Raw genomic sequence first — 113,503 nt, forward strand, 5'->3', positions numbered from 1 at the left:
GGTTGACCGGAAAGCGAGCTTCAGGCGAACGACGACGAGGAGGGCCCGTGGACGGGTCCTCCTCGTCGGAAGTCGATCAGGGTGCGGCTCAGCCGACCTTGGTCTCGCGCTTCTCCTTGATCTTGGCCTTCTTGCCACGGAGGTCGCGCAGGTAGTAGAGCTTGGCCCGGCGCACGTCACCGCGGGTGACGACCTCGATCCGGTCGACGGCGGGGCTGTTGACCGGGTAGGTGCGCTCGACGCCGACGCCGAAGCTCACCTTCCGGACCGAGAAGGTCTCGCGCAGGCCGTCGCCCTGGCGACGGATCACGACGCCCTGGAAGACCTGGACCCGGGACCGGTTGCCCTCGACGACCCGCGCGTGCACCTTGACGGTGTCACCGGCGCGGAAGCTCGGGAGATCGGTCCGCTGCGACATTGCGTCGAGCGCGTCCAGCGTGTTCATCGCGGCAGTTCCTCGTCACTCAAGGCACGCCCGAATCCATGGCGCGCGAACGTAAAGATGATCAGGAGGTGCGCAGCCGTCGGCCCGCAGCAACCCCACTACTTTGCCACATCGACACCCGGAATCTGAAATCCGGTCCCCTCAAGATGCGAGAGCAGGTCCGGACGCTGCGCGGCGGTGCGCCGCAGCCCCTCCTCGCGCCGCCAGCGGGCGATCTTGCCATGGTCGCCGGAGCGCAGCACCTCGGGCACGTCCAGCCCCCGCCAGGTCGGCGGCTTCGTGTACATGGGCGCTTCCAGTACACCGGCGGAGTGTGACTCCTCCACCAGGGAGTCGGCGTTGCCGAGCACGCCCGGCAGCAGCCGGGTCACCGCCTCCATGACGACCAGCACGGCGACCTCGCCGCCGAACAGGACGTAGTCGCCGAGCGAGACCTCGCTCACCCGCATCCGGGTGGCCGCGTGGTCGATCACCCGCTGGTCGATCCCCTCATATCGCCCACAGGCAAACAGAAGGTGCGCGTCCGAAGAAAACGCGCGTGCGAGGTCCTGTGTGAACGGCGCACCGGCGGGCGTGGGAACGACGAGATGCGTGGAAGGCGACGCGAGGTCGTCGAAGCACTGCCCCCACGGCTCGGGCCGCATCACCATGCCCGGACCTCCGCCATACGGCGTGTCGTCGACGGTGCGGTGCACGTCGTGCGTCCAGGTCCGCAGGTCGTGCACGGCGAGCTCGAGGATCCCGGTGCGGCGGGCCTTGCCGATGAGCGACAGGTCGAGCGGGGCGAGATACTCCGGGAAGATCGTGACGACGTCGACCCTCATAGGTCGAAGAGGCCTTCCGGCGGGGTGATGACGATCCGCCCACCCGGCACGTCGACCTCGGGCACGATCTCGCGGACGAACGGCACGAGGCCGGTCCGCCCGTCGACCAGCCGCACGACGAGCAGGTCGTGCGCCGGGGCGTGGTCGATGCGCAGCAGCTCGCCGACCTTCTCCCCCGCCGCGTCGACGATCGAGAGACCGACGAGGTCGTGGTCGTTGAACTCGTCGGGGTCCGTCGGGGCGGGGATGTCGGCGCTGTCGACGCAGAGCAGCACGCCGCGCATGTCCTCGGCGAGGTTACGGTCGTAGATGCCCTCGAACACGACGAGCAGCCGGCCCTGGTGCGGGCGGACCGACTCGACGGTGAGGGTCGCCGGCGGGCGCCAGGCACCGGCCGGGACCTTCTGCAGATGCCGGACCGCCGTCGAGTCGGTCACCAGGACCGACCCGACGGCGAAACGATCTGCCGGATCATCCGTGCGGATGTCCACGACGACCTCGCCGCGGACGCCGTGCGCACGGAATATCTGACCGACGACGAGGAACATGGATCAGTACGCGTCGACGATCTCGACGCGGACGCCGCGACCACCGATCGACGTGATCACCTGGCGCAGCGCCTTCGCGGTGCGACCACCGCGACCGATCACCGTGCCGAGGTCCTCCGGGTTGACCCGGACCTCGAGGCGCTGACCGCGACGGGAGTCGACCATGCGGACGCGGACATCGTCAGGGTTGTCGACGATGCCCTTGACCAGGTGCTCCAGCGCGGGGCGCAACACGTCAGGCCTCCGCGCCGGCGCCGGCACCGGTCTGCTCCTCAGCCTGCGCGGCCGGGGCCTCGGCCGGGGCCTCGGCCGCCGGAGCCTCGGACTTCTTCTTCGGCTCGGCCTTCTTCGCCTTCGGCGCCTCGGCGAGACCGGCGGCGACCTGCGCCTCGGCCTCGTAGGTGGCGCGGCGGTCCGGCGCGGCGGCCTTGACCTTCAGCGGCTCGGCCGGCGCGGGCAGACCCTTGAACTTCTGCCAGTCACCGGTCTTGGAGAGGATCGCCCGCACGGCCTCGCTCGGCTGCGCGCCGACCGACAGCCAGTGCTGGACGCGCTCGGAGTTGACCTCGATGCGCGAGGGCTCCTCCTTCGGGTGGTAGAGCCCGACGAACTCGATCGCCCGACCGTCACGCTTGGTGCGCGAGTCGGCGATGACGATGCGGTACTGCGGGTTGCGGATCTTGCCCATCCGCAGGAGCCGGATCTTGACGGCCACTTGGTTGCTCGCTCCTGGATCTGTGTGGAAGCCGAGCGAACGTCCGGACACCGTGGGGATTGGCGCCTTCGGCTGCTCTGATGGAAAGGACCCGACGCCGGGTTAGAGGGCTCGACGCGAAACCTGATACCAGCAATCCATTGTGCCAGACCCGCTACCCACCGCAAAAACCGCGGTCCCAACCCTGCGGAAGATCCGGGACCGTCCAGTTCGCCGGCGGGGTGAAGTCGGTCCACGTGCCGTCGAACGGGAACTCGCCCGCCTCGATCTCCTTCACGACCCGCTCACCCTCGGCCCGCACGAAGGCCTCGTCGGGCACCCAGTAGTGCTCCGGCAGGGCGAGGCGCTCCAGGAACTCCTCCTCGTCCTTCCAGTGCCAGGTCCGGTCCGGAGCCGCCACGATGTCGAGGTCCCAGTCGGTGACGTCGACGCCGGACGCGCCGCCCTCGTCGCTCCAGCGGACCGCCGGGCGCTCCAGGTTGACGTACCAGTTCTTGAAGCGGTCCCGCTCGTCGTGGAACCACCAGACCGAGTGCGCCGGGTCGCCGGGCCGGTGCAGCTTGAGCACGCCGGGCCCGTCCCAGGTGCCGTGCTTCAGCGCCGTGCCCCGGGTCACGAACTCGGCGAAGGGCATCGTGCGCATGCCGAAGCCGTCGCCGGAGACCTCGTTGACCACCGGGGTGCCCCGGGCGACCCACAGCAGCAGGCCGCGCTCGTCGTCGGAGACGACCCGGGCCGGCCGGACCCAGCCGATCCGGCCCAGGCGCACGTTGCGGTGCACGATGACCTGCCCGGGCGTGAACCTGACGCTCGACGGCGCTGCGTCGGTCGGCCCCCGCTGAACGCTCAACGACGCTCCCTCGGTCGGTCCCAGCCCTCAGCGACGGGCGGGGGGATGCTCCAGCCGGCCGGCGGCCGGAAGTCGGTCCAGGTGCCGTCGAAGGGCCACGCGCCGGCCTCGATCGCCGGCACGACCTGCCGTCCCTGCTCCCAGACCGCCTCGGCGTCGCCCACCCAGTAGTGCTCGGGGAAGGCGAGGCGCTCGTTGAGCTCGTCCTCGTCCTTCCAGTCCCAGCGCCGGTCGGGCCAGACCCAGATGTCCAGGTCCTGGTCGGTCAGGTCGATGCCGGCCACGGCGCCGTCGTCCCACGTGACGGACGGCTCCTCCAGGTTGACGTACCAGGCCCGGAAGCGACCGGCGGGGTCGAACAGCCACCACACCGAGTACGCGGCGCCACGCGGGTTGAACTTGAGTGTGCTCGGCCCCCGGTACACATCCTGGATGATCTTCTTCGGCGCGAGCACCCACTCGGCGAAGGGCATGTCCCGCGGCCCCCGGCCGTCGGTGGTGACCTCGCGGATGAGCGGGCTGCCGGTCGCCATCCACAGGCGCAGCCCGAGCTCGTCGTCGGCGACGACCCTGGCCAGCGGCGCCCAGACGAGCGTGTCACGGGCGAAATGCCGGTGCAGCACGGCCCGCCCGGGGCTCAGCGTCACCTGACGACCCGGCCCTTGAGGACGATCCGGCGGGGCCGGAGCAGCTCCGTGAGGTCGGCGCGCGGGTCGCCGTCGTAGACCACCAGGTCGGCGAGGCCGCCTTCGACGAGGCCCGGGAAGCCCAGCCACTCGCGGGCACCCCAGGAGCCGGCCCGCAGCACGTCGAGCGACGGCATGCCGGCCTCGCGGTGCAGCAGCAGCATCTCCTGGGCGGCGAGCCCGTGGGCGATGCCGCCACCGGCGTCACTGCCGACGTAGATCGGCACTCCCGCCTCGTGCGCCGCCCGCACCACCGATGGGAAACGGTCCCTCAGGTCGAGCATGTGCTGGGCGTACGCCGGGAACTTGGCGGAGGCGGTCGCGGCGATCCCGCCGAAGGTCGCGATGTTGATCATCGTCGGGACGAGCGCGGTCCGCTGCTGAGCCATGAGATCGATGTCGTCGAGCGACAGGCCGGTGCCGTGCTCGACGGAGTCGACGCCCGCGCGGACCAGCGCCGCGACGGACTCCTCGGCGAACGTGTGGACGGCCACGCGGGCACCGGCGGCGTGCGCGGCGGCGACCGCGCCGGCCATCGCGTCCAGGTCCCAGGCTGGGGCGAGGTCGCCGACGCCCCGGTCGATCCAGTCGCCGACGAGCTTCACCCAGCCATTGCCGAGCCCGGCCTGCCGGGTGACCTCCTCGGCGAGCGACGCTGCGCCGACCTCGACGCCGATGTCGCGCAGGTAGCGCTTCGGCGGCGCCACGTGCCGGCCCGCCCTGGCCAGCCGGGGCATCTCCGGGTCGTCGTCGAGCATCGGGTACGGGATGGGCGACCCCGCGTCACGGATCGCGAGCACGCCCGCGGCACGGTCGACCAGCGCCAGCTCCCGGGCGGCGGCGACGCCGGCGGACGGGTGCCCGCCCGGCGCGATGCCCAGGTGGCAGTGCGCGTCGACGAGCCCCGGCAACACGAAGCCGCCGTCGGCGACGGTCACGGCACCCGGCACGGGTGACAGCGTCACCCGGTCGCCGACGAGCCAGATGTCGGTCTGCGTGTCGTCCGGGAGGAGAACGCCCCGGACGTGCAGCGCCTCAGGACTGTCCGTCACGCTTCTGCAGCTTCGAGAAGTCGAGCTTCGGCAGCTTGAAGCCGGCCGGCAGCCCCGCCGCATTCGGGTCCATGGCCGCCGGGTCGAAGCCGGGCGGCAGCTGCGGCACGCCGCCGCCGAGCCGGGGCTGGCGGGCGCCGCCACCGCCGCTCTTGCCGCCCTTGCGCTTGTTCTTCGGCGACTTGGTGGCCTTGCGGCGCGTGCCGGGCATGCCCATCATGCCGCTCATCTGCTTCATCATCTTCTGCGCGTCGGCGAAGCGGTTGAGCAGCTGGTTGACGTCGGTGACGGTAACGCCGGAGCCGTTGGCGATGCGCACCCGGCGCGACGCGTTGAGGATCTTGGGGTTGGTGCGCTCGCCGGGGGTCATCGAGCGGATGATCGCCGTCACCTTGTCGAAGTGCTTGTCGTCGATCTCGGCGATCTGGTCCTTCATCTGCCCCATGCCCGGCATCATGGCCAGCACGTTGGCGATCGGGCCCATCCGCCGCACGGCCTGCAGCTGCTCGAGGAAGTCCTCCAGGGTGAACGTCTCGCCGCCCATGAGCTTGGCGGCCATCCGCTCCTTCTGGTCGTCCTCGAAGGCGGCCTCGGCCTGCTCGATGAGCGTGAGCACGTCACCCATGCCGAGGATGCGCGAGGCCATCCGGTCGGGGTGGAAGACGTCGAAGTCCTCGAGCTTCTCACCGGTCGACGCGAACATGATCGGCTGGCCGGTGACGTGGCGGACGGAGAGCGCCGCACCACCGCGGGCGTCGCCGTCGAGCTTGGACAGCACGACTCCGGTGATGCCGACGCCGTCGCGGAAGGCCTGGGCGGTGGTGACCGCGTCCTGACCGATCATCGCGTCGATGACGAAGATGACCTCGTCGGGGTCGACGGCGTCGCGGATGTCGGCGGCCTGCTGCATCATCTCGGCGTCGATGCCGAGCCGGCCGGCGGTGTCGACGATCACGATGTCGCGCATCTGGCGGCGGGCGTGCTCGATCGACTCGCGGGCGACGCTGACCGGGTCGCCGACGCCGTTGCCCGGCTGCGGCGCGTAGACCTCGACGCCGGCCCGGCCACCGAGGACCTGCAGCTGGTTGACGGCATTGGGGCGCTGGAGGTCACAGGCGACGAGCAGCGGCTGGTGGCCCTGCGCCTTGAGCCAGCGGGCGAGCTTGCCCGCCAGGGTGGTCTTGCCGGAGCCCTGGAGGCCGGCGAGCATGATCACGGTCGGCGCGGTCTTGGCGAACTGCAGCCGGCGCGCCTCGCCGCCGAGCGTCGCGACCAGCTCCTCGTGGACGATCTTGATGACCTGCTGGGCCGGGTTGAGGGCCTTGGACACCTCGGCGCCGCGGGCGCGCTCCTTGAGCCGGGCGATGAAGTCCTTCACCACCGGCAGCGCGACGTCGGCCTCGAGCAGCGCGAGGCGGATCTCCCGCGCGGTGGCGTCGACATCCGCCTCGGTGAGCCGACCCTTGCCCTTCAGCTTCGTGAAGATGCCGGAGAGCCGATCACTCAGGGTGTCAAACACGACGAATCCGTCCTCGAGGTAGGCGCTGCTGCAAAGGGTAACCGACGCTACCCGGGCGTCGCCGCCTGCAGCACCGCGTCCGCCACCCGGGCGCGGTCGTCCGCGGACAGCTCCCCGGCCAGGTAGAAGGCGTCGACGACCTCGCCGCCGAGGGTCGAGATGCGGGCCGAGCGCACGTCGGCGCCGACGTCCTCCAGGGCGTGCGCGACCCGGAAGAGCAGCCCCGGCGTGTCGGATGCGCGCAGCTCCAGGACGGTGGCGGCGGTGGCGGCGCTCGCCGGCTGCCACACCACGCGCGGCGGGACGGTGTTGCGCTGCCTGGCGGAGCGCTCCCGGGCCGCGAGCCGCTCGGCGACGGGCAGCTCGCCCAGCACGGCGCGGCGCAGGTCGCTGGCGACCGCCTCCCGGTCGACCTCCCCGCCGTACCGCGGCTGGACGGCGCAGACCATCCTGGCCAGGTCACCCGTGCTGACCGTGTCGGCGGCCACCACGTCGAGGCGGTGCAGCGACAGGCAGCCGGCCACCGCGGCGAGCAGCCCGCGCCGGTCCTGCGCGGTCACCGACACGACGTCGGTGTCGACGTGCACCGCGGGCAGCTTGCCGGCGACGGGCAGCGCGGCGGCCGGCGACGGCGGCGCCGCGACCACCCCGGTGTCCAGGGCCCGCTCGACGTGCCGGACCAGCTCGGTGATGAGCCGGCCCTTCCAGTCGGACCAGGCGGCGGGCCCGGTCGCGGCGGCGTCGGCGCGGGCGAGCGAGTGCAGCACGGCCAGGGTCGAGTGGTCGCCGACGGCCCCGGCGACCCCGGCGATCGTCCGCGGGTCGCTGAGGTCGCGGCGGGTCGCCGTGTCCGGCAGCAGCAGGTGCAGCCGGACGACCCTCTCGACCAGGTCGACGTCGATGGGCGGCAGGCCGAGGCGGGCGGCGATGTCGGCGGCGATCGGCGCGCCGACGGTGCTGTGGTCGCCGGGCAGGCCCTTGCCGATGTCGTGCAGCAGGCCGCAGAGCACCAGCAGGTCGGGGCGGTCGACGTCGCGGGACAGCTTCGCGGCGTGCCGGGCGGTCTCGACCAGGTGCCGGTCGACGGTGAACAGGTGCACCGGGTTGTGCTGGGGCAGGCTGCGGATCCGGGCCCACTCGGGCAGCCAGTTCACGACCAGCCCGTACCGGTCGCACGCCTCCCAGATCGAGATCATCGACGGGCCGCTGCCCAGGAGCGTGAGCAGGGCGTCGCGGGCCGGCGCCGGCCACGGCTGCGGCATCGGCGCGGCGAACTGGCCGAGCCACTCCAGCGTCGCGTGCGCGATCGGCAGGTCGGCGCGGGCCGCGGCGGCGGCGACGCGCAGCGGCAGCGACGGGTCGGGCCGCGGCGTCACGGCCGCCCGCGCGAGGACGACCTCGCCGTGCTGCTCGACGACGTCTCGGGCGAGGGGACGGCGCCCGGCGTGGCCGCGGGTTGCCGGCGAGGACCAGCGCTCGACCGCGCGCCAGGCGTCGTCGCTGGCGTAGGCGATGGTGCGGGCCGCCTCCGCGATGCGCCGCAGCACCTCGTCACGGTCGCCGAGGTCGAGCAGCTCGGCGACCTCGTCGCGGTCCTGGGCGAGCAGCCGGTCGACGCGGCGCCCCCGCACGGCGTGCAGCGCGTCGCGGACGTCGAGGAGGGTGCGGTACGCGCCGCGAACCGCCGGCCGGGGACCGTCGGCGACGCCGGCGAAGCCGATGCCGCGCAGCACGCCCACGTCGCGCAGGCCGCCCCGGGACTCCTTGACGTCGCCTTCGAGCAGGAAGGCCAGCTCGCCGTGGGCGTCCCAGCGGGCCTGGGTGAGCGCGCGCAGCGCGGGCAGCAGGTGCCGGGCCTCGCGCCGCCACTGCGCGACGGCGTCGGCGTGCAGGCGGTCCAGCAGGCGGCCGTCGCCGGCGACGAGCCGGGCGTCGAGCAGCCCGAGCGCCACCTTCAGGTCTTTCTGGGCCAGCTCCAGGGCCTGCTCGGGGGTCCGGGTGGAGTGGTCGAGCGCGAACTTGGCGTCCCAGATCTGGTACCACATCCGCGTGCCGACCTCGTCCGCGGCCCCGGCGGCCCCGGCGGCCCCGGCGGAGTGGAGCAGGACGAGATCGAGGTCGCTGCGCGGGGCGCATTCGCGGCGGCCGAGGCCGCCGACGGCGACCAGCGCGGCGCCTTCAGCGGCACCGCCCGCCGACGTGTAGACATCCGCGAGCCAGGAGTCGAGGGCCGCCGAGCGCGAGGCTCGCGCGGCGGCGCCCGCCCCGGTGGAAAGAACCGGGGCGGGCGCCGGAAGTTGCGTCACGTGTGCCGGCTACAGCGCGTCGAGGCCGCGCTCGCCGGTGCGGACCCGGATGACCTCGTCGACCGAGGTGACCCAGACCTTGCCGTCACCGATCTTGCCGGTGCGGGCGGCGGTGACGATGGCGTCCACGACCTTCTCGAAGTCCAGCTCGTCGGTGACGATCTCGACGCGGATCTTCGGGACGAACTCCACCGTGTACTCCGCACCGCGGTAGACCTCGGTGTGGCCCTTCTGACGCCCGTATCCCTGAACCTCGCTCACGGTCAGGCCGGCCACGCCAAGCGCGTGCAGGGCCTCTTTCACCGCGTCGAGCTGATACGGCTTGATGACCGCGGTCACCAGCTTCATGCCCATTCCCTCCGTCATCCCTCGACGCTAACCGACAACTTTTTCCACCGGGGCCGGCGCCGCCGGTGCCGCCGGTGCACTTGCGCCTCCACCGATCCCCGCCATGGCGAAGGCGCTGGTCGAGCCGCCGCCACCACCCGGGTTGTGGAGATCGTAACCACTCTCCGCGTGCTCCGAGATGTCGATGCCCTCGACCTCGGCCTCCGCGCTGACCCGGAACCCGATCGTCTTCTCGATGATGAAGGCGAGGACGAAGGCGATCGCGAAGGAGTAGACCGTCACGATGGCGCTCGCACCGGCCTGCGCGCCCAGCTGGGCCGCGCCGCCGCCGAAGAACAGGCCGTCCTTGGCGCCGACGACGTCGGTGATCGCCGAGTTGATGTCCGAGTTGGCGAAGAAGCCCAGCGCCAGGGAGCCGAGCCAGCCGCCGACGAAGTGGACGCCCACGACGTCGAGCGAGTCGTCGAAGCCGAAGCGGTACTTGAGGCTCACCGCGAGGGCGCAGACGATACCGGCGGCCAGGCCGAGCAGGACCGCGGCCCACGAGTCGATGAAGCCACAGGCGGGGGTGATCGCGACCAGACCGGCGATGGCGCCGGACGAGGCACCGACCAGGGTCGGCTTCCGGTCACGGATCCACTCGACGATGACCCAGCCGAGCACCGCTGCGGCGGTCGCGACCTGGGTGTTGACGAACGCGAGGCCGGTCACGCCGTCGACCGTGAGCTCGGAGCCCGCGTTGAAGCCGAACCAGCCGAACCACAGCAGACCGGCGCCGAGGGCGACGAACGGCACGTTGTGCGGCTTCATGCTCTCCCGCGGCCAGCCGATGCGCTTGCCGAGGACCAGCGCCACGCCGAGCGCTGCCGCACCGGCGTTGATGTGGACGGCGGTGCCACCGGCGAAGTCGAGCGGGTGCAGCTTCTGGAAGATCCAGCCGCCGCCCCACACGTTGTGGGCGACGGGGAAGTAGACGAGCGTGGCCCAGCCGAACGCGAACAGCAGCCAGCCGGCGAACTTGGCCCGGTCGGCGATCGCACCGCTGATCAGGGCGACCGTGATGACGGCGAACGTCATCTGGAAGACCATGAAGACGTAGGTCGGGATGCCGATGCCGGACGGGTTCTCGTCCGTGGCGCCCCAGAACAGGTCCGTGTAGGTCTTGGAGCCCATGTAGTCGCCGAGGTTACCGATGAAGCCACCCAGGCTGTCCGTGCCGAACGAGGCCGAGAAGCCGTAGAACAGCCAGAGGATGCTGACGAGCCCGATGGTCGAGAAGCTCATCATCATCATGTTGAGGACGCCCTTGGAACGGTTCAGGCCACCGTAGAACAGTGCCAGACCCGGCGTCATGAGCAGCACAAGCGCTGTCGAAACCAGCAACCAAGCGGTGTTGCCGGTATCGATGGTCGCTTCAGGCACGCTGGCCTCCTAGTAGTCGAGATCCTCCCTCCCGACCTGAAAAGCAGCGTCGCCCTTCCAGCCGGTTGCGCGAGAGCTTCCAGGGCTCACGTTTCGCGCACCGGCGCTGAGCGATTTCTAAGGCGTCACGTCATGTTTCCAGCGTGTGAAGAAACGCTCACACACACAAATAGCCCTATCGAAGGGCGTATTCGAGCGTGTGCCGTTCATAGTCGATGAGCCGCAGGTCACGGACCGGACGACGGAGATGTCCCTTGTGCACGATCCGCACGAAAGCGGGGTCTCCCGCGGCCGCCATGCGTCGAATTCCCTCGATGTGATCGACAATCCGTTTCCGGATGACGCGCACGAGGCGGTGCCGGTCACGCGGGGTCAGCCCATACGCGTCGGCGAACATGCGCAGCCGCCGCGGCCGGTTCGGCCGCTTCCAGCCGAGCGTGTAGGAGTCGCGGTCGGAGAAGAGCGGCACCCAGGTCCACGCGGCATAGGCGACGTCGTAGATCCTGGCGCCCGGCGAGGCGAGGTCGAAGTCGATCAGCGACAGCGTCCCGTCGGGCCGCCAGATCACGTTGTGCGGCGCCGCGTCGTGGTGGCAGATGACCTCGGTGTCCGGCGGCGGCGGGCCGAAGGAGCGCCACACCGCGTTGGGCGCCGGGCGGAACCCGGCCTGCGCGTCGTGGAACATCCGCAGCATGGTCGCCACGGTGACCATCGCCTCGTCGGTCACCCAGTGCGGGGCGAGCGGATAGCTACCCGGCTCGCCCTCCAGGTAGGACAGGACCTCGCGGCCCCGCTCGTCGATGCCGAACGCCCGAGGCGCGCCGGTGAACCCGACATACTCCAGGTGCCGCAGCAGCGCATGCACCGCCGGCGTCCAGGGTCCGGCGTTGCGGCGCACGGTGTCTCCCGAGCGCACCACGACGGAGGTGTTTCCGCCGTGGAGGGGGATCTCCTGCTGCGTCACGTGTCGTCCTTCGCGTCCCGATCGAGCTTCGCCTTGCCGTGCTTTCCGACTGTGCTTCCGTCGAGGTTACGCGTCCGTGCCAACGAGTGCGTCGACGAACTGCCGGGCATCGAAGGGCGCCAGATCGTCGGGGCCCTCGCCGAGGCCGACCAGCTTCACCGGGATGCCCAGTTTGCGCTGGACGGCGATGACGATCCCGCCCTTGGCGGTGCCGTCGAGCTTGGTGAGCACCACGCCCGTGACGTCGACCACCTCGGTGAACACCCGCGCCTGCTCCAGCCCGTTCTGCCCGGTGGTGGCGTCGAGGATCAGCAGGGTCTCGTCGACCGGCCCGTGCTTCTCCACGACGCGCTTGACCTTGCCCAGCTCGTCCATCAGGCCGACCTTGTTCTGCAGCCGGCCGGCGGTGTCGATCAGCACGGTGTCCACACTCGTATCGATACCCCGTTTGACCGCGTCGAACGCCACCGACGCCGGATCCGCACCCTCCGGGCCCCGGACCACCTCGGCGCCCACCCGGCTGCCCCAGGTCGCGAGCTGCTCGGTGGCGGCGGCGCGGAACGTGTCGGCCGCGCCCAGCAGCACCGTGTGACCGTCGGCGATCAGCACCCGCGCGATCTTGCCGCAGGTGGTGGTCTTGCCGGCGCCGTTGACGCCGACGACGAGCAGCACCGCCGGGCGCCCGTCGCGGGCGGTGGCGGCGAGGCTGCGGTCCAGGTCCGGCTGCAGTGCGGCGACCAGCTCGTCGGCGAGCATCCCGCGCAGCTCCGAGGCGGTCGCGGTGCCGTGCACCCGGGCCCGCTCGCGCAGCTTCCCGACGATCTCCGTGGTCGCGGCGACGCCGACGTCGGCGCCGATCAGGGTCTCCTCGACCTCGTCCCAGGTGTCGTCGTCGAGCTTGTCCCGCGACAGCAGCGCGAGCAGCCCCTTGCCGAACACGTTCTGCGAGCGCGACAGCCTGGCCCGCAGCCGCACCAGCCGCCCGGCGGTCGGCTCGGGCACCTCGACCGGCGGGACCTCGACGGGCGGCGGGGCCTCGACCACCGGCGGCGGCGCCTCCACGGTCGGCGGCGGCGCCTGCACGACGGGCGGCGGGGCCTTCACCGGCGGCGGCACGGTCTTCACCGGCGGCGCCTTCGGCGGGGCGGGCGGCACCTGCTTGGTGGGAGGGGTGACGGTCGGCTTCTGCGCCGGTGGGAGGGTCGGTGGCTTGCGGAAACGGGGCGCTACCAGCGCGAGGGTCGCCCCGATCACCACGACGAGCAGCACCAGGCCGAAGACGATGTACGACTCCATGGCAGGAATCCTCCCAGACGACGCGCTCCGGGGCCTGCAGTGGCGCCAGGTCGGCCCACGCAGGATCATCTTCAGTGCACCACCGAAGCACCACCCGAAGCATCACCCGTAGCACCCCCGTACTGTTCGCCCCTGCCCCGAAGCGCCCCAGCGGCGTCCTGGAGGTCAACAGACATGCCGGACGACGACCCCTCCCAGTCGCTCGACCAGGACCACGGCCCGCTGCTGCTGGGACCCGTGCTCCGCCGCGTCGAGGGCGACCGCGCCACGATCTGGGTGGAGACGTCACACCCGGCGACCGTCGAGGTCGACGCCGCACCCGCCGGCGGCTCCGCCCGCACCTTCACCGTCCACGGGCACCACTACGCCCTGGTCGTGGTGTCCGGGCTGCCGGAGGACGCGGTCACGCCGTACAGGGTGAGCATCGACGGCACGGTGGTCTGGCCGCCGCCGGACAGCGACGCACCGCCCTCGGCGATCCGCACGCGGCCCTCGGGCGCGCCGGTCCGGCTGATCTTCGGCTCCTGCCGCGAGTCGAGCCCACTGAGCGTGACCCGGTTCCCACCCGACGCGCTGGACGCCTACGCGGGGCGGCTCATCGAGTCGATCAACGCCGACGCGCCCACCGAGTGGCCCGACATGCTCGTGCTGCTCGGCGACCAGGTGTACGCGGACGAGACCCCCGAGAAGATCCAGAAGTGGCTCCGCCGCCGCAAGCGCCGCGCCGACGCGCCGAAGAAGCAGGTGGTGGACTACCACGAATACACGAAGCTCTACCTCGACTCGTGGGGCGACCCGGAGATCCGCTGGCTGCTGTCCACCGTCCCGAGCGTGATGATCTTCGACGACCACGAGATCATCGACGACTGGAACACCTCCGACCGATGGCGCGCCAAGATGGCCGACCTGTCCTGGTGGGAGCAGCGCATCCAGGCCGGCCTCTCCTCCTACTGGGTCTACCAGCACCTGGGCAACATCGCGCCCAGCGCCCTCGACGACGACTTCGTCTATGCCGCGGTCATGCGGGCCGGCGGCGACGCCACCGAGGTCCTGGACGCCTTCGGCACCCGCGCGGACCACGAGCCCACCGCGTACCGGTGGAGCTACACCATCGACATCGACCGCACCCGGCTGATCGTGGTCGACAACCGCGCCGCCCGCGTGCTGGAGCGCGGCCACCGGGCGATGCTCCGGGAGTCGGAATGGCAGTGGCTCACCGAGCGGATCCCCGGCGACTACGACCACCTGCTGATCGGCTCCTCGCTGCCGTGGCTGCTGCCGCCGGCGATCCACCACCTGGAGGCCGCCACCGAGCGGATCGCCGAGTCGCCGCGCGACTGGGTGTCGAAGTTCGGCGAGAAGCTCCGCCAGGCGGTCGACCTGGAGCACTGGGCGGCCTTCTCGCGGTCGTTCGACGGCCTCACCGAGCTGCTGAGCAAGGTCGGCGCGGGCCAGGGCGGCGTCTCGCCGCCCCCGGCATCGATCAGCGTACTGTCGGGTGACGTTCACCACTCCTACGCCGCCCGGGCGGACCTCGACAGCTCCGTGGTCAGCCCGGTGCACCAGCTGACCTGCTCGCCGGTCCACAACGACATGCCGAGGTACATCCGCCCGGCGATGAAGTTCGGCTGGAACCCGCCCGCCGCGAAGCTGATGCGGGCCCTCGCCCGCTCCGTGGGCCTGCCCCCGCCGCCGGTCCGCTGGGACAAGACCGCCGACCCGTACTTCGGCAACGCCGTCGGCGTGCTCCTGCTCGACGGCCGCTCCGCGCACGTCACGGTCGAGGGCACCCGCCCGGACAAGACCCTGGGCAAGGTCGCGTCGCTGCAGCTCAGCTGACCCTGCCCAGAGTCCTCGATCGGGTTCCCGGCTAGGCCGCGTACGCCTCCAGCTCGAAGATCCGGGCGGCGGTGTCGCTGTCGTTCGTCGGGGTGATCACGTTCAGGCGGAGATGTCGTGCCGTCCGCGGGGTGAACGTGTGCGTGGTGGTGTTCGCGGTGTTGCCCCGCACCTGGGCGACGGTCGTCCAGGTGTTGCCGTCCAGGCTGGTCTGCAGGTCGAAGTCCTTCGTGTTCCAGCTGGCCTTCTCGCCGCCCGCCCCCGAGTGCCGCAGGACGATCTTGCCGACCTGCTGGTTGGAGCCCAGGTCGACGCGCAGCCACTTGTTCGCGCCCAGCGCGCACCACTTGTCCGACAGGCCGCCGGTCCAGCTGCCGTTGACCGCCTTCGCCGGCGCCTCGGCCGCCGCGCACTGCGACGACGCCGTGGCCGCCTTGTTCAGGGCCAGGTTGGGCGCGGGCGCGGTGTCGGGCACGAAGAGCTTGATGTCGGTGAGGCTGGCGGATCCCTCGTACACGTTGGTGTAGAGGTCACCGATCACGAACGAGTCAGGGTAGGCGGAGCCGGAGGGCCACTGGTTGGGCCACGTGGTGCTGCCGAAGTCGTCGTTCTGCACCAGGTTGCCGTTGAACTGGCCGTTGTACCCGGCGGCCGTGGTGTTGTAGTGCCAGATCGGCACGTTGTTGACGACGAAGTCGCGGTGGAAGCGCAGCGTCCGCTGCCCGGAGCGGGCGAAGTTGCCGCTCGCCTCGAGCGTGTAGCCGGTCGCGTCGCGCTCGATCGCGAACGTGTAGTACTCGTTGGGCATGAGCTCCGGCTGCAGCTCCGCGGCGCTGGACAGCTGGTTCTCCGCGGCGCCGCCGGAGCAGCTGGTCATGAACCACTGGGAGTTGCCGGGCAGGCCGCCGGCACCCGGGTTCCAGTTGGGCATGCCGGAGATCCACATGTTGACGGTGTTGAAGTTGCCGTCGCGGTAGTTGTAGTACGTGTTGTTCGCGGCGTTGCAGACCCGGCCGCCGGTGCCGGACCCGACCCGGTCGGGGTGCTGGGAGAACGAGTCCATCAGCACCTTGCGGTGGTAGTGCCAGAAGTGGTTGTTGCGCGGCGCGGGGTTGGCGAAGTCGACGATCGACAGGAAGTGGAAGCCGTTGTACCCGTAGGGTCCGGCCCGCACGTCCTGCCACTCGCAGTAGGGCACCGACGCGTCGCCGCTCCAGCCGGGGCTGTTGGAGCCCTCGCCCCACGGGTGCTGGGTCTTGCAGCCCGCGGTCGAGTAGCCGTTGACCCGGCCGTTGTAGTTGATGGTGCCGTTGCGCTTGCCGCCGAAGTCGATCGTCTTGAGCTTGTACTCGATGCGGTACTGGTCGGGCAGCGCCTGCGTCGGGCGGAAGATCGCCCCACCGGTGCTCTCGGGCACGTTGAGGACCGCGGCGCTGGACCCGCCGACCGTGGCGGTGGTGATCGACGGCGGCGCCTCCAGCACGCCGTCCTTGTTGAAGTCGCGGGCCGACAGCGAGGCGGTGAGCCAGCCGTTCTGCCCGACGGTGAACTCCTTGCGGTAGGTGTCGAACGAGTTGAACTGCGTCGTCCAGGTGGGCCCGTAGTCGTTGCGGTACCACTGCCCGGCGTCGTCGGTGATGGTGTCGAACGGGTTGGCGTAGATCTCGCGGACCCACGGCGCGTTGCCTGTGTTGATGGGCTGGGCGAAGTTCTCGGAGTAGAGCAGCCGCCAGGTCGGTGCCGCCGCGGCGGGGGCGGCCGGGATCGCGACCAGCGAACCGGCGACCAGGGCACCTACGAGCAGTCGTCTCATGTGGACGCTCCTAGAGGTATTGGGACGCGTTGTCCTTGGTGATCTGCGGCGAGGGCACGACGGTGTCCTTCTCGACCTTGGCGCCGCCGAGGACCTCGACCGTGCGGTCCAGGGCGAGCGAGCCGATCACCTTCGGGCTGTTGAGGCCGGTGACGACGTAGTTGGTGCCGTCGAGGATCGCCTTGAGCGCCTCGGCCTGCCCGTCGACGCCGGCGAGCACGATCTGCCCGGCCTTGCCTGCGGCGGCGACCGCCCGCTGCGCGCCGAGGCACATCGCGTCGTTCTCGCAGAAGACGGCGACGAGGTCGGGGTGCTTGGCGAGCAGCCCCTCCATGACGGTGAGCCCGCCGTCGGAGCCCCAGTTGCCGAAGTCGGGGGCCTCGATGAGGGTGATGTCGGCCTTGGTACCGAGCACCGACTTCAACCCGTTGGTGCGGGCCAGACCGATCGAGTTGTCCGCCGGCCCGCCCTTGATGATCGCGACCTTGCCCTTGACGCGGCCCGCCAGGAACTCGCCGTCCTGCTTGCCGATGGCTTCGTTGTCTGGCCCGATCCAGCTGGTGTACTCGCCGGTGGCGAACTTCCGGTCGACCAGCACGACGGGCTTGCCCGCCGCCTTGATCGCGTTCAGGGCGGCCGGCGCCGACTCGAGCGGCCCGCCCGAGATGATGATCGCGTCGACGTTCTTGCTGAGCAGGTCCTCGACGTTGGCGGCGAGCTTGGCGGCGTCGCCCCCGGCGTCGGTGCTGACGATCTTCACGTTGCCCTTGGTCTTGGCCTGCGCGGCGATCGCGGCGTCCATGCCGCTGAAGTACGGCCCGCTGAGCAGGAAGTTCGCGACGCCGACGGTGTACCCGTCCTTCCCCGCAGGGTCGTCGGAGCAGGCGGTGAGGCCCAGTGCCGCCACCAGAAGCAGGGATAAGGCTCTTCTCATGCGCGTCCCTTCGCGACGGAGCGCGGCCGCCTCGAGCGCTGCACGAGGATGACCGCGATGATGATCAGTCCCTTGAGCACCTGCTGCCAGAACGACTGCACGCCGTACAGGTTCAGCAGGTTGTTGATCAGGACCAGGACGAGCACCCCGCCGAAGGCACCCTTCGCCGAACCCCGGCCTCCGGACAGGCTCGCGCCGCCGATGACGCAGGCCGCGATCGCGTCGAGCTCGAAGGCGACCCCGACGCTGGGTTGTGCGATGCCGACCCGGCTGGTCAGGATGACCCCGGCGAGTCCGGCACAGAAGCCGCTGACGCAGTAGGCGAGCACGATGTGCCGTCGCACGTCGATGCCCGCCAGGCGGACCGTCTCCGCGTTGCCGCCGATGGCGATGATCGAGCGCCCGGGTGGCGTCCGGGCCAGGAACACGCCACCGATCGCGAAGACGGCCAGCATGATCAGCGTGATCAGGGGGACGGGGCCGACCATGGCCGAGCCCAGCGTGAGGAACGCGGGGTCGGCCGGTGCGATCGGCACCTCCGAGTAGACGAACGCGAGCCCTCGGACCGTGGTGAGCGCCGCGAGGGTGACCACGAACGGCGCGAGCTCGAACCGGGCCACCAGGATGCCGTTGACCGCGCCGAACGCGAGCCCGCACAGGACGCCGGCCGCCATCGCCAACGGGATCGGCAGGTCGGCGGCCAGGCCCGCGGTCACGATCCCGGCGAACGCCACGACCGACCCGACGGACAGGTCGATCCCGCCGGTGAGGATCACGACGAGCATGCCGAAGGCGAGCAGCCCCGTGGTGACCATCTGCTTGAGGAGGTTGGTGATGTTGGTGCCGCTGAGAAAGCTGTCCGACGTGGTGGCCGCGACGACGATCAGCGCCGCGATCAGCAGCGTGAAGGCCACCTCGACGGTCACATCCCGGTTTCGGAACCGAAGCGCCAACGTTGTCACGCGATCGCCCTCTCCAGGACCTGTTCCTCGGTGGTGCCTTCGGACGGCAGCTCACCGGCGAGCCGGCCCTGCCGCATGACGAGGACCCGGTCGGTGGCGCCGAGCACCTCGGTCAGGTCGGAGGAGATGAGCAGCACGCCCATTCCCTCGCGGGCGAGCCCGTCCACGGTGCGGTAGATCTCGACCCGGGTGGCCATGTCGACCCCGCGGGTCGGCTCGTCGAGGATCAGCACGCGGGGGCCGGTGAGCAGCCACTTGGCGAGCACGACCTTCTGCTGGTTGCCGCCGCTCAGGTGTACGACCGGCATGCCCGCGCACCGGTCGGGGCGGATGCCGAGCCGCTCGATCATGCCGTGCACGGAAGCCTGCTGCCGGGTGCGGTCGATGAACGGGCCGCGGGCGGTCGACCGCCAGGTGGTGAGGCCGATGTTGTCCCGGACGGTCATGCCGAGCACCAGGCCGCTGCCGGCCCGGTCCTCCGTCACCATCGCGACGCCCGCCCGGATCGCCTCCTTCGGGCTGCGGAACGCCGCGCCCGCGGTCGGGCGGGCGGCTCCGAACAGGCACGCGGCCAGTTCGCTGCGGCCCGACCCGACGAGGCCGAAGAGCCCCACGATCTCGCCGGCCCGCAGCGTGAACGACACGCCGTCGAACTCCCCCGTCCTGCCGAGCCCGTCGACGGTCAGCAGCGGCTCCCCCGGCAGCGCTCCGAGGGCGGGCCGGCGCTCCGGGTAGATCCGGTCCACGGTCCGGCCCGCCATGAGCCGGATGAGGGTCCCCTCGTCGGTGGCGTCCGGGGTGGTGGTCGCCACGACGTGGCCGTCCTTGACCACGACGATGCGGGTGGCCAGCTCCAGGACCTCGGCGAGGCGGTGCGACACGTACACCACCAGCACCCCGCGCTCCTGCAGCCGCCGGATCACCGCGAACAACGCGTCGAGGTCCGCGCCGGCGAGGACCGCGGACGGCTCGTCGAGGACGAGGACGCGGGGTTCGCTGACGAGGGCCTTGGCGATCTCGACCATCTGCTGCCGGGCCACGGACAGCGTGGCCGCCTTCAGCCGCGGGTCGATGCCGCCGAAGCCGATCTCCTCCAGCAGCCGACCGGCCCGCCGGTGCGCGGCCGGCCAGTCGATCAGGCCGAACCGGCGCGGGAAGTCGCCCATCAGCAGGTTCTCCGTGACCGACAGCTCGGGCACCAGGGAGAGCTCCTGGTGCACGGTGCGGATGCCGGCGGCGTGCGCGTCGTGCGGGGTGCGCAGGGTCAGCTCGGCGTCGTCCCACGAGAGGGTGCCGGAGCTCATCGGTACGACTCCGGCGAGCACCTTGATCAGGGTGGACTTGCCGGCGCCGTTGGCGCCCACGATTGCGAGGACCTCGCCGGGCTCGCCGTGCAGCGTCACCCCGTGCAGGACCTCGACGCCGGCGTAGGACTTGTGGACGTCGCGCAGCCGCAGCGTCATCGGAAGGCGTCCATGACGACGACCGTCTTCTGCCGGGTCAGGTCGAGGACCGTGTCGTGGACGCCCTCGCGGTAGCCGCCGGTGTCCTTGGTGCCGCCGAACGGCAGGTTCTCCGCCCGCAGCGCGGTCGAGCCGTTGACGACGACGCCGCCGACGTCCAGCTGCCTGGCGATGCTCAGCGCGCGGGAGATGTCCCGGGTGAAGACGGCGGCGTGCAGGCCGTACGGGGAGTCGTTGGCGAGCCGGACCGCCTCCGCCGGGTCGTCGAAGCGGGCCACGGGCGCCACCGGCCCGAAGATCTCCTCGGCGAACGCCGGGCTGGCGGCGGGCACGTCGACCAGCACGGTCGGGTCCATGAAGGCCTGCGTGCGGACCCCGCCGGCGACGAGCCGGGCGCCGTCGCCGACGAGCGTCCGGACGGCGTCGAGCACCCGCCCGGCGGCCTCCTCGGCGATGAGCGGGCCGACGTCCGTGGACTCCAGCAGCTGGTCGCCGACCGTCAGCTTCGCGGTCTGCGCGACCAGGGCGTCGACGAACGCGTCGTGGACCGCCGTCTGGACGTACACCCGCTTGACCGCACAGCAGATCTGCCCGTTGCCCCGGGCGAGCCGGCCCAGCACGACGGCGCGGGCGGCCTCCTCGACGTCGGCGTCGGCGCAGACGATCAGCGCGTCGTTGCCGCCGAGCTCCAGGTGGACCTGCTTGAGCGTGCCCGCGGCCAGGCGGGCGATCTCGCGGCCGGCGGCGGTGCTGCCGGTCAGGGTGACGGCGGCGATCCCGCTCATCTCGGCGAGCTGCCGGCTGACCTCGGCGCCGCCGATGACGACCTGGTGCGCGTCGCGGGGCGCTCCCGCCTGCTCCACCAGCTCGGCGATCCGCAGCACCGCCAGGGGGCAGCGGGCGGGGGGCTGCACGACGACCGCGTTGCCGGCGGCGAGGGCCGCGGCGGCCTTGTGCGCGTACAGCTCGACCGGATAGTTGAACGGCACGAGCGCGGCGACGACGCCGAGCGGCTCGCGGATGGTGACCGCGAGGTGCCGCTCCAGGCCCGGCACGGCGTCCAGCGGGATCTGCCGGCCGAAGAGCCTGGTCGCCTCCCCCGCGGTCGCGCGGAAGATGCGGATCGCGGCCTCGACCTCGCCGCGGGTCTGCTGGATCGGCTTGCCGTTCTCGGCGGCGAGGAGCCGGGCGAGGCCTTCGAGCTCGGCCTCGATCAGGTCGGCGACGCGGCGCAGCAGCGCGGCGCGCTCGTGCGCGGGGGTGGCGGCCATCGCCCGCTGGGCTTTACCGGCCCGCTCGACGGTCGCGGCGACCTGCGCCGCGCCGGTCTCGGGCACCTCCCCCAGCACTTCGCCGGTGCCGGGATTGCGCACGGTGACAACGGCCATGATGGCTGGGCCCTCCTCGGGGGTACGGCGGTCGCGGGCGTGCCTCTCACGCAATGCGCGAAAGGGCAGGTCCACCGGCGCCGTCCGGCGAGGATCACGGGCGAGACCGCGGTGAGTGAGGGTGGGCTCACCGGGATCGGTCTTTGTTAATGTACCGAACGAACCCCCGAAGTCAAGGTCGGCATACGATCACCCCATGAGCATCTACGACGTCGAGATCGCCGGGCTGCAGGGCGATCCGCTGGACCTCGGCCAGTTCCGCGGGCACCCCGTGCTGGTCGTCAATGTCGCCTCGAAGTGCGGACTGACGCCGCAGTACACCGAGCTGGAGGCGCTGCAGAAGGAGTACGGCGACCGCGGGTTCACCGTGCTCGGCGTGCCGTGCAACCAGTTCGGCGGGCAGGAGCCGGGCACCACGGAGGAGATCGCCGAGTTCTGCAGCACGACCTACGGCGTGACCTTCCCGATGACGGAGAAGGTCGAGGTGAACGGCGACGGCCGGCACCCGCTCTACCAGCACCTGGTCGACGTCCCGGACGCCGAGGGCTACACCGGGGACATCCGGTGGAACTTCGAGAAGTTCCTGATCGCCCCCGACGGCACGGTCGCGGCCCGCTTCTCGCCGCGGGACACGCCCAAGTCCGATGAGGTCGTGAAGGCGATCGAGGCCTCGCTCTAGATCCCCAGAGCCTTCCTCGCGTAGCTCAGGTCGTCGCCGGGCGTGTAGCGGTAGGCCGAGAGGCCTGCCGCTCGCGCCGCGCGGATGTTGCGGTCGGTGTCGTCGATGAACAGGCACTGCTTCGGGTGCGCGCCGATCAGCGCGCACGCGGCGCGGAAGAAGCCCGGCGCCGGCTTGTGCACGCTGATCTCCGAGGAGTTGGCGACCGCGTCGAACTGCTTGGTGAGCCCGTGCAGCGCGAGGATGTCGCCGAGGTCGTCCATGGCGTTGGTCGCCAGGCCGACCTTCATGCCCGCGGCCCTGACGTCCTTCACGAAGCGCAGCACCTCGGGCACGATCTCGCCCTTGTACGCGTCCCACTCCTGCACGACGGACCCGTCGACGCCCAGGGCCTCGGCGATGCTCTCGAGCCACTCGTCGCGCTTGATCTGCCCGGTGATCGCCGGCAGCTGCCGGTCCCATTCGAGCCCGGCGGCGAGGATGGCCCCAGGCTCCAGGCCGTGCCGCAGCTCGACCAGCTCGGCGATCGCCGGGTCGTGGCGGCGCAGTACACCGTCGAAATCGATCAACAGAGCGGTGGGGCGAGTCGTCATGCGGCTTCTTCCGTGCGGAGGCGCTGAGAGATGACTTCGGTCACACCCTGGCGCATGGTGACGCCGTAGAGGGCGTCGGCGACCTCCATCGTGCGCTTCTGGTGCGTGATGATGATCAGCTGGCTCTTCTCGCGGAGCTGCTCGAAGAGCGTGATCAGGCGGCCGAGGTTGACGTCGTCGAGGGCCGCCTCGACCTCGTCCATGATGTAGAACGGCGAGGGGCGGGCCCGGAAGATCGCGCACAGCAGCGCGACCGCGGTCAGCGACCGCTCGCCACCCGACAGCAGCGACAGCCGCTTGATCTTCTTGCCCGGCGGGCGGGCCTCGACCTCGATGCCGGTGGTGAGCATGTCCTCGGGGTCGGTGAGCACCAGGCGGCCCTCGCCGCCGGGGAACAGCACCGAGAAGACCTGCTCGAACTCGCGCGCCGTGTCGTGGTATGCGCTGGTGAAGACCTCGAGGATGCGGTCGTCGACGTCCTTCACGACGGTGAGCAGGTCACGGCGGGTCGCCTTGAGGTCCTCGAGCTGGTCGGAGAGGAACTTGAAACGCTCCTCCATCGCCGCGAACTCCTCCAGGGCGAGGGGGTTGACCTTGCCCAGCAGGTTGAGCTCGCGCTCGGCCTTCGCGGCGCGCTTCTCCTGCGTGGCCCGGTCGAAGGGCACCGGCGAGGGCGCCGGCTTGCCCTCGGCCTCCGCGGCGGCAACCTCGGGCGCGGTGGGCGGCACCTCCAGGTGCGGGCCGTACTCGGCGACGAGCGTGTCGGCGTCGAGGCCGAACTCCTCGGCGGAGCGCGCCTCCAGCTGCTCGATGCGCATCCGCTGCTCGGCCCGGGCGACCTCGTCGCGGTGCACGGCGTTGGTGAGCCGGTCCAGCTCGGCGGTGAACTGCTTCGCGCGGCCCCGGACCTCGGTCAGCGTCGACTCGCGCTCGGCGCGGGTCTCGGCGAGCGCGTCGCGGGTCTCCTGCGCCTCGGCGATCGACTCGGCGAGATTGTCCAGCGCCAGCTGGGCGGCGCCGACCACGGTCTCGGCGACCCTGGCGCCGCGGGCGCGGGTGGCCTTGCGGGCGGCGGCCCGCTCGCGGGCGGCCCGCTCCTGGGCGGCCTGGCGCAGCAGCGCGTCGGCCCGGCCGGCGAGAGCGCCGACGCGCTCCTCGGCGGTGCGGACGGCGAGCCGGACCTCCATCTCCTGCTGGCGGGCGACGGGCACCTCGGCGGCGAGGTCGTCGCGCTCCATCGTCGAGGGGTCCTCGTCGATCGGCGTCTCCTCGGCGAGGGCGAGCCGCTCCTCCAGCTCGGCGAGGCTGGTCACGCCGGACTCGCGGGCCGTCTCCGCCTTCGCGCGGGCGGCGGCGTGCCGCTCGACCTCGGCCTTCGCGGACTTGGCGGCGGCGCCGAACTCGGCGAGGCGGCGGGCGGCGGCGTTCCGCGCGCTGTCGGCCTCCTTCTTCGCCGCGGCGGCCTCCGCGACCTGCTGCTTGGCGCCGGTCGCGGCGTGCCGGGCCAGGGCGAGCAGCTCGCGCGCCTCGGCGACGCGACGCTCCGCGTCGACCTTCTGCTGGCGGGCCTCCTCGACGGCGGCCTGGACCTCGATGTAGCTGTGCTGCTTGCCCGACCCGCCGGCGGCCGCGTACGCGCCGAGGACGTCACCCTCGGGTGTGACGGCGCGCAGGTTGGGCGCGTACGACACGATCCGCTTCGCGACCGTGAGGTCCGGCGCGAAGACCACGTCGCCGATCGCCCGTTCGAGGGCGGGGCGCAGCTCGTCGGGTGCGCGGACCAGGTCCAGGGCCCAGGCGGCGCCGGGCGGCAGCGGGACCCGCTCGACCGGCGGCGCGCTGTGCGTCGGCGCGGACGCGATCAGCAGCGCGGCCCGGCCCGCGTCATCCTGCTTGAGCATCTCCACGGACGCGGTGGCGCCGTCGATGTTGGCGACCGCGACGGCGTCGGCGAGCGCACCGAGCGCGGCGGCGAGGGCCGCCTCGTGCCCGGCCTGCACCGACAGCAGCGCGGCGACGCTGCCGAGCATGCCCGGGATCCGGTCGGCGCGGGCGAGCAGCGTGCCGGCACCGTCCTTGCGGCGCAGGCCGGTCGCCAGGGCCTCCTCGCGGGCCTTCCACTGCGCGGCGTCCTTCTCGGCCGCCCGCTCGGCGTCGCTGTGCTGCTTGACCTCGTTGTTGATCGCATCGAGCTCGCGGGTGGCCTCCTGGTGACGGATCTCCAGGTCGGCGTTGGCGTGGTCGGCGACGCTCGCGCCGGCGCTCGCCTCCTCGTACAGCGCGTGGGCGTGCTCGGAGCGCGTCTCGGCCTCGGCGAGCTGCACCGACAGCCGCTCGATCTCGTCGGCGGCGGCGGTCGCGCGGCTGCGCGCGGACTCGACCTGGCCGGCGAGCTTCGCCAGGCCCTCACGGCGGTCGGCGATGGCCTTGTGCGCGGCGACGATCGCCCTCTCCGCGAACGCGAGCCGCCGCTCCAGGTCCTGCCGCCGGTCGACAGCCTCGGCGAGCCGCTCCTGGCTGGCCTCCAGGGCCGCCCGCAGCTCGTCCTCCTGCTCCCGTACCTTCTCCGCCTCGGCCGTCAGCTGGTCGGGGTCGCGGCCGGGCCGCTCGTCGACGGGGGCGGCGGACAGGTTGCGGTGCCGCTCCGAGGCCAGCTGGTGCAGCGAGCGGTACCGCTCCTGCAGCGTCGACAGCTGGAACCAGGTCTCCTGCGCCTCGGCGAGCACCGGCGCGTCGGCGGCGTGCTCGGCCTCCAGGGTCGCCAGCCGCTCGTTGATCGACTCGACCTCGGCCTCGACCTCCTCGCGGCGGGCCCGCAGCGCGGTCTCGTCCGCGATCTCCTTGTCGAGGGACGTGCGCAGCGTGGCGAGGTCGTCGGCGAGCAGGCGCAGCCGGGCGTCGCGCAGGTCGGCCTGGATGCCGGCGGCCCGGCGGGCGACCTCGGCCTGCCGGCCGAGCGGCTTGAGCTGGCGGCGCAGCTCGGTGGTGAGGTCACCGAGGCGGTTGAGGTTGGCCGCCATCGCGTCGAGCTTGCGGATCGCCTTCTCTTTGCGCTTGCGGTGCTTCAGTACACCGGCCGCCTCCTCGATGAAGGACCTGCGGTCCTCCGGGCGGGCGTGCAGCACGCCGTCGAGCCGGCCCTGGCCGACGATCACGTGCATCTCGCGGCCGATGCCGGAGTCCGACAGCAGCTCCTGGATGTCGAGCAGCCGGCACTGGTTGCCGTTGATCTCGTACTCGCTCTCACCGGAGCGGAACATCCGGCGGGTGATCGAGACCTCGGTGTAGTCGATCGGCAACGCGCCGTCGGTGTTGTCGATCGTGAGCGTGACCTCGGCCCGGCCCAGCGGCGCCCGGCCGGCCGTCCCGGCGAAGATCACGTCTTCCATCTTGCCGCCGCGCAGTGCCTTGGCGCCCTGCTCGCCCAGAACCCAGGAGATCGCGTCCACCACGTTGGACTTGCCCGACCCGTTGGGGCCGACGACGCAGGTGATGCCCGGCTCGAGACGCAGCGTGGTCGCGGACGCGAAGGACTTGAAGCCCTTGACCGTCAGGCTCTTGAGATGCACGGATCTCCACGGGTTTGGGTTGGGCGTCGCTCGGGGTTCGTCGCTCGGGCTTGTCTCGGGCTTTGTACTGGGCAGACTATCGCCCGGCAGGATACCCAATCCGGCAGTGCCGCACACCATAATGCGCTGCTGCGCACCCGCGAAAATGTCACCCGGAAGTCATTCGCAACCATTGTCGACGCTGCGTCGTTACACGACTGCACGGCGCTTTCTTGATGTTGCTGCTTTCTTGGCGTTGCTTTGCGGTGCGTAATGACATGACTGCGCGCCGATACCCAGAGGATGATCGGCGCGCGGGTTTACTGTTCAGTTCTGCGTAGGTTCCAGTGCAGAGCGCCGGATTTCTCCGGCGTTCCTTACGTGGTTGCGAAGGCCTTGGGTCAGGCCATCGCCGGCTCGACGAGCCGGACCAGGTGGTCCGTCTCTGCGGCCGCCGCTGCGAGCCGGTCATTCTCGGCGCGCAGCCGGACAACCTCGAACTCGAGCGCCCGAACCTTGGCACGCAGCTGGGTGACCTCGTCTACGAGGCGCCGATCGGGCGCGCCGCCCACGTGGCCGAAGAGGGCCTTAGCCATATCGTCTCCTTGATAAGCGCAGCCGGTCGGATTCCGGCAAACGCGCGCCCAGCACCCGCGACCGAAGCACTAGGGCATGATTGGGCGCGACTGGCGACACCTCTATGTTCGCCCCCGGTCGGCGACTTCGTCAAGCCAACCGGCACGCCAAACGTCCTGGCCAGGGTGTTCTCACTCACCCGGGTGCGTGATCACACCCCTGAAGCCGATCGTGGCAGTGTGCCACCAGTTGCCCGCAAGCGCCACTGCAAAGTAGCGTCGTGTCGAAGAAATTCCGCCTCACCCGTTTCAGATCACTCGCTCCGCCTCACCCGCGTCCGGCGCTTCGCACTGCTCGGCCCCCACCTGAAGGAGATCCCCGATGACCGCGCCGCAGCCTGGCTTGCTGGCCCGGCTCGGACCCACCGGCATCGCCGCGGCCGTCACGGCCGTCCTGATCCTCTTCGGCATCGGCGCGATGATCGTGCCCGCGCTGACCGACGGCGGGAGCGAGCCCTCGGCCGCCGCCGCGGCCGCCCAGCCCGCGCCCCCCGCCCCCGCGGCGGACATCTCCTCACCCGAGGACGCCGCCACCAGCGCCGCCCCGACCTCCGCCGCCCCCACCTCGGCGAAGGCCACCCCGACCCTCAACGCCAGCTTCAACAGCGGCTACGAGGACCGGGTCGTGCAACTCGTCAACGGCGAGCGCCGCAAGGCCAGGTGTGAGGCGCTGCGGATGCACCCGCAGCTGCGTACCGCGGCCAGGGCACACAGCGCCGACATGTTCACCCACGACTTCAGCCGGTCACAGGGCAGCGACGGCAGCTCCCCGGCCGACCGCGCCCGCCAGGCCGGCTACAACGCCTTCGCCGGCGAGCTGGTCGCCAAGGGCGGCGACCCCGGTGACGTCGTCAAGGGCTGGCTGCGCGACAAGAGCGACCGCGAGATCCTGCTGGACTGTGCCACGAAGTCGATCGGCGTCGGCGCCGCCATGCGCGGCAAGACGCCCTACTGGACCGTGGACACCGGCCGTGCTTGAGGGGGCCCAGCATCGTTAGTCCGGTCGTGGACCGGGTTCCGACGCTCCTGCCACTGCGGGCGCATCCCCTCGCCCGGCCACACGCATGGGAGATCGTCGCGGGACACGGTTCCGCGTTCACCGTCGTCGTCGACGTGGCGGGCGGCCCCGGCAGCGGGCGCGACCCCGTGTACACGGCCGCCATGAGCAGGCTCGCCGCGGCCGGCGTCCGGCTGCTCGGCTACGTCGACGTCAACCTGTCCACCAGGCCGATCGAACAGATCCGCGCCGATGTGTACCGCTGGGCCGGCTACCCGGTCCGCGGCGTCTTCCTCGACAGGGTGCCGGTCAGCCCGCACTCGATCGGCCCTGTCGCCATCGCCGCCCGGTTCGCCCAGCGCGCCGACCTGCCCGACGTGGTCCTCAACCCGGGCGGCCCGCCCGACCAGACCTACCGCGACCTCGGCCTGCCCATCTGCGTCTTCGACGGCAGCTGGCGCGACTACCGCCGCTGGAACGGCGCCGGCGCCCTCCCCGGCGACGGCCACCTCGTCCACGCGGTGCCGCCGTGGGAGCTCGACGAGGCCGCCCGCCTGCAGGTCGCCCGCGGGGCCGGCTTCGGCATGGTGACCGACCTGGGCTCCCCGGACCCGTACTCCGACCTGCCCGCCTGGTGCGGCCAGGTCCCCGGCCTCGCCGACCTCAACCCGCCGACCCCTCTCCCCCGCCGCCCTCGCCCGCACCGCCTCACCAACACCGCCACTGCCACGACCGCCACCACCGCGGCCGCCAGAACAGGCCGCACGGGTTAGGCTACGCAGAGCGATAGTTCCATGATCAATTAGATCGCCCGATGTAAGGTGCAGTGAGAACTGCCAGGCACGGCACAGGCCTCCCCCGCTGCCTCTCCACCAGCGACCGGCCCCTCCCCGGCCTCGTCGACGGAATTGATCAAGCCCTTCGCGCGCCCGCGACCGCCGCCCACCCGCCGCGGCGCGCGGTAACCGCTGGTCGCCGTCCGACGCGGCACGGCAACCGACGAACGCGGTCAGGCCAGCGCCGCAACCCGGGCCGCCGGTTCCAGCCAGGGACCAAGATCTGACACGGGGTCAGCGGAGTGAACGCTGACGCGGGGTCAGCGGGGTGAGCGCTGCGTGGCGGCACGGAGGCGGGGCTGGCAGCGGGGCAGGAGAAGTCAGCGGGGTGAGCGCGGACGCGGGGTCAGCGCGGCGAGCGCTGCGTGGCGGCACGGGAGCGGGGGAAGTCAGCGGGGTGAGCGCTGACGCGGGGTCAGCGGGGTGAGCGCTGCGTGGCGGCACGGGGCCGGGGCTGGCAGCGGGGGCAGGAGAAGGACGAGCGGTTCATGAACGACTCGCGGCGGATCGGGGTGCCGCAGCGGGGGCAGGGCAGGCCCTCGCGGCCGTAGGCGTTGAGGGAGCGGTCGAAGTAGCCGCTCTCACCGTTGACGTTGACGTAGAGCGCGTCGAAGCTGGTGCCGCCCTGGACGATCGCCTCGTTGAGGACGTCGCGGACGTGGCCGAGCAGGCGGCGGACGGCGGGGCGGGAGATCTGGTCGGTCGGGCGGGCGCCGTGCAGCTTCGCGCGCCAGAGTGCCTCGTCGGCGTAGATGTTGCCGACGCCGGAGATCAGGGTCTGGTCGAGCAGTGCGCGCTTGACGTCGGTACGGCGGCGGCGCAGGTTCTCCACGAACGCCTCGTCGGAGAACGACGGGTCGACCGGGTCGAGCGCGATGTGAATGAGCTCCACGGGCAGCACCGCGCCGCCGGCGGAGACCGCGAGGCCGCCGAAGGTGCGCTGGTCGACGAAGCGCAGCTCGGGGCCGTCGTCGTCGAACGTGAACCGGACCCTCAGGTGCACCTCGGCGGGCGCCTCGACCGGCTGCATGAGCAGCTGGCCCGACATGCCGAGGTGGCCGACGAGCGCGTCCTCGTCGTCGAGCGGCAGCCAGAGGTACTTGCCGCGGCGCTGGACCGCGCCGACGCGGCGGCCGGCGAGGACGTCGGCGAAGTGGACGGCGCCGGGCAGGTGGCGGCGGATCGCGCGCGGGTGCAGCACCTCGACGGTGGCGATGCGCCGGCCGGAGACCCACTTGTCGAGGCCGCGGCGGACGGTCTCAACCTCGGGCAACTCGGGCATCAGACTCCAATGCGACGAAAACCCCAAAGGGCGACGAGAGGGATCAGATGGCGTAGTGCCAGACGGTGATCAGGTAGGACCCGTACCACAGCCCGAACGCCGCGCAGCCCGACAACACTAGCGCCGCCGTCCGCGGCTTCGCCCGTCCGAGTGCGATCGCCGGCGGGACCAGGATCACCAGCACGGGGACCAGCAGCCGCGGCTTCGAGTGGTAGTAGCCGCCCTGACCGAGGACCAGGACGAGCGCGATCAGGCCGTACACGAGCAGCGGCGGCCACACCCTCTGCGCCACCGCGATGGCGGCCAGCGCGACGACCCCGATGACCATCCAGGCGATGCTCACCTGGATCCAGCCCTCGCCGGTGCGCAACGCGTCGCGCACGAAGTTGAACGTGGACGTGCCGTAGTCGAACGTGGTGCCCCAGCCGGCGGTCTGGATGTCGAACCACGCGCCGAGGTCGCCGACCCGCATGCCGACCCACAGCAGGTAGCCGGGCACCCCCGCGAGCGCGACGGCAGCCGCGAGAATCGGATGCCAGATCGGCGGACCATCCGACGAATCCGATTTGTCCGACTTGTGGATTCGGGACACGGCCATCGCGGCGGCGACCGCCAGGCCGAGTGCGGCGGCGGCGCCGGTCGGCCGGGACAGTGCCGCACCGAGGCCGAAGAGGCCGGCGAAGAGCCAGTCGCCGCGGTGCGCGAACAGGAACATGCCGGCGACCATCGCGACGAACAGCGCTTCCGAGTACGCCATGGACAGCGCCATCGACATCGGCTGGGTGCAGAAGAGCGCGGTCAGGGCCACGCCGACCCGCTCGTCGTAGAGGCGGGTGCCCAGCGCGCACACGAGGATCGCGGCGAACGCGCCGGCGATCCACGCGACCGTGATCGCGGCGGTGCCGACCTCGAGGCCGGTCGCCAGGTGCACGATGCGGACCAGCATCGGGTAGCCGGGGAAGAACGCCAGGCCGTTGCCCGTGAGCTGGCCATCGGCGGTGTAGCTGTACCCGGTCGGGTACCCCTCCTCGGCGAGCCGGACGAAGTGCCCGCCGTCCCACGCGAGCAACCGGCTGCGGACCTCGCCGTTGTCGGCCATCCACCAGACCAGCAGCAGCTGGATAAGACGGCTCAGCGCGTACACCGCCAGCGGCAGAGCCCACAGGAACTGTGTCCTCGGCCGCCGCGCCACCTCAGTCACCGCGGTCATCGTCACCCTTCAGCGCCCCGGGGGGCTCCGGGGGCCGCGCCGACAGCTCCCGCCAGGCTGCCTCGGCGGCCCGCTGCTCAGCTTCCTTCTTGCTGCCGCCCTGCGCGCCGCCGTAGCGGCGCTTGGCGACGATCACCCAGGCGGTGAACCGCTTGGCGTGGTCGGGGCCCTCCTCGTCGATGCGGTACTCGGGGACGCCGAGGCCGCGACCGGCGGTGAGCTCCTGGAGGCTGGTCTTCCAGTCGAGACCGGCGCCGCGCAGCGCGGCCTCGGCCATCAGCTCGTCGAACAGCTTGTGGATCACCGTGGCGGCGGTGTCCAGGCCGTACTGGAGGTAGACCGCGCCGATGAGCGCCTCGAGCGTGTCGGCGAGGATGCTGGCCTTGTTGCGCCCGCCGGTCGCCTCCTCGCCCTTGCCGAGCAGCAGGAACGGCCCGATGCCCTCGGGGCCGAGCCGGCGGGCGACGTCGGCGAGGGCGCGCATGTTGACCACGCTCGCGCGCAGCTTCGCCAGCTGGCCCTCGGCGAGGTCGGGGTGGTTGTTGAACAGCGCGGTGGTGATCACCACGCCGAGCACGGCGTCGCCGAGGAACTCAAGCCGCTCGTTGGTGGGCAGGCCGCCGTTCTCGTAGGCGTACGAGCGGTGCGTCAGCGCCCTGCGGAGCATGTCGGGGTCGAACTCCACCTCGAAGGCGGACTCGAGTGGGGTCGGGTTTTTCACGAGCGCTCTCCCAATGCGTCACGGATGGTGAGGCCGCCGGCCGAGGAGAGTTCGGTCAGCAGTTCGTCGGCGAGCCCGGCGACCGCGGGGATGATCCGCTCGCGGTGCAGGCGCGCGGCGAGGGCGATGCCGGAGGCGATGTCGGGACCGTCGGCGGAGCCGTGGCAGACCACGACGGCGCCGGCGACGCCGAGCAGTGCGGCGCCTTTGCTAGCGGCCACCACATGTGGCGCTTCGACCGCTTCTGTGCGGTGTGCGGCGACTGTACTGACGGCCGTCGCACCTTCGATGCCCTTGAGCAGGATGTTGCCGGTGAAACCGTCGGTGACGATCACGTCGGCCGGGCCTCCGCGGGGCACGTCGTGGCCCTCGACGAGGCCGATGTAGCGCCCGCCGGCGGGCAGGACGGTGTCGGACAGCGCGACGGCGACGGCCCGGCGGAGCCGGTCGCCCTTGCCGGGCTCACTGCCGATGGACAGCAGCCCGACGCGCGGGTCGGTCACGCCGAGGGCCACCTTGGCGTAGACGGCGCCGAGGACCGCGTGCTGGACGAGCTCCAGCATCGTGCCGTCGATCGTCACGCCCACGTCGAGCAGCAGCACCGGGCCGTGCGGGGTGGGCACGTGCGCGGCGAGGCCGGGGCGTCGTACACCGCGGAGCCGCCCCAGCACGTGGGCCGACGCGGCGACGGCGGCGCCGCTGGATCCGGCGGAGACCATCGCGTCGGCGCGGCCGGCGTAGACGGCCTCCGCCGCGGCGCGCACGGTGGACTCCCGCCTGACGTGGCGCATCGGGGCGTCGCCCATGCCGACGGTGCGGTCGACCACGCTGACGCTGACGCGCTCGCGGTCATGGACCGCGAGCGCGCCGATGACCTCGTCGGCCGACTCGCGCGGCCCTACGAGGAGCAGATGCAGGTCTGGATCGGCGCTGCACGCGCGCAGAGCGCCGTCAACCACGACGGCGGGAGCACTGTCCCCGCCGAGGAGGTCGACGGCGATCCGCGCGGTGCCGGACGGGGGCTGCCCGCCGTGCGGCGACCTGTCGGATCGCGTCACCCGGATCCGGAAATCAGACCTCGATGACCTGACGGCCGTTGTACGTGCCGCAGACCGAGCACGCAGCGTGGGGCAGCTTCGGAGAGCGGCACTGCGGGCACGGCTGCGTCTGCACCGCGACGGCTTTCCACTGGCTCCGGCGCGACCGGGTGTTGCTGCGCGACATCTTCCGCTTGGGAACGGCCACGGGTCTTACTCCTCTGAGTGCTGGATCTGGGTCAGGGCGGCCCAGCGCGGGTCGAGCTGCCCGTGGCCGTGGCCGGCGGGCAACTCATCCAGCGGCACCCCGCAGTCGGGGCACAGCCCTGGGCAGTCTTCACGGCACACGGGATTGGCGGTCAGGGAGAGCACCACCGCGTCCCGCAGTGCCGGCTCCAGGTCGATCAGGTCGCCCTGCAGCCTTCCGACCTCGTCCTCGTCGGTCGTCTCGTCCGTGGTGCTGTGCTCATAGGCATAGAACTCTTGGATCGGGACTTCCAACGTGTCGCTGATCGGGCGCAGGCAGCGTCCGCACTCGCCCACCAGCGGGCCGGTGACGGTGCCGGAGACGAGAACGCCTTCTGACACCGACTCCATCCGCAGCTGGAGGTCGAGCTCGGCGCCCGCAGGCACGCCGATCAGCTCCAGACCGAGGTCCTCGGGTGCCGGCACTTGGCGCGACACCGCATGAAGAGCGCCCGGTCGTCGCGGCAGGTCTCTCGTCTCGAGGACCAGCGGCTTCCGGGGATCCAGCTGCGGGTGCGGTTGATGTGGCATCTTCAGACTCCGGCCAGGCAGGGCCGACGGACAAGGCTACCCGAGCGGCAGATCTCCCGTCGAATCGCCCCTGCCCGTCGGGTCAGAAAGGCAGCGGCCGGTCGTCGTCGCCGGACGGTGTGAAAGAGCCTATCTCGCGCAGCGCATGCATCTTGTCGCGGCCACGCTCGATCGAGGCGAGCGATCGGGTGAGGAACTGCTCGAAGTTGGCGAGGGCCGTGTCGACATAGTCGTCGACCTCGTCGCGGAGCCGCTGGGTCTCGGCCCGCGCCTCGTTGATCATGCGAGACGCCTCGTGCTCGGCGGAGACGACGATCTCGTTGATCGACACGAGCCGGTTGTGCTCCTGCTCCGCCTCGGTGATGATCCGCTCGGCCTCGCGGCGCCCCGCGTCGACGATCTTGTCCCGCTCGTCGAGCAGCGCGGTGGCACGCCGAAGCTCACCCGGCAGGTCGGCGCGCAGCTGGTCGAGCAGGTTGATCATCTCGGCGCGGTCGGCCACGAAGTTGCTCCGCGACATCGGTGCCGACCGTGCACCCTCGACCAGCGCGATGATCTGGTCGATGCTCTCGAGCGGATCCACTTGCGGTCACTCCCTGTCCCCACGGCAAACAACGACACCATCATGCGGCCCAAACCATGATGCCGCTCCATCGCCACACGGAAAGCTTTCAGTTTCCGGGTTTCGCGAGCCGCTCGCGCAGCCGGTTTGCCACAAGGTCGGGCACATGCGGCGAAACGTCGCCGCCCCATTTCGCGACCTCTTTGATGAGGCTCGACGAGACGAATGAGTACTTCGGGTTGGTCGGCATGAAGAGCGTCTCGATGGCGCCGAGCCCGTAGTTCATCTGGGCCATCTGCAGCTCGTAGTCGAAGTCGCCGGCGACCCGCACGCCCTTGACGATCGCGCTGACGTCGTTGGCCCGGCAGAAGTCGACCAGCAGCCCCTGGAAGACGTCGACCCGCACGTTCGTGTACGGCGCCGTCACCTCCGCGAGCATCTCCTGCCGCTCCTCGACCGTGAACAGCCCCGCCTTGCTCGTATTGATCAGCACGGCGACGACGACCTCATCGAACATCTTCGACGCGCGTCCGACGATGTCCAGATGTCCGTTGGTCACCGGATCGAACGAACCCGGACACACCGCGCGCCTCATTGCACCAGCCCAAGCCTCATGAGCGGGGACCGTACCAAAGCCGCCCGGCCGCCCGCTTCACGTGCCCGGCTCGCGTTCCGCATACCACAGCGTCGTCTCCCCGTAGCGCCGCTCGGCGCGCTGCCGCAGGCCCTCGGGCCAGCGCATCGGGGCGCCGCGGCTGCTGCGCTCGACCACCACGACGGCGCCGGCGGCGAGCCAGCGCGCGACCAGCGCGTCCAGGACCACACCCACCTTCTCGTCGGTCACGGCGTACGGCGGGTCGACGAACACCACGTCGTAGCGCTCGTCGGGCTCCTGCTGGAGCAGCCGCTCGACCTTGTCCGCGACCAGCTTCACGGTGCCGCCGACGCCGAGGGTGGCGATGTTGGCCCGCACGATCCTGGCGGCCTTGGCGTCACTCTCGGCCAGCAGCACGTGGGCGGCGCCGCGCGAGCACGCCTCGAACCCGACGGCACCGGATCCCGCGTACAGGTCGGCGAACCGGGACCCATCGAGGTCGACCATGGCCTCCAGGCTGCTGAAGAGGGCCTCCCGGACCCGGTCGGAGGTCGGCCGGGTCCCCTGTCCCGCGGGGACCGTCAGGCGCCGGCCGCCGAGCGCGCCGGCCACGATGCGTGTCACGCCGTCCAGCCTAGGCTCGCCGTCGACGTGACCCGCGCCACTCCCAATTCGGACTTTTCCGATTTTTCATTGTGTACTGCGATTCAATCCGGCATGACTACTCTGCGTGCTCGATTACGGAGAGTAGTGTGCCGTCCAGCAGGTCTTTTCAGCGTTGCGTAGCTGGTCTTACGCTGTTTGCAGTCGCGACAAACCGTCACGACTACCCATGAATTGGGGAGACGTAGATCCGGGCCGAGCGCAATCGGTCACCGCTTTGCGGCCCGGGGAGTCAGTGGTAAGACCGCCCCCAGACTTGCGATGTCGGGGGCACGTCTTGCGTAAGACCCTGCTCGTTTTCGGTAGCACGCTGCTGTTCGGCGGCGCCTTCGCCGACACCGCGTTCGCCTCGTCGGCCATCTCCGGCACGTCCTGCACCCCAGCGTCCTCGGCCACCTACCGGCACACGTTCGACGGCCCGGCCGGCACCGCGACGATCACCTCGACCGCTGCCCTGTGCTCCGGCGAACGGCAGGCCTTCACGCTCGTCTCCTACACCGCCCCGTCGAAGTCCTTCGGCAACCCGCAGTTCGTCTACGCCACCGACACCGCCGCAATCACCGCCACCACGCCGTCGATCACCCTCCGCGTCGACGTCCCCGGCTGCTACACCCAGGTCGACACCGTCTTCGGCACCAATGTGATCAACCCCATCGTCGACGGCGGCCCCCGCTACGGCACGACCAAGCTCGGCGACACCGCCGCTCCCGGCAGCCGCTCGGCGGGCGTGCGCGCCTGGTACAACGGCGGCACCACGACCTGCGCCCCCCAGCCGGCCGCGACCTTCACCGGCGACTGCGACGGCACCCTGACCGCCCACCTCGCCAACTCCCCCGCCGCCAACGTGGACGCCGTCTTCGACCTCCCCGGCGGCCTCGTCCGGGTCGCCCCGGGCACGACCCGCGACGTGCCGGTGGCCGCCAAGCAGGTGACGGTCCGCGACAACACGTTCAAGACGGTGACCGCCACCTGGACCGCCCCGTCCTCCTGCGACACCCCCACCACCTCCCCGTCCGCATCCCCGTCCGCCTCAACCCCGCAGACGAACAACCCGGTCGAGACCGTCACCGAGATCACCCCCACCAATGGCAACGGCAACGGCAACGGCAACGGCAACGGCAGCACCGTGACCCCGACCACGACCGCCCCCGCCACCTCGAGCAGCCTCCCGGTCACCGGCTCCAACGCCACCATCCTCGGCGGCGCCGCCATCTTCATGATCGCGTTCGGCGGCGGCCTGATCCTCCTCAGCCGCCGCCCCCACCGCGGCCGCCACGCCGCCTGACCCGCCCCACAAAACATCGATCAACACCCCGAAACACCCCATTACTTTCATTGACACTGCGCGATCCGCCCCCACTTTGAAGATCATTCTGTGGGTGGATCGCGCAGCGCCAATTTCCCAAAAGCCACAGATCCGGGCATTGACCAACGTCTACAGCCACCCGACCACGCAGATCCGACCGGCAGGTCCACGGCAGCTACTTGAGTCCAAGGACGGGACGATTGTGTGGATTCCCGCTGAAAAGGCAACAGCACCGGGTCGCCACCACGGACACCGAAGGCCCCCGCCGGCGTGGTCGGCTGGTGCGGCGCGGGCCGGCCGTCTGGGCGGCGCGGGCCGGGCTGGCCGATCACCCCCACTCCGGTGGGAGCCAGCAGAGGCGGGTCAGCCCTTCTCGAGGTACTCGGCGCGCTCCTCGTCGACGAGTTGGGTGACGGTGGCGGCGAGGCCGGGGTGGCGGGTCAGCTCGCGGTCGTCCTCCAGCAACTCGAACGCCTCGGCGCGGGCGTCGCCGATCAGTTCGGCGTCGCGGAGCAGGGACAGGAGCTTCAGGTGGGAGCGACGGCCGGACTGGGTGGCGCCCAGGACGTCGCCCTCGCGGCGTTGCTCGAGGTCGAGCTCGGCGAGCTTGAAGCCGTCGGTCGTGGAGGCCACCGCGTCCAGGCGGGTGCGGGCCGGGGTGCCCTCGACGGACTCGGTGACGAGGAGGCACAGGCCGGCGGCGCTGCCCCGGCCGACCCGGCCGCGGAGCTGGTGCAGCTGGGAGACGCCGAAGCGGTCCGCGTCGAGGATCATCATGACGGTCGAGTTGGGGACGTCGACGCCGACCTCGATGACCGTGGTGGCGACCAGCACGTCCAGGTCGCCGGCGGCGAACGAGCGCATGACCGCGTCCTTCTCGTCGGCGGGCAGGCGGCCGTGCAGGATGCCGATCCGCAGGCCGTGCAGCGGGCCCTCCGCCAGCTGCGGCGCGACGTCGAGCACGGCCAGCGGCGCCCGGCGGTCGTCGTCGCCGGGTGCGAGGGCCAGGTCCTCGCCGTCGGACTTGGCGTCGCCGATGCGGGGGCAGACGATGTACGCCTGGTGGCCGGCCGCCACCTCCTCGCGGATGCGGCGCCACGCCCGGTCCAGGAACGCGGGCTTGTCCGTGGCCGGCACGACGTGCGAGGCGATCGGGGAGCGGCCGTTGGGCAGCTGGCTGAGCACCGAGGTCTCCAGGTCGCCGAAGACCGTCATCGCCACGGTGCGCGGGATCGGCGTCGCCGTCATGACCAGCACGTGCGGCGGCTGGTCGGCCTTGGCGCGCAACGCGTCGCGCTGCTCGACGCCGAAGCGGTGCTGCTCGTCGACGACGATGAGGCCCAGGTCCTTGAACGCGACCCCCTCGTACAGCAGCGCGTGCGTGCCGACGATGATGCCCGCGGCGCCGGAGCCGATCTCCTCCAGGACCTTGCGCTTGGCGGCGGCGCCGAGCGAGCCGGTCAGCAGCGCGACCCGGGTCGCGTCGGGGGCGGCGTCGAGCTCGCCGGCGCGGGCCATGCCGCCGAGCAGGTTGATCACGTTGCGGTGGTGCTGGGCGGCGAGGACCTCGGTCGGGGCGAGCATCGCGGCCTGCCCGCCGGCGTCGACGACCTGCAGCATGGCCCGCAGGGCGCAGACGGTCTTGCCGGAGCCGACCTCACCCTGCAGGAGCCGGTGCATCGGGTGGGGGCGGGCCAGGTCGGCCGCGATCTCGTCGCCGACGTCACGCTGGCCGCGGGTCAGCTCATACGGCAACAACCCGTCGAACGTCGCCAGCAGCCCGTCCTCGCGCAGCGGCCGGGCCCGGGCGGGCCAGTCGGCGGCGCGGTGCTTGCGCTGCACCAGGGTCAGCTGGAGCGCGAACGCCTCGTCCCACTTCAGCCGCCGCCTGGCGAAGTGCAGCGACTCGCGGGACTCCGGCCGGTGGATCTCGCGGAGGGCCTTGTCGAGGGAGGAGAGCTTCCGCTTGGCGCGCACCGTCGCCGGCACGGGGTCCGGCGTGGGCGGCAGCACGTCCAGCACGGTGCGCACGGCGGCCGCGATCCGCCACGTCGGCACCTTCGCCGTCGCCGGATACACCGGGATGATCGCGCCCGCGAACTCCTCGACGCTCTCCTCCCCCTCGGCGCCGTCGAGCAGGATGTAGTCGGGCTGGTTGAGCTGCAGCTTGCTCTGGAACCGGCCGACCTTGCCGGAGAACAGCCCCCACCGCCCGGGCCGCAGCTGCGACTCCCGCCACGGCTGGTTGAAGAACGTCACGCTCAGCTCGCCGCCGCTGTCGTCGCCGACGACCACCTCCAGCAGCGACCCGCGCTTGCCCGCGGTCTTGCCCCGCTGCTGCACGAACGTCCGCGACGACACCCGCTTCACCTGCCCGAACACCGTGACCTCGGTGTCCATCTCCAGGGAGCGGATGTCGGTGTGCTCGCCGCGTTCCTCGTACCGCCGCGGGAAGTGATACACGAGGTCACCCACGGTGTGCAGGTTGAGGCTGTCGGCGAGCAGCTTCGCGCCGTTGCCGATCACCTTCTGCAGCGGCGTGGTCAGGTCGATCTCGGTCACCGGTCTCACTCCACCCCGACCAGCAGCGGATAGTGCGGCTGGTCTCCCTCATAGCACTGCACCTCGACGAACGGCCACGCCCCCGCGACATGCCGCCGCAGCGTCTCCCCCAGCCCCGGCGGCGCACCCTGCCCCGCGATGAGGGTGACCAGCTCCCCGCCGGCCAGCAGCATCCGGTCGAGCAGCAGGCACGCGGTGCGTTCCAGGTCCTGCCCGATGAGGTTGACCTCCCCGTCGACGACGGCGAGCACGTCACCGAGCTGGCACCGCCCGGCGACGGTGAGCGCCTCCCGGGCCGCGACCGTCAGCTCCGCCGACCTGCACCGGGCCGCGGCCTCCGCCATCGCGATCACGTCGTCCTCGAACCTGCGCCCGGTGTCCCGCACCGCCATCGCCGCCAGCGCCTGCACCGGCGACCGGGTCGGCACGACACCCGCCCGGATCCCGGCCGTCCTGGCCTCGGCCGCCGCCGCGGTGGCGACGGCGAGCACGTTGGCGTCGTTGGGCAGGACGACCACCCTGCCCGCGCCCGTCGCCCGGATCGCCGCGAGCACCTCCGCCATCGACGGCGTCCCGGTCACCACCGTGGCCCCCTCGGCCGCGAGCAGCTCAGCGAGCCCCCGCCCCGTGCACACGACGACGATCCCCGAGCTGGCACTCTCGTTTTCGGTTGCGGCCGGCGTACGAACAGTGCCCTCCGACCCGATCGCGCCCACCGGACCGGACGGCGCTGCCGCGTCGGCCGCCTGCCGCTCGGCGATCTGCTCGGCGAACCGCGTCACGGTGATCCTGCTGGGCCGCCCCGCCACGATCCCTGCCTCGATCGCCGCACCGACGTCGTTGACGTGGACGTGCACGTGCCAGGTCGGCTCGTCCCCGACGACGACCAGCGAGTCGCCGAGGGCGCTCAGCGCCTCCCGCAGCGGCTCGATCGCGGCGGCCGGGGCGTCCAGCAGGAACTGCACCTCATATCCGAACTCGACCGACCCCGCCTCACGCTCCATCACCCCACCCGGATCGGCGACCCGGGCCGGCACGTCGACCGGCACCGGCGGCGTCTCCCCCGTCAGCGAGGTCACGAACGCCTCCAGCAGCACCACCAGCCCGCGCCCCCCGGCGTCGACCACCCCCGCCCTGGCCAGCGCCGGCAGCTGCTCAGGCGTGCGCGCGAGGGCCACCCGGGCCCCTTCCGCCGCCGCCCGCGCCACCTCCACCACTCCGCCCCAACCCGCCCCGCCCCCGAGCTCCCACAACGCCCCGCCAGCACCAACCGACGCCGACCCGGCCGCGGAGCCCGCCGACGACCCACCGGAACCCGCCGCCTCACCACCGCCCCCCGGCAACGACCCACCGGAGCCCGCCGACAACCCGCCAAACCCCGCCGACGACCCGCCGGACCCCACCAGCTCACCGCCGGAATCCCGCGACGACCCACCGAAGCCCGCCGCCTCACCACCGCCCCGCGCCGACAACCCGCCGGACCCCACCAGCTCACCCCCGGAACCCCGCAACGACCCCCCGGAACCCCGCGACCCGTCCCCGCCCCCCGGCGACCCACCCCCGCCCCCCGGCGACCCACCCCCGGCCCCCGGCGACCCGCCGCCGACCCCAGGTGACGACCCACCCGCCGCAGACGGCTCACCGCCGGGACCGCTCGACCCGCCGGCCGAGACCCGCGACGACGCGCCGGCAGCCGCCCGGGCCGCGGCCGACGCCACCGACAGGACCGTGCCCTCCACGGGGGCCGCCACCGCCGCATACGCCGACGCCGCGGCCCGCTCCAGCGCCGCCGCCAGCTCGGCCGGCCCGATCGCCCGCGTCGAGGCCAGGGACGTGGCGAGGCCCTTGAGCAGCTGGGCCAGGATGATGCCCGAATTGCCCCGGGCGCCCAGCAGCGCGCCCCTCGCCGCGACCGCGAGCAGCTCCCCGGCGCTGGAGGAGCCAGGCGCGGCCTCCACGGCGGCCGTGGCGGCGGACATGGTCAACGCCAGATTGGTCCCCGTGTCGCCGTCAGGCACGGGATAGACGTTGAGGGCGTCGATCTCGGACCGGTGCCGGCGCAGCGCGTCGAGGCCGGCGGCACACCACCGGCGAACAGCAGCAGCATCGACATTCACTGGCACGCGCCGAGCCTATCGGCGACCACCGACAATTTCCCCGCTCGCCACCCGAGCCCCAGGAAAGCGACCCCGGCAAGGCCCGATTGGGAGTCAGCGGGGCTCATCAGGTAACCTTGCGGGGTTGCCCGCCGGTCGACCGGTCGGCGACACCTGGAGTCCGCCCCCGGCCCGGCCGGTGGAGGGGTCCAGCCCGAGACGCAATCAATCCCAGGAGATCCCCGTGGCTAGCGTGTGCGACGTCTGCGGCAAGGGACCGGGCTTCGGCCACAACGTGTCCCACTCGCACCGGCGGACCAACCGCCGTTGGAACCCCAACATTCAGACGGTGCGCACCCCGGCCGGTGGCGGCACCACGCGGAAGGTGCAGGCATGCACCTCCTGCCTCAAGGCCGGCAAGGTCGTTCGCGGCTGATCGCCTGCACCAGCAGCAAAGCACCACAAGCAAAGCACCAGCAGCAAAAAGGCCCCGCCATCGGCGGGGCCTTTTTCAACGCGCTACAGCGACCGCCCGAACGACCGCACGCTCGGATAACCCTTGTAGTGCCCGAAGTCGGGGATCAGCGCGTAGCCGGCCGACTCGTACAGGGCCATCGCCTCCGGCTGCGCCGTCCCGGTCTCCAGCCAGACCCGCTTCCTCCCGGCCGCGCGGGCCGAGTCCTCGACCGCCGCGATCAGCCGCCGGGCCAGGCCGAGCCCGCGGAACGCCGGGTCCACGTAGAGCCGCTTGAGCTCCGCGGTGCTCTCGTCCTCGGCGAAGGTCCGCCAGCCGCAGCACCCCGCCGGCGCGTGGTCGATGTACGCGACGAAGAAGCCGCCCAGCGGCGGGTCGAAGTCACCGGGCTCGATGGGGGTGGTGTCCCCCGATCCGCCGTAGCGCACGCTCAGGTCGGCGAGCGTGGCGCTGATGAGTTCGGTGGCGACCCGCGAGCCGTAGCGGGTCAGTCGAATGTCGAGCTCAGTCACGCGTAAAGGGTATAGAAGCGACCACTCGTTACCGGAAGTGGTCCCAGCCTGGGGCTCCTCCGGTGTACCGCCTACCGTCGACGGTCACGCCGTCACCGGCGGTGAACAGGCTGGCCGGTAGGACCTCGCCGATGACGCGCCAGTCGTCGGGCAGCTCCACGGACGGCGGGAAGGTGGCGGCGAGCGCGTGGTCGTCCCCGCCGGCGAGGATCCAGCCGTACGGGTCGACGCCGAGCGCCGTCGCCGCGTCACGCATCTGCTCGGGCACGACGAACGCGGACCGGCGCAGGTCGATCCCGACGCCGCTGGCGGTCGCGATGTGGCCCAGGTCGGCGAGCAGCCCGTCGGAGACGTCGATCATGGAGGTGGCGCCGAGGAGGGCGCCCGACGGACCGGCGGCGTAGGGCACCTGCGGCCGGCGGTGCGCCTCCACCAGCAGCTTCGGGGAGCGGAAGCCGCGGGAGAGGATGGTGTACCCGGCTGCCGCGTAGCCGATCCGGCCGCATATCGCGACCACGTCGCCGGGGCGGGCGCCGGTGCGCACCAGGGGCTCGCGGCCCTCCAGGTGGCCCAGGGCCGTCACCGCGATGGTCAGGGTCGGGCTCGCGGACATGTCGCCGCCGACGACGACCGCGCCGACCTTGCCCGCCTCCGCGGCGAGACCGTCCGCGAGCTCCTCCGCCCAGGTGATCTCGAGGTTCGCAGGGGTACAGAGCGCGACGAGCAGCGCCGTCGGCCGGGCCCCCATGGCGGCGATGTCGGCGAGGTTGGCGGCGGCGGCGCGGTGGCCGATGTCGCGGGCGGAGGACCAGTCGCGGCGGAAGTGCCGGCCGTCCACGAGCACGTCGGTGCTGGCCAGGACCCGGCCGTCAGGCGCTGCGACCAGGGCCGCGTCGTCGCCGGGCCCCAGCAGGACCACGGGCGAGGGCGCCCCGAGCCGGGCCGTCACCCGTGAGATGAGCCCGAACTCCCCGGCGGTTGCAACGGTCACCCGTCCTCCAAAGCAAACAGAAAACTGAACATTGAATGCGCGATGTTGCGGGTAACGCAGCGTGTTGTGGCACGATCACGCACGGCTGCTGGTCCGCTGTATCCCATGGTGCGGTAGGTTCAGCGCTGATCAGCGCTCGCGCGGCGCAGGAAGGAGTCGTGTCGTGGTACAGGCATACATCCTGATCCAAACAGAGGTCGGCAAGGCACGCGATGTGGCGACCGCCATCCAGGAGCTGACCGGGGTCGTCCGGGTGGACGCGGTCACGGGGCCGTATGACGTGGTGGTGCTCACGGAGGCGCGCAGCGTCGACGAGCTGGGCAAACTGATCGTCAGCAACGTGCAGCTGGTGCCCGGCATCACCCGCACGCTGACGTGCTCGGTGGTGCACTTATAGATGACGGCGAAGAGCCCCGCCAGGATCGCCACCGTCGCCGCGATCCCCGTCGCGCTGCTGGTCGGCGTCCTGGCGTTCTGGCTGCTCGGCGGCTTCCCCAAGGCGGAGGCCACCGGCACCGTCCGCACCGACGCCGTGGCCATGGACGAGGCCACGACGGTGGTCTGCCGTGCACTGGTGGCACGCATGCCGGAGACCCTCGGCGGGCTGCACCGGCGTCCGGTCAGCGCCGGCACCGAGCAGCACGTGGCCTTCGGCGACCCGGCGATCGTGCTGTCCTGCGGCGCGGTCGGTAAGCGGGCGGTCCCGCGCGACGCCCAGCTGCTGGGCGTCTCCGGCGTCTGCTGGTATCCGGAGGAGCACAAGCAGGAGACCGTCTGGACCACGATCGACCGCCAGGTCCCGCTGCGGGTCGTGGTGCCGAAGAAGGCCGACGGCTCTTGGCTGTCGCACCTGTCGGCGCCGATCACCGAGACGGTGCCCTACGAGGACCCGGGCACGACGCACTGCTGAACGCCACGCGGAGCGCCTGACACAGGTCAGTGCAGGCCCGTCCCCCGCCGCACCGCCGCCTTGACCAGTTGCGTGATCAGGGTGGTGTACGCGACGCCGCTGGCCTGCCACACCACGGGAAACGCCGCTCCGGGGTCGAAGCCGGGCATGGTGTCGATCCGGTCGAACAGGACGTCGCCGCCGGAGGTGACCGTGCACTCGACCATGGCGAGCCCGGCGCAGTCGAGGGTGACGAACGCCTTCACGGCGAGGTCGCGGGCGCGGCGCTCGACGGCACGGTCGAGGTCGGCCGGCGCGGTCACCCGGCCGTCGACGATCTCGCCGGGCACGCTGGACTCGGGCTGCCCCGAGGTGTCGAGGACGCCGACGGTGACCCTGCGGCCGGCGGGGGCGGCGACGACGACCACCTTCGCGTCGACGGCGCGGGCCGCGGCGACCGCGGCGGGCAGCTCGGCCCAGTCGGTGATCCCGGTCATGCCACCGGCGCCGCGGGCGGGCCGGACGACGACGGGCAGCCCGAGCCGCTCCCGGTCGGCACCGGCGACGTCCGAGGAGTCCCTGAGCACCACGTAGGGCGCGACGGGCAGCCCCGACGCCACGGCCAGCTTGCGCAGGAAGTCGTGGTCCATCGCCACCGACGCGGCGAGCACGCCGGAGCCGACGTAGGGCAGGTCCGCCATCTCGAGGAGGCCCTGGATCGTGCCCTCCTCGCCGAAGGCGCCCTGCAGGACGGGGAACACCACGTCGACGCCGCCGAGCCGGGCCACCCCGTCGCGGGCGTCGACCACGGTGACGGCGGCGCCGGCCGGCACCAGATCCGTGGACACCGGCGAGGAGCCCGCCGCCGCGGCGCCGAGCACCCAGCGACCCTCCTGGGTCACCCCGATCGGCACGATCTCGAACTCGTCGGTGTCGAGGGCGTCGAGGAGGTCGGCGGCGCCGACGCTGGACATGGCGTGCTCGGTGCTGCCGCCGCCGAACACGACGGCGACCCGGGTCTTCTCTGGCGTTTCCACGCGCCGACCCTAACCGCAAGGTCAAGCTCGCGCTGTCGGCTGGTCAGCACCCCACCCTGCGTCAGGCGCCGATCGCGTCGAGTGCCTTCCGTACATCGGCGACCAGGTCATCGGTATCCTCGACGCCGCACGAGAGGCGGATCAGGCCCTCGGGGGTGTCGTCGCCCCACTGCGCCCGCCGGTCGGCGGAGGTGTGCAGCCCGCCGAACGAGGTGGCGGCGAACACCAGGGTCGCGGCCTGCAGGAACTGATCGGCGGCGGCCTTGCCGGCGAGCGTGAACGTGACCACGCCCGGGACGCGGCGCATCTGCCGGGACGCGACCTCGTGGGCGGGGTCCTCGGGCCGGCCGGGCCAGCGCACCGAGACGACCGCCGGGTGCGCGGCGAGCACCTCGGCGACGGCGGCCGCGTTGGCGGTCTGGCGGGCCAGGCGCAGGTCGAGGGTGCCGATCGAGCGGTGCGCGAGCCACGCCTCGAACGGGCCGGGCACCGCGCCCGTGGCGCCGCGCCAGCCGGTGAGGGCCGCGGCGAGCTGCGGGTCGCGGGTGCACGCGTAGCCGAGCAGGATGTCGGAGTGGCCGGTCAGGGCCTTGGTGCCGGACGCGACGGAGATGTCGGCGCCCAGGTCGAGGGGGCGCTGCCCGAGCGGGGTGGCCGCGGTGTTGTCGACGGCGACCAGCCCGCCGCCGGCGTGCACGCGCGCGGCCAGCTCGGCGATGTCGCACACGTCGAGGCCCGGGTTGGCGGGGGTCTCCACCAGCAGCAGCCGGACGGTCTCCAGGGCCGGGTAGGGGCCCGCGGTCGGCGCCTCGACGACGGTGACGCCGCGTTCGCCGAGGTACGACGCCGCGAACGCCCTGGTCTTGTAGTAGCCGTCGGCGGGCACGACGACGGTGTCGCCGGGGCGCAGCACGCTCAGCAGCACGGCGCTGATGGCGGCCATGCCCGAGGCGAAGGTCACACACTCGCCGCCCTCGAGCTCGCCGATCGCGCCTTCCAGCGCGCGCCAGGTCGGGTTGTCGGTGCGCCCGTAACCGTCGACGCCCGGCTGCGGCCCCAGCACCGGCTCGAGGTGGTACGGCGCACCGAAGGCCGGACCGGGCAGGAAGGGCCGGCCGGGCACGGCCTCGGGCACCCCGGCGTGCACGACCCGCGTGCCGTCACCAGTCATGGCGTCGCCTCCGCTGCGCTCCGGCGCCGCCCTGAGTCGGAACCAGCGCACCCGATGCCCGGCCTCCCCGCCGCGCTGCGGGCCGGTCATGCGGAAAACCCTACTGATGCTCCGCCGTCGACGGGACGCCGGGCCGCTCCGGCTTGGTCTCGCGGGACATCAGCGCGGCGAGCGCCCTGAGCGGGTCGACGCCCTCGTGGCAGACCAGCTCGACCTGCTCGGTGATCGGCATCTCCACGCCGACGCTGTGCGCCAGATCGCGGATCGACAGGCAGCTCTTGACACCCTCGGCGGTCTGCCGGGTGGCGGCCTGCGCCTGCTCCAGGGTCTCGCCGCGGCCGAGGTGCTCGCCGAACGTGCGGTTGCGCGACAGCGGCGAGGAGCAGGTCGCCACGAGGTCGCCGAGGCCGGCGAGCCCGGCGAACGTCATCAGGTTGGCGCCGAGCGCCCCGCCGAGGCGGGTGGTCTCGGCGAGCCCGCGGGTGATCAGCGTCGCCCGGGTGTTGTCGCCGAAGCCGAGCGCGGAGGCCATGCCGTAGGCGAGCGCGATCGCGTTCTTGACGGCGCCGCCGAGCTCGCACCCGATGACGTCGTCGTTGGTGTACGGCCGGAGGTAGCGCGTGCTGATCGCGCGCTGGACGAGCTCGGCGCGCCGGAAGTCGGTGCACGCCACCACGGTGGCCGCGGGCTGCTCGGCGGCGATCTCGGGGGCGAGGTTGGGCCCGGTGACGACGGCGATGCGGTCGGGCTCGACGCCCGCGGAGTCGACGATCACCTCGCTCATCCGCTTGAGCGTGCCCAGCTCGATGCCCTTCATCAGGCTGACGAGCGTGGCGTCGGAGCGGATCGTGCCCGCCCAGGAGCCCAGGTTGTGGCGCAGCGTCTGCGACGGCACGGCGAGCACGACCAGGTCGGCGCCGTCGACGGCCTCGGCGGCGTCGTCGGTCGCGGTGATCGCGCCGGGCAGCCACGTGCCGGGCAGGTAGTCCGGGTTCATGTGCCGCTCGCGGATCGCCTCGGCCACGGCGGGCCGGCGGGCCCAGACGGTGACGTCCGGGGTGCCGGCGTCGGCGAGCAGCTTGGCGAACACCGTGCCCCACGACCCGGCCCCGAGCACCGCGGCCCGTCGAATGCTCATATGCCCTCCGTCATGCTCATGTACGGTCCTGCGCTGCGCTCGGGCGCGCTCATGCGAGCGTCTTGCGCGGTGTCCACAGCGGCGGCGGGGTGCCGCCCCGGATCTCCCCGAGCATGTCGCGGAGGTGCAGCATGATGTGGTCGGTGATCTCGTTGAGCGTCTGGGCGGTCGGCTGCGCCTCGTCCCAGGCGGACAGGTCGATCGGGGCGCCGGCGATGATCGTCACGTCGGCGCGGGGCAGCAGCTTCAGCTTGCTGGTGCGCGGGTCGTAGATCCGCTCGGGGCCCCACATGACGATCGGGACCATCGGCGCGTGGGTGTCCAGCCAGAGGCGGGCGGCGCCGGTCTTGCCCCGCATCGGCCACAGGTCGGGCTCGCGGGTCGTGGTGCCCTCGGGGTAGATCACCACGGCCTCGCCGCCGCGGACGCCCGCCCGGGCGGCCTCCAGGGCCTTCACGGCGTCGGTGGTGCCGCGGTGGACCGGGATCTGGTGGTTGGCCCGCAGCAGGTAGCCCAGCACCGGCACCTTGAACAGGCTGGCCTTGGCCAGGAACGACGGCCATCGGCCGGCGTCGTAGATGTAGTGCGCGACGGCGAGCGGGTCGGCATGGGAGATGTGGTTGACGACCATGATCACCCCACCATCGGCGGGGATGTGCTCCATGCCCGTCCAGGTCCGGCGGGTCAGCATCTGGATCGTGGGCTTCACGGTCATGACGGCGAAACGCCGCCAGAAGCCGAGCCTCCGGCGCTTCATCTCACCCTCCCCTCACGGTTCTGCTGCGAATCATGCCACTGCCGGGCGCCGTGGCGCCGTGTCAGGATGGGTCATGCTCAGCACCTGGGTGGCGGTCGTGCCTGTCAAGCCGCTCGGTGCGGCGAAGACGCGGCTGCGCGGCGCCGTCCCGCGGCCCGCGCATCCCGGCCTGGTGCTGGCCATGGCCCGTGACACGGTCGCGGCGGCGCTCGCCTGCCCGTCGGTGGCCGGGGTCGTCGCGGTCTGCGACGACCCGCTGGTGCGGGCGGAGCTCGTCGCCGACGGCGCCACCTGCCTGCCCGACACCCCGGCCGCCGGGCTCAACGCGGCGCTGGCCTTCGGGGCGCGGGCCGCGGGCGGCGCGCCCGTGGTCGCGCTGACCGCCGACCTGCCGGCGATGCGCCCCGCCGACCTGGCGGTCGCCCTGGCCGCGGCGGAGGCGCTGGGCCGCCGCGCGTTCGTGCCGGACCTGGAGGGCAGCGGCACCGTGCTGCTCGCCGCGCCCGCCGGGGTGGCCCTGGACCCGCACTTCGGGCCCGGCTCTGCGGCGGCGCACCTGCGCTCGGGCGCGGTCCGGCTCGACGGCGACTGGCCCAGCCTGCGCCGCGACGTCGACACCGCCGCCGACCTCGACGCCGCCACCGGCCTCGGCCTCGGCCCCCACACCGGCGAGATCCTCTGCACGCCCGCCTGACGACACGCCCGCCTGACGACCTCCCCTGCGCCGCCCCGCGCAGGACGGCCGGCACCGGTGAGTGACGAAGAGCACCCCGGTGCCATCGAGCAGGACGGCCGCGGGTGGCAGCGGCGGCGCCGCGGTGACGCGAGACACGCGCCGGAAATCGATGCGCGGTAGCGTGGACTGATGCAGGGGACCGTGGCGACGTTCGACGACGACACCCGCACCGGCACGGTGCTGCTCGACGACGGTGCTGAGCTGCGATTCCCCGCTGCTGCCTTCGACGCGTCGGGGCTGCGCCACCTCCGCCTGGGGCAGCGGGTCCGCATCGACCGGGACGCCGCCGGGGCCGTCGTCAAGGTCACGCTGCCCACCTTCCCGTAGTGGCCAAGCAGCGGGAAGTTCATGTTCAGATCGGCACAAACGGGCCATGATGATCCGGTGGACGAGACGCCGACCGGTCGCAGCCGCCCCCGTAACGCAGCGCAACGCTCCGACCCGCAGAGCGCGCCTCCCAAGGCCGCCCCGCGCAAGGCGGCACCGCGACGGGCGGCCCCTCCGGCGGGCGGCACCGCGCCACGGGTCCGGCGGGCGACGAAGGCCGCGGCACCAGCACCCGGTGAAGACGTGCAGGCGAATCAGGCCGAGCCCGAGGAGGTCACCATGAGCGAGACGGTGACGGAGCAGCCCCCGCTGGTCCCCACCCAGAAGTCCCCCGGTGAGACACACGCCGAGTCCGACGCGCTGGTCGTACCATCCGAGAAACCGCTGCCCGAGGACCGGTATCTCAACCGGGAGCTCTCGTGGCTGGACTTCAACGCCCGGGTGCTGACCCTGGCCGAGGACCCCGCGACCCCGCTGCTGGAGCGCGCGAAGTTCCTCGCCATCTTCGCCAGCAACCTCGACGAGTTCTACATGGTCCGGGTCGCGGGTCTGAAGCGGCGGCTGCAGACCGGCATCCCGGTGCGCCGCCCCGGTTTCCTGCCGCCGACGGAGCAGCTGGAGCAGATCGCGGAGCGCACCACCGCGCTGGTCGCGCGCCAGTCGCGGGTCTTCGCCGAGGAGATCGCCCCGGCGATGGCCGAGGAGCGCATCCACATCGTGCCGTGGAGCGACCTCGACCCGGCCGAGCGGGAGCGGATGCGCACGTCGTTCCGCGAGCAGATCTTCCCGGTGCTGACGCCGCTGGCCGTCGACCCGGCGCACCCGTTCCCCTACATCTCCGGCCTGTCGCTCAACCTGGCGGTCGTGGTGCGGGAGCACGACGGCGGCCCCGAGCTGTTCGCCCGGATCAAGGTGCCCAACAACGTGCCGCGCTTCTACGCGCTGGACCGGACCACCCGCGACGGCGTGCGCACGGTGCGGTTCCTGCCGGTGGAGGAGCTGATCGCCGCGCACCTCGGGCAGCTGTTCTCGGGGATGCAGGTGGTCGAGCACCACCTGTTCCGGGTGACCCGCAACGCCGAGGTCGAGCTGGACGAGGACCGTGACGAGGACCTGCTGCAGGCCCTGGAGCGGGAGCTGGCGCGGCGCCGCTTCGGCCCGCCGGTGCGCCTGGAGGTCGCCGCGTCGATCTCCGACCACGTGCTGGAGCTGCTGGTCCGCGAGCTCGACATGGACTCCCACGACGTGCTTCGGGTGCCGGGCCTGCTCGACCTGACCGCGCTGTGGGAGATCTACAACGGCGTGGACCGGCCGTCGCTGAAGGACCAGCCGTTCGTGCCGGCGACCCACCCGCACTTCGCCGAGGGCGAGACCCCGCGCAGCGTCTTCGCCCGGCTGCGCGACCACGACATCCTGGTGCACCACCCGTACCACTCGTTCTCGACCAGCGTGCAGCGCTTCGTCGAGCAGGCCGCCGCCGACCCCAACGTGCTGGCGATCAAGCTGACGCTGTACCGGACCAGCGGCGACTCCCCGATCGTGGACGCGCTCGTGGACGCGGCCGAGGCCGGCAAGCAGGTCGTGGTGCTGGTCGAGGTGAAGGCCAGGTTCGACGAGAAGGCCAACATCGGCTGGGCGAGGACGCTGGAGCGGGCCGGCTGCCACGTCGTCTACGGCCTCGTCGGGCTCAAGACCCACACGAAGACGGCCCTCGTGGTGCGCCAGGAGGGCAACCACATCCGGCGGTACTGCCACGTCGGCACCGGCAACTACCACCCGAAGACGGCCCGACTCTACGAGGACTACGGGCTGCTCACCGCGGACCCGGAGGTCGGCGCCGACCTCACCGACCTGTTCAACGTGCTCACCGGGTACAGCCGCCAGACCTCCTACCGCCGCCTGCTGGTCGCGCCGCACGGCGTCCGGCGCGGCATCATCGACCGGATCGACCGGGAGATCTCCCTCGGCGAGCAGGGCCTGATCCAGCTGAAGGTCAACTCGCTGGTCGACGAGGAGATCATCGACTCGCTCTACCGCGCCGGCCAGGCCGGGGTGAGCGTCGACCTGATCGTGCGCGGCATCTGCGCGCTGCGGCCGGGCGTGCCGGGCCTGTCGGACAACATCCGGGTCCGGTCTGTGCTCGGCCGGTTCCTGGAGCACTCGCGGGTGTTCCGGTTCGGCCGCGACGCCTCCGCCGAGTACTGGATCGGCTCCGCCGACCTCATGCACCGCAACCTCGACCGCCGGGTCGAGGCGCTGGTCAAGGTCACCGACCCGGTCGCGGCCGGCGAGCTCGACCGGGTGCTGAAGCTGATGATGAGCGACGACACCGGCGCTTTCGAGCTGGCCGGGGACGGCACCTGGCACCGCCGGCAGGGCAAGAACCCGCAGGAGGCCCTGCTGCGCCGCATCGTCGACCGCGTGGAGCCGGCGGCGTGAAGTTCATTGTCGGGGACGGGTTCACGCTGCCCGACCTGGACGGCCGCGACGTCGACGCCACCTTCCACGACACCCCGGACGGCGCCCTCGCCCGCGCCGGGGTGTCGCTGCGCCAGCACCGCGACGGCACGTGGACGCTGCTGCTGCCGCGGCGGGGCCGGGAGCTGCACAGCCAGGCCGCGGGTGCCGGCGTCGTCCCGGCGGACCTGCTCGACGCGGTGACCGCCTTCCGCCGCGGCGCGGACCTCGGCGCCGTGAGGACGGTCCGCTCAGCCGTGCACGTGTCGTCGGCGGCGGGTGGTGTACTGGCTGAGGTCCGCCTCCTGTCCGAGCGCGGGACGGGCCGCCGCCCCCGGCGGGTCGAGGTGCTGCCGGTCGACGGCACGCCCGAGGACCTGGCCCGCATCGCGGGCGCGCTGACCGCGGCCGGCGCGGTGCCCGACCCGGACGGCGCCGCGCCCCCGCCGGAGCCCGACGACAGCGCCGGCGCGGTCCTCACCGAGGCGCTGCGCGACGGCGTCGGGCGGATCCTGCGGCACGACGCGTTCGCCCGGCTGCGCGAGACGATGCCCAACGGCGACACCCCCGTGCACCAGATGCGGGTCGGCACCCGGCGGCTGCGCAGCGACCTGCAGACGTTCCAGGCGCTGCTCGACCCGGCCTGGAGCCGGCCGCTGCGGGCGGAGCTGGGCCGGCTGGCCGGCGCGCTCGGCGGCGCCCGCGACATCGAGGTGATGCGGGCCCGGCTGCACGTGACCGCCGCCGCCGACCCGCTCGTGGCGGTGGACGCCGAGTCGGTGGGCCGGATCGACGCCGCGCTCGCCGGGCGGCAGGAGACGGCGCTGTCGGCGCTGGACGAGGCGCTGCGCTCGCCGCGCTACGTCCAGCTCCTCGACGCGCTGACCCGCCCGCCCAGGCTCGTCGGCCGGCACGGGGCACCCGCCGGGCGGGTGCTGCCGGGTCTGGTCCGCAAGCCGTGGCGGCAGCTGGTGGCCGGCGCTGACGCGCTGACCCCCGAGCTGCCCGACGACGACTGGCACGAGGTGCGCAAGCTGGCCAAGCGGGCCCGGTACGCGTTCTCCTGGGTGCCCGGCCCCGAGGCCGCGGTGCTCGCCAAGCGGGTCGCGAAGGCGCAGAAGGTGCTCGGCGAGCACCAGGACGCGGCGACCGCGGCCGACACGTGGCTCTTCGTGGCGCGGTTCCTCGACCGTGGCGACCACCGTCTCGCCGTCACGGCGGGCAGACTGTTCGAGCGGGAGCGGGCCGCGGTCACCCGGGCACGCGCCGCGTTCCCGGCGGTGTGGGCCGCGGTCTGCGAGGAGAACACCACAGCATGGCTGAAGTGAACACGGTCGTCCGCGCGGCGGGTGGCGTGGTGTGGCGCCCGGCGCGGGACGGTGTCGAGATCGTGCTGGTGCACCGCCCGCGGTACGACGACTGGTCCCTGCCCAAGGGCAAGGTCGACCCCGGCGAGCACGAGCTGGCCGCCGCGGTGCGGGAGGTCCACGAGGAGACGCTGGTGCGGGGCGTGCCGCAGGCCCGGCTGCCCTCGATCCGCTACCTGACCAGCGAGCCGGGCGTGGAGAAGGTCGTCGACTACTGGTCGATGCGGGCGCTGCTGTGGCAGGACCGGCCGGCGGACGACGAGATCGAGGAGGCGCGCTGGGTGCCGGTCGCGCAGGCGCCCGCGCTGCTGAGCTACGCGCACGACCGGGGTGTGGTGAAGGCGTTCCTGGACCTGCCGCCCGTGACGGCGGTGGTCGCCCTGGTCCGCCACGCGCACGCCGGCAAGCGCAAGGAGTGGGCCGGCCCGGACGCGGAGCGCCCGCTGGACACGGCCGGCGTGGGCCACGCGGCGGCGCTGAGCGCCCTCCTGCGGCTCCTGCGGCCCGAGTGGGTGGTGTCGGCCACCCCCTTGCGGTGCCGGCAGACGGTGGAGCCGCTGGGGCTGCCGTTCGACCTGGACGGCGCGTTCGACGAGGGGCGGTCCCCCGAGGCGGCCGCGGCCGCGCTGCGGGCCCTCGCGGCGCGGGGCGGGGCGAGCGTCGTGTGCAGCCAGGGCAAGCTGATGCCGCCGCTGCTGACCGCATTGACCGGACGCACCAATGTGGACTTCCACACCCGCAAGGGCGCCGGCTGGATGCTCACCTTCAGCGGTGACCGGCTCCTCGGCTGGGATCCGGTGCGCCCGCTGCGGGTCTGACGCACAAAAACGGAAGGGGCGGCGCCGCGAACTCGCGGCGCCGCCCCTTTTCCGTTGCCTTACCTCACTTGGCGGCGGCCTTCTTGGCCGGCGCCTTCTTGGCGGCCGTCGTGGTGGCGGCGGTGGCCGTCTTGCGCGCGGTCGTCGACGCGGCGGCGCGCGTGGTCTTCGCGGCGGCCTTCTTGGCGGGGGCGGCCTTGGTCGCGGCGGCCTTGGCCGGAGCGGCCTTCGCCGCCGCCTTGGTCGCGGTCGCCTTGGTGGCGGCCTTGGCCGGGGCGGCCTTCGCCGTGGTGGCCTTCGCCGTGGTGGCCTTGGCGGTCGTCGCCTTGGCGGTGGTGGCCTTGGCAGTCGTGGCCTTGGCGGTCGTCGCCTTCGCGGCGGCGGTCTTCGTGGCGGCGGCTGCCTTCTTGGCCGGCGCGGCCTTCGGCACCTTGCCGGCGGCGACCATCTCGCGGAAGCTGGCGCCGGCCCGGAAGGCGGGAACCGACGTCTTCTTCACCTTCACGGCCTCACCGGTGCGCGGGTTACGCGCGGTTCTCGCACCACGCACGCGCTTCTCGAAGACACCGAAACCGGTGATGGCGACCTTGTCGCCCTTGGTCACGGCAGCCTGAATCTCGGCGAGCACCGCGTCCAGCGCCGCGTTTGCCGACTTCTTGTCGCCCAGGCGAGCGCTGAGCGCCTCGATGAGCTCGGCCTTGTTCACGTTGTTTCCTCCCGTACCAGAAATGAAGTCCCTGTGGGCAAGGTATCCCAACGCTCACAGAATACAAACATTAGACGGAAAAGAAATCGTTGTGGAGCAACGGATTCGGCCGGTGGCTCATCGAGACGCCCAGGCGGGGCCTAGTGAACGACGGGTGTCCACTCCGGACGGCCTTGTTCGAAGGCGGTGATGGCCTCCTCGTGGCGCAGCGTCAGACCGATGTCGTCCAGGCCTTCCAGCAGGCGCCAACGGCTGAAATCGTCGATCGGGAAGGCCCATTCACGGTCCCCCGCACGCAACTGCCGATCCTGCAGATCGACCGTTACCGCCAACTGCGGATCCGCTTCGATCGCGGCCCACAGCTCCTCGACGAGTTTGAGGTCCAGCTCGACGGGCAGGAGACCGGCCTTGAGCGCGTTGCCCCGGAAGATGTCGCCGAAACGCGGCGCGACGACCGCCTTGAAGCCGTAGTTCTGCAGCGCCCAGACGGCGTGCTCGCGCGACGATCCGGTGCCGAAGTCGGGCCCGGCGACAAGGATCGAGGCGCCCGTGTACGCGGGATTGTTGAGCACGAATGCGGGATCCGAGCGCCACGCGTTGAACAACCCGTCTTCGAACCCGGTTCGGGTGACGCGCTTGAGGTAGACGGCGGGGATGATCTGGTCGGTGTCCACGTTGGACCGGCGCAGCGGGACGGCCGTGCCGGTGTGGACGGTGAACTTCTCCATGTCGGATTCCTGCCTGTCTTCTCGGTCAGTTCAGGTCCGCGGGGGCCGCCAGGCGGCCGACGACGGCGGTTGCGGCGGCGACCTGCGGCGACACCAGGTGGGTGCGCCCACCACGGCCCTGCCGGCCCTCGAAGTTGCGGTTGGAGGTCGAGGCGGAGCGCTCGCCCGGCTTCAGCGTGTCCGGGTTCATGCCCAGGCACATCGAGCAGCCCGCGAAGCGCCACTCGGCGCCGGCCGCGGTGAAGACCTCGTTGAGCCCTTCCTCCTCGGCCGCGGCGCGGACCGACGCGGAGCCCGGCACGACGAGCATGCGCACGCTGTCGGCGACCTTGCGCCCGCGCAGCACGTCGGCGGCGGCACGCAGGTCCTCGAGCCGGCCGTTGGTGCACGAGCCGAGGAAGACCACGTCCACCGCGACGTCGCGCAGCGGCGTGCCCGGCGTCAGGTCCATGTACTCCAGCGCCTTCTGCGCCGCGACGCGGTCGGCGTCCTCGGCGAAGTCGGCCGGGTCCGGCACGCTCGCGCCCAGCGGCGCCCCCTGGCCCGGGTTGGTGCCCCAGGTGACGAACGGGGTGAGGTGGGTGATGTCGAGCGTCACCTCGGTGTCGAACTTCGCGCCCTCGTCGGTGCGCAGCGTCTGCCAGTACGCCTTCGCGCGGTCCCACGCCTCGCCCTTCGGCGCGTACTCGCGGCCCTCGACGTAGGCGAACGTGGTCTCGTCCGGCGCGATCATGCCGGCCTTGGCGCCCCACTCGATGGACATGTTGGAGACCGTCATCCGGCCCTCCATCGACATCTTCTCGATCGCGGGCCCGCGGTACTCCACCACGTGGCCGCGGCCGCCGCCGGTGCCGACCTGGGTGATGAGCGCCAGCACCAGGTCCTTCGCCGTGACGCCGGGGGCGAGCTCGCCGACGACGTTGACCGCCATCGTCTTGAGGTGCGGCTGCGGCAGCGTCTGGGTCGCCAGGACGTGCTCGACCTCGCTGGTGCCGATGCCGAACGCGATCGAGCCGAACGCGCCGTGGGTGGAGGTGTGCGAGTCCCCGCACACGATCGTCATGCCCGGCTGGGTCAGGCCCAGCTGCGGTCCCATGACGTGGACCACGCCCTGCTGCGCGTCACCGAGCGAGTGCCGGCGCACGCCGAACTCGTCGCAGTTGCGCCGCAGCGTCTCGATCTGGGTGCGCGACACCGGGTCGCTGATCGTCAGCAGGTTGTCGGTCGGCGTGTTGTGGTCCTCGGTCGCGATCGTCAGGTCGGGCCGGCGCACCTGCCGCCCGCCCATCCGCAGGCCGTCGAACGCCTGCGGGCTGGTGACCTCGTGGACCAGGTGCAGGTCGATGTACAGCAGATCCGGCTCGCCTGCGGCGGAACGGACGACGTGTGCGTCCCACACCTTCTCTGCGAGCGTCCGCGGTCGTGCTTCTCCCACCATCTGGACATCCTAAAGTTTGGGAGGTATGTTTCGGTCTGTGGGACACAGTATGAGCGGTGTCGGCGTGCTCGACAAGGCGGTGGTCATTCTGGCCGCCTGTGTCGACGGCGCCAGCCTTGCCGAACTGGTGGACCGGACCAAGCTTCCCCGGGCAACGGCGCACCGGCTCGCACAGGCCCTGGAAATCCACCGATTGCTTGTTCGTGACGCGCAAGGACGCTGGCGGCCGGGCCCGCGTCTGGGCGAACTCGCCAACGCGGCACCGGACGTTCTCCTGACCGCGGCCGAGCCGATGCTCACCGCACTGCGCGACGCGACCGGCGAAAGCGCGCAGCTCTACCTCCGCCGCGCCGACGAGCGGCTCTGCGTGGCCGCCGCCGAGCGCGCCAGCGGGCTGCGCGACACGGTGCCGATCGGCTCGGTGCTGCCGATGACCGCCGGCTCCGCCGCCCAGGTGCTCCTCGCGTGGGAGCCGCCGGAGGCGGTGATGCCGCTGCTGCCGCGCTGCAAGTTCACCGGCCGCACCCTCGCCGAGGTCCGCCGCCGCGGCTGGGCGCAGAGCGTCGCAGAGCGCGAGGCCGGCGTGGCCAGCGTCTCCGCGCCGATCCGCGACCGGACCGGCCGGGTCATCGCCGCGATCAGCGTGTCGGGCCCGATCGAGCGGCTCGGCCGGCGCCCCGGCGACCGCCACGCGATGGCCGTGGTGCGGGCCGGGCAGCGCCTCTCCGGCCTGTAACGTGCGGCACATCGGGGGCCTGTAGCGTGCGGCACATCGAGCCCGTCTGACTGAGGAGCCCCCCGTGCCTGAGTCCACCCCCGCCAGCCCGGAGCCCATCGACGACGGCCTCTCCGAGGCACCCGACACCCCGGAAGGTGAGGGGTCCGGCGTCGGCCAGGCCCCCTCGGGTGCCCCGGACCGGCCGTCGCACGCGCCGGGCTCACCGACCCCGGACGGCCCGCAGCGCCCCGACACCCCCACCGCACCGACCGCGCCGGCGCCACCGGCTCCGAGCGGCGGCAGCGGTGGGCGGGGCGGCTGCATGACCGCCATGCTCGGCCTGATCGTCCTGGTCGCCGCGCTGCTGGGCATCGCCGCCCAGTTCTAGCCGGTTTATCGGGTGCTCCCGGGCGCCGCCCTCCCGCTACGATGCGCGACGACATCCACGGGGAGGAACGCCACATGTCCGAGAGCACCCGATCGCCCGACGATTCCCTGCTGCCCCAGGACCCCTTGCCCGCGGCGGACACCGGGACGGACATCGCCGTCGACGCGTCCCGGGCCGACGCTGAGACCGTCGACGCGTCCCAGGCTGACGCTGACGCCGTCGACGCTTCCCAGGCGGACCCTGACACCGTCGCGCTCGACGGTGATGCCCCGGCGTTCGCGGCCGGTGACGACCTCACCGAGGTGCCGGTCCGGCCGCGGCGGCGGCTCGCCGTGGTCCTGAGCGCCGCGGCGGTCGCGGTCGCCGTGCTGCTCGGTGGCGGCGCCTTCGCGCTCGCCAGGATGTGGAACGGCCCGACCGGCACCCTGCCGGAGGACCTCGTGCCCGCCTCTGTCGCCGCGTTCGCCCGCATCGACCTCTCCCCCGGCATCGGCCAGCGGGTCAAGGTCGAGGCGCTGCTGCGCAAGGCCGGCGGCAACGGCCCGAAGACCCTGGACGACACGAAGCGCGACATCTTCGCCGACCTCGAGGCGCCCATCGGCTACGACGACGTGGCCTCCTGGTTCGACGACCGGATCGGCGTCGCCATGTGGGCCGCCCCGGAGCCGGGCGCAGCCGTCACCCTCGTCGTCGCCTCCTCCCGCGACGACGCCAAGGCCCGCAAGGCGCTCACCGCCGCCCAGCAGAAGGCCGGCACCGACGACCTCGGCTTCGTCGTCGGCGACGGGCACGTGCTGCTCGCGTTCGACGGCAAGGACCTCCAGCGGGCCGCGGCCGCGGCGGCCGCCGCGGCGGCGAAGGCCCCGCTGTCGAAGGATCCCGCGTTCACCGCCGCTGTGGCGAAGCTCCCCGCCGGCCAGCCCGGCCTCGCGTGGGCCGACCTGGCCCGCGCCGACGACCTGGCGCAGGAGTTCCTCGCGTTCGGCGTCGACGGCGACGTCGAAGGCGAAGAGACCGACGCCGAGGCCGCCGGCCCCCCGGTCGCGCTGCCGGAGCTGAAGGGCACGGTCGTCGTCGGCGTCCAGGCCGGTGACGACGGTCTGGAGCTGCGGGCCCGCGTGTCGGGCGGCTCGGGCCTGCCGCTCACCGCCACCTCCACCGGCACCGACGCGCTCGCCCTCCTGGGCGCGCTGCCGGCGGACGCGACCGCGGCCGGCGCGGCCGGCGGCCCGCTCGGCGACCTGTCGCTCCTCGGCGGCGCCGGCGTGATCCTGTCCTCGACCCTGTTCCCGCTCGCCCGGTTCGGCGGCCTCGCCGACGACATCGACCTGGCCGACCTCCCCCCGCCGCCGGGCGTCGATCCCAATAAGGTGATCACGCTCCCGCCGGGCGTCGACCTCACCGACCCGGCGGCGATCGAGAAGTACTTCCGGGAGCACCCGGAGCTGGGCGACGGCACCGTGGTGCGGTCGTTCACGACGACCCAGCCCAGCTCGGAGGAGGTCCAGAAGGCCATCCAGGCGCTGGACAAGGCGATGGCCGCCGCGACGTCGGTGACGTTCGCCGTGGCCGGGCCGGAGCCCAAGGAGCACGAGCTGGGCGAGCCGCTGCAGGTCGACCTGCGGCTCGCCGACGCCGCCGCGGCCAAGCAGCTGCAGGCCGACCTCGCCGCGCTGCTGAAGGCCGGCGGGACGGTGTGCGAGGTCCACGAGGAGCACGTGGTCCTGCGGACGAAGACGTTCGCTGCCGGTACCGGCGGAAAACTCGCCGACAGCGAGCGCTTCCGCGCCGCGACCGCGGGCGGGGTCCCCGGCGCCACCGCGGCGTTCTACGTCGACGGCGAGCGCGGCGGCACCGCCCCGGCCAAGGGGATCGGCGTGACCGTCGGCCACGACGGCACCGACACCGTCGTCATGGCCCAGGTCCTGATCGGCTAGACCTCCACCACCTCGCGCCCGAGCGGCCAGAAGGCGACCGGCACGAGCTTGAAGTGGGCGATCCCGAACGGGATCCCGATGATCGACAGGCACAGCGCCACCCCGGCCGTCACGTGGCTGAGCGCCAGCCACCAGCCGGCGAGCACGACCCACAGGATGTTGGCCAGGCCCGTCGCCACCCCGGCGTCGGGCTTGGCCTGCACCGTCCGACCGAACGGCCAGAGCGAATACAGGGCGAGCCGCCATGACGCCACCGCGAACGGGATCGTCACGATGAGCACGAAGCAGATCGCCGCGGCGAAGGCATAGCCCACGAACAACAGGAAGCCGCCGCCGAAGATCAGCCACAGCACGTTCAGCACGAAGCGAATCATGCTTCGATCATGCGCCTGCCGCGCCACCGGCGAGGGTGACGACGTCGTCGGCGCAGCCCCAGGAGAGGGTGACGCCGGCGCCGCCGTGGCCGTACGCGTGCACGAGGCGGACGCCGCCGGGCAGCCCCACCGGGTCGGCCTCGACCCTGGCGCCGCCGTGCCGAGCTGGCCGCAGCCCCGCCGCCTGCCACAGCACCGGCGCCCCGGCCAGCTCGGGGACCAGCTCGGCGCAGCGGGCCAGGATCGCCGCCGTGGTCGCCGGGTCGACGGCGGTGTCCCACTCGCCGGGCTGGAACGTGCCGCCGAGGACCACGTCCCGGCTACGGGGATGGATGTACGTCATGCCCGCCGGGTGTTCCTCGTCACGCACCGAGGTGACGAGGCCCGGATTGGCGACGCCGACGATCTGGCCGCGGGCCGGGTGCACGGCGGGGTCGCCCGCGAGGTCGCGCGCGGCGAGCCCGGTCGCGTTGACCACGACCCGCGCGCCGGCCACGAGCCGCGGCACGTCGGCGAGGCGCTCGACCCGGTGCCGCACGAGCCGGCCGCCGGCCGTGCCGAACCGGTCGAGCAGGCTCCGCAGGTACACCGGCATCTCCACGGAAGGGACGGTGAAACGCCACTCGCCCGGCCCCTCCGCGAAGTCCGGGACGGCCGGGGCCCACCAGGGCGTCTCGTGCGGGCGGCGCAGGATCATGCGGGTGGGCCGGGGCACGACGCCGGGCACGCCCCGCGCCGCCTGAGCGGTCAGCTCGTCGAAGGTGCGGCCGGCCCAGCTCAGGACGCGGGGGTCGCCGTCGGTACGGGTGGGGTACCAGACCGCGGCGGCCAGGCTCGACACGGTGTGCCCCGGCTCGTCGGCGGTCACGACCGTCACGGTGTGCCCGTGCTCCTGCAGGCGGACGGCGCAGGTGAGCCCGATGATCCCGGCGCCGAGAACTGTCACGTCGCTCATGCCTTCACTGTGTGCTCCTCCCCGCCGCGGCGTCCAAGACCGGTTCGCTGCGGTCTGATAAGCCTGGCTTATGGAACTGCGGCGGCTGCGGTACTTCATGGTCCTCGCCGAGGAGCTGCACTTCACGCGGGCGGCGGCCCGGCTGCGCATCGCCCAGCCGGCGCTCAGCCAGCAGATCCGCGTCCTGGAGCGGGAGATCGGTGCCCGGCTGGTCGAGCGGGGCCGCGGCGGCTGCGCGCTCACCCCGGTCGGCGCGGTCGTCGCGGCGGAGGCGGTCACGCTGCTGGCGGAGGTCGCCGCCGCCGAGGAGCGGATCGCCGCGGCGGTGCGCGGGCAGGGCGGGCGGCTGCGGTTGGCGTACACGCGATCGGCCCGCGGCGGCAGCGTCGACGAGCTCGTCGAGCGGTTCCGCGCCGCGCACCCCCTCGTGGAGGTCGTGCCGGAGACGGGCTGGACCGCGCCCAACGTCGCCGGCCTGCTCGCGGGGCGCTACGACGCGGCGTTCGTGCGGCCGCCGGTCGACGACCCAGGCATCCGGTGGCTGCCGATCGGCACCGAGGAGCTGCTGCTCGCGCTGCCCACCGGGCACCCCCTGGCCGCGCGCCGCCGGGTGCCGCGGGAGCTGCTGCGCGGCGAGCCGGCGGTGATGTGGCCGCGCGACAACGGCCCCGGCATGTACGACCGGATCGTCGCGCAGGTCTGGCCCGGTGGCGGCTTCGTGCTCGCCCGGCACGAGCCGGACGACGAGCAGCTGCTGCGCTCGGTGGCGGCGGGCGGTGTGATCGCGGCGGTGCCTTCGGGGCGCGCGACGGCGCTGCGGGTGCCCGGCGTGGTCCTGCGCCGGTTCACCGGGGCGCCGCCGACCGTCGACATCGGCCTGGCGTGGGCCGCTTCCAGCAAGAATCCGGCGGTCCGCGCCCTGGTCGCGCTCCTGTCGCCTTAAGGCCGGCTGGACCCTACCTTAAGTGAGAGCGCTCTATCGACCGATTTCCATAAAGGTTATTTACTGTTAACAATCCTTCCTTTACATTGGCCGCATCACCCCCACTGCACGAAGGGAGCGATCGATGCGAAGAACGATCGCGCTGGTTCCACTGGCGCTCGGCGCCATCGCCACGTCACTGCTCGCGTCCGCTCAGCCGGCGGCCGCTCACGGTTACGTTTCTTCCCCTGCCAGCCGCCAGGCGATGTGTGCCCAGGGCCGGGTCGCCAACTGCGGCGAGATCGTCTACGAGCCGCAGAGCGTCGAGGGCCCGAAGGGCCTGATGAGCTGCAGCGGCGGCAACAGCCGGTTCTCCCAGCTCGACGACCCCAACAAGGGCTGGCCGGCGACCGCCGTCGGCAACTCGGTCACGTTCAACTGGGTGCTCACCGCCCGGCACTCCACCAGCACCTGGGAGTACTTCGTCGGCGGCACGCGCATCGCGGTCATCGACGACGGCGGCCGCCAGCCCGGCGCGACCGTCTCCCACACGGTGAGCCTCGGCGGGCGCACCGGCCGGATCATGGTCCTGGCCCGGTGGAACATCGCCGACACCCCCAACGCCTTCTACTCCTGCGTGGACCTGCAGGTCGGCGGCGGTGGCGGGAACCCCACCCCGACGCCCACCCAGCCCTCCCCCACGCCGACCGTGAACCCCACCCCGACTCCGACCACGCCGCCCGCGGGTGGCACGTGGGCGGCCGGGACCGCGTACAAGGCCGGTGACCGCGTCACGTACGGCGGCGCCACCTACCAGTGCCGCCAGGCACACACCGCCATCGCCGGTTGGGAGCCGCCCAACGTCCCGGCGCTCTGGCAGCGCGTCTAGCTCGATGCTCGCGGGGGTGCCCGTCCGCCGGGCACCCCCGGTTCCTGGAGGAGGAACGGATGCGATTCCTAGTACTGGTCTCGGCGTTGCTCCTCGCCGGCTGTGCCGCCGCCCCGGCGCAGCCGGCCCCTCCCGGCGCCGCCGGTGCCGCCGGAACCACAGCCTCGTCCCGGGTCTTCAACGACACCGACGTCATGTTCGCCCAGATGATGGTCGCCCATCAGGCGCAGGCGCTCGCGATGGTGCGCCTGGCGCGCACCAAGGCGGTCCGGGAGGACGTGCGGACCCTGGCCGCCGCGATCGACGTCACCGAGGCCGACGAGACCAAGACGATGCAGGTCTGGCTCCAGTCGTGGAGCCGGCCCCCGACCGCCGCCGCCGACTCCCACGCGGGCCACGGCGGCGCCCACGGCACGAACGCCGACGACATCGCCGCCCTCGCCACCTTCGACGGCACCGCGTTCGAGCAGCGCTTCCTCAACATGCTGGTCGCCCACCAGCACAACGCGGTCGAGATCGCCCGCATGGAGACCGGCTCCGGCGTCAACCCCGGCGCCCTCGACCTGGCCAAGCGCATCACCGACTCCCGCACCGCCGAGATCCAGCAGATGCTGCGCTATCTGGAATCCCCGTAACGCTCCCGGGACCCCGCCACGTATCGACGCCCATTACCTTGGGTGTCGACGACGGCTTCGGCGGACGGGGGTCTGCAATGCTGACACGAAGCAAGGTGTGGCTGGTCGCGACGGCGGTCGCGGTGATCGGCCTGGCCGCCGGGCTCGGGGTCCGGTGGCTGACCCGCGGCCCCGCCACGACCACGACGCCGATCGCGTCCGTCGCCACCGCCTCCGGCAACAGCCCTGAGCTGGAGGTGTCGCTCACGTACTCCAGCTGCGACGCGCTCGACCACATCGACGTCGCCGAGGACGCCCGGACCGTCACCCTCACCGCCCACCTGCGCTCCAGGGCCCCGGGCTCCTGCGGCACCGTCCCGACCACGACGACGTCCACCCCGGTCCCCCTGAAGGCCCCGCTCGACCGCCGCACCGTCGTGGACGGCGCCACCGGCTCGCAGATCCGGACCGGCTGACCGCTCCCGTCCTTAGTCGCAGCCGATGCCGTCGCCGTCACGGTCGAGGTCGTAGACGTCGTCGCCGATGACGCGGACGGGGCCCTGGACGTATGACGGGCCGTTGCCGCTGCCGCCCTTGCAGTCGACGTCGACCGGGTCGTTCGGCACGCACGGGGTGTAGTTCGGGTTGCAGTTTCCGGCGGGCTTCGTGGTCGCCTTCGTGGTGGGCGCCTTGGTCGGCGCTTTTGTTGCCGGGTTCGTGGTGGTGGGCGCCTCGGTGACGGGGTTGCTCGCCGGGTTCGTGGTGGCCGGGCTTGTAACGGGTGGTGTCGTCGCCGGGGCGCTCGTCGTGGTGGGCGTGGCTTCGGCCGCGGACGTCTGCGGCAGCGCGAGTGCGCCCGTGCGGGCCACGTCGCGGGTGTCTTCCGGGCGCTCGGCGCCCGCGCCGATCGCGGCGATGCCGCAGATACCGACGACGAACACCACGAAGGCGACCATCGCGATGGTCGGGGCCCGGCCGGAGCGCTGGCCCCGCTGGTTGATCGGCGGTTGAGTCACCTCGCGAAGTCTGCTGCCGGCGCCATCTGGCGGACAGTAGCCGAACGGACGCGTCTGGTGAGATCGACGGCTGGTCGCGGCCGCGAACGGCGGGGCGTGCATAGACTCGGGCACATGAGCATGACCAACTGGGCGGGGAATCTGACGTTCGGCGCCGCCCGGGTGCATCGACCGTCCACGGTGGACGCGGTGCGGGAGATCGTGGCGGGGGCGGAGCGGGTGCGGGTGCTCGGGTCGGGGCACTCGTTCAACGACATCGCCGACACGCCGGCGGATCTCGTGAGCGTGGCGGGGCTGCCGGCCGAGCCGCGGATCGACGCGACGGCGGGGACGGTCACCGTGGCCGGCGGGGTGCGGTATGGCGAGCTGGCCACGTTCCTGGACGCCGAGGGTATCGCCCTGCACAACCTCGGGTCGCTGCCGCACATCTCGGTGGCGGGGGCGGTCGCCACCGGCACGCACGGGTCCGGCGCGGCCCTGGGCAGCCTGGCGACGGCCGTGGCGGGGGTCGAGCTGGTCACCGCCGGCGGGGAGCTGGTGCGGCTGGAGCGGGGCGACCCCGACTTCGCGGGCAGCGTCGTGGCGCTGGGCGCCCTCGGCGTGGTGGTGGGTGTGACGTTGGAGGTGCGGCAGTCGTACACCATCCGCCAACACATCTTCGAGCACCTGCCGCGGAAGGTCCTCGACGCCCGCTGGGACGAGATCGCGACCGCGGCCTATTCGGTGAGCCTGTTCACCACCTGGGCGGGCGACACAGTCGATCAGCTGTGGCTCAAGCTCGCCGACGGGGAGGAGCCCGACGGGTTCGGCGCGGTGCCGGCGACGCGGCCGATGCACCCGATCGCCGCGATGCCCGCGGTCAGCTGCACCGAGCAGGGCGGCGTGCCCGGGCCGTGGCACCGGCGGCTGCCGCACTTCAAGCTGGAGTTCACGCCGAGCAGCGGTGAGGAGCTGCAGAGCGAGTTCTTCGTGGCGCGGCAGGACGCGGTGGAGGCGTTCGCCGCGGTCGAGCGGCTGCGGCACCTCGTGACGCCCGTGCTGCAGATCTCCGAGATCAGGATCGTGGCGGCCGACGATCTGTGGCTGAGCCCGACGTACGGGCGGGACAGCGTGGCGCTGCACTTCACCTGGATCAAGGACGCCGCGCGGGTCGAGCCGGTCGTCGCGGCCCTGGAGGAGGCGCTGGCGCCGCTGTCGCCCCGGCCGCACTGGGGCAAGGTGTTCCACCACGCGGCGCGCCCGTCGCGCCTCGCCGACTTCCTCGCGTTGCGTGACCGGCTCGACCCGGACCGCAAGTTCAGCAATGCGTTCGTGGAGCGGCATCTGGCGGCGGAGTAGATTTCACGGCGTGCGTATCGCTCGTTTCGCCCACAGCAGTGGCATGTCGTTCGGAGTCGTCGAGGGCGAGCCCTCGGCCGGGCTCGCCGGGCTCACCGTCGCGGAGATCGAGGGTCACCCGTTCGGGGAGCTCCGGTTCACCGGTCAGCGCTGGGCCGTCGCCGACGTGCGGCTGCTCTCGCCGATCCTGCCCAGCAAGGTGGTGTGCGTCGGGCGCAACTACGCCGACCACGCCGCGGAGCTCGGCAACGACGTGCCGAAGGAGCCGCTGCTCTTCCTGAAGCCCTCCACGTCGGTCATCGGCCCCAACGACGCCATCCGGATCCCGCCGCAGTCGCAGCAGGTCGAGCACGAGGCCGAGCTGGCCGTCGTGATCGGTGTCACAGGCGCCCGCCGCGTCGACCGGGCCGGCGCCGCCGCGGCCATCTTCGGCTACACCGCCGCCAACGACGTCACCGCCCGCGACCTGCAGCGAAAGGACGTGCAGTTCACGCGCGGGAAGGGCTTCGACTCGTTCTGCCCCATCGGCCCCTGGATCGTCACCGGCCTGGACGTCAGCGACGTCGAGGTCCGCTGCGAGGTCAACGACGAGGTCCGCCAGCTCGGCCGCACCAAGGACATGGTCTTCGACGTGCCGACCCTTGTGTCATATGTCTCACACGTCATGACCCTCCTCCCCGGCGACGTGATCCTCACCGGCACCCCCGCCGGAGTCTCCCGCATGGTGGCCGGCGACGAGGTGACCGTCACGATCGAGGGCGTCGGCGCGCTCACCAACAAGGTCCTGACCTTGGAATAGGCGTTTTTGCGACAACCGATTTGGCCTGGTGCGTTCGCTCCGGTAAAGTTCTCAACCGGCGCCAACAGCGCCGATGGGGTATGGGGTAATTGGCAGCCCAACTGATTCTGGTTCAGTTAGTCTAGGTTCGAGTCCTGGTACCCCAGCACCGCAGCAAGATCGCGGTGCTGTATTGTTCCACCGCACGACACAGCAACAAAGAGCAAGACCTGGGGCCCCGTCGTCTAGCGGCCCAGGACGCCGCCCTCTCAAGGCGGTAGCGCCGGTTCGAATCCGGTCGGGGCTACAGTCCAATGGGTCCACCCTGTTCACGGGGTGGGCCCGTTCGCGTTGGTGGACTTCCGCATCCCCCGCGCAGCGGCTCCGCCGCCGCTCCCCAGTGGGGGATTCTCACCCCACACCCCCAATGCTCCGCTTCGCGTCGCACCGCTCGCTGCGCATCGCGGGGGCGGGGCTTGCTTCGCATCGCCCCGCTTTGGGCGGCCCGCCCCGCCGGAACGCCCCCTCCCGCCCGATCGAACCCCCACGCCGCCACCCTGTCCGCGTCCTTTGGTCATCGCGTTGGTGGAACGCCCGGCACCGTCACGGCCGGTCCACCAATCGGCAGGGGGCACGCCACCCAACCAACACCACACAGGGCAGCACGCCGCACAGGCCGCCCCGCACCATCACGGCCAGCCCATCCGACATGGCCATCACGCTAGACAGCCCGTCCTGCACTGCACGCCGCCCGGTCCACCCACACGAGCCATCGCGCCGTCCGGTCCACCCCGCATGGAGTCACGCGCCGCCCCGACCTCACCGCGCCGCAAGAGGCGCTGCGCCGCGCCGTCCAACACTTGACCACCACCGCGCCGGGCCGCGCCGCCCGGGCCAGCACGCCGCATGGAGTCACCGCGCCGCACAGCGCTTCGACGGCGGCGATCACACCCGTCACACCAGCACCGCACGGGGGTGCCACACCGCGCCGTCCAACACTGACCACCACGGCGCCGGGCCGCTCCGCATGGGTGAGCATGCCGCGCAGCCACACCGCACCGTCACGGCCGACCTATCGCCGCACGGGCCATCGCGCAGCCCGGCCCATCCACGTGCGTCACCGCGCCGCTCAGCGGCTTCGAAGGTGGAGATCCCACCGCCACACCAGCACCGCACGGGGCGCCACACCGCGCCGTCCAACACCTGGCCACCGCGGCGCCGGCCCGGGCCAGCATGCCGCACAGCCCGCCCCCACCATTACGGCCGACCCGTCCCGCACGGGGCAGCACACCGCGCGGCCAGCCCCCGCACCATCACGCCCGCCCGATCCAAGCCCGCACGGGTCACCGCGCCGCTCGGTGGGTTCAGGGGTGGCGATCGCGCCGGCGCACCCAACGCGCACGGGGCGTCATGCCTCGCCGGGACAGCACCTGGCCACCGCCGCGTCGGCGCACGCCGCACTGACCACCACGGGGCAGGGCAACACCGCGCGGGTCAGCGCAGCGCAGAGCATGGGGATCGTCTGCTCAATCCAGACGGGCTGTCGTGCCGTTGCTGCGTCTGGCGTGATCCATCACGCCGCCGGGCCCCCGTACCCCTGGCAGGCCCGCATGGGTCACCGTGCCGATGAGAGGTTTCAGGCCTAACTGGCACGCCGCCGCGCACGACACCGCACAGGGGCGGCACTCGGCGCCGGGCAGAACCTGAACGCCACGCCAACGGACCATGCACCCATAGACGGCGTCGCTGGAGGGCGCTGTGGGCCGGTGGAATCAGCCCCACCGGGCGGCCGAGCCCGTCGGGGATCGCCGACCAACGCCGCGCGGCGCCCGAGGGACGACAAAGCACGCCGTGCGGGGGCGCTCGGAAAGCGCGGGGGCTCGTGCCGCTGGGGCCAGACCGCGGAGGCGGGCCGGCCCGCTCAACCGGGGTGCCCCGCCCCGGCCGGTCCAGCGGCGGCGGGGCGGGGCGGGGCAGCCGAGCGGGGCCCGAGGGTTCGTGGGTGGGGTCAGGCGTCGCGCTTCTTGAACAGGTAGGCGGCGACGAGCAGGAGCAGGGCGGTCCAGCCGGCGAAGACGGCCAGGCCCTGCCACTGGGTCAGCAGCGGGTCCGGGGGCAGGGTCGGCTTGTAGATGAGCTGGCCCGCGTTGGTGGGCATCCAGGCGTGGATGTGGGCGCCCCACGTGCCGGGGAGCAGGGCGGTCAGGTTGGAGACGACGAGGATCAGGCCGAGCACGCCGGTGATGGCGCCCGCGGTGTGGCGGATGATGGCGCCGAAGGCGAGGGCGAAGAGGCCCAGCACCGTCAGGTAGAGGCCGGCGCCGAAGACGGATCTGGTGATGCCCGGGTCGGAGAGGGCGACCGGGATGTGGTCGGACATGATCCAGCGGCCGGTGAAGAAGGCGGCGAAGCTCAGGAGCTCGCCGACGGCGAACATGAGGAGCGCGAAGACGAGGACCTTCGCGGACAGGACCAGCAGGCGGCGGGGCTGGGACTGGAGGGTGGAGCGGATCATGCCGGTGGTGTACTCGGCGGAGACGACCATGACGCCCAGGACGGCGACGATGAGCTGGGAGATGAAGACGGGCTGGTCGATGATGATCTGGAGGGGTTCGGCGGCCAGGGCGGCCTGGTCCTGCGGCGAGAACTGCGGCCACTGGCGCATGAGGAGCCAGGCGATGAGCGACATCAGGCCGACGGAGATGGCGGCCATCGCCACCAGGGACCAGGTGGTGGAGCGGACGGTGCGCAGCTTCGTCCACTCGGAGCGCAGCAGGCCGTCGAAGCCGGCGCGGCGGGCCGTCAAAGTCGTCATCGGGTCCCCCGGTATTCGACGCTGTCCTTGGTGAGCTCCATGAACGCCTGCTCCAGCGACGCCTGCAGGGGCGCCAGCTCGTGCAGCCGCAGGCCGTGCGCGAAGGCCAGGTCGCCGATGTCGCGCATCGGCAGCTCCGTGACGAGCAGCGAACCGTCGGGCTCGGCGACGGCGGTGGCGCCGGCCGCTCGTACCAACGCCGCCAACGTCGACACGTCGGGCGTGCGCACGCGGGTGGCCAGGACCGAGTTCTGCTCGATGAACTCCTGGACCGTGCAGTCGGCGATCAGCCTGCCGCGGCCGATGACGAGCAGGTGGTCGGCGGTCAGCGACATCTCGCTCATCAGGTGCGACGAGACGAAGACGGTGCGGCCCTCGGCGGCGAGGGACTTCATGAGGTTGCGGATCCAGAGGATGCCCTCGGGGTCCAGGCCGTTCACGGGCTCGTCGAACATGAGGATGCGCGGGTCGCCGAGCAGGGCCGTGGCGATGCCGAGCCGCTGGCCCATGCCGAGCGAGAAGCCCTTCGACCGCTTCCGCGCGACGGCGGTGAGCCCGACGATCTCCAGGACCTCGTCGACGCGGCGGCGCGGGATGTTGTTGGTCTGCGCGAGGCAGAGGAGGTGGTGGTACGCGCTGCGCCCACCGTGGATCGCCTTGGCGTCCAGCAGCGCGCCGACCTCGAGCATCGGGTTGTTGAGGCGGCCGAACGGGCGGCCGTCGATGGTGACCCGGCCGCTGGTGGGGGCGTCGAGCCCGAGGATCATCCGCATGGTGGTGGACTTGCCTGCGCCGTTCGGGCCGAGGAACCCGGTGACCTGGCCCGGCCGCACGGTGAACGACAGCTGGTCGACGGCGACGCGGTCGCCGTAGCGTTTGGTGAGGCCGACAGCCTCGATCATGGTGTGCCTCCCGTTGTAGCTGCAGCGGAAGGTATTCGAGTGTTGCTGTGGCGAGGGTGAGAGGACCTGAGACGGGCCTCAGCCGACCACGAAGACCTGAGACGGGCCTGAGACGGGCCTCAGCCGATCACGTTCACCGCGCGGGCCACGACGAGCAGGACGGTGGCGAGCGAGACGGCGGACTCGACGAGCATGCCGGCCTTGGCCCAGGTGGACATCGGCAGGGTGTCGGTCGGGCTGAACGCGGTGGCGTTGGTGAACGACAGGTAGAAGTAGTCGAAGAACCCCGGCTCCCAGTCGCGGGGCACGAGGTCGCCGGCGGTCATCTGGGCGAAGAGGAAGTCGGGGTGCGGGTTGGTCCCCTCGGCGCGCGCCGCCGGGCCGCCGCGGTCGCCTTCCCAGAACCAGAGGGCGAACACGATGACGTTCGTCAGCCAGATCGCGGCGGCCCACAGCAGCAGGTGCGACGGCGCGATGTGCCCCTGCCCGAACAGCGCCCGCACGAGCAGCGCCGCCGACCACGCGGTCGCGACGCCGAGCAACGCGGCCAGGCCGATGCTCAGCGGCCGCAGGATGCGGGTCTCACGGTTGATCCGCAGCGGGTTGACCACGACGACGCTGATCAGCAGGGCCGCCTCCAGGCCCGGCAGCAGCCAGCGCGGGCGGGGCGCCAGGTCGGCCGGCAGCAGCAGGTGCACGGCCACCGCGACGGCGATCGCGAGCGCGGCGGGCCACCGCTGCTCGGCCTCGGTGCGCCGCAGCCAACCCGGTCTCGCATCGCTGCTCACGCGGCTAACGTACCGTGCGACGTGTGGCGAATCACGACCTGCACGCACACGTGACCTGTGTGGCCGCTCCGGCGACGTGGTTGTCAGGGCCGTCCGGTCAGCTCACCGGCGGCGCCGACGGGCTGTACGTCGAGGACCGCCGGGTGCTCGCCCGGCTGGAGGTCACGGTCGACGGCGTGGCCGTGGCGGCGCGGGACGTGCGTCGCACCGGTGCTGCTTCAGCGGTTTTCGCGGATGTACGGGGAAACCTCGCCATCGCACGTAACCGGCTGGCCGAGCCGCTGGGTGGCACCGAGACCATCTCGCTGGCCAACAAGGCCGGCGAGCCGCGGGTGGTCACGCTGGCGGTGGCGGCCGCGACGGACTTCGCCACCACCGGTGCGGTCCGCGACGGCTCCACAGTGGACATCGTGCCGCTGCTCGCCGAGGCGCGGTCCGGGGACGGCATGTCGGTCCGCCTCGACGCCACGCCGGCGCCCGATGAGGCCGGCGACGCGTTGCGATGGACCGTCACGCTGGCGCCCGGGGCACAGTGGACGGTCGAGCTGCGCTTCACCCGCACCGACGTCCCGCCGATCCCGCGGGCCAAGCGGTTCAGCACGCTGCGGGTCGCGGCCGGCGACGCCCGGCTCGACGCGCTGGTGCGCACCGGCGTCCAGGACCTCGACGCGCTGCGCCGCGGCGACCTGTACTACAGCGCCGGCAGCCCGTGGTACCTGACGCTGTTCGGCCGGGACGCGCTCTGGTCGGCGCGGCTCGCACTGCCGCTGGGGACCGACGTCGCCGCCGGCACACTACGGACCCTCGCCGCCCACCAAGGCACCGCGACCCCCCACGACGATTCGGCGCAACAAGGCACCTCGGGCCGGCAGGACACCTCGGCGCAGCAAGGCTCTTCGGGCCGGCAGGACACCTCGGCGCAGCAAGGCTCGTCGAGCCGCCACGACACCTCGTACACCGGCGAAACCGAAGAAGAGCCCGGCCGGATCCCGCACGAGATCCGGCGCGAGGACGCCGCGCACCGACTGCCGCCGGTCTATTACGGCACCGTCGACGCGACCGCGCTCTTCGTCTGCACCCTCGCCGACGCGTACCGCTGGGGCATGCGCCCCGACGCCGTGGAGGCCCTGCTGCCCGCCGCGGAGGCCGCCCTCGCGTGGCTCGCCGGGCACGGTGGCCTCGTCACCTACCGCACCACCGGCGCCGGCCTCACCCACCAGGGCTGGAAGGACTCCGCGGACGGCATCCAGTTCGCCGACGGGCGCGTCGCGAGCGGGACCTTGGCGTTGTGCGAGGTCCAGGCGTACGCGTACCAGGCGTTCCGCGAAGGCGCCGGCCTGCTCGACGCCTTCGGCCGCCCGGGCGCCGAGCGGTGGCGTTCGGCGGCGGCCGACCTCGCGGACCGGTTCCGGGCCGCGTTCTGGTGCCCGGGCGGTTATCCGGCGCTCGCCGTCACCGGCACCGGCGAGCAGGTCGACGCGGTGGCGTCGAACATGGGCCACCTGCTCGGCACCGGCCTGCTGTCACCCGCCGAGAGCGCCGCGGTCGCCGGCTGGCTGACCCGCCTGCGCTCCCCGTTCGGGCTGCGGACCCTCGCCCAGTCCTCGGCCGGCTACGACCCCGGCTCCTACCACGCCGGCTCGGTCTGGCCGCACGACACCGCGATCGCGCTGCTCGGCCTGGCCCGCGACGGCCACCGCAAGGAGGCGGCGGCGCTGGTGGGCGCCCTCCTCGACGCCGCCGGGCGCTTCGATTCCCGGCTGCCCGAGTTGTACGGCGGTGACGACGCCGCGACGCCGTACCCGGCGGCGTGCCGCCCGCAGGCCTGGGCCGCCGCCGCGGGGCCCGCGCTGCTGGTGGCGCTGCTGGGCCTGGACGTCGACATCCCCGCCGGCCGAGTCACGTTCGACCCGCTCACCCCGTCGCCGGTCGGCGCGTTCCGCGTCAGAGGGCTGAAGGTCGCCGACGGCCTGCTGGACGTCTCCGTCTCCGCCGACGGCGCCGTCACGGTCCACAATGGACCCGTCGGCGTCGCGTTCCTGCTCGCCGACGGCACCCCCGCGAGGATCGGGTCTACTTCGGCGGGGTGAGGCGCAGGATCGTACCGGCGAAATCGTCGCTGACGAGGATGGAGCCGTCGGCGTCGAGGGCGGCGTCCACCGGGCGGAGCCAGGGCTTGCCGGCCTTCGTGTCGACGAGGCCGCTGAGGAGGTCGACCGGGTCGCCGGGGCCGCCGGTGGTCCACGGGACGAAGACGACCTTGTAGCCGACGGGCTTCGTGCTGTTCCACGAGCCGTGCAGCGGCACGACGGCGCCCTCGAGGGCCGGCACGAAGGTCAGGCCCAGCGGCGCGGTGTGCGCGGGCAGGCCGAGGTCGATCGGATCGGCCTTGGCGCAGTCGGCCTTCTGGCCGTCGCGGTTGAGCTCGTAGTCGCGGTGGAACGGCAGGTTGTGGGTGCCGTTGTCGCTGTTGGGGTTGCAGAACGGCCAGCCGTAGAAGCCGCCGTCGCGGACCTTGATGAGCTCCTCGACCGGGTACTGGTCGACGAACTGGCTCATCCGCTTGCCCTTGTCGGACTTGCCGTCGCCGTCGACGTCACGGTCGTCGGGGACGAGCGTGTTGTCGCGGTTGTTGACCACGGCCCACAGCTCGTCGGTGCCGGGCCGGAACGCCAGCCCCTCGGCGTTGCGGATGCCGCGCGCCAGCAGGTGCTTGCCCGCGTTCTTCCCCGCGGCGTCGAACGTGTAGATCGCGGCGCGCTGCGGGTCGCTGACGGTGTCCTCGACGCACGCGTTGCAGGTGGAGGCGATCGACACGTACAGCTTGCCGTCCTTCACCGCGATGTTCTTCAGCACGTGCGCGTAGTTGCCGCGCAGCTCCGGTGTGCTGGTGTCGGGCAGCCCGTCGACGACCACCTGGCCGTCGTGCGCCTTGAGGTCCCCGCTCTGGTACGGGTAGCGCACGATCTGGTCCGCCTCGGCCACGAACAGCCACGTCGCCCCGCCGACCTCGGCGAACACCATGTCGTGCGGCCGGTTGAGCCCGGACGCGAACTCGGTGACCTTCCCGCCCCGCACCACGCGGACCTTGCCCTGCGCGGGCTGGGACACCAGCAGGTCACCGCTCGGCGTGACCGCCAGGAACCTGGCCTTCTCGACCCGCGCGTAGACCGACGCGCTCCACCCCGCCGGCATCGTCACGTTGCGCGCCACGTCGAACGGCGCCCCGTTCACCCCCGCGCCCACGGCGACCTTGACGCTCGTCGGCTTCCCGAGCGCCAGCGCCGGCGCCCCCGTGGAGGCGCTTCCCGCCGTGGACGAGCTCGGCGCCGCCGGCTCGCCCCGCTCCTTCGGCTCGCCACCACACCCCGCGAGCAGCAATGTGCAGGCCGTGGTCGCGACGAGCAGTGCACCGAGCTTGCGCATGCGTGTGACGGTACAACCTAAGCTTGTCGCGTGCTCTCAGACGACGCCCGCAGGGCCGCCCACGAGGCACGGGTCGACCAGTGGATCGTGCCGCACCTGGAGCGCCGCCGCCGCGGCGAGAAGCACCCGGTGCTCGACTTCCTGTTCACGTACTACTCGTTCCGGCCCGCGCAGCTGCGCCAGTGGCGTCCGGGCGGCGCCCCGCACCGCCGGCCGGAGACCGTCGCCTGGGTCCGGGACCTGCTCGTGGCGACCGCGGCCAGACCCCCGCACCTGGGCTGCTTCGGCCTGCACGAGTGGGCGATGGTCTACCGCCAGACGCAGGACGAGCTCCGCCACAACGCCTGGCCGCTGCGCCTCGGCCCCACCGGCACCGACGCCGTCGTCGAGGCGAGCCGCATCCGCTGCAGCCACTTCGACGCCTTCCGCTTCTACACCGCCCCCGCCCGGTCGCTGAACCTCCTGCAACCGACCCGCGAAACCCAGCTCGCCAACGAGCAGCCAGGCTGCCTGCACGCCAACATGGACCTGTACAAGTGGTCCTACAAGCTCAGCCCGCTGACCCCCGGCGAACTGATCGCCGACTGCTTCGAACTGGCCGCCGACATCCGCACCCTCGACATGCAGGCCAGCCCATACGACCTGGCCGCCCTCGGCTACCCCCCGGTCCCGATCGAAACCCCCGAGGGCCGCGCCGAGTACACCCGCCGCCAACGCGACCTGTCCGACCGCGCCACCCCCCTACGCGCCGCCCTCATCACCCACTGCGACACCGCCCTGCCCCACACCGTGGACCAGTAGCCCGTGCCGAGTCCAGCTGTAAGCCTGGAGCAGCGGATCACCCGGCTGGCACATGCCGGCATCCAGGTGCTCCGTGCGTGGCCGTTGTCCGACGGCGCGGTGACGCCGCCGGACGTCGCGTGGGAGGCGTTCGGCTGCGATGCGACGACTACCCGGGTCGATCGGACCGTGGACAACGACGATCCCGACTACGTGGTGCGCGGCAACGAGATGTGGCACTCGATGGCACGTGAGTTCGGCCTGTTCGACGCGGACGGGACGTTCCTGCTGTCGGTCCGGACCGGGCCCGGAGACTTCGAGGATCCACAGTGGTTCGAGGTCCGGCTCGCGCCCGAGTGGGACGTGTTCGGCCGTGGCGGGGAGGAGCTCGTCCTCGGACACGGGGCCCGCACGCCGGCGTTCGTCATGCACTCCAAGGACGGGGCGCTCCTGCTCGCCTCCGGCTGGTACCAGTTCGTCTCCACCGTGCTGGTCGTGCCGCGCCCGTGGACCGCTGCGGCGTTGCGGCGCTCCGCGGAGGACCGGCTGGCGAAGCGCGAGCGGACCGAGGAACGGCGGACCGCCGCCAGGCAGTGGCTCGCGAGGCCCAGCGGTGTGGTCAGGTGAGCCAGGTGTAGACGTTCCAGGTGATGCCGGCGGTGGCGGCCAGGGTCAGGGCGGCCAGGTAGGTCAGGACCAGGCGGGTGTCGCGCAGGACGCACTTGGAGCGGGTCAGGCCCTGGCGGCGGGCGCGGAGGTAGCCGAAGAAGCCGAGCAGGGCGAAGCCGAGCAGCGCGACCGGGCCCAGGAGCCACGCGAGGGCGGCGATCGTCGCGTAGACGCAGAGGCGCAGCGGATCGTAGGGCTGCGCGGGCGGGGTCGTCACAGCGCCCTGGGCAGGCGTTGGGCGGAGAGGGCAGGCCAGGCCTGGACGGCGCAGAACGGGGCGCACTGGTGGGCCGGGGAGCCGTCAGCGGCGGCGGCGACGGTGGCGACGTGCACGCAGCACTGCAGGAGGCGCTCCTCGATCATCGTGTGCATGTCCATGAAGGGCTTGACCGTGATGCGTTTGACGCGTTCGCCGAGCATCTTGCGCAGGCGGTTGCGGCCGCCGGGCAGGGACGAGGAGACCAGCGTGGTGAGGGTCGAGATGCCGAGGTCGCAGTTCTCGCAGATGTCGCGCCAGAGCGAGCCGACGTCGGGGTGGGACAGCGAGGACTGCTCGGACAGCAGGCCCAGCAGCGAGTCCTTGACGGCGGTCCGCAGCGCCAGCGGCAGCTGGACGTCGGCGATGCGGTTGGCGACGAGGTCCGGGGAGAGGTCCAGGAACGTCAGGAGGCGGTCGTGGCCGATGAGCTTGGTCATCGACTGCCACTCCCCCGCGTCGTCGCGCAGCAGGTACCCCACGGAGCAGCAGTGCGGGTGCGAGCAGGGCAGGGCGGTCAGGTCGCGCCAGGTGACCTGGTCGCCGGTCTGCGGGCCGAGGCGGGCCAGGACGCCGGTGTGGGTGAGACGGTCGAGAGGGTCGATCGCACCCGAACGACCGGACCCGAACTGCGGCTGCAGGGAGACGCCGCCGACGTACGGGGTGTCGAGCGCGCGCTTCACGACGGCGCCGATCTCGTCGTCGTTGACGCCGAGGGCGCACGTCATGGTGAGGGTGGTGAAGATGCCGCGGGAGGAGAGCCGGTCGACCGCCTGGTCCTTGAGGCGGCGCAGGTCGGCGCCGCGGTGGTGGCGGGCGGCGCGCTCGGAGACGCCGTCGTACTGGAGATAGACCTCGACCCGCTCGCGGTGCTCGGTGAGCAGGTCCAGCAGCGCGTCGTCGCGGGCGATCTTCACGCCGTTGGAGTTGATGAGGATCCGCACGACGTTGCGGGCGGACACCTCCCGCAGCAGCTCGGCCAGCTGCGGGTACAGCGTGGGCTCGCCGCCGGACAGCATGAGCACGTCGATGCGCCCGTTCTCCCGGGAAAGCTTCGTGTCGACGCTGGCCAGGACCTCGGCGAGCGGCACGACGCCCTCGATCGCCGGGGAGGAGTCGGTGAAGCAGGTGGGGCAGCGCAGGTTGCAGCTGTCGGTGAGGTCGGCGAGCAGGATGCAGGTGTGCTGGGTCTGCATCTCCGGCAGGCCGGCGAGGTACGCCGACGGCACTGGCGCGAAGTTCCCGGCGAGGTCCGGCACGTGCGACTTCGTCGGGGCGGTCCACTGCTCCAGGTACCGGAGGATTTCCGGCGACTCGTCGTACAGCGTGCGGACGAGACCGTGCGAGGGGCAGCCGCGCTCCAGCCAGATCCGGCCGTCGCGCTCGGCGAGCCAGCCCGACAGCCGCTGCACCGTCTCCAGTGGACGGTCGGGGCACTCGTCGTGGCACTGCGGGCAGAAGGCGTTGACGTACCGGTGGATCCGGTCCCCCCGAAGCTGCATGCCGGCGCTCATGCTGTCCCCGAGTTCGCGGAGACGATGGCGAGGCAGACGCCGATCCCCGCGATGGGGAAGACGATGACGCTGACCGCCCAGCCGATGAGGATGCCGATGCCGAGGCCCCGGTCGCGGCGCACGATCCAGACGATGCCGACCACCAGGCACGCGACGAACAGCACCACCTGCAGCAGCATCTCCAGGTAGACGCCGAGCAGCGCGTTCTGGCTGTTGTCCGACGCGCCGAAGGCGATCGTCACGACCACGCCGATGATGATGACGAGGACCTGCGCGGCGGCGGCGATGCCGAGCCCCGCGGCGACCTTCCTGCCGCGGATCGGGCGTTCCCCGTCCGGTGGCGGCGTCGGCACCGTCCAGTTCGGATTCATGCGGCCACCGTTTCCTTCTGTCGCACCAGATCCTTGATGATGCCCGCCACGATGAGCGGCAGGCAGGCCAGGAGGAACAGCTGCGGCCGGGTCAGGCCGGCCCACACCACCTCGTTGCCCCGCACGAACTCCACCATGAAACGGAACGCGGCGTAAGCGGCCAGATAGATTTTGAACAGCGCGCCCGGCGCGGTCACCTTCCGGCGCAGCGCGAGCAGCGCGCCGAACGCGACGGCGTGGAAGAGGATCTCGTACGCGAAGGACGGGTGCAGCGGCACGCCGGCGGGCGTGTGCATCGCCTCGGCCTGCGCCGCGTCGAGCGTGATGCCCCACGGCAGGCCGGTCGGGGTGCCGGGCGGCTCGGCGAGCAGGCAGCCGACGCGGCCGACCGCCATCCCGGCCGCGACGGCGGGGGCGAAGAGGTCGCCGGTCCGCCACGGGTAGCCGGACACCTTCTTGGCCACGATCGCGCCGACGTACGCGCCGACGAGGCCGGACAGGATGCTGCGGTTGCCGTACGCCCACTGCTCCAGCAGCGACGCGTTGTCCCGCGGGTCGAGGTGCTGCGCCCATGTGCCGAGCCGGGCGAAGAGCGCGCCGCCGACGAGCGCGCCGGCCAGCACGTACCAGAGCCGGTCGTCCTGCGCCCGGCGGCGGCGGACCTCCCACAGGAAGACCAGCGCCGCGACCGCGATGCCGGCCGCCACGCACACGTCGTGGGTCAGGATCGCGACCGGGCCGAGCCGCACGATGACCGGATACACCTGCGCAGCGTAATAGGCCGCCGGTGGGTTCTGTGAAGATTCTCAGCAGGGACCGGGCCGGCTGGCGCGCCTCGCCTACCCTGGCGGAATGGTCAGCACCGAGGAGTTCGCGCCCGCCGCCGAGATCTCCCGGCGGCGGCGGCCGTGGCTGACCGTGCTGCTGTGGCTGCTCATCGCGCCCTTCGCGGCGTGGGCGACGGCACGGGTGTTCGGCCTGGAAAGTGGCTTCCCGACGGTCCAGCTGATCGCGTTCACCCCTTATGTCGCGGTTGTTTCGCTGGTACCGCTGGCGATCGCCCTGCTGACGAAGCGGATCTGGCCGGCGGTCGCGGCGGCGGTGGTGACCGTCGCGTTCGCGGCGTGCGTGCTGCCCCGCTGGATCTCCGACGGCGACGCGGGCACGACCGAGGGGCCGACGCTGCGGGTCATGAGCGTCAACATGCTCATCGGCCGCGCCGACCCCGACCGCATCGTCGGCCTCGTGCGCGCGGGCTCCGTCGACCTGCTCGCCGTGCAGGAGTACACCGACGAGGCGCGCACCGCGCTGCGCCGGGCCGGCCTGGAGCAGCTGCTGCCCAACGCGGTGTCCTACCCGCGCCCCGGCGTGAGCGGCTCGGCCGTCTACAGCCGCTTCCCGCTCACCGACAAGGGATACCGGCGGTTCACGTCCGACTTCGGTCAGGCGCAGGCGGGTGTACGGGTCCCGGGCGCCCTCGAGCTGCACGTCGAGTCGGTGCACCCGTGCGCCCCGTCGGACGGCTCCCGGGACTCCTGCTGGGTGTCGGATCTGGCCGCGCAGCCGGCCGCGACACCGACGGGACCGGTCAACCTGCTCATCGGCGACTTCAACGCGACGCTCGACCACGAGGCGTTCCGCGATGTGCTCGAGAAGGGCTACCACGACGCCGCGGACGTCGTCGGCGCCGGGCTCGACACGTCGTGGCCCTACGACGATCGGTGGTTCATCCCGGGCGTGACGCTCGACCACGTGCTGACCGATGAGCGCGTCGGGGTGCGGAAGGTCGTGATCCACAAGATCGCGGGGACCGACCACAAGGCCGTCTTCGCCGAGCTGGTGCTCCCAAAGGCCGACGCCTGACCTGTCCGATCATGCCGAATGGCGCCCGAAAGATCACTCGCGCGTACCTCCGGCTATACGCGGTTCGTTGGCCGGGAGTACCTTCACGTACGGATCGGGCGGAACGCCCCGACAGAACCACGTTGGAGCAGATGGGTGACACGAACCTTCCGCGGCATCGCGCTCGCCGTCATTGCGCCGGTTGTGCTGACGAGCGTCCTTGCGGGCTGCTCGGACAAGAAGGATGACTCGGGCGAGTCACCGTCCGCCGACCGTCCGACGGTAGAGGTGACCGCACAGCCGCAGGACCAACAGACCGCGCAGGTCACGGCGGAGCAGGTGTTCGAAAACCTGTCATCCGGCGACTGGGCCGGAGCCTGGGAGCTCTGGACCGACACCGCGCAGTCGGCCATCAACAAGGACGCCTACGTCGACCTGGTCTCGACCTGCACCGGGCTGCAGGGCGACTACCTGGTCACCGGCGTGACACCGGTCGACGAGTCCACCGCCACGGTCAAGTGGACGCGGACGCCGGCGAGCGGGGCCGCGGCGAGCGGCACCAACACCATCAAGTATCAGAACGGCCAGTGGAAGTTCGAGCCGGACGCAGCATCACTGACCGCCTTCCGGCAGAACAAGTGCCCGTGACGGGTGGGGCCGCTGACGGCCCCACCCTTCGGGTCAGCTACACCCGCACCTGGCGGGACAGGCCGTAGCTCAGGGCGTCGACCAGCGCGGTCCAGCTCGCCTCCACGACGTTCTCGTGGACGCCGACGGTCGTCCAGTCCTCCCCCGTCGAGCGCGTCTCGACCAGCACCCGCGTGACGGCACCCGTGCCGTGGCTGCCCTCGAGGATGCGGACCTTGTAGTCGGCCAGCTCGAAGCGCGACAGCTCGGGGTAGTGCCGGGTCAGCGCCACCCGCAGCGCCTCGTCGAGGGCGTTGACCGGGCCGTTGCCCTCCGCCGTCGCGATGATCCGCTCACCCCGGACGCGGACCTTCACCGTCGCCTCCGACACCACGGCGCCGTCCTCGCGGTGCTCGACGATGACGCGGTACGACTCCAGCGCGAACGGCTTCGGCACCGCACCGTCGGCGAGCTCGGCGCGGGCCAGCAGCTCGAACGACGCGTCGGCGGCCTCGAACGACCAGCCCCGCGCCTCCAGGTCCTTCACGCGGGTCGTGACCCGCGACAGCGCCTCCGGATGACCGGACAGGTCGACGCCGAGCTCGCGTGCCTTGAGCTCGATGCTGGCCCGTCCGGCCATCTCGGTGACAAGGATCCGCATGTCATTGCCCACGACGACCGGGTCGATGTGGTTGTAGAGCACGGGATCCACTTTGATCGCGCTCGCGTGCAGGCCCGCCTTGTGAGCGAACGCTGACGACCCGACATAAGCCTGGTGGGTGTCGGGTGCGATGTTTGCGATCTCTGCGATGGCGTGCGAGACGCGCACCATCTGCTCGACGCACCCGTCCGGTAGGACCGGCATGCCGAGCTTCAGCTGGAGGTTGCCGACGACGGCGAAGAGGTCGGCGTTGCCGGGCCGCTCGCCGTAGCCGTTCGCGGTGCACTGGAAGTGCGGGACGCCCGCCTCGACGGCGGCGACCGTGTTGGCGACCGCGCACGAGGTGTCGTTCTGGCAGTGGATGCCGAGCCGGTCGACCGCCTCGGCCTCGGAGATCCCGAGCGTGACCGAGAGCCTGCCCTTGACCTCGCCGATCGCCCTGGTGATCAGCGACGGCAGCATCCCGCCGTTCGTGTCGCACATGACCGCCTTCTCCGCGCCGGCGGCGAGCGCGGTCGCGGCGACCTTCGCGGTGTACTCCGGGTCGAAGGTGTACCCGTCGAAGAAGTGCTCCAGGTCCAGGAACACCCGCCGCCCCTCGGCCACCAGGTACGCGACGGTGTCGTGGACCATCGCCAGGTTCTCTTCCGCCGTGGTGCGCAGGGCCCGCTCCACGTGCCGCAGGTCGGACTTGGCGACCAGGGTCACGGCCGGCGTCTCCGCGTCGAGCAGCGCCCGCACCTGCTGGTCGTCCTGCACCCGGACGCCGGCCTTGCGGGTGGCCCCGAACGCGACGAACACCGCGTGCTTGAGGTCCAGCTCGGTCCTGGCTCTCCGGAAGAACTCCGTGTCCTTCGGCATCGCTCCCGGCCAGCCGCCCTCGATGAACCCGACGCCGAACTCGTCGAGCAGCCGGGCGACCGCCAGCTTGTCGACGACTGAGTAGCTGATCGCCTCGCGCTGGGCCCCGTCGCGCAGCGTGGTGTCGTACACCTGCATGGTCTTCTCCTGGCTTTGGGCTTGGGGATCTGGCTTCTGGGCGGCCCTGGGCGGCCCTGGCGGCTACCGGCGGGTGGACCAACAAAAAGACCCCTCGCGAATGCGAGAGGTCTGCGCGGCCAGCGAGGGGATGCTGGTCGCGCTAAGGGCCAATAATGAGCCGAGTCACGTTGGGTAGCTTGCCACGACCGCGCGATCCGTGGCATGTGATTCCGAATTCTGAGAACCCAGGTGATCTGCTTCACGATTCACCCTGTTCGTCATGTCCCCGTAACGAGCGTCGGTCAAGGTTGGAGCCAGTCAAGCGAACGCACCAAGGAGGTTCCCGTGCTCACCGTTGGTGAGGCCCGTCCGGGTAGGCCGTCGGTCTGATGTCGATCGAGGCACTGAAGGCCGCGCTGCCGTCGTATGCGAAGGACGTCGAGCTGAACCTCGACGCCGCCCTCGCCGGCACGCTGCTCACCAAGCAGCAGCTGTGGGGCACCGCGCTCTCCTGCGCGATGACCACACGGAGCGCCTTCGTGTTCCGCTCGATCCTCGCCGAGGCCGGGAATCATCTGAAGCCTGAGGCTGTTGAAGCAGCTAAGGCGGTCGCCGCGCGCATGGCCGTCCACAACGTATATTTCCGCGCCAAGCACCTCATCGGTGACGAGGCGTACCAGCACCTGCCGGCGCGGTTGCGCCGCCAGGTGACCACCTGGCCCGGCGTCGGCACGGTCGACACCGAGCTGTGGTCCATAGCAGTATCCGCGATCACCGGGTGCGGGGTGTGCCTGGAATCGCACGAAAGATCACTTCGCGGTGCAGGGGTGTCCCGCGAAGTGGTCGACGAGGGTCTGCGCGTCGCCGCGGTAGTTCACGCGTTGGCCGTGACCCTCGATGCAGAGGCAGCTTCCGTCTAGGGGCTTTCCTCTTGTACGGGTGTCGGAGTGGCGGCTCCGGCACCCGTACTCTGCATTCCGCCCAGGTTCGCCCCAGGCAACCAGCCACACAGCTCCGGCGACCACGCTGAGCGCACTGATCGCACATCAATGACAGCAGGTGCGGCGTCGCCGGTCGGTGTGATGTGGGTCGGTTGTGAACGCCAACGACGGTGTGGAAGCACCGAACGACGCCCCAACAACGCAGGACCCTGCGAGAACGGCGGCCGGGAAGCATCACCGCGACCACGGCACCGACGTTGACTGCAAGAGCCGATCATCACCATGATCGAAGGACGACCCACTCCGCCCGGACAGCCACCACGCGACTTCGATCACGGCGACCACGGCCACGATCGCCCCGCGGGGTACCAGGACCACACGCGCGAGTCGGCAATCAGAGTGGGACAGCACTGGTTGCGAACCCGCACGCGGACAGCAACCACCGCCTCCCGTGAGAGCGCCCCCGATGGCATCGAACCTATCGCCGAGGTATGACACTTTTCGGGTTGTTGTGGGCTGCCGGTTCGGGTGGGGTTTTGGTCGGGCCGTGGGGTGTTTGTCCTGGTCGGACCCGGTAGCGCAAGGGGACGGTGTCGCCCGGTCGTGCAAGTTGCGCACAGCGTGTCTGCGCCGGGGCGGGATCGGCGGTTACCGTTTCGGCAGCAGTCGCCGGAACGCGGGCCGGCGGCGGTGGGACATGGAGCCTGGGGGCGACAGAAAATGATCGACGAGGGTGTTCCGCCGGGGTCCGGTGGCGAGGCGGGGGGTGAGCCGCCGCTCGAGCCTCCGTTCGGCTGCGCTGATCCGATGCTGTGGCGCGTCGCGCGGGCGCTGCACGACGCGCACAAGCCGCGGACCGACAACTTCTGCGAATGCAAGGCGTTCTGGCCGTGCCCGGACGCGCAGCTCGCCGAGGAGGCGTTGCTGCTGGCGTACGAGCGGCCGACCCCACGCGGCGTCCGCCCCAGCTACGGGCGGACGTCCAACCTGGGCCGCTGGTCAGCGTGACGAAGCTCGGCCGGCAAGCCCAAGAGCGCCTGACAGAAGCCCGACAGTACGAACGCCCGTAACACGCGGGTGCTACAGGACGCGGTGCACCCAGCCGTGCGGGTCCGCGGCGGTGCCGCGCTGGATGCCGACCAGGCTCTCCCGCAGGTCCATCGTGACCTTGCCCGCGGTGCCGTCGGCGATCGTGAACTCGCCGTCGCGGTCACGCACGACGCCGATCGGGGTGATGACGGCGGCGGTCCCGCAGGCGAAGGCCTCCCGCAGGCGGCCGCTGCGCGCGTCGGCCTGCCACTGCTCGTACGAGTACGGCTCCTCGCGGACGGTCATGCCCTGATCGGCGGCGAGCCGCAGCACGGACTCGCGGGTGATGCCGGGCAGGATCGTGCCGGTCAGCGGCGGCGTGAGCAGGCTGCCGTCGTCGAAGACGTAGAACACGTTCATGCCGCCGAGCTCGTCGACGTAGTGCTGCTCGACGGCGTCGAGGAAGACGACCTGGTCGCAGCCGTGCTCGATGGCCTCCGCCTGGGCGACGAGGCTGGCGGCGTAGTTGCCGCCGCACTTGGCCGCGCCGGTGCCGCCCGGGGCGGCGCGCGTGTAGTCGCGGGAGACCCAGACGCTGACGGGCTTGACGCCGCCCTTGAAGTAGCTGCCGACCGGGGAGGCGATGACCAGGAACAGGTACTCGGAGGAGGGCTTGACGCCGAGGAAGACCTCGCTCGCGTACTGGAACGGGCGCAGGTAGAGGCTGCCCTCGGGGTCGGAGGGGACCCAGTCGCGGTCGACCCGGATCAGCTCGCTGAGCGCGTCCAGGAACAGCTGCTGCGGCACGGGCGCCATGGCCATGCGGGCCGCCGACTGCTGGAAGCGGCCGGCGTTGGCGTCGGGGCGGAAGAGCGTGACGCCGCCGTCGGCCGCGCGGTAGGCCTTCAGCCCCTCGAAGATCTCCTGCGCGTAGTGCAGGACGGCGGTCGCCGGGTCCATGGGGATCGGCGCGCGGGCCTCGACGCGGGCGTCATACCAGCCCTTGCCCTCGGCATAGCGCACCGTGACCATGTGGTCGGTGAAGATCCGCCCGAAGCCGGGGTTGGTGAGCAGCGCGGACCGCTCCGCGGCGCTGACCGGCGCCGGGTTGGGACGGATCTCGAAGTCGAGCGTTTCCCCGCCGTTCATGGCGTGCCTCCAGTTGCGCGTCGTGTCTGCAACTTACCCCGAACGGTCGTTCAACTGCACGGAGGGTCAGGCGACCGCGGCGGCCAGCCGGTCGCCGATCGCGTCCGTGGACAGCGCCGAGCCGGGCGTCCGGGCGGCGACCTCGGCGCCGACCGCGGACGTGACCTTGGCGGCCGCGTCGGGGTGGCCGAGGTGGTCCAGCAGCAGCGCCGTGGACAGCACGGCGGCGGACGGGTCGGCGATGCCCTTGCCGGCGATGTCCGGCGCGGAGCCGTGGACCGGCTCGAACATCGACGGGAAGGCGCGCTCGGGGTTGATCGAGCCGCTGGCCGCGAGGCCGATACCGCCCGTGACGGCGGCCGCGATGTCGGTGAGGATGTCGCCGAAGAGGTTGTCGGTGACGACGACGTCGTAGCGCTGCGGGTTGCTCACCAGGAACATGGCGGCGGCGTCGACGTGCTGGTACTCGGTCTCGATGTCCGGGAACTCGGCCTTCACCGCGTTGAACGTGCGGGCCCACAGGCCGCCGGCGTGGGTGAGCACGTTGGTCTTGTGCACCAGGGTCACCTTGCGCCGCTCACGCTTCGCGGCCCGGGCGAACGCGTCGCGGATGACCCGCTCGACGCCGTGGCGGGTGTTGAGGCTCTCCTCGGTGGCGACCTCGGCGGGCGTGCCCGGGTGCAGGTTGCCGCCGGCCCCGACGTACAGGCCCTCGGTGCCCTCGCGGACGACCACGAGGTCGATCTCGCCGGGCTTCACGCCGGCGAGCGGGCTGGTGGTGCCGGGCCACAGGCGCGACGGGCGCAGGTTCACGTACTGGTCGAAGTCGAACCGCAGCTTCAGCAGCAGGCCGCGCTCCAGCACGCCCGGCGGGACGGTCGGGTCGCCGACGGCGCCGAGCAGGATGGCGTCGTGGCCGCGCAGCTCCTCCAGGACGCTGTCGGGCAGCACCTCGCCGGTGCGGTGGTAGCGGGCGGCGCCGAGGTCATAGTCGGTCGTCTCGACGTCCGGAAGGATGACCCGCAGGACCTTGAGCGCCTGCGCCACCACTTCGGTCCCGATGCCGTCCCCGGCCACGACCGCGATCTTCGCCACCACTGTGCCCCTTTCCTCGGACCTGCCCACGGTACGCGCTTGTCCTAGAGCGTGGACGCGCATCTCAAACAATGGACAGCGGATGAAATAAGACGGGGGCAGGGAGAGCCGCCACTCTCCCCGCCCCCTAGGAGGAACGTCTTACTCGCCCGACAGGTCGACCGTGCTCGCCGCCGTGGCGCCGATGGCCTGCTGGGCCTCGTTGAGCAGGTCCGCGTGCACGGACTGGTCGACGGTCAGCGTCATCAGCGCCTCGCCGCCGGCTTCGCGCCGGGCGACCTGCATCGCCGCGATGTTGACCCCCGCAGTCCCCAGTATCGACCCCACCAATCCGACGACGCCGGGGCGGTCGGCATATCGGAAGAACAGCAGCACGCCCTCCGCGGCGAGCTCGAGGCTGAAGCCGTCGATCTCCGTCAGCTTCAGGGCCTCTCGCGGTCCCGCGACATACGTGCCGGACACGGAGGCTACCCTGCCGTCGGGCAGTACACCGCGCACGGTCACCAGGTTGGTCTGATCGGCGGACTCGGTGAACACCGCGAGGGCCACCTCGACCCCCCGATCGGCCGCCAGATGCGGTGCGTTCACATAGGTGACCTGCTCTGCGACGACGCTGCTGAACAGGCCTTTCGTCGCGGCGAGCTTCAGCACCGACACGTCGTGGTGTGCCACCTCGCCGTGCACCTCGACGGTGACGGCCGAGGCGATCCCGCCGGCGACCGCGGTGAAGGCCCGGCCGAGCTTCTCCGCGAGCGGCAGCAGCGGCCGCACCTCCTCGGCGACGACGCCACCGACCTGGACGTTGACCGCGTCGGGGACGAACTCGCCGTCCAGCGCCAGCTTGACGCTGCGGGCGACGGCCAGCCCGGCCTTGTCCTGCGCCTCGACCGTCGACGCGCCCAGGTGCGGGGTGGCGACCACGTTGTCGAACACGAACAGTGGCGAAGCGACGCATGGCTCCTTGGCGAAGACGTCGATGCCGGCGCCGGCGACCCGGCCGTCGGCGATCGCGTCGGCGAGGGCCTGCTCGTCGACGAGGCCGCCGCGGGCCGCGTTGATGATCCTCACGCCCGGCTTGACGATGCCCAGCTCACGGGCGCCGATGAGGCCGACGGTCTCCGGGGTCTTCGGCAGGTGGATCGAGATGAAGTCGCTCTCGCGCAGCAGCTCGTCGAGGCCGAGCAGGCGCACGCCGAGGGCGGCCGCACGGGCCGGCTGGATGTAGGGGTCGTACGCGACGAGCCGGACCCCGAACGCCGCCATCCGCTGGGCGAACAGCACGCCGATGCGGCCGAGGCCGACGACGCCGACGACCTTGCCGGACAGCTCGACGCCGGTGTACTTGGACCGCTTCCACTCCCCCGCCTTCAGCGCGGCGGAGGCGGCGGCGGTGTTGCGGGCGACGGCGAGCAGCAGCGCGACGGCCTGCTCGGCGGCGGAGACGATGTTGGACGTCGGCGCGTTGACGACCATGACGCCGCGGGCGGTGGCGGCGGGGACGTCGACGTTGTCGAGGCCGACGCCGGCACGGGCGACGACCTTGAGCCTCGGTGCGGCGGCGACGGCCTCGGCGTCGACCTGGGTGGCGCTGCGCACGATGATCGCGCTGGCGTCGGCGAGTGACTTGAGCAGCGCCGGACGGTCGGTGCCGTCGATGTGACGGACCTCGTAGTCGTCGGCGAGCACCTCTAGGGCGGAAGGAGCGAGCTCCTCGGCGATCAGCACCACCGGGCGTTCAGGAGGGAGGGTCATACGGACCTCGACTCTCGGGCTTCGGCTGGCGTCGATGCGAGGCGCGCGGCACTGCACGCCACGCACTTGGAACGGCGACGGGACCGGGCGGGGCGGCCTCTTCCGCCGATGGTAGGCCCGGGGCCGCGACCGCCCGTCCCCGCGCGGACGTGAGCGCGATCACAGCTGCCCGTTCGGGTGACCGGCCGGCAACGACCCGACCTGCCCCTTCTGAACCTCTGGCGCACCCGAAGGGCCCGCTTGACTCTCCCGCCACTGGAGACCTGACGCTGGTCGTACCGACGCAGCAAAGGAGACGAAGATGGAGAATCCCTACGCGGAAGAGGCCGAGCAGCGGTGGGGCCAGACCGAGGCCTACCGGCAGTCGGCGGAGCGGACCGCGAAGTACACGCCGCAGGACTGGGAACGCATCAAGGCCGAGGCGGCGGCGAACACGGCGGCGTTCACCAGGGCGTTCGTCGACGGCGAGCCGGCGCAGGGGGAGCCGGCGATGGATCTGGCCGAGGCGCACCGGCAGCACATCAGCCGCTGGTTCTACGACTGCGGCAGCGAGCTCCACCGCGGCCTCGGCGACATGTACGTCGCGGACCCGCGCTTCACGGCGAACTACGACACGGACCACCCGGGCCTGGCGCAGTTCATCCGGGACGCGATCCACGCGAACGCGGCGCGCGCGTAACGAAGAAGGGGGGCCGAGGCCCCCCTTCTCAGATGTCAGGCCGTCTCGGTGATGGGCCGGTCGACCCAGCTCATCATCGAGCGCAGCTTCTGGCCGGTCTCCTCGATCGGGTGCGCCGCACCCTGCTCGCGGAGCTTGGTGAAGTTGGGGCGGCCGGCGTCGTCCTCGGCGATCCACTCGCGGGCGAACTCGCCCGACTGGATCTCGGCGAGGATCTTCTTCATCTCCTCCTTGGTCCGGGCGTCGACGACGCGCGGGCCGCGGGAGTAGTCGCCGTACTCGGCGGTGTCGGACACGCTGTAACGCATCCGGGCGATGCCGCCCTCGTACATGAGGTCCACGATCAGCTTGAGCTCGTGGAGGCACTCGAAGTAGGCGATCTCCGGGGCGTAGCCCGCCTCGGTGAGCACCTCGAAACCGGTCTGGACGAGCGCCGAGGCGCCGCCGCAGAGGACCGCCTGCTCGCCGAACAGGTCGGTCTCGGTCTCCTCCTTGAACGTGGTCTTGATGGCGCCGGCGCGGGTGCCGCCGATGCCGGCCGCGTACGCGAGGGCGAGGGCGAACGCGTTGCCGGTCGCGTCCTGCTCGACCGCGACGAGGCACGGCACGCCCTTGCCGTCCACGAACTGGCGGCGGACCAGGTGGCCCGGGCCCTTCGGGGCGACCATCGCGACGTCGACGTCGGCGGGGGGCGTGATGAACCCGTACCGGATGTTGAGACCGTGACCGAAGAACAGCGCCTTGCCGGCGGTCAGGTGCGGCTCGACCGACTCGGTGTAGAGGGAGCGCTGCGCGGTGTCGGGCGCCAGGATCATGATGACGTCCGCCTCGGCGGAGGCCTCGGCCGGCGAGAGGACCCGCAGGCCCTGCTCCTCCGCCTTCGCCCGGCTCTTGGAACCCTCCGGAAGGCCGACGCGGACGTCGACACCGGAGTCACGCAGGGACAGCGCGTGGGCGTGGCCCTGGCTGCCGTAACCGAGGACCGCGACCTTGCGGCCCTGGATCAACGACAGGTCGGCGTCGTCGTCGTAGAACACCTCGGCGGACATTGTGTTTCCTTTCAACATTTGTCAGGACGCGGCGCGCAGCGCCGGGCCCGTGGTGATGGAGCGGGAGCCACGGCCGATGGCCACGACGCCGGACTGGACCATTTCCTTGATACCGAACGGCTCCAGGTCCCGGAGCAGTGCGTCCAGTTTTTCCGACGTGCCGGTGGCCTCGATCGTGAGGGCGTCCGGCGAGACGTCGACCACGCGGGCCCGGAACAGGTTCACCGTCTCCAGGACCTGAGAGCGGACCGGCCGCTCGGCGCGCACCTTCACCAGCAGCAGCTCGCGCTGGACGCTGGCGTTGCCGTCGAGCTCGACGATCTTCAGGACCTGCACCAGCTTGTTGAGCTGCTTGGTCACCTGCTCGAGCGGGCTGTCCTCGGCGTTGACGACGATCGTCATCCGGGAGACCTCGGGGTGCTCGGTCTCACCGACCGCGAGGGAGTCGATGTTGAAGCCACGGCGGGCGAACAGGCCGGCGACCCTCGCGAGGATGCCCGGCTTGTTCTCCACCAGGACTGACAGGGTGTGGGTGGTCATCTCAGACGTCGTCCTTATCGAACTTGGGCGCGACCCCGCGGGCGAACATGATCTCGTCGTTGCTGGTGCCGGCGGCGACCATCGGCCACACCATGGCGTCCTTGCCGACGACGAAGTCGATGACGACCGGCTGGTCGGTGACCTTCATCGCCGCCTCGATCGTGGCGTCGACGTCCTGCTTGCTCTCGCAGCGCAGGCCGACGCAGCCGAGCGCGTCGGCGAGCTTCACGAAGTCGGGGATGCGGTGCTTGTGGGTGCCCAGCTCGGTGTTGGAGTACCGCTGGTCGTAGAAGAGCGTCTGCCACTGCCGGACCATGCCCAGGTTGCCGTTGTTGATGACGGCGACCTTGATCGGGATGCCTTCCAGGGCGCAGGTGGCGAGTTCCTGGTTGGTCATCTGGAAGCAGCCGTCGCCGTCGATCGCCCAGACGACCTTGTCGGGCCGGCCGACCTTGGCGCCCATCGCGGCGGGCACCGCGTAGCCCATCGTGCCGAGACCGCCGGAGTTGAGCCAGGTCGCCGGGTGCTCGTACTTCACGAACTGCGCGGCCCACATCTGGTGCTGGCCGACCCCGGCGGTGTAGATCGCCTCGGGACCGACGATCGCGCCGATGCGTTCGATGACGTACTGCGGGGCAAGGGTGCCGTCGGACGGCTCCTCGTATCCGAGGGGGTACCGGCCGCGGATGTCGTCCAGCGTCGCCCACCAGTCGGTGAGCGCGACCTTGTGCCCCGCGGTGTGCTCGGCGGTGACGGCGCCGATCAGCTCCTCGATGACGTGCTTGGCGTCGCCGACGATCGGCACGTCCGCCACCCGGTTCTTGCCGATCTCGGCGGGGTCGATGTCGGCGTGGATGATCAGCGCGTTCGGCGCGAACGTGCTCAGGTCGCCGGTGACCCGGTCGTCGAAACGGGCGCCGAGGGTGATCAGCAGGTCGGCCTTCTGCAGCGCGTAGACGGCGCCGACGCTGCCGTGCATGCCGGGCATGCCCAGGTGCTGCGGGTGCGAGTCGGGGAACGCGCCGCGGGCCATCAGCGTCGTGACGACCGGCGCGCCGGTCAGCTCGGCGAGCTTGCGCAGCACCTCCGACGCGTGCGCCTTGATGACGCCGCCGCCGACGTAGAGCACGGGCCGCTTCGCGGCGGCGATGAGCCGGGCCGCCTCGCGGATCTGCTTGCCGTGCGGGTGCAGCGTCGGGTGGTAGCCGGGCAGGTCCAGCGTCGGCGGCCACTTGAACGTCGTCTGCTTGACCAGCACGTCCTTGGGGATGTCGACGAGGACCGGGCCGGGGCGGCCGGTCGAGGCCAGGTGGAACGCCTCGGCCAGGATCCGCGGCAGCTCCTCGCCGGTCTTGACCAGGTAGTTGTGCTTGGTGATCGGCAGCGTGATCCCGGCGATGTCGGCTTCCTGGAACGCGTCGGTGCCGATGGAGGCCGAGGCGACCTGGCCGGTGATCGCGACCATCGCGACGGAGTCCATGTATGCGTCGGCGATCGGCGTGACCAGGTTGGTCGCGCCCGGGCCGGACGTCGCCATGCAGACGCCGACCTTGCCGGTGGCCTGCGCGTAGCCGGTCGCGGCGTGCCCGGCGCCCTGCTCGTGGCGGACCAGGATGTGCCGGACGGACTCGGAGTCGAACAGCGGGTCGTACGCGGGGAGGATCGCGCCGCCGGGAATGCCGAAGACGACGTCCGCGCCGAGCGCCTCGAGCGACCGCACCAGCACCTGAGCGCCGGTCAGAAGCTCCGGCTTCTTCTCTACGGCCGTCTTGTCCGACCGGTCGGCGGCGGCCGGCGCGGTGGAGCCCGGCGGCGTCGCCGGAGCGGCGGGTGCGGCCGGGTGCGCTCGGTGGGCGAGGACTTCAGGCGTGGGTCTCGTCATCGCATTTCGCACTTTCGCTCGAATGGTGTCTTGGTCGCGGCTAGGACTGGCTTGGACATGAAAAAACCCCTCCGTGCGATGCACGAGGGGCTAGCGCGCTGACGGCAGGCGTCGGCGCGCTAGATGATAAGTACTCGCAGCGACCTCGACGACATTCCCCCACTCTTGCGCATCTCACCGCCCGAGTCAACCGGTCCCACGATCTGGAACGTGTCAGACTCACAAGTATGCCCGAGCTGCGATCCAAAACCTCCACTTCTGGTCGCAACATGGCCGGCGCACGCGCTCTCTGGCGCGCCACCGGCATGACCGACGCAGATTTCGGTAAGCCCATCGTCGCCATCGCCAACAGCTTCACGCAGTTCGTGCCGGGCCATGTCCACCTGCGCAACCTCGGGATCATCGTCGCGGACGCGGTCGCCGAGGCCGGTGGGGTCGCCAAGGAGTTCAACACCATCGCCGTCGACGACGGCATCGCCATGGGCCACGGCGGGATGCTCTACTCGCTGCCCAGCCGCGAGCTCATCGCCGACGCCGTCGAGTACATGGTGCAGGCGCACTGCGCCGACGCGCTCGTGTGCATCTCCAACTGCGACAAGATCACGCCCGGCATGCTGCTCGCCGCGCTCCGCCTCAACATCCCCACCGTCTTCGTCTCCGGCGGCCCCATGGAAGCCGGAAAGACCGTCGCGATCGAGGGCGTCGTGCACGCCAAGCTCGACCTCATCGACGCGATGATCGCCTCCGCCAACGAGGCGGTCACCGACGAGCAGCTGGGCCAGATCGAGCGCTCCGCCTGCCCGACCTGCGGCTCCTGCTCCGGCATGTTCACCGCCAACTCGATGAACTGCCTCACCGAGGCGATCGGCCTCGCCCTGCCCGGCAACGGCTCCACCCTCGCCACCCACAGCGCCCGCAAGGCCCTCTTCGAGCGGGCCGGCTCGCTCGTCGTCGAGCTGTGCAAGCAGTACTACGAGGGTGATGACGCGTCGGTACTGCCGCGCGCGATCGCCACCCGCGAGGCGTTCGAGAACGCGGTCGCCCTCGATGTCGCCATGGGCGGGTCCACCAACACCGTCCTGCACCTGCTCGCGGCCGCCCGCGAGGCCGAGGTCGACTTCAGCGTCGCCGACATCGACGGCATCTCCCGCCGGGTGCCGTGCCTGTCGAAGGTCGCGCCCAACAGCCCCAAGTACCACATGGAGGACGTCCACCGCGCCGGCGGCATCCCCGCCATCCTCGGCGAGCTCAACCGCGCGGGCCTGCTTCGGGATGGGGTCCGCAGCGTCCACTCGCCCGACCTGTCCAGCTGGCTGGCCGAATGGGACATCCGTTCCGGGAACGCTTCCGAAACCGCGCTCGAACTCTTCCACGCCGCGCCCGGCGGGGTCCGCACCGTTGAGCCGTTCTCCACGTCCAACCGCTGGGCGACGCTCGACACCGACGCCGCCGAGGGCTGCATCCGCTCCAAGGAGCACGCCTACAGCGCCGACGGCGGCCTCGCGATCCTGTTCGGCAACATCGCCCCCGACGGCTGCGTCGTCAAGACCGCCGGCGTGCCCGAGGAAAACCTCGTCTTCCACGGCACGGCACGGGTCTTCGAGTCGCAGGAGTCCGCGGTGGACGGCATCCTCGCCAAGGAGGTCGTCCCCGGTGACGTGGTGGTCATCCGGTACGAGGGCCCGAAGGGCGGGCCGGGCATGCAGGAGATGCTCTACCCGACGTCGTTCCTGAAGGGGCGGGGCCTGGGGCGCGCCTGCGCGCTCATCACCGACGGCCGCTTCTCCGGCGGCACCTCCGGCCTCTCCATCGGTCACATCTCGCCCGAGGCGGCCGGCGGCGGGCTCATCGCCCTCGTCGAGGACGGCGACCGGATCGAGATCGACATCCCGCACCGCTCGATCAGCCTCGTCGTCGACGAGGACGTGCTGACCGCGCGCCGCGTCGCGCAGGAGAAGCGCGAGCGGCCGTACACGCCGCTGGACCGGCAGCGACCCGTCTCGGCGGCGCTGCGCGCGTACGCGTCGATGGCCACCGCGGCCAGCGACGGCGCCTACCGCAAGGTGCCGTAACGGTCGTCACCCCGGGCCAGTTCGATCGGATCGGCCCGGGGTTTCTGCCCGGTCGTGCACTAGCATCGGTGGTACTGCGACTGGCGCACATCAAGGTGGAACCGACCACCGGGGAGCTTCCTGCATCGCTGGCACCGCGCGCCTGGGTGCCACGGTCACCCGTATGGGAGGAAGCCCCATGCATGTTCCCGCCCTGCCGTCGATCACCTCGGCCGACCCCGACCTCGCGGACCTGATCCAGCGCGAGGCCGCCCGGCAGCACGACACGCTGCGGATGATCGCCTCGGAGAACTACGTCTCCCAGGCCGTCCTCGAAGCGACCGGCACCGTCCTCACCAACAAGTACTCCGAGGGCTACCCCGGCAAGCGGTACTACGAGGGCCAGCGCTTCATCGACCCGATCGAGGAGCTGGCGATCGCCCGCGCCAAGTCGGTCTTCGGCGTCGAGCACGCCAACGTGCAGCCCTACTCCGGCTCCCCCGCGAACCTCGCCGTCTACATGGCCCTGGCCGCCCCCGGCGACACCGTCATGGGCATGGCCCTGCCGATGGGTGGCCACCTCACCCACGGCTGGTCCGTCTCGGCGACCGGCGCGTGGTTCCGCCCCGTGCAGTACACGGTCCGCCGGTCCGACGGCCTCATCGACTTCGACGAGGTCCGCGACATCGCCCTGCGGGAACGCCCGAAGCTGATCTTCTCCGGCGGCACGGCCATCCCCCGCACCATCGACTTCCCGCGCTTCGCCGAGATCGCCCGCGAGGTCGGCGCGGTCCTCGTCGCCGACGTCGCGCACATCGCGGGCCTCATCGCCGGCGGCGCGCACCCCTCCCCCGTCGGCCACGCCTCCGTCATCACGACCACCACCCACAAGACCCTCCGCGGCCCGCGCGGCGCGATGCTGCTCTCCACCGCGGAGTACGCCAAGGCGATCGACAAGGCCGTCTTCCCCGGCCTGCAGGGCGGCCCGCACAACCACACGACCGCGGGAATCGCCGTCGCGCTCCGCGAGGCGGCCCAGCCGTCGTTCCGCACCTACGCCCACCAGATCGTCGCCAACGCCCGCGCCCTCGCCGCCGCCCTGCTGGAGCGCGGCTTCGACCTGGTCTCCGGCGGCACCGACAACCACCTCATCCTGATCGACCTCACCGGCAAGAACATCGGCGGCAAGCCCGCCGCCCGCGCCCTCGACCGCGCCGGCATCGAGACGAACTACAACACCGTCCCGTACGACACCCGCAAGCCCTTCGACCCCTCCGGCCTGCGCATCGGCACGCCCGCCCTCACCACCCGCGGCCTCACCGAGACCCAGATGCCCCAGGTCGCCGACTGGATCTCCCGCGCCGTCGACGCCGCCATCAAGTCCGACGACGACGCTTTGGACACGATCGCCGCCGAGGTCCGCGAGCTGCTGTCCGCGTACCCGATGCCCGGCTGGCACTGACCCCACAACACGCGAGGGGCGGCTCCGGTTCGTGTGACCGGATCCGCCCCTCGTGTGGTTGTTCGTCGCTACTTGCGGCGTTCGTCGCTACTTGCCGCGGCGCAGGAACCGCCGTGACTTCTGGTCGGGATTCTTGGGCTCCTCGTCGAGGTTGAGCTCCAACGGCGCCACATCGTCGTCGAACACCATGTCCCGCGCGCGCTGCCGCTGCCCCGGCACACCCCCGCCAAACCCGCCCCGATCCCCCCGGCCACGGTCCCCGGCCCGCTCGACGTCCTCGCCGCGCCCGCCGAGCCCGCCCCGGTCTTCACCGCGCCCACTCAGCCCGCCGCGGTCTTCGCCGCGCCCGCCGAGCCCGCCCCGGTCCTCACCGCGCCCACTCAGCCCGCCGCGGTCCGCCCCACCAGCCCAGTCCCCACCGCGATCCGAACCGCCGCGGTCCGAACCGGCCCAGTCACCGCCACCCCGACCGTTGTCAGCACCGCGCCCCGAACCACTGGCCCAGTCGTCGCCGCCCCGGCCGTTGTCTCCGCGGTCCAAGCCGGCGGCCCAGTCGCCGGTGTGGTCGGGACGGGCGGTGCCGGTGGTGCCGGTGGTGCGCGACGCGGAGCCGGCACGTCGCTCGGACGTGAACTCCCCACTCGGGTCGCTCTCCCAACCGGTCGTCGGGTCGGTCGCCCAGGAAGGCCGTCCAGGGGGCGTCGAGGGATCGGCCGCCCCGGCCCGTTGCCCGGCCTCCGTCCCTGCGGCCCAGTCACTCCCGGCCGCAGGCGCTCCGGACCCGGGACGCCCGGCCGGGGCATCGCCCGCAGCAGCTTGGCCTTTCTTGCCCTTCCCCGCCTTCGAGAACCCCCACCGCGACCGCTTGGCAGGCTGCTCCACCGGCGCCTCGTCGACACCGGCCCGGGAGCCAGCCGCCGCCTCGGCGTCCCACCAGTCAGCGCCGTCCTCAGCGGCACCCGCCGCCCTCGTGCCCGGCTGCGCGCCGGCCCGGTCGTCGTCTCGTCCACCCGCTCGCGATACGCCGGTCTGCCCCTGCTCCGACCACGTGGCTGCCGAAGTCCCAGCCCTCGGAACCCCCACCTGCCCCTCGTCCGACCCCGCCCGATCCGACCGGTCCTGCTCCGACCGCGCAGACTCCGACCGCCAAGAATCAGCGCGCGAAGACTCTGGACGCGAAGACTCCAGACGCGAAGGCTCCGACCAAGCGCGATCCGAACCAGCCGCATCCGAAGCAGCACGATCCGAGCTCGGAGCGTCTGACCAGTTCCGATCAGAGCGGAGATGATCCGTTTGCGAGGAGTCAGACCAGGACGAGCCCGACCACGAATCCTCGGAACGGCCCTGCGCCGGCCGCGCGGAGTCCGACCATGAGGAGCCCGCGGACGATCGCTCCGTCAGTGCCGGCCCCGCGGACGAGCCCTGCGACCAAGAGTCACGTCCCCACGAAGGTTCCGGCAACGCGTCCGCCTGGGACGGCGTCGACGGCGGGACGGAAGGCCGCTCGACAGGGCTGGCCGAGGGGGCCGGGCCGGCAGAGGCAGGCGAGGACACCGGCCAGGCACCGGAGGGACCGTCCGACGAGCTCCCGAACGCGGAGCCGTCGAACCGCGAGCCGCCCGACCCCGGGAAACCGGAGGCCGGAGCACCCGACGTGGGTCCACCGTAGGCTGGAGCGCCTGATGTGGGTCGACCGTAGGCCGGAGCACCCGATGTGGGGCCGCCGAAGGCCGGAGCACCTGACGTGGGGATGCGGGAGGTGGGCCCGCCCGACGTCGGGATGCCGGAGGTGGGAACGCCCGATGTCGGAGCGCTGGACACGGGGTCGTCGGCGGAGTTGTGGGTGGCGGAGGGCTGCTGGCGCTCGCGCCGGCGGAGGGAGCGGGCCTCGGCGTCGGCCTGCCAGGAGCGGCTGAGCTCAAGGGGCTCGGCGACGAGCTCGGGCTTCTCGCCGTCGAACAGACTGCCGGTCCATGCCGGCCGCTCGGCCGGCCGCTCGACGGGGCGCCGGGCCGGGCGGTCACTCGCCGGCGTGCCGAAACGCGCCGGGTCTGCCGGAGTCCGGCCCGGACTGTCCAGGTCGGAGAAGCCACCGCGATCCGGCGTCCGGCCGCCGAGATCGGACGCCGGCCCAGGCTCGGACGACCAGCCACGGTCCGAAGCCCTGCCAGCCGACTCCGCCGCCGACTCACGAGACGACGACCAACCACGGTCCGACGAGCCACCAGCCAGATCCGACGACGGCTCACGGGACGAAGACCAGCCGCGATCCGACGAGCCACCAGCCAGATCCGACGACGACCCACGGGACGACGACCAACCACGATCCGACGAATCACCGATCGAATCCGCCGCCGACTCACGCGACGAGGACCAGCCAACCGGCTCCGCCGCCGACTCAAGGGACGAGGACCAGCTGCGATCCGACGAGCCACTGGCCAGGTCCGACGACCCACGGGACGACGACCAGCCACGGTCCGACGAATCACCGATCTCCGCCGCCGGCCCACGAGACGACGACGGCTCACGGGACGAGGACCAGGCACGGTCCGATGAGCCATCGGTCAGGTCCGGCGACGAACCACGGGGCGAGGACCAGGCACGGTCTGTGGAGCTGCTGGGCGACGTCGCGGGCGGGGTGTCCGGGTCTGCGGGGGTGTCCAGGGCGAACCCGAACCGGTCAGGGTCGCTGGCGATCTGGTCGAACTCGGACATCAGCGACGCGAACCGGTCGGCCGACGGCTCCGGCGCCGGAGGAGCGGGCCGGAACTCAGGTGCGGGCGGCAGCCTCGACGCGGCAGGGGACGGCGGCTGGGCCGACGCGGCGGGCCAGGTCGAGGGCGGCGGGGACGACGGCCGGGATGGGAAGGGCTCTTCCTCAGGAGCGCGGCGGCGGCCGACGCCCCTGGGCGCATCCGACTCCGCCAAGGCCGGCTCGGCCCGGTCCGACGACCACGAGAACCGGGCTTCCCCGTCGCTGTCGGACAACGACGGGGAAGAGGAGGACCAGCGGCGGTCAGCGGCCGGCTCACTGCCGAAGTCCTCACGCGGCACGTGGTCGTCAGAGTCCTCGTCGGCACGGGGGTCGGAGCCCGCCGCCGCCCACGCGGCCAGCTTGTTGGCCGACTCGCTGTCCCACGAGCCGACCAGCTCCCGGGTGGTGCGGGACTCCCACGAGTCGCTGGCCGGGTCGGCCGACTCAGGATCGGAGGAGGAAGAGGAAGACTGGTCCGACGAGCGGCCGAAGCGGCTGCGGACCGAGCCGTCCTCCTCGTAGTCGCCGCGGCGGGAGGAGAACCCGTCGCCGTCGGATAAGCGGTCGCGCACCGAGCCGTCCTCGTCATGGTCGCCGCGGCGGGAAGCCGGCGGGGAAGTGGGGTTGGCCGAACTGGCGGAGCGGCCGAAGCGGCCCCGGGTGAGCCGGTCGCGGAGGGAGGCGGGCTCCGCGTCGGTGGACGTGCCGGCGGCCGCAGCGAAGGCGGCGTCCGCGACGGTGGGCGACGCCGGGACGGTGGGGTGCGAGCCGGTGGTCATACGGGCGAAGGAGCGGGCCAGGGGCGACGGCTCGGGCAGCTTGTTGCCGGCGGCGATCACCAGGAGGCGCTCCATGACGGAGAGCTCGACCCGGTAGGGCTCGGCGGCGAGCCAGCGCCCCGCGGCCTCGACCATCTCGTGGGCGTGCACGAGGTGGAGGTGCTCGCCGGGGGCGACGGAGATGACGAGATCCTCGCTGACGTCGCCGCGTGAGGGGGCGACGACGAGGTAGCCGCGGACGGCGCCGCCGACCTTGCCGAGCTGCTCGCGCCAGGTGTGCACCTCGGCGGCGAGGCCGTCGACGTCCTCGGAGCCGGGGACGAAGAGGCGGCCGCCGCGCAGGACCTGGCCGGAGGCGTCCATGGAGAACTCGCCGTGTGGCCAGACGGTCGGCAGGAACAGGGCGACCCGCCGCCCGGCGACGACGAGATGGGTGCAGCCGCCCTCGCCGAGGGCGAAGAACCGGGCCGACGGCAGCACCTCGAGCTCCTTGAGCCGCGGCAGGTGGTCGTCGGGCTTGCCCCACCAGCGGCGGCCGCTGACCGCCTCGTCGATGGCGGCGCGGGACAGCCGGCGCGCGTCGAGCATCAGCGCGGCAAGGAAGGCGCCGATGAGCGGCACGTCGAAGCCGAGGTTGACGCCGATGAACTTGATGATGCCGAGGAAGTCGGTCCAGCCGCCGGGCAGCCAGGTGCGGGTGGCCGCGCCCCAGGCGACGGCGCCGGTGACCGCGGCGAGGATCGCGAACATGGGGAAGCCACGCAGCGTGAGGACGAGCACACCGATGAGCGCCAGGATCGCGGCGGCGCTCCAGATGATGCTGAGCTCCATGACGCCCCAGCCGGCGACGGCGAGGGCGAGCAGGGCCGCCGCGACGATCAACGCACCCGCGAGCACGCCGGTGGGGCGCACGCCGACCCGGCGGCTGCTCTTGACGCCGGAGTGCCACGTGTTGCCGGTCAAATCCGGGCCTCCAAGCAGCCGCGACCACCGGCACGCCGACTTGTCGCGATCTCGACGAACACGGCACCGAGCGTAACCCTGAGCGCTGTGCCGGGCGAGAGCCGCCCGTCCCGATCCTGCTCCCCCACCGCGCCAGTATGCCCCGACCCACCGACAAGAAGCAGTTCCACGAAAGGTGCGAGACTTGTCCTTGTGACCACCCGAACCACGCGTCCCAAGGTCAGGTTCCGGCGCAGCGCATCGCTCGCCGTGGCGGCCGGCATCGCCACCATCGGCGCCATCCCGCTGCTGGCCGAGAGCCTCTGGTTCCTGCCCGTCCTGCTGGTGCCGATCGCGATCGCCGTGTGGGCGTGGCGGGCCGGCACCGACGTGGACGACGACGGCTTCACGGTGCGGGCGCTGCTGGGCAGCCGCCGCGTGCCGTGGGCCGCGGTCGACGGCCTGGTCAGTCAGGAGGGGGTCGTCCAGGCCCGCCTCGCCAACGGACATTTCGTGAAGCTCGACGCGGTCCGCCCGCAGGACGTCGAGCGCATCACGGCGATGACTCAGTAGCCGTCGACCACCACGTTGATGAGCGGCTGCCCGGCGGCGAACCGTCGCACCTGATCTCCCGCCAGCGCATAGGCACGGCGGAGCAGACCTCGTACAGAACCCGCGACGTGCGGAGTGATCAGCACGTTCGGCAGGTCCCAGAGCGGATGTGACGCCGGCAACGGCTCCGGGTCGGTGACGTCCGTCGCATAGCCGAGCCGCCCCGACGCCGTCTCGGCGAGGATCGCGCCGGTGTCGACCACGGGTCCCCGGGCCGCGTTGACCAGCAGCGCCCCGTCCGGCATCGCCGCCAGGAACGAGGCCGAGACCAGTCCGGTCGTCTCGGGCGTCAGCGGCACCAGCAGCACCACCACGTCCGCGGACGGCAGCAGCGACGGCAGCTCCTCCACGCCGTGGACGCCGTCCCGCGCGCGCCGGGCGACCGAGGTCACCGACACCTCGAACGGCGCCAGCCGGGCCTCGACCGCGGCGCCGATCGAGCCGGCACCGACGATGAGCACCCGCTTGCCCGCGAGCTCGTCGGTCTGCCGGTACGACCACTCCCGTCCCGTCCGCACGAAATGCGGGAAATCGCGTAGATAGGCCAGGATCGCCGCCACCACCCACTCCGACGTGGACGAGTCGTGCACCCCGCGGGCGTCGCACAGCTGCACGCCGGGGCGCAGCCGGCCCGCCCACCGGTCGGCGCCGGCGCTCATGAGCTGCACGACCGCGAGCCGCGGCAGCGACGCCGCCAGCTCGACCACGTCCGGCGAGGCAAGGAACGGCGGCACCCAGAACTCGACGTCGTCGGGCGTGACGGAGACGGTGACCGAGACCGCGGCAGGCAGCGGGCCGAGCAGCGCCAGCCCGTCCTCGTGCGGGATGCAAACCTTCACCGGCGAACAGTAGCGATCAGGACTCCCAGTCCGAGACGAGCCTCTCCCCGAACAGCTGCGACACCTCCTCCAGCAGCCACGTCGAGCCGAGCTCCGCCCCGGTGGCGTCCCGGACGGCGACGGGCCCGGGCCGGGCGTTCGTCACGGCGACGCCGCCGGTCAGCGCCGCGCCGAGGCCGCCGATCTCCGCCCGGACGTAGGCCTGGGTCGCGCCCGGCTTCGCCGTGAAGATCAGCACCCGGTCGCCGAGCTGGCCCGAAGGGGACGGCACCCGGATGACGATCACGTCCGGGTCGGCGCTGATGGAGGTGGACACCACTCCGGAGCCGCCGCGACCGGGCGCCGCCGTGAACGTGGTCGCGACGGTCGCCGCGGCGGGGGCGTCGGCGAGCACCACCGCGACGGCGCCGGAGGGCAGGCGGGCGGTCGACAGCGTCCACGTCCCGACGGATCCCTCGATCGGACCGCTCCAGCGCTGCCGCAGCGGCTCGTGCTGGATGCCGGCGGAGGAGATCAGGCGCTCGTAGGAGGAGGTGTCGAGCACGGCCGGTGCCTCCGAGCGGATCTTGCCGTCGCAGCCGACCCGCCAGCGCTCCTGCGGGTCGGGCGCCGCCCAGGCCGTCCAGCTGCTGTCCGGCGCGCCCGCCCACTTGTGCTCGACGGTGTTCTCCGGGCTGGCGGAGGCGCCGATCGACCGTTCGATCGCGCAGGCCGCCGGGGCGAGCCCGACGGTGACCGGCACGGCGGTGCTGGTGACGGTGACCAGCGGCCCGAGCGGCCCCGCGACAGCGCCGCCGACGAGGTCCTCCACGGCGCCCTGGATGGGGATGTCGCTGTGGTACAGCGTCGCCGAGCGCTCGTCGTAGCGCACGTACACGAGGAACCGGCGCCCCGACACGTCACCGAGGAACAGCACCTTGACGCCGTCGGAGAAGGAGGACTCGACGGCGCGCAGCAGGTCCGCGTCGCCGGCGAGCGAGCCGCGGGTCGGCGAGTCGAGCAGCGCCCGCGTCCACGTCGACAGCGGCGGGTAGGGCCGCTGCTCTTCACCGATCCGACCGAGATGCCCAGCAGCGAAGCGGTCTCCGTCTCGGTCAGGTCCTCCCAGTACCGCAGCACCAGCACGGCACGCATCCGCACCGGCAGCCCGTCCAGCGCCTCCAGCAGCATCCGCCGGGCGAGGACCTGATCGGACGGATCCACCCCCGGCCGGTCCGGTGGCTCGCCGGTCAGCACCTCGGCGTTGCGCAGCCGCCGCCAGATGCTGGTGCGCTGGTTGACCATGACCCGCCGCACGTAGGCGAACGGCTCGTCGACCCGGTCCCAGTGCCGCATGACCTTCAGCAGGCTGCTCTGCAGCAGGTCCTCGGCGGCGTGCCGGCTGCCGGTCAGCAGAAACGCCGTGCGCAGCAGGTCGCCGTATCGAACCTCGACGAAGTCCTGGAACTCCTCGGCCGCCATATGGCTCCTCTGCACAAGGTCGCAACGCACCGTCACACCAGCAGACGCCGACCCGCGGACAAAGGTTGAAAGGAAGAAGATGTATCGCAACGCTAGTCTTGGGCGGGTGAAAGCCCGGACGTACGCGAAGTGCCTGGCGGCGAGCGCCACGGTCATGCTGGCCCTCGCCGGCTGCTCGTTCGGCCCGCCGCCCCCTGATGAGCTGGGCTCCCCGCCGAAGCTGTCGCCGTATCCGAGCGCGTCGACGTCCGGCGGCGAGGAGGAGGGCGGCCAGACGCAGGTCGCGACGACCGTGCTGGCCAAGGGCCTGGCGGTGCCGTGGGGCATCGCGTTCCTTCCGGACGGTTCCGCGCTGGTCACCGAGCGTGACAGCAGGAAGCTCCTGAAGGTCGGCAAGGAGTCCACGTCCGACGGGCTCACCGTGACGACCGTGCAGACCATCGACGAAGTCGTGCCGGGCGGCGAGGGCGGCCTGATGGGCATCGCGGTGTCGCCGCAGTACGACACGGACAAGACGGTGTTCGTCTACTACACGGCCAAGGACGACAACCGGGTCGCCAAGCTCACGCTCGGCGAGCCGCCGACCCCGATCCTGACCGGCATCCCGAAGGCGGGGATCCACAACGGCGGCCAGATCCACTTCGGACCCGACGGGTTCCTGTACGTGTCGACCGGCGACGCGTCGAAGCCGGAGAACGCGCCGAACCTCAACAGCCTCGGCGGCAAGATCCTGCGGATCCAGCCCGACGGGAAGCCGGCCCCCGGTAACCCGTTCGGAACCGCCGTGTACAGCTTCGGACATCGCAACGTGCAAGGGTTCGCCTGGGACAAGAACAACCGGCTGTATGCCGTGGAGTTCGGCGCCGGCGAATGGGACGAGATCAACGTGATCGAGGCGGGCAAGAACTACGGCTGGCCGACGTACGAGGGCAAGGGCAACGACCCGAAGTTCGTCGACCCGATCCAGGTGTGGAAGACGTCCGAGGCGTCGTGCTCCGGGCTCGCGGCCATGGAGGGGTTCCTCGTCACCTCGTGCCTGAAGGGCGAGCGGCTGTACGTGATGCAGCTCACCGACAAGGGCGGCCTCCTCGGCGAGCCGAGCGCGCTGCTCAAGGACACGCACGGGCGGCTGCGCGCCGCGGTCGCCGCGCCGGACAACAGCATCTGGGTCTCGACGTCGAACAAGGACGGCCGCGGCACGCCGAAGGCCGACGATGACAAGCTGCTGCGGATCGTGATCAGCAACGTGGGCGGGGCCGGAAAGAGTTGACCTCACCGTTCCACCGACGGGCCGCGCTGGCCGCCCGCCGGATCCAGCGCCGGACGATCATGGCGGCCGCCCGGCGGCAACGCCGCACGTTCCGCACCAGCCAGACGGTATGGCGGCGGATCCTGCACGGCGCGCTGCTCGGGGTCGTCGCGATCGTCGGCATGCTCATCGGCGTCGAGCTCGGCGGGCACACGACCCAGGACATCGGGCCGTTCCAGGCGCAGCTGTCGCTGACGCCGTCGTGGCACGGCGACACGTCGGTGGAGATTCCGCCGCTGGGGTCGCTGGAGCTGGACAGCCACGACGGCCCGGCCCACCTGGAGATCCGCCTGGAGTCGCTCGACGAGGCGCGGACCAGGGCGGTCGTCGCCGGCGGCGGCAACCTGGAGCAGGTCAGCCACGACGCCGTCGACCAGCTCAACCTGGGCGTGCGCCGGCTAGCGCTGCAGACCGCCGGCTCCGGGCTGCTCGGCGCACTGATCCTCGTCGGGCTGGTGTTCCGGGCCCGGCGCGAGACGGCGATCGGCGGCCTGGTGGTCGTGGCGGTGCTCGCCTCGGTCGGCGGCGCGACCGCGCTGACGTTCAAGCCCGCCGCGATCCAGGAGCCGACCTACCGCGGCCTGCTGGTGAACGCGCCGGCGATCATCGGTGACGCCCGCCGGATCACCGACCGCTACGAGGAGTACCGCGCGCAGCTGCAGAAGCTGGTCCTCAACGTCTCCAAGCTGTACGGCACGATCTCCGCGCTGCCCGTGTACGAGCCCGACACCAGCGCGACCAAGGTCCTGCACATCTCCGACATGCACCTCAACCCGGCGGCGTGGGGCGTGGTCCGCACCGTCGCCGACCAGTTCAGCGTCGACGTCGTCGTCGACACCGGCGACATCAACGACTGGGGCAGCGAGCCGGAGGCCTCCTACGTCGGGGAGATCAGCAAGCTGCGGGTGCCGTACCTGTACATCCGCGGCAACCACGACTCGGCGGTCACCGCCGCCGCGGTCGCGAAGCAGCCCAACGCGACCGTGCTCGACAACTCGATCACCACGGTCAAGGGCCTGACGTTCGCCGGGATCGGCGACCCCCGGTTCACCCCGGACAAGTCGACCGACGCGACCAACGAGGAGCAGCACGCGGCGGTCGTCTCCTCCGGGCAGCTGCTCGCGGACAAGATCCTGGCCAACCCCAAGCCCGTCGACGTCGCCCTGGTCCACGACCCGGTGGCCGCGCAGCCCCTCGCGGGGATCTGCCCGCTGGTCCTGGCCGGGCACCGGCACGCCCGCTCGATCACGCGACTCGACCCGACCATTCCGGTCGTGCTGCCGTCCGACGGCGCGTCGCCCGCGGTCACGCAGCCGGAGCGCACCCTGCTGATGGTCGAGGGCTCCACCGGCGGCGCCGGGCTGCGCGGCCTGGAGAGCGCCAAGCCGCTGCCGCTCGCGCTGTCCATCCTGTACTTCGACAAGGACCGCCACCTGACGGCGTACGACGACATCCAGGTCGGCGGGACGGGCTTGACGGAGGTGTCGCTCCAGCGGCACATCGTGGCCCCCGACAAGGCGGCGCCACCCCCGTCCCCATCGCCGACGCCATCCGCGTCCGTGACCCCGTCGCCAACGGCGATCGGGGTGACGACCAGCTCGACATCGTGACCACCGACAAGCGGCGCCGACGCCGAGCGCGCGATGACCAGCTCGACATGGCGGTCGCCGACAAGGCGGCGCCGACGCCGTCCGTGACCCGGCGTCGACGGCAAGCGCGACGACCAGCTCGACATCGTGACCACCGACAAGCCTTGTCGACGCCGAGCGCGCGATCACCGGCTCGACTTCGTGAGCAGCGACAAAGCGGCGCCGGCACCCTCCGGGGTGCCGGCGCCGCCCTAGTCCGTGCCTCGTCGCCTACGACAAGCGGGCGATGACCAGCTCGCGGACCGTCTTCGCGTCCGCCTTGCCGCCGGTGGCCTTCATGACCGCGCCGACGAGCGCACCAGCGGCGGCGACCTTGCCGTCGCGGACCTTCGCGGCGATGTCGGGGTTGGCGGCGATCGCCTCGTCGACGGCCTTCGTCAGCGCGCCCTCGTCGGAGACGACCTCCAGCCCGCGGGCCGCGACGACCTCGGCGGGCGTGCCCTCACCGGCGATGACGCCTTCCAGCACCACCCGGGCGAGCTTGTCGTTGATCTTGCCGGCGTCGACCAGGCCCTGCAGCTGCGCGACCGCCTCCGGGCTGACGCCGAGCGCGTCGAGCTCCTTGTCGGTCTCGTTGGCGTGCCGGGCCAGCTCCCCCAGCCACCACTTGCGGGCGGCGGCCGCGTTGGTGCCGGCGGCGACGGTCGCCTCGATCAGCTCCCACGCGCCGGCGTTGAGCACCGACTGCATGTCGAGGTCGGAGAAGCCCCACTCGGCCTGCTGGCGCTGGCGGCTGACCCGCGGCAGCTCCGGCAGCGCGGCCTTGAGCTCCGCGACCCACTCCGCGGCCGGCGCGAGCGGCACGAGGTCCGGCTCCGGGAAGTACCGGTAGTCGGTCGCCGTCTCCTTGCTGCGGCCGGACGTGGTCTCGCCGGTGTTCTCGTGGAAGTGCCGGGTCTCCTGGATGATCGTCCCGCCGTCGGTGAGGACCCCGGACTGCCGGATGATCTCGGACCGGACGGCCCGCTCGACGCTGCGCAGCGAGTTGACGTTCTTCGTCTCGGTGCGGGTGCCCCACTCTTCGCCGGGCCGGTTCAGCGACGTGTTCACGTCGCAGCGCATCGAGCCCTGCTCCATCCGCACATCGGAGACACCCAGCGAACGGATGACGTCGCGCAGCTCCGTGACATAGGCCTTCGCGATCTGCGGCGCCCGGGCCCCGGTGCCCGGCACGGGCTTGGTCACGATCTCGACGAGGGGGATGCCGGCGCGGTTGTAGTCCACGAGGGACTCGGTGGCGCCGTGGATACGCCCGGTCGAGCCGCCGACGTGCAGCGACTTGCCCGTGTCCTCCTCCAGGTGGACCCGCTCGATGCCGATGCGGACCAGCTCCCCGTCGACCTCGACCTCAAGGAAGCCGTCGACGCACAGCGGCTCGTCGTACTGGCTGATCTGGAAGTTCTTCGGCATGTCCGGGTAGAAGTAGTTCTTCCGGGCGAAGCGGCCCCACGGCGCGATCGAGCAGTTGAGCGCGAGCCCGATGCGGATCGTCGCCTCGATCGCGGCACGGTTGGCGACCGGCAGGGAGCCGGGCAGGCCGAGGCAGACCGGGCAGACCTGCGTGTTGGGCTCCGCGCCGAACTCGGTCGGGCAGCCGCAGAACATCTTCGTGTTGGTGCCGAGCTCGACGTGCGTCTCCAGGCCGATGACCGGCTCGAAGCGCGCCACCGCCTCGTCGTACGACAGCTGGGTCGCGGTGCTCATCTAACGCCTACTTTCAGCCTCTGGTGTATCCATGCCCGGCATTGGGTACCAACTGCTCACCTGGAGAGGAGAACGCCATGCCGGTGCAGTTTCGGAAGAGCAAGAAGTTCGGCCCGTTCATTTTCCACTTCACCCAGGAAGGGTTCTCTTCCTGGAGCTTCAAGCTGGGCCCCTGGTCGTGGAACTCGCGGACCAAGAAGAACCGCGTCGACCTCCCCGGCCCCTTCTCGTGGCGCCAGGGCAGCCGCGGCTGAACCCCGATGAAAGGGCGGCTCTTCACAGGGCCGCCCTTCGACGGTTACAGCGCGGGCGGGGTCAGCGGCGGCAGCGCCGACTCGAGGGCCGCGGCGACCCGGTACATCCGGTCGTCGGCCATCGTCGGCGCCATGATCTGCAGCCCCACCGGCAGCCCTTCGGACAGACCGGCCGGCACGGAGATCGCGGGCCCGCCATACAGGTTCGACGGGATCGTGTAGAGGTCCGCCAGATACATCTGGTAGGGGTCCGACGTGCGTGACCCGAGCGGGAACGCCACGAACGGCGTGGTCGGCGCGACCAGCACGTCCGCCTTGGCGAAGGCCTGCTCGAAGTCCCTGGAGATCAGGGTCCGCACCTTCTGCGCCTGCCCGTAGTAGGCGTCGTAGTAGCCGGCGGACAGCGCATAGGTGCCCAGGATGATCCGGCGCTTGACCTCGGGGCCGAAGCCTTCCTCCCGGGTCAGCTGCATGACCTCTTCGAGCGACCGCTTGCCGTCGTCGCCGCTGCGCAGCCCGAACCGCACGCCGTCGAACCTGGCCAGGTTGGACGAGCACTCGCTCGGCGCGATCAGGTAGTAGGCCGGCAGCGCGAACTTGAAGTTGGGGCACGAGACCTCGACGATCTCCGCGCCCAGCTTCACCAGCGCGTCGACCGACTCGCGATACGCGGCGGCGACGCCGGGCTCGGCACCTTCCCCGGCGAACTCCTTGACCAGGCCGAGCCGGACCCCGCTGAGGTCACCGGTCGCGCCGAGCCGGGCCGCGCCGACCACGTCGGGCATCGGCTGCGGGATCGACGTCGAGTCGCGCGGGTCGTGGCCGCCGATGATCGCGTGCAGCAGCGCCGCGTCCTCGACGGTCCGCGCGCACGGGCCCGGGGTGTCCAGCGAGCTGGAGAAGGCGACGAGACCGTAGCGCGACGTGCCGCCATAGGTCGGCTTCGCGCCGACGGTGCCGGTGACCGCGGCCGGCTGGCGGATCGAGCCGCCGGTGTCGGTGCCGATGGCCAGGGGCGCCTCATACGCCGCGACCGCCGCGGCCGAGCCACCGCCGGAGCCGCCGGGGATCCGGCCGGTGTCCCAGGGGTTGTACGTGGGCCCATACGCCGAATACTCGGTCGAGCTGCCCATCGCGAACTCGTCCATGTTGGTCTTGCCGAGCATGACGAGCCCGGCCTCGCGCATCCGCGTCATGATCGTCGCGTCGTACGGCGGCCGCCAGCCCTCGAGAATCTTCGATCCCGCGGTGGTCGGCACGCCCTTGGTCGTGATCACGTCCTTGACGGCGACCGGCACGCCGGCGAGCGGGCGGACCTCGTCGCCCTTGGCGCGGGCGTCGTCGATCTTCTTCGCCTCCGCGAGCGCGCCGTCGCGGTCGACGTGCAGGAACGCGTGGACCTTGCCCTCGACCGCCTCGATCCGCTCCAGGTGGGCGGTGGCGACCTCGACCGCGGACAGCTCCTTCGCGGCGAGCTTGCGGCCGAGCTCGGCCGCGGTCAGCTTGGTGACGTCAGACATCGCTCAGGCCTCCTCGTCCAGGATCCGCGGGACGCGGAAGCGGTTCTCCTCGGCGTCGGGCGCGCCCGACAGCGCCTCCTCGCGCGTCAGCCCCGGCACGACGACGTCGTCGCGGAACACGTTGGTCAGCGGCACGGAGTGCGACGTCGGCGGCACGTCAACCGCGGCGACCTCGCCCACCTGGGCGACGGCCTGCAGGATCACGTCGAGCTGCCCGGCGAATGTGTCGAGCTCGTCATCGGTGACTGCAAGCCGCGCGAGGCGGGCGAGATGCGCCACCTCTTCGCGGGAAATGGTGGCCATGGGTGCGATGCTCCTTCAACAGTCGGCTCGACGCAGTCTATTTCGTCCCCCGCGGTCGCCGTGCGCGACGGTCCGCTCGCCGTTGTCCAATGGCGTTTCCGGCGGGTGTACCCAACGCCGCGGCGCTCTCACCCGGACGGCATTCCTTCACCGTGTCCCCCCACAGTCTTTCCCGCGCGATCTTCGAACTGCCACTGCCGTCGCGCTTCGATCTGCCACTGAACCTACTCGGGGGGTGTGACAGTTTCGTTCAGCCGCTGTGGGCGACCGCGGAACGGCGGTGGCGGGTCAGCCAGTCGAGCAGGCCGTCCGGCGGCATCGGCCGGGCGAAGTACCAGCCCTGCGCCAGGTCGCAGCCCGCCTCGACGAGCATCCGCCAGGTCCGTTCGTCCTCGACGCCCTCCGCCACGATCCGCAGCCCGAGCGCCCGCGCCAGGTCGATCATCGACCGCACGATCGCCGCGTCGTCGGGGTCCGTCGCCACCCCGAGCACGAACGACCGGTCGATCTTCACCTCCCTGAGCGGCAGCCGGCGCAGGTGCAGCATCGAGGAGTACCCGGTGCCGAAGTCGTCCAGCGCGATCGCGATCCCGAGCCGCTCCAGCCTGGCGAGCGTCGCCAGGACCCGCCGCGGGTCGGCCATCAGCGCGCTCTCCGTGATCTCCAGCTCCAGCCGCTCCGGCTCGATCCCCGTCTGCCGCAGCTTCGCCTCGATCCGGTCCGCGATCTCGCCGGTGTGCAGGTCCCGGACGCTCACGTTCACCGCGACCCGTACCCGCCCGGCCCGGTCTCCCCACGCCGCGAGCTGGTCGATCGCGTTGTCGATCAGCCGGAACGTCAGCAGCCGCATCACCGAGCTGTGCTCCGCGACCTTGATGAGCTCCTCCGGGTCGACGAGCCCCCGCTGCGGGTGGTGCCACCGCAGCAGCGCCTCCAGCCCCACCACGTCGCCGGTCGCCAGCTCGACCTGCGGCTGGTAGTACAGCGCGATCCCCCGGTCACCGGGGGTCTCCAGCGCCCTGCGCAGGTCGGCGAGCAGGCTCAGCCGCTCCGGCGAGTTGTGGTCGGCCTCCGGCGCGTAGACGGCGAGGTTGTCGCCGCGTCCCTTCGCGTCGTACATCGCCACGTCCGCGTGCTGCATCAGCTCCTCGAAGCCCGTGCCGTGCTCCGGGTACACCGCCACCCCCACCGACCCGCCCACGTCGATCGGCAACCCGTCCAGCAGCACCGGCTCCCGCAACGCGTCCATGATCTTCTCCGCGTGCACCCTGGCCTCGGCGACGTCGCTCAGGTGCGGCACCACGATCGCGAACTCGTCGCCGCCGAGCCGCGCCACCTCCGCGTCGGCCCGCTCGTTCAGCCGGCGCGACACCTCGATCAGCAGCCGGTCGCCCACCCGGTGCCCCAGCGAGTCGTTGACCTGCTTGAACCCGTCCAGGTCCAGCAGCAGCAGCGCCAGCCGCCGCGCCGTCTGCCGGGTCGCGGCCCGCTCCGCGTGCTCCTCCAGCCGCTGCTCGACCGCCCGCTCCAGCCCCTTCCGGTTCGCCAGCCCGGTCAGTGGATCGCGCCGCGCCTCGAGCGCCCGCTGCGCCGACAGGGAGGTCATCCGGCGCACCGCATACAGCGTGACCAGCGCCAACGGGATCAGCAGCACGTCCACCCCGGCGGCCGCCACCAGCCCCGGCGCCGACAGCAGCAGGGCCCCGGTCGCCAGCGCGTCGGTCTTGACCGCCCGCGCGAACCGCGCCCGCCACCCCTGCCCGAACCGCAACCACACCGCCGTCGAGACCAGCAGGTTGTTGACCACGAACCACGCGACCGCCGCCACCACGATCCACCCGACGTGATGCGACCCGCGCAGGATCAGATCCGCCACCGCGAACGACACGAAGTACTGGGCCGCGTTGAACGCCGCCCGCCACACCGTGTGCCGCAACCATCCCGCCGTGATCGCCACCGCCGCCAGCTGCACCAGCACCGCCGGCGCGAACCCGAACGCCAGCATGATCGCGAACGTGAAGCACACCGACGGGAAGGCCATCATCGCGTCGTCGCGGCCCACCTGCACGAACGGCTTGGTGTCAGCGACGACCGCACACCCCGCCAGCACCCAGAACGCCGCCGGAAGACTCGCCGGGAACCCGCCGGGCAGGCTGCCCACCAGCAGCATCGCGCCGGCCCCCACCACCACCGCGACATAGGCGAAGAACCGATGAGCATGCCTGGGCGGCGCGACGTTACGCAGCGCGCTCTGCTCCATCCACTCCCCCGCTCGGGTGCCATCGACCACTCCGTCGAGACGCCCTGCGAGCGTGCACCCTCAACCGCCACCCAAACCGGAAAGGATGCTGAATCGATGCACAAAACCCCCGCCATTCCACCGACCGGGCGATCACGTCCCATCGAATATCACTACTGCGTAGCGATACCCGAACGTTCCGTAAGCCACTCAGGCGAGGGACGGCCGGGGCCGTCCCCGATCAGCCGACCGCGGGAGCCGCGTCCTCGGCAGCGGGGTCCGCGAGCTGGGCCAGGGCCCGCGCGGCGTCGGGGCCTTCGGTGAGCAGGACCTCGAAGGCGGCCTCGTCGAGGATCGGGACCTTCAGGGTCGCGGCCTTCTCGGCCTTGGAGCCCGGCGACTCGCCGACGACGACGAAGTGCGTCTTCTTGGAGACGGAGCCGGAGACCTTGCCGCCGCGGGAGGTGATGGCCTCGGCGGCCTGGTCGCGGGAGTAACGGTCGAGGGAGCCGGTGACGACGACCGTGATGCCGTCGAGGGGGCGGGGGCCGGAGGCCACCTGCTCCTCGACCATGCGGACGCCGGCGGCGGCCCAGCGGTCGACGATCTCGCGGTGCCAGTCGACGGCGAACCAGTCGTGGACGGCGCGGGCGATGGTGGGGCCGACGCCCTCGACCGCGGCGAGCTCCTCCGGGGTGGCGGTGGCGATGGTCTCCATGGAGCCGATGGAGTTGGCCAGGGCCTGCGCGGCGGTGGGGCCGACGTGGCGGATGGAGAGGGCGACCAGGATGCGCCAGAGGGGGCGCTCCTTGACCTCCTGGAGGTTGACCAGCAGCAGCTGGGCGGTGCTGCTGAGCGAGCCGTCCTTGTTGACGAAGAACGGGGACTTGGCGAGCATGTCGGCGTCGATGTCGAAGAGCTCGGCCT

103 protein-coding genes, 2 tRNA genes and 2 pseudogenes (1 of these 107 cut by a window edge) are annotated in these 113,503 nt (G+C 71.9%); 38 read left to right on the forward strand and 69 right to left on the reverse strand.

Annotation, left to right across the window (positions count from 1 at the left end; all coding sequences use genetic code 11):
- Positions 1-88 precede the first annotated feature (88 nt).
- The 14 genes from rplS to ftsY form a co-directional block, all read right to left on the reverse strand.
- A complete protein-coding gene (gene rplS, locus ABZ321_RS02430; RefSeq protein ID WP_344507941.1) occupies positions 89-445 on the reverse strand; it encodes a 50S ribosomal protein L19 in 357 nt (118 codons plus the stop codon).
- Between the two features lie 98 nt (positions 446-543).
- A complete protein-coding gene (gene trmD, locus ABZ321_RS02435; RefSeq protein WP_354888733.1) occupies positions 544-1,269 on the reverse strand; it encodes a tRNA (guanosine(37)-N1)-methyltransferase TrmD in 726 nt (241 codons plus the stop codon).
- Positions 1,266-1,817: a ribosome maturation factor RimM gene (gene rimM / locus ABZ321_RS02440; protein ID WP_344507945.1), complete on the reverse strand. Its 552-nt coding sequence runs from the start codon at positions 1,815-1,817 to the stop codon at positions 1,266-1,268. Before rimM ends, trmD begins: the two co-directional genes overlap by 4 nt.
- A 3-nt stretch (positions 1,818-1,820) precedes the next feature.
- Complete coding sequence (locus ABZ321_RS02445; RefSeq protein ID WP_033357826.1) at positions 1,821-2,078, reverse strand: RNA-binding protein; 258 nt, start codon at positions 2,076-2,078, stop codon at positions 1,821-1,823.
- A complete protein-coding gene (gene rpsP, locus ABZ321_RS02450) occupies positions 2,053-2,532 on the reverse strand; it encodes a 30S ribosomal protein S16 (RefSeq protein WP_344507947.1) in 480 nt (159 codons plus the stop codon). The genes ABZ321_RS02445 and rpsP overlap by 26 nt, the downstream gene beginning before the upstream one ends.
- Before the next feature lie 154 nt (positions 2,533-2,686).
- Positions 2,687-3,382, reverse strand: coding sequence for a DUF402 domain-containing protein (locus ABZ321_RS02455; RefSeq protein WP_354888737.1), 696 nt, complete (start codon positions 3,380-3,382; stop codon positions 2,687-2,689).
- Positions 3,379-4,029: a DUF402 domain-containing protein gene (locus tag ABZ321_RS02460; RefSeq protein WP_354888740.1), complete on the reverse strand. Its 651-nt coding sequence runs from the start codon at positions 4,027-4,029 to the stop codon at positions 3,379-3,381. The genes ABZ321_RS02455 and ABZ321_RS02460 overlap by 4 nt, the downstream gene beginning before the upstream one ends.
- On the reverse strand, positions 4,026-5,120 hold the full coding sequence (locus ABZ321_RS02465) for an amidohydrolase family protein (protein WP_354888743.1): 1,095 nt from the start codon (positions 5,118-5,120) through the stop codon (positions 4,026-4,028). Before ABZ321_RS02465 ends, ABZ321_RS02460 begins: the two co-directional genes overlap by 4 nt.
- Positions 5,104-6,639 carry a signal recognition particle protein gene (gene ffh / locus ABZ321_RS02470; protein ID WP_344507952.1) on the reverse strand — a complete coding sequence of 512 codons (1,536 nt, stop codon included), beginning with the start codon at positions 6,637-6,639 and terminating at the stop codon, positions 5,104-5,106. Before ffh ends, ABZ321_RS02465 begins: the two co-directional genes overlap by 17 nt.
- A gap of 47 nt (positions 6,640-6,686) precedes the next feature.
- A complete protein-coding gene (locus ABZ321_RS02475) occupies positions 6,687-8,945 on the reverse strand; it encodes a [protein-PII] uridylyltransferase (RefSeq protein WP_354888746.1) in 2,259 nt (752 codons plus the stop codon).
- 9 nt (positions 8,946-8,954) lie between these two features.
- A complete protein-coding gene (locus tag ABZ321_RS02480) occupies positions 8,955-9,293 on the reverse strand; it encodes a P-II family nitrogen regulator (protein WP_033358035.1) in 339 nt (112 codons plus the stop codon).
- 27 nt (positions 9,294-9,320) lie between these two features.
- The gene (locus tag ABZ321_RS02485; RefSeq protein ID WP_344507956.1) at positions 9,321-10,715 is read right to left on the reverse strand and encodes an ammonium transporter; all 1,395 of its coding nucleotides are present in this window, start codon (positions 10,713-10,715) and stop codon (positions 9,321-9,323) included.
- 175 nt (positions 10,716-10,890) lie between these two features.
- The gene (locus tag ABZ321_RS02490; RefSeq protein ID WP_344507958.1) at positions 10,891-11,679 is read right to left on the reverse strand and encodes an aminoglycoside phosphotransferase family protein; all 789 of its coding nucleotides are present in this window, start codon (positions 11,677-11,679) and stop codon (positions 10,891-10,893) included.
- Between the two features lie 66 nt (positions 11,680-11,745).
- On the reverse strand, positions 11,746-12,975 hold the full coding sequence (gene ftsY / locus ABZ321_RS02495) for a signal recognition particle-docking protein FtsY (protein ID WP_354888750.1): 1,230 nt from the start codon (positions 12,973-12,975) through the stop codon (positions 11,746-11,748).
- 174 nt (positions 12,976-13,149) lie between these two features.
- On the opposite strand from ftsY, the gene ABZ321_RS02500 reads away from it, so the two are divergent.
- Positions 13,150-14,814, forward strand: a complete 1,665-nt coding sequence (locus ABZ321_RS02500) for an alkaline phosphatase D family protein (protein WP_354888752.1) — start codon at positions 13,150-13,152, stop codon at positions 14,812-14,814.
- Positions 14,815-14,845: 31 nt separating this feature from the next.
- Here the strand turns inward: ABZ321_RS02500 and ABZ321_RS02505 are convergent, their stop codons facing one another.
- From ABZ321_RS02505 to ABZ321_RS02525, 5 genes are read right to left on the reverse strand one after another with little or no spacing between them, the layout of a single operon-like run.
- Complete coding sequence (locus ABZ321_RS02505) at positions 14,846-16,627, reverse strand: discoidin domain-containing protein (RefSeq protein WP_354888755.1); 1,782 nt, start codon at positions 16,625-16,627, stop codon at positions 14,846-14,848.
- A gap of 10 nt (positions 16,628-16,637) precedes the next feature.
- Entirely contained in the window at positions 16,638-17,561 is a 924-nt protein-coding gene (locus ABZ321_RS02510; RefSeq protein ID WP_344507965.1) for a substrate-binding domain-containing protein, read from the reverse strand.
- Positions 17,558-18,487: an ABC transporter permease gene (locus ABZ321_RS02515; RefSeq protein WP_344507967.1), complete on the reverse strand. Its 930-nt coding sequence runs from the start codon at positions 18,485-18,487 to the stop codon at positions 17,558-17,560. Before ABZ321_RS02515 ends, ABZ321_RS02510 begins: the two co-directional genes overlap by 4 nt.
- Positions 18,488-18,519: 32 nt before the next feature.
- Positions 18,520-19,986 (reverse strand): sugar ABC transporter ATP-binding protein, encoded by a 1,467-nt coding sequence (locus ABZ321_RS02520; RefSeq protein WP_354888759.1) that lies wholly within the window; start codon positions 19,984-19,986, stop codon positions 18,520-18,522.
- Entirely contained in the window at positions 19,983-21,374 is a 1,392-nt protein-coding gene (locus tag ABZ321_RS02525) for an aldehyde dehydrogenase family protein (protein ID WP_354888762.1), read from the reverse strand. The genes ABZ321_RS02520 and ABZ321_RS02525 overlap by 4 nt, the downstream gene beginning before the upstream one ends.
- A 196-nt stretch (positions 21,375-21,570) precedes the next feature.
- Between ABZ321_RS02525 and ABZ321_RS02530 the strand changes: the two genes are divergently transcribed.
- Positions 21,571-22,053 (forward strand): glutathione peroxidase, encoded by a 483-nt coding sequence (locus ABZ321_RS02530; protein WP_354888765.1) that lies wholly within the window; start codon positions 21,571-21,573, stop codon positions 22,051-22,053.
- On the opposite strand, the gene ABZ321_RS02535 is transcribed toward ABZ321_RS02530, so the two are convergent.
- The 3 genes from ABZ321_RS02535 to ABZ321_RS02545 form a co-directional block, all read right to left on the reverse strand.
- Positions 22,050-22,646, reverse strand: a complete 597-nt coding sequence (locus ABZ321_RS02535; protein ID WP_354888768.1) for an HAD-IA family hydrolase — start codon at positions 22,644-22,646, stop codon at positions 22,050-22,052. The two genes, ABZ321_RS02530 and ABZ321_RS02535, sit on opposite strands and share 4 nt — an antisense overlap.
- Positions 22,643-26,215 (reverse strand): chromosome segregation protein SMC, encoded by a 3,573-nt coding sequence (gene smc / locus ABZ321_RS02540; RefSeq protein ID WP_354888771.1) that lies wholly within the window; start codon positions 26,213-26,215, stop codon positions 22,643-22,645. Before smc ends, ABZ321_RS02535 begins: the two co-directional genes overlap by 4 nt.
- Positions 26,216-26,595: 380 nt before the next feature.
- Positions 26,596-26,790 carry a hypothetical protein gene (locus tag ABZ321_RS02545; protein WP_033357811.1) on the reverse strand — a complete coding sequence of 65 codons (195 nt, stop codon included), beginning with the start codon at positions 26,788-26,790 and terminating at the stop codon, positions 26,596-26,598.
- A gap of 361 nt (positions 26,791-27,151) precedes the next feature.
- Here ABZ321_RS02545 and ABZ321_RS02550 point away from each other — a divergent pair, with 361 nt between their 5' ends.
- Together ABZ321_RS02550 and ABZ321_RS02555 are read left to right on the forward strand one after the other, a co-directional pair.
- Positions 27,152-27,808, forward strand: coding sequence for a CAP domain-containing protein (locus ABZ321_RS02550; RefSeq protein WP_354888774.1), 657 nt, complete (start codon positions 27,152-27,154; stop codon positions 27,806-27,808).
- Between the two features lie 26 nt (positions 27,809-27,834).
- Positions 27,835-28,599, forward strand: coding sequence for a spherulation-specific family 4 protein (locus ABZ321_RS02555; protein ID WP_354888777.1), 765 nt, complete (start codon positions 27,835-27,837; stop codon positions 28,597-28,599).
- A gap of 478 nt (positions 28,600-29,077) precedes the next feature.
- On the opposite strand, the gene mutM is transcribed toward ABZ321_RS02555, so the two are convergent.
- The 9 genes from mutM to rsmD all read right to left on the reverse strand — a co-directional run bounded on the left by mutM (position 29,078) and on the right by rsmD (position 35,470).
- Positions 29,078-29,944 (reverse strand): bifunctional DNA-formamidopyrimidine glycosylase/DNA-(apurinic or apyrimidinic site) lyase, encoded by an 867-nt coding sequence (mutM, locus tag ABZ321_RS02560; protein WP_354888780.1) that lies wholly within the window; start codon positions 29,942-29,944, stop codon positions 29,078-29,080.
- Positions 29,945-29,987: 43 nt separating this feature from the next.
- Positions 29,988-31,145: a mannosyltransferase family protein gene (locus tag ABZ321_RS02565; protein WP_354888783.1), complete on the reverse strand. Its 1,158-nt coding sequence runs from the start codon at positions 31,143-31,145 to the stop codon at positions 29,988-29,990.
- On the reverse strand, positions 31,138-31,821 hold the full coding sequence (gene rnc / locus ABZ321_RS02570) for a ribonuclease III (RefSeq protein ID WP_354888991.1): 684 nt from the start codon (positions 31,819-31,821) through the stop codon (positions 31,138-31,140). Before rnc ends, ABZ321_RS02565 begins: the two co-directional genes overlap by 8 nt.
- 50 nt (positions 31,822-31,871) lie before the next feature.
- Positions 31,872-32,933, reverse strand: coding sequence for a phosphate acyltransferase PlsX (locus ABZ321_RS02575; RefSeq protein WP_354888786.1), 1,062 nt, complete (start codon positions 32,931-32,933; stop codon positions 31,872-31,874).
- A 13-nt stretch (positions 32,934-32,946) separates the two neighbouring features.
- Complete coding sequence (rpmF, locus tag ABZ321_RS02580) at positions 32,947-33,120, reverse strand: 50S ribosomal protein L32 (protein WP_033357807.1); 174 nt, start codon at positions 33,118-33,120, stop codon at positions 32,947-32,949.
- 5 nt (positions 33,121-33,125) lie between these two features.
- Positions 33,126-33,689 (reverse strand): DUF177 domain-containing protein, encoded by a 564-nt coding sequence (locus ABZ321_RS02585; protein WP_344507990.1) that lies wholly within the window; start codon positions 33,687-33,689, stop codon positions 33,126-33,128.
- 82 nt (positions 33,690-33,771) lie between these two features.
- Positions 33,772-34,272 (reverse strand): hypothetical protein, encoded by a 501-nt coding sequence (locus tag ABZ321_RS02590; RefSeq protein ID WP_344507992.1) that lies wholly within the window; start codon positions 34,270-34,272, stop codon positions 33,772-33,774.
- A gap of 88 nt (positions 34,273-34,360) precedes the next feature.
- The gene (gene coaD / locus ABZ321_RS02595; RefSeq protein WP_344507994.1) at positions 34,361-34,846 is read right to left on the reverse strand and encodes a pantetheine-phosphate adenylyltransferase; all 486 of its coding nucleotides are present in this window, start codon (positions 34,844-34,846) and stop codon (positions 34,361-34,363) included.
- Between the two features lie 57 nt (positions 34,847-34,903).
- Positions 34,904-35,470: a 16S rRNA (guanine(966)-N(2))-methyltransferase RsmD gene (gene rsmD / locus ABZ321_RS02600; protein ID WP_354888790.1), complete on the reverse strand. Its 567-nt coding sequence runs from the start codon at positions 35,468-35,470 to the stop codon at positions 34,904-34,906.
- Between the two features lie 316 nt (positions 35,471-35,786).
- Here rsmD and ABZ321_RS02605 point away from each other — a divergent pair, with 316 nt between their 5' ends.
- Positions 35,787-36,794: a hypothetical protein gene (locus ABZ321_RS02605; RefSeq protein WP_354888793.1), complete on the forward strand. Its 1,008-nt coding sequence runs from the start codon at positions 35,787-35,789 to the stop codon at positions 36,792-36,794.
- Between the two features lie 384 nt (positions 36,795-37,178).
- Here ABZ321_RS02605 and recG read toward each other — a convergent pair whose 3' ends face one another.
- Together recG and ABZ321_RS02615 are read right to left on the reverse strand one after the other, a co-directional pair.
- Complete coding sequence (gene recG / locus ABZ321_RS02610; protein WP_344508000.1) at positions 37,179-39,377, reverse strand: ATP-dependent DNA helicase RecG; 2,199 nt, start codon at positions 39,375-39,377, stop codon at positions 37,179-37,181.
- Between the two features lie 5 nt (positions 39,378-39,382).
- Positions 39,383-41,500, reverse strand: a complete 2,118-nt coding sequence (locus ABZ321_RS02615; RefSeq protein WP_354888796.1) for a DAK2 domain-containing protein — start codon at positions 41,498-41,500, stop codon at positions 39,383-39,385.
- 217 nt (positions 41,501-41,717) lie between these two features.
- Between ABZ321_RS02615 and rpmB the strand changes: the two genes are divergently transcribed.
- Positions 41,718-41,909 carry a 50S ribosomal protein L28 gene (rpmB, locus tag ABZ321_RS02620; protein ID WP_033357799.1) on the forward strand — a complete coding sequence of 64 codons (192 nt, stop codon included), beginning with the start codon at positions 41,718-41,720 and terminating at the stop codon, positions 41,907-41,909.
- A gap of 83 nt (positions 41,910-41,992) precedes the next feature.
- Here the strand turns inward: rpmB and ABZ321_RS02625 are convergent, their stop codons facing one another.
- Together ABZ321_RS02625 and ABZ321_RS02630 are read right to left on the reverse strand one after the other, a co-directional pair.
- Positions 41,993-42,460, reverse strand: a complete 468-nt coding sequence (locus ABZ321_RS02625; RefSeq protein ID WP_344508005.1) for a GNAT family N-acetyltransferase — start codon at positions 42,458-42,460, stop codon at positions 41,993-41,995.
- A 28-nt stretch (positions 42,461-42,488) separates the two neighbouring features.
- Complete coding sequence (locus ABZ321_RS02630) at positions 42,489-43,451, reverse strand: thiamine-phosphate kinase (protein WP_344508007.1); 963 nt, start codon at positions 43,449-43,451, stop codon at positions 42,489-42,491.
- Between the two features lie 163 nt (positions 43,452-43,614).
- Between ABZ321_RS02630 and ABZ321_RS02635 the strand changes: the two genes are divergently transcribed.
- Together ABZ321_RS02635 and ABZ321_RS02640 are read left to right on the forward strand one after the other, a co-directional pair.
- Positions 43,615-43,848 carry an Lrp/AsnC ligand binding domain-containing protein gene (locus ABZ321_RS02635; RefSeq protein ID WP_203846267.1) on the forward strand — a complete coding sequence of 78 codons (234 nt, stop codon included), beginning with the start codon at positions 43,615-43,617 and terminating at the stop codon, positions 43,846-43,848.
- Positions 43,849-44,361, forward strand: coding sequence for a DUF3515 domain-containing protein (locus tag ABZ321_RS02640; RefSeq protein WP_354888801.1), 513 nt, complete (start codon positions 43,849-43,851; stop codon positions 44,359-44,361). It begins immediately after the preceding gene.
- Between the two features lie 26 nt (positions 44,362-44,387).
- On the opposite strand, the gene ABZ321_RS02645 is transcribed toward ABZ321_RS02640, so the two are convergent.
- The 4 genes from ABZ321_RS02645 to ABZ321_RS02660 form a co-directional block, all read right to left on the reverse strand.
- Positions 44,388-45,377 (reverse strand): D-alanine--D-alanine ligase, encoded by a 990-nt coding sequence (locus ABZ321_RS02645; RefSeq protein ID WP_354888804.1) that lies wholly within the window; start codon positions 45,375-45,377, stop codon positions 44,388-44,390.
- A 61-nt stretch (positions 45,378-45,438) separates the two neighbouring features.
- Positions 45,439-46,548: a cystathionine gamma-lyase gene (locus tag ABZ321_RS02650; protein ID WP_354888994.1), complete on the reverse strand. Its 1,110-nt coding sequence runs from the start codon at positions 46,546-46,548 to the stop codon at positions 45,439-45,441.
- Positions 46,549-46,648: 100 nt separating this feature from the next.
- Positions 46,649-47,686: an NAD(P)H-dependent glycerol-3-phosphate dehydrogenase gene (locus ABZ321_RS02655; protein WP_344508016.1), complete on the reverse strand. Its 1,038-nt coding sequence runs from the start codon at positions 47,684-47,686 to the stop codon at positions 46,649-46,651.
- A gap of 49 nt (positions 47,687-47,735) precedes the next feature.
- Positions 47,736-48,443 (reverse strand): lysophospholipid acyltransferase family protein, encoded by a 708-nt coding sequence (locus ABZ321_RS02660; RefSeq protein ID WP_344508018.1) that lies wholly within the window; start codon positions 48,441-48,443, stop codon positions 47,736-47,738.
- A 73-nt stretch (positions 48,444-48,516) separates the two neighbouring features.
- Here ABZ321_RS02660 and cofC point away from each other — a divergent pair, with 73 nt between their 5' ends.
- The 5 genes and pseudogenes from cofC to ABZ321_RS02685 all read left to right on the forward strand — a co-directional run bounded on the left by cofC (position 48,517) and on the right by ABZ321_RS02685 (position 54,148).
- Positions 48,517-49,137 carry a 2-phospho-L-lactate guanylyltransferase gene (gene cofC, locus ABZ321_RS02665; RefSeq protein ID WP_354888808.1) on the forward strand — a complete coding sequence of 207 codons (621 nt, stop codon included), beginning with the start codon at positions 48,517-48,519 and terminating at the stop codon, positions 49,135-49,137.
- Positions 49,138-49,308: 171 nt separating this feature from the next.
- The gene (locus ABZ321_RS02670; RefSeq protein WP_344508022.1) at positions 49,309-49,506 is read left to right on the forward strand and encodes a cold-shock protein; all 198 of its coding nucleotides are present in this window, start codon (positions 49,309-49,311) and stop codon (positions 49,504-49,506) included.
- Positions 49,507-49,659: 153 nt separating this feature from the next.
- Positions 49,660-51,945 (forward strand): annotated as a pseudogene (locus ABZ321_RS02675) (RNA degradosome polyphosphate kinase); the annotation flags it as partial.
- Positions 51,942-53,291 carry a CHAD domain-containing protein gene (locus ABZ321_RS02680; protein ID WP_354888811.1) on the forward strand — a complete coding sequence of 450 codons (1,350 nt, stop codon included), beginning with the start codon at positions 51,942-51,944 and terminating at the stop codon, positions 53,289-53,291. The pseudogene ABZ321_RS02675 and the gene ABZ321_RS02680, both read left to right, overlap by 4 nt.
- Positions 53,279-54,148: an NUDIX hydrolase gene (locus ABZ321_RS02685; protein ID WP_344508024.1), complete on the forward strand. Its 870-nt coding sequence runs from the start codon at positions 53,279-53,281 to the stop codon at positions 54,146-54,148. The genes ABZ321_RS02680 and ABZ321_RS02685 overlap by 13 nt, the downstream gene beginning before the upstream one ends.
- A gap of 64 nt (positions 54,149-54,212) precedes the next feature.
- Here ABZ321_RS02685 and ABZ321_RS02690 read toward each other — a convergent pair whose 3' ends face one another.
- The 3 genes from ABZ321_RS02690 to leuC form a co-directional block, all read right to left on the reverse strand.
- Entirely contained in the window at positions 54,213-54,854 is a 642-nt protein-coding gene (locus ABZ321_RS02690) for an HU family DNA-binding protein (protein WP_354888814.1), read from the reverse strand.
- Between the two features lie 140 nt (positions 54,855-54,994).
- Positions 54,995-55,582 (reverse strand): 3-isopropylmalate dehydratase small subunit, encoded by a 588-nt coding sequence (gene leuD / locus ABZ321_RS02695; protein WP_354888817.1) that lies wholly within the window; start codon positions 55,580-55,582, stop codon positions 54,995-54,997.
- A gap of 25 nt (positions 55,583-55,607) precedes the next feature.
- A complete protein-coding gene (gene leuC, locus ABZ321_RS02700) occupies positions 55,608-57,020 on the reverse strand; it encodes a 3-isopropylmalate dehydratase large subunit (RefSeq protein WP_344508030.1) in 1,413 nt (470 codons plus the stop codon).
- Positions 57,021-57,069: 49 nt separating this feature from the next.
- Here leuC and ABZ321_RS02705 point away from each other — a divergent pair, with 49 nt between their 5' ends.
- From ABZ321_RS02705 to ABZ321_RS02715, 3 genes are all read left to right on the forward strand, one after another.
- On the forward strand, positions 57,070-57,756 hold the full coding sequence (locus ABZ321_RS02705; RefSeq protein WP_033357786.1) for an IclR family transcriptional regulator: 687 nt from the start codon (positions 57,070-57,072) through the stop codon (positions 57,754-57,756).
- Between the two features lie 64 nt (positions 57,757-57,820).
- A complete protein-coding gene (locus ABZ321_RS02710) occupies positions 57,821-58,126 on the forward strand; it encodes a hypothetical protein (protein ID WP_344508032.1) in 306 nt (101 codons plus the stop codon).
- A gap of 74 nt (positions 58,127-58,200) precedes the next feature.
- Entirely contained in the window at positions 58,201-60,063 is a 1,863-nt protein-coding gene (locus ABZ321_RS02715) for a hypothetical protein (protein ID WP_354888822.1), read from the forward strand.
- On the opposite strand, the gene ABZ321_RS02720 is transcribed toward ABZ321_RS02715, so the two are convergent.
- Positions 60,060-60,437 carry a YccF domain-containing protein gene (locus ABZ321_RS02720; protein WP_344508034.1) on the reverse strand — a complete coding sequence of 126 codons (378 nt, stop codon included), beginning with the start codon at positions 60,435-60,437 and terminating at the stop codon, positions 60,060-60,062. The two genes, ABZ321_RS02715 and ABZ321_RS02720, sit on opposite strands and share 4 nt — an antisense overlap.
- A gap of 7 nt (positions 60,438-60,444) precedes the next feature.
- Positions 60,445-61,392 carry an FAD-dependent oxidoreductase gene (locus ABZ321_RS02725; RefSeq protein WP_344508036.1) on the reverse strand — a complete coding sequence of 316 codons (948 nt, stop codon included), beginning with the start codon at positions 61,390-61,392 and terminating at the stop codon, positions 60,445-60,447.
- A 70-nt stretch (positions 61,393-61,462) separates the two neighbouring features.
- Here ABZ321_RS02725 and ABZ321_RS02730 point away from each other — a divergent pair, with 70 nt between their 5' ends.
- The 4 genes from ABZ321_RS02730 to ABZ321_RS02745 all read left to right on the forward strand — a co-directional run bounded on the left by ABZ321_RS02730 (position 61,463) and on the right by ABZ321_RS02745 (position 64,293).
- Positions 61,463-62,335: a LysR family transcriptional regulator gene (locus tag ABZ321_RS02730; protein ID WP_344508038.1), complete on the forward strand. Its 873-nt coding sequence runs from the start codon at positions 61,463-61,465 to the stop codon at positions 62,333-62,335.
- A gap of 124 nt (positions 62,336-62,459) precedes the next feature.
- Entirely contained in the window at positions 62,460-63,203 is a 744-nt protein-coding gene (locus ABZ321_RS02735) for a lytic polysaccharide monooxygenase (protein WP_344508040.1), read from the forward strand.
- A gap of 59 nt (positions 63,204-63,262) precedes the next feature.
- The gene (locus tag ABZ321_RS02740) at positions 63,263-63,838 is read left to right on the forward strand and encodes a DUF305 domain-containing protein (protein ID WP_354888827.1); all 576 of its coding nucleotides are present in this window, start codon (positions 63,263-63,265) and stop codon (positions 63,836-63,838) included.
- 77 nt (positions 63,839-63,915) lie between these two features.
- The gene (locus tag ABZ321_RS02745; protein ID WP_354888830.1) at positions 63,916-64,293 is read left to right on the forward strand and encodes a hypothetical protein; all 378 of its coding nucleotides are present in this window, start codon (positions 63,916-63,918) and stop codon (positions 64,291-64,293) included.
- Positions 64,294-64,305: 12 nt separating this feature from the next.
- Here the strand turns inward: ABZ321_RS02745 and ABZ321_RS02750 are convergent, their stop codons facing one another.
- Positions 64,306-64,833, reverse strand: a complete 528-nt coding sequence (locus tag ABZ321_RS02750) for a hypothetical protein (protein ID WP_354888833.1) — start codon at positions 64,831-64,833, stop codon at positions 64,306-64,308.
- 114 nt (positions 64,834-64,947) lie between these two features.
- On the opposite strand from ABZ321_RS02750, the gene ABZ321_RS02755 reads away from it, so the two are divergent.
- The 4 genes from ABZ321_RS02755 (at position 64,948) to ABZ321_RS02770 (ending at position 67,256) form a co-directional block, all read left to right on the forward strand.
- Complete coding sequence (locus ABZ321_RS02755; RefSeq protein WP_354888836.1) at positions 64,948-66,171, forward strand: FAD-binding protein; 1,224 nt, start codon at positions 64,948-64,950, stop codon at positions 66,169-66,171.
- A gap of 10 nt (positions 66,172-66,181) precedes the next feature.
- Entirely contained in the window at positions 66,182-66,970 is a 789-nt protein-coding gene (locus ABZ321_RS02760) for a fumarylacetoacetate hydrolase family protein (RefSeq protein ID WP_344508050.1), read from the forward strand.
- Between the two features lie 74 nt (positions 66,971-67,044).
- Positions 67,045-67,116: transfer RNA gene (locus ABZ321_RS02765), tRNA-Gln, on the forward strand.
- Between the two features lie 67 nt (positions 67,117-67,183).
- Positions 67,184-67,256, forward strand: a tRNA-Glu gene (locus tag ABZ321_RS02770).
- A gap of 1,701 nt (positions 67,257-68,957) precedes the next feature.
- On the opposite strand, the gene ABZ321_RS02775 is transcribed toward ABZ321_RS02770, so the two are convergent.
- The 3 genes from ABZ321_RS02775 to ABZ321_RS02785 form a co-directional block, all read right to left on the reverse strand.
- Positions 68,958-69,764: an ABC transporter permease gene (locus ABZ321_RS02775; protein ID WP_344508069.1), complete on the reverse strand. Its 807-nt coding sequence runs from the start codon at positions 69,762-69,764 to the stop codon at positions 68,958-68,960.
- A complete protein-coding gene (locus tag ABZ321_RS02780) occupies positions 69,761-70,666 on the reverse strand; it encodes an ATP-binding cassette domain-containing protein (RefSeq protein WP_344508071.1) in 906 nt (301 codons plus the stop codon). Before ABZ321_RS02780 ends, ABZ321_RS02775 begins: the two co-directional genes overlap by 4 nt.
- Positions 70,667-70,785: 119 nt before the next feature.
- On the reverse strand, positions 70,786-71,454 hold the full coding sequence (locus ABZ321_RS02785; protein WP_354888841.1) for a hypothetical protein: 669 nt from the start codon (positions 71,452-71,454) through the stop codon (positions 70,786-70,788).
- 23 nt (positions 71,455-71,477) lie between these two features.
- Between ABZ321_RS02785 and ABZ321_RS02790 the strand changes: the two genes are divergently transcribed.
- Positions 71,478-73,544 (forward strand): glycogen debranching N-terminal domain-containing protein, encoded by a 2,067-nt coding sequence (locus tag ABZ321_RS02790; protein WP_354888844.1) that lies wholly within the window; start codon positions 71,478-71,480, stop codon positions 73,542-73,544.
- Here the strand turns inward: ABZ321_RS02790 and ABZ321_RS02795 are convergent.
- Complete coding sequence (locus ABZ321_RS02795) at positions 73,528-74,880, reverse strand: gluconolaconase (RefSeq protein ID WP_344508079.1); 1,353 nt, start codon at positions 74,878-74,880, stop codon at positions 73,528-73,530. The two genes, ABZ321_RS02790 and ABZ321_RS02795, sit on opposite strands and share 17 nt — an antisense overlap.
- Before the next feature lie 30 nt (positions 74,881-74,910).
- Between ABZ321_RS02795 and ABZ321_RS02800 the strand changes: the two genes are divergently transcribed.
- Both ABZ321_RS02800 and ABZ321_RS02805 read left to right on the forward strand, forming a co-directional pair.
- Complete coding sequence (locus ABZ321_RS02800) at positions 74,911-75,681, forward strand: 3-methyladenine DNA glycosylase (RefSeq protein ID WP_344508081.1); 771 nt, start codon at positions 74,911-74,913, stop codon at positions 75,679-75,681.
- A gap of 3 nt (positions 75,682-75,684) precedes the next feature.
- Positions 75,685-76,287 carry a hypothetical protein gene (locus tag ABZ321_RS02805; RefSeq protein ID WP_354888848.1) on the forward strand — a complete coding sequence of 201 codons (603 nt, stop codon included), beginning with the start codon at positions 75,685-75,687 and terminating at the stop codon, positions 76,285-76,287.
- On the opposite strand, the gene ABZ321_RS02810 is transcribed toward ABZ321_RS02805, so the two are convergent.
- The 4 genes from ABZ321_RS02810 to ABZ321_RS02825 are packed head-to-tail and all read right to left on the reverse strand — an operon-like array spanning position 76,280 to position 79,234.
- Complete coding sequence (locus ABZ321_RS02810; RefSeq protein WP_344508095.1) at positions 76,280-76,546, reverse strand: hypothetical protein; 267 nt, start codon at positions 76,544-76,546, stop codon at positions 76,280-76,282. The two genes, ABZ321_RS02805 and ABZ321_RS02810, sit on opposite strands and share 8 nt — an antisense overlap.
- Positions 76,543-78,087: a radical SAM protein gene (locus ABZ321_RS02815; protein WP_354888851.1), complete on the reverse strand. Its 1,545-nt coding sequence runs from the start codon at positions 78,085-78,087 to the stop codon at positions 76,543-76,545. The genes ABZ321_RS02810 and ABZ321_RS02815 overlap by 4 nt, the downstream gene beginning before the upstream one ends.
- A gap of 8 nt (positions 78,088-78,095) precedes the next feature.
- Entirely contained in the window at positions 78,096-78,470 is a 375-nt protein-coding gene (locus tag ABZ321_RS02820; RefSeq protein WP_344508098.1) for a hypothetical protein, read from the reverse strand.
- Positions 78,467-79,234 carry a prolipoprotein diacylglyceryl transferase family protein gene (locus tag ABZ321_RS02825; protein WP_344508099.1) on the reverse strand — a complete coding sequence of 256 codons (768 nt, stop codon included), beginning with the start codon at positions 79,232-79,234 and terminating at the stop codon, positions 78,467-78,469. Before ABZ321_RS02825 ends, ABZ321_RS02820 begins: the two co-directional genes overlap by 4 nt.
- A gap of 88 nt (positions 79,235-79,322) precedes the next feature.
- On the opposite strand from ABZ321_RS02825, the gene ABZ321_RS02830 reads away from it, so the two are divergent.
- Together ABZ321_RS02830 and ABZ321_RS02835 are read left to right on the forward strand one after the other, a co-directional pair.
- Entirely contained in the window at positions 79,323-80,333 is a 1,011-nt protein-coding gene (locus ABZ321_RS02830) for an endonuclease/exonuclease/phosphatase family protein (RefSeq protein WP_344508101.1), read from the forward strand.
- 135 nt (positions 80,334-80,468) lie between these two features.
- Complete coding sequence (locus ABZ321_RS02835; protein WP_344508103.1) at positions 80,469-80,960, forward strand: hypothetical protein; 492 nt, start codon at positions 80,469-80,471, stop codon at positions 80,958-80,960.
- 37 nt (positions 80,961-80,997) lie between these two features.
- On the opposite strand, the gene cimA is transcribed toward ABZ321_RS02835, so the two are convergent.
- On the reverse strand, positions 80,998-82,599 hold the full coding sequence (gene cimA / locus ABZ321_RS02840; protein ID WP_354888856.1) for a citramalate synthase: 1,602 nt from the start codon (positions 82,597-82,599) through the stop codon (positions 80,998-81,000).
- 371 nt (positions 82,600-82,970) lie between these two features.
- On the opposite strand from cimA, the gene ABZ321_RS02845 reads away from it, so the two are divergent.
- Both ABZ321_RS02845 and ABZ321_RS02850 read left to right on the forward strand, forming a co-directional pair.
- A complete protein-coding gene (locus ABZ321_RS02845; RefSeq protein WP_344508107.1) occupies positions 82,971-83,501 on the forward strand; it encodes a carboxymuconolactone decarboxylase family protein in 531 nt (176 codons plus the stop codon).
- A gap of 828 nt (positions 83,502-84,329) precedes the next feature.
- Positions 84,330-84,530, forward strand: coding sequence for a hypothetical protein (locus tag ABZ321_RS02850; protein WP_344508109.1), 201 nt, complete (start codon positions 84,330-84,332; stop codon positions 84,528-84,530).
- 72 nt (positions 84,531-84,602) lie between these two features.
- On the opposite strand, the gene ABZ321_RS02855 is transcribed toward ABZ321_RS02850, so the two are convergent.
- The 3 genes from ABZ321_RS02855 to serA form a co-directional block, all read right to left on the reverse strand.
- Positions 84,603-85,700 (reverse strand): branched-chain amino acid aminotransferase, encoded by a 1,098-nt coding sequence (locus ABZ321_RS02855; protein ID WP_354888860.1) that lies wholly within the window; start codon positions 85,698-85,700, stop codon positions 84,603-84,605.
- Positions 85,701-85,766: 66 nt separating this feature from the next.
- On the reverse strand, positions 85,767-86,795 hold the full coding sequence (locus ABZ321_RS02860; protein ID WP_344508113.1) for a 3-isopropylmalate dehydrogenase: 1,029 nt from the start codon (positions 86,793-86,795) through the stop codon (positions 85,767-85,769).
- A 141-nt stretch (positions 86,796-86,936) separates the two neighbouring features.
- Positions 86,937-88,547: a phosphoglycerate dehydrogenase gene (gene serA / locus ABZ321_RS02865; RefSeq protein ID WP_344508115.1), complete on the reverse strand. Its 1,611-nt coding sequence runs from the start codon at positions 88,545-88,547 to the stop codon at positions 86,937-86,939.
- Between the two features lie 301 nt (positions 88,548-88,848).
- Between serA and ABZ321_RS02870 the strand changes: the two genes are divergently transcribed.
- Positions 88,849-89,226 carry a TipAS antibiotic-recognition domain-containing protein gene (locus ABZ321_RS02870; protein ID WP_344508117.1) on the forward strand — a complete coding sequence of 126 codons (378 nt, stop codon included), beginning with the start codon at positions 88,849-88,851 and terminating at the stop codon, positions 89,224-89,226.
- 35 nt (positions 89,227-89,261) lie between these two features.
- On the opposite strand, the gene ilvC is transcribed toward ABZ321_RS02870, so the two are convergent.
- Genes ilvC through ABZ321_RS02885 form a run of 3 tightly spaced genes read right to left on the reverse strand, consistent with a single transcriptional unit; the run spans position 89,262 to position 92,697 of the window.
- Entirely contained in the window at positions 89,262-90,275 is a 1,014-nt protein-coding gene (gene ilvC / locus ABZ321_RS02875; protein WP_344508119.1) for a ketol-acid reductoisomerase, read from the reverse strand.
- 21 nt (positions 90,276-90,296) lie between these two features.
- Complete coding sequence (gene ilvN / locus ABZ321_RS02880) at positions 90,297-90,815, reverse strand: acetolactate synthase small subunit (protein ID WP_344508120.1); 519 nt, start codon at positions 90,813-90,815, stop codon at positions 90,297-90,299.
- A gap of 1 nt (position 90,816) precedes the next feature.
- A complete protein-coding gene (locus tag ABZ321_RS02885; protein ID WP_344508122.1) occupies positions 90,817-92,697 on the reverse strand; it encodes an acetolactate synthase large subunit in 1,881 nt (626 codons plus the stop codon).
- 227 nt (positions 92,698-92,924) lie between these two features.
- Here ABZ321_RS02885 and ilvD point away from each other — a divergent pair, with 227 nt between their 5' ends.
- Together ilvD and glyA are read left to right on the forward strand one after the other, a co-directional pair.
- Entirely contained in the window at positions 92,925-94,769 is a 1,845-nt protein-coding gene (ilvD, locus tag ABZ321_RS02890) for a dihydroxy-acid dehydratase (RefSeq protein WP_354888867.1), read from the forward strand.
- A 178-nt stretch (positions 94,770-94,947) separates the two neighbouring features.
- Positions 94,948-96,210, forward strand: a complete 1,263-nt coding sequence (gene glyA / locus ABZ321_RS02895; protein ID WP_344508126.1) for a serine hydroxymethyltransferase — start codon at positions 94,948-94,950, stop codon at positions 96,208-96,210.
- An 87-nt stretch (positions 96,211-96,297) separates the two neighbouring features.
- Here glyA and ABZ321_RS02900 read toward each other — a convergent pair whose 3' ends face one another.
- The gene (locus tag ABZ321_RS02900; RefSeq protein ID WP_354888870.1) at positions 96,298-100,707 is read right to left on the reverse strand and encodes a hypothetical protein; all 4,410 of its coding nucleotides are present in this window, start codon (positions 100,705-100,707) and stop codon (positions 96,298-96,300) included.
- Positions 100,708-100,899: 192 nt separating this feature from the next.
- Between ABZ321_RS02900 and ABZ321_RS02905 the strand changes: the two genes are divergently transcribed.
- The gene (locus tag ABZ321_RS02905; RefSeq protein ID WP_344508130.1) at positions 100,900-101,259 is read left to right on the forward strand and encodes a PH domain-containing protein; all 360 of its coding nucleotides are present in this window, start codon (positions 100,900-100,902) and stop codon (positions 101,257-101,259) included.
- On the opposite strand, the gene ABZ321_RS02910 is transcribed toward ABZ321_RS02905, so the two are convergent.
- The 3 genes and pseudogenes from ABZ321_RS02910 to ABZ321_RS02920 form a co-directional block, all read right to left on the reverse strand.
- Entirely contained in the window at positions 101,253-102,137 is an 885-nt protein-coding gene (locus ABZ321_RS02910; protein WP_344508132.1) for a 2-hydroxyacid dehydrogenase, read from the reverse strand. The two genes, ABZ321_RS02905 and ABZ321_RS02910, sit on opposite strands and share 7 nt — an antisense overlap.
- Before the next feature lie 16 nt (positions 102,138-102,153).
- Entirely contained in the window at positions 102,154-103,053 is a 900-nt protein-coding gene (locus ABZ321_RS02915) for a hypothetical protein (protein WP_354888873.1), read from the reverse strand.
- A 134-nt stretch (positions 103,054-103,187) separates the two neighbouring features.
- Positions 103,188-103,754, reverse strand: a pseudogene (locus tag ABZ321_RS02920) (SigE family RNA polymerase sigma factor); the annotation flags it as partial.
- Between ABZ321_RS02920 and ABZ321_RS02925 the strand changes: the two are divergent.
- Together ABZ321_RS02925 and ABZ321_RS02930 are read left to right on the forward strand one after the other, a co-directional pair.
- Positions 103,753-104,868, forward strand: coding sequence for a PQQ-dependent sugar dehydrogenase (locus tag ABZ321_RS02925; RefSeq protein WP_354888997.1), 1,116 nt, complete (start codon positions 103,753-103,755; stop codon positions 104,866-104,868). The pseudogene ABZ321_RS02920 and the gene ABZ321_RS02925 overlap by 2 nt on opposite strands.
- The gene (locus ABZ321_RS02930; protein WP_344508136.1) at positions 104,865-106,517 is read left to right on the forward strand and encodes a metallophosphoesterase; all 1,653 of its coding nucleotides are present in this window, start codon (positions 104,865-104,867) and stop codon (positions 106,515-106,517) included. The genes ABZ321_RS02925 and ABZ321_RS02930 overlap by 4 nt, the downstream gene beginning before the upstream one ends.
- 249 nt (positions 106,518-106,766) lie before the next feature.
- On the opposite strand, the gene gatB is transcribed toward ABZ321_RS02930, so the two are convergent.
- Positions 106,767-108,260: an Asp-tRNA(Asn)/Glu-tRNA(Gln) amidotransferase subunit GatB gene (gene gatB / locus ABZ321_RS02935; RefSeq protein ID WP_344508138.1), complete on the reverse strand. Its 1,494-nt coding sequence runs from the start codon at positions 108,258-108,260 to the stop codon at positions 106,767-106,769.
- A 77-nt stretch (positions 108,261-108,337) separates the two neighbouring features.
- Between gatB and ABZ321_RS02940 the strand changes: the two genes are divergently transcribed.
- Positions 108,338-108,514: a DUF4236 domain-containing protein gene (locus ABZ321_RS02940; RefSeq protein ID WP_344508140.1), complete on the forward strand. Its 177-nt coding sequence runs from the start codon at positions 108,338-108,340 to the stop codon at positions 108,512-108,514.
- 44 nt (positions 108,515-108,558) lie between these two features.
- Here the strand turns inward: ABZ321_RS02940 and gatA are convergent, their stop codons facing one another.
- The 4 genes from gatA to ligA all read right to left on the reverse strand — a co-directional run.
- Entirely contained in the window at positions 108,559-110,034 is a 1,476-nt protein-coding gene (gene gatA / locus ABZ321_RS02945) for an Asp-tRNA(Asn)/Glu-tRNA(Gln) amidotransferase subunit GatA (RefSeq protein WP_344508142.1), read from the reverse strand.
- Between the two features lie 3 nt (positions 110,035-110,037).
- Entirely contained in the window at positions 110,038-110,337 is a 300-nt protein-coding gene (gene gatC, locus ABZ321_RS02950; protein ID WP_344508144.1) for an Asp-tRNA(Asn)/Glu-tRNA(Gln) amidotransferase subunit GatC, read from the reverse strand.
- Between the two features lie 250 nt (positions 110,338-110,587).
- Positions 110,588-112,597 (reverse strand): bifunctional diguanylate cyclase/phosphodiesterase, encoded by a 2,010-nt coding sequence (locus tag ABZ321_RS02955; RefSeq protein ID WP_354888878.1) that lies wholly within the window; start codon positions 112,595-112,597, stop codon positions 110,588-110,590.
- A gap of 220 nt (positions 112,598-112,817) precedes the next feature.
- A protein-coding gene (gene ligA, locus ABZ321_RS02960; protein ID WP_354888881.1) for an NAD-dependent DNA ligase LigA crosses the window boundary here: on the reverse strand, positions 112,818-113,503 show its 3' end. Its footprint extends 1,426 nt past the window's final position; only the last 686 of its 2,112 coding nucleotides appear in the window; its start codon lies off the right edge, out of view; it ends in the stop codon at positions 112,818-112,820.

It is taken from the genome of Dactylosporangium sp. NPDC006015, assembly GCF_040614215.1.
Classification (GTDB): domain Bacteria; phylum Actinomycetota; class Actinomycetes; order Mycobacteriales; family Micromonosporaceae; genus Dactylosporangium; species Dactylosporangium maewongense.

What these genes read in the sequence shown, in the direction of transcription:
- rplS (WP_344507941.1), bottom strand. Translation starts at nt 445, where the DNA reads ATGAACACGCTGGACGCGCTCGACGCAATGTCGCAGCGGACCGATCTC.
- trmD (WP_354888733.1), bottom strand. Translation starts at nt 1,269, where the DNA reads ATGAGGGTCGACGTCGTCACGATCTTCCCGGAGTATCTCGCCCCGCTC.
- rimM (WP_344507945.1), bottom strand. Translation starts at nt 1,817, where the DNA reads ATGTTCCTCGTCGTCGGTCAGATATTCCGTGCGCACGGCGTCCGCGGC.
- ABZ321_RS02480 (WP_033358035.1), bottom strand. Translation starts at nt 9,293, where the DNA reads ATGAAGCTGGTGACCGCGGTCATCAAGCCGTATCAGCTCGACGCGGTG.
- ftsY (WP_354888750.1), bottom strand. Translation starts at nt 12,975, where the DNA reads ATGGAGTCGTACATCGTCTTCGGCCTGGTGCTGCTCGTCGTGGTGATC.
- ABZ321_RS02500 (WP_354888752.1), top strand. Translation starts at nt 13,150, where the DNA reads ATGCCGGACGACGACCCCTCCCAGTCGCTCGACCAGGACCACGGCCCG.
- ABZ321_RS02505 (WP_354888755.1), bottom strand. Translation starts at nt 16,627, where the DNA reads ATGAGACGACTGCTCGTAGGTGCCCTGGTCGCCGGTTCGCTGGTCGCG.
- ABZ321_RS02510 (WP_344507965.1), bottom strand. Translation starts at nt 17,561, where the DNA reads ATGAGAAGAGCCTTATCCCTGCTTCTGGTGGCGGCACTGGGCCTCACC.
- ABZ321_RS02520 (WP_354888759.1), bottom strand. Translation starts at nt 19,986, where the DNA reads ATGACGCTGCGGCTGCGCGACGTCCACAAGTCCTACGCCGGCGTCGAG.
- ABZ321_RS02525 (WP_354888762.1), bottom strand. Translation starts at nt 21,374, where the DNA reads ATGGCCGTTGTCACCGTGCGCAATCCCGGCACCGGCGAAGTGCTGGGG.
- ABZ321_RS02530 (WP_354888765.1), top strand. Translation starts at nt 21,571, where the DNA reads ATGAGCATCTACGACGTCGAGATCGCCGGGCTGCAGGGCGATCCGCTG.
- ABZ321_RS02535 (WP_354888768.1), bottom strand. Translation starts at nt 22,646, where the DNA reads ATGACGACTCGCCCCACCGCTCTGTTGATCGATTTCGACGGTGTACTG.
- ABZ321_RS02545 (WP_033357811.1), bottom strand. Translation starts at nt 26,790, where the DNA reads ATGGCTAAGGCCCTCTTCGGCCACGTGGGCGGCGCGCCCGATCGGCGC.
- ABZ321_RS02550 (WP_354888774.1), top strand. Translation starts at nt 27,152, where the DNA reads ATGACCGCGCCGCAGCCTGGCTTGCTGGCCCGGCTCGGACCCACCGGC.
- mutM (WP_354888780.1), bottom strand. Translation starts at nt 29,944, where the DNA reads ATGCCCGAGTTGCCCGAGGTTGAGACCGTCCGCCGCGGCCTCGACAAG.
- rnc (WP_354888991.1), bottom strand. Translation starts at nt 31,821, where the DNA reads ATGCTCCGCAGGGCGCTGACGCACCGCTCGTACGCCTACGAGAACGGC.
- ABZ321_RS02585 (WP_344507990.1), bottom strand. Translation starts at nt 33,689, where the DNA reads ATGCCACATCAACCGCACCCGCAGCTGGATCCCCGGAAGCCGCTGGTC.
- coaD (WP_344507994.1), bottom strand. Translation starts at nt 34,846, where the DNA reads ATGAGGCGCGCGGTGTGTCCGGGTTCGTTCGATCCGGTGACCAACGGA.
- ABZ321_RS02640 (WP_354888801.1), top strand. Translation starts at nt 43,849, where the DNA reads ATGACGGCGAAGAGCCCCGCCAGGATCGCCACCGTCGCCGCGATCCCC.
- ABZ321_RS02650 (WP_354888994.1), bottom strand. Translation starts at nt 46,548, where the DNA reads ATGACTGGTGACGGCACGCGGGTCGTGCACGCCGGGGTGCCCGAGGCC.
- ABZ321_RS02655 (WP_344508016.1), bottom strand. Translation starts at nt 47,686, where the DNA reads ATGAGCATTCGACGGGCCGCGGTGCTCGGGGCCGGGTCGTGGGGCACG.
- ABZ321_RS02660 (WP_344508018.1), bottom strand. Translation starts at nt 48,443, where the DNA reads ATGAAGCGCCGGAGGCTCGGCTTCTGGCGGCGTTTCGCCGTCATGACC.
- cofC (WP_354888808.1), top strand. Translation starts at nt 48,517, where the DNA reads ATGCTCAGCACCTGGGTGGCGGTCGTGCCTGTCAAGCCGCTCGGTGCG.
- ABZ321_RS02670 (WP_344508022.1), top strand. Translation starts at nt 49,309, where the DNA reads ATGCAGGGGACCGTGGCGACGTTCGACGACGACACCCGCACCGGCACG.
- ABZ321_RS02685 (WP_344508024.1), top strand. Translation starts at nt 53,279, where the DNA reads ATGGCTGAAGTGAACACGGTCGTCCGCGCGGCGGGTGGCGTGGTGTGG.
- leuD (WP_354888817.1), bottom strand. Translation starts at nt 55,582, where the DNA reads ATGGAGAAGTTCACCGTCCACACCGGCACGGCCGTCCCGCTGCGCCGG.
- leuC (WP_344508030.1), bottom strand. Translation starts at nt 57,020, where the DNA reads ATGGTGGGAGAAGCACGACCGCGGACGCTCGCAGAGAAGGTGTGGGAC.
- ABZ321_RS02705 (WP_033357786.1), top strand. Translation starts at nt 57,070, where the DNA reads ATGAGCGGTGTCGGCGTGCTCGACAAGGCGGTGGTCATTCTGGCCGCC.
- ABZ321_RS02715 (WP_354888822.1), top strand. Translation starts at nt 58,201, where the DNA reads ATGTCCGAGAGCACCCGATCGCCCGACGATTCCCTGCTGCCCCAGGAC.
- ABZ321_RS02720 (WP_344508034.1), bottom strand. Translation starts at nt 60,437, where the DNA reads ATGATTCGCTTCGTGCTGAACGTGCTGTGGCTGATCTTCGGCGGCGGC.
- ABZ321_RS02725 (WP_344508036.1), bottom strand. Translation starts at nt 61,392, where the DNA reads ATGAGCGACGTGACAGTTCTCGGCGCCGGGATCATCGGGCTCACCTGC.
- ABZ321_RS02730 (WP_344508038.1), top strand. Translation starts at nt 61,463, where the DNA reads ATGGAACTGCGGCGGCTGCGGTACTTCATGGTCCTCGCCGAGGAGCTG.
- ABZ321_RS02735 (WP_344508040.1), top strand. Translation starts at nt 62,460, where the DNA reads ATGCGAAGAACGATCGCGCTGGTTCCACTGGCGCTCGGCGCCATCGCC.
- ABZ321_RS02740 (WP_354888827.1), top strand. Translation starts at nt 63,263, where the DNA reads ATGCGATTCCTAGTACTGGTCTCGGCGTTGCTCCTCGCCGGCTGTGCC.
- ABZ321_RS02745 (WP_354888830.1), top strand. Translation starts at nt 63,916, where the DNA reads ATGCTGACACGAAGCAAGGTGTGGCTGGTCGCGACGGCGGTCGCGGTG.
- ABZ321_RS02755 (WP_354888836.1), top strand. Translation starts at nt 64,948, where the DNA reads ATGAGCATGACCAACTGGGCGGGGAATCTGACGTTCGGCGCCGCCCGG.
- ABZ321_RS02775 (WP_344508069.1), bottom strand. Translation starts at nt 69,764, where the DNA reads ATGACGACTTTGACGGCCCGCCGCGCCGGCTTCGACGGCCTGCTGCGC.
- ABZ321_RS02780 (WP_344508071.1), bottom strand. Translation starts at nt 70,666, where the DNA reads ATGATCGAGGCTGTCGGCCTCACCAAACGCTACGGCGACCGCGTCGCC.
- ABZ321_RS02795 (WP_344508079.1), bottom strand. Translation starts at nt 74,880, where the DNA reads ATGCGCAAGCTCGGTGCACTGCTCGTCGCGACCACGGCCTGCACATTG.
- ABZ321_RS02815 (WP_354888851.1), bottom strand. Translation starts at nt 78,087, where the DNA reads ATGCAGCTTCGGGGGGACCGGATCCACCGGTACGTCAACGCCTTCTGC.
- ABZ321_RS02820 (WP_344508098.1), bottom strand. Translation starts at nt 78,470, where the DNA reads ATGAATCCGAACTGGACGGTGCCGACGCCGCCACCGGACGGGGAACGC.
- ABZ321_RS02830 (WP_344508101.1), top strand. Translation starts at nt 79,323, where the DNA reads ATGGTCAGCACCGAGGAGTTCGCGCCCGCCGCCGAGATCTCCCGGCGG.
- cimA (WP_354888856.1), bottom strand. Translation starts at nt 82,599, where the DNA reads ATGCAGGTGTACGACACCACGCTGCGCGACGGGGCCCAGCGCGAGGCG.
- ABZ321_RS02845 (WP_344508107.1), top strand. Translation starts at nt 82,971, where the DNA reads ATGTCGATCGAGGCACTGAAGGCCGCGCTGCCGTCGTATGCGAAGGAC.
- ABZ321_RS02850 (WP_344508109.1), top strand. Translation starts at nt 84,330, where the DNA reads ATGCTGTGGCGCGTCGCGCGGGCGCTGCACGACGCGCACAAGCCGCGG.
- ABZ321_RS02855 (WP_354888860.1), bottom strand. Translation starts at nt 85,700, where the DNA reads ATGAACGGCGGGGAAACGCTCGACTTCGAGATCCGTCCCAACCCGGCG.
- serA (WP_344508115.1), bottom strand. Translation starts at nt 88,547, where the DNA reads ATGACCCTCCCTCCTGAACGCCCGGTGGTGCTGATCGCCGAGGAGCTC.
- ABZ321_RS02870 (WP_344508117.1), top strand. Translation starts at nt 88,849, where the DNA reads ATGGAGAATCCCTACGCGGAAGAGGCCGAGCAGCGGTGGGGCCAGACC.
- ilvC (WP_344508119.1), bottom strand. Translation starts at nt 90,275, where the DNA reads ATGTCCGCCGAGGTGTTCTACGACGACGACGCCGACCTGTCGTTGATC.
- ilvN (WP_344508120.1), bottom strand. Translation starts at nt 90,815, where the DNA reads ATGACCACCCACACCCTGTCAGTCCTGGTGGAGAACAAGCCGGGCATC.
- ABZ321_RS02885 (WP_344508122.1), bottom strand. Translation starts at nt 92,697, where the DNA reads ATGACGAGACCCACGCCTGAAGTCCTCGCCCACCGAGCGCACCCGGCC.
- ilvD (WP_354888867.1), top strand. Translation starts at nt 92,925, where the DNA reads ATGCCCGAGCTGCGATCCAAAACCTCCACTTCTGGTCGCAACATGGCC.
- glyA (WP_344508126.1), top strand. Translation starts at nt 94,948, where the DNA reads ATGCATGTTCCCGCCCTGCCGTCGATCACCTCGGCCGACCCCGACCTC.
- ABZ321_RS02925 (WP_354888997.1), top strand. Translation starts at nt 103,753, where the DNA reads ATGCTGGCCCTCGCCGGCTGCTCGTTCGGCCCGCCGCCCCCTGATGAG.
- gatB (WP_344508138.1), bottom strand. Translation starts at nt 108,260, where the DNA reads ATGAGCACCGCGACCCAGCTGTCGTACGACGAGGCGGTGGCGCGCTTC.
- ABZ321_RS02940 (WP_344508140.1), top strand. Translation starts at nt 108,338, where the DNA reads ATGCCGGTGCAGTTTCGGAAGAGCAAGAAGTTCGGCCCGTTCATTTTC.
- gatA (WP_344508142.1), bottom strand. Translation starts at nt 110,034, where the DNA reads ATGTCTGACGTCACCAAGCTGACCGCGGCCGAGCTCGGCCGCAAGCTC.
- gatC (WP_344508144.1), bottom strand. Translation starts at nt 110,337, where the DNA reads ATGGCCACCATTTCCCGCGAAGAGGTGGCGCATCTCGCCCGCCTCGCG.
- ABZ321_RS02955 (WP_354888878.1), bottom strand. Translation starts at nt 112,597, where the DNA reads ATGGAGCAGAGCGCGCTGCGTAACGTCGCGCCGCCCAGGCATGCTCAT.